Source organism: Enterobacter sp. R-1.6.2, from assembly GCF_035064085.1.
Taxonomy (GTDB): Bacteria; Pseudomonadota; Gammaproteobacteria; order Enterobacterales; family Enterobacteriaceae; genus Enterobacter; species Enterobacter asburiae_B.
Genome location: NZ_JASEYI010000014.1, coordinates 1 through 115,343, shown reverse-complemented (window position 1 = coordinate 115,343; position 115,343 = coordinate 1). Strand labels below are relative to the sequence as shown.

Annotated in this window: 96 protein-coding genes, 1 pseudogene and 1 riboswitch (1 of these 98 running past the window's edge); of the genes and pseudogenes, 61 read left to right on the top strand and 36 right to left on the bottom strand. The window is 56.7% G+C overall.

Annotation, left to right across the window (positions count from 1 at the left end; genetic code table 11):
* On the bottom strand, nt 1–552 hold the beginning of the coding sequence (gene setB / locus QMN93_RS16160; protein WP_193139717.1) for a sugar efflux transporter SetB. Its footprint begins 630 nt before the window's first position; the window shows 552 of its 1,182 coding nt (coding positions 1–552); its start codon is at nt 550–552; its stop codon lies off the left edge, out of view.
* A 361-nt stretch (nt 553–913) separates the two neighbouring features.
* Between setB and fruB the strand changes: the two genes are divergently transcribed.
* Genes fruB through fruA form a run of 3 tightly spaced genes read left to right on the top strand, consistent with a single transcriptional unit; the run spans nt 914 to nt 4,684 of the window.
* Complete coding sequence (gene fruB / locus QMN93_RS16155; protein WP_069303088.1) at nt 914–2,044, top strand: fused PTS fructose transporter subunit IIA/HPr protein; 1,131 nt, start codon at nt 914–916, stop codon at nt 2,042–2,044.
* The gene (gene fruK / locus QMN93_RS16150) at nt 2,044–2,982 is read left to right on the top strand and encodes a 1-phosphofructokinase (protein ID WP_014170919.1); all 939 of its coding nucleotides are present in this window, start codon (nt 2,044–2,046) and stop codon (nt 2,980–2,982) included. Before fruB ends, fruK begins: the two co-directional genes overlap by 1 nt.
* A gap of 16 nt (nt 2,983–2,998) precedes the next feature.
* Nucleotides 2,999–4,684, top strand: a complete 1,686-nt coding sequence (gene fruA / locus QMN93_RS16145; protein WP_193139715.1) for a PTS fructose transporter subunit IIBC — start codon at nt 2,999–3,001, stop codon at nt 4,682–4,684.
* A gap of 75 nt (nt 4,685–4,759) precedes the next feature.
* Here the strand turns inward: fruA and nfo are convergent, their stop codons facing one another.
* Both nfo and QMN93_RS16135 read right to left on the bottom strand, forming a co-directional pair.
* Nucleotides 4,760–5,617, bottom strand: a complete 858-nt coding sequence (nfo, locus tag QMN93_RS16140; RefSeq protein WP_193139713.1) for a deoxyribonuclease IV — start codon at nt 5,615–5,617, stop codon at nt 4,760–4,762.
* A gap of 64 nt (nt 5,618–5,681) precedes the next feature.
* Nucleotides 5,682–6,728, bottom strand: a complete 1,047-nt coding sequence (locus QMN93_RS16135) for a YeiH family protein (protein WP_193139712.1) — start codon at nt 6,726–6,728, stop codon at nt 5,682–5,684.
* A gap of 97 nt (nt 6,729–6,825) precedes the next feature.
* On the opposite strand from QMN93_RS16135, the gene yieE reads away from it, so the two are divergent.
* From yieE to cirA, 3 genes are all read left to right on the top strand, one after another.
* Entirely contained in the window at nt 6,826–7,692 is an 867-nt protein-coding gene (gene yieE, locus QMN93_RS16130; protein ID WP_023312476.1) for a DNA-binding transcriptional regulator YeiE, read from the top strand.
* 180 nt (nt 7,693–7,872) lie between these two features.
* Nucleotides 7,873–9,342 carry an amino acid permease gene (locus QMN93_RS16125; RefSeq protein ID WP_023336352.1) on the top strand — a complete coding sequence of 490 codons (1,470 nt, stop codon included), beginning with the start codon at nt 7,873–7,875 and terminating at the stop codon, nt 9,340–9,342.
* Between the two features lie 224 nt (nt 9,343–9,566).
* Complete coding sequence (cirA, locus tag QMN93_RS16120) at nt 9,567–11,537, top strand: catecholate siderophore receptor CirA (RefSeq protein ID WP_167819159.1); 1,971 nt, start codon at nt 9,567–9,569, stop codon at nt 11,535–11,537.
* Nucleotides 11,538–11,648: 111 nt separating this feature from the next.
* Here cirA and fghA read toward each other — a convergent pair whose 3' ends face one another.
* Nucleotides 11,649–12,476 carry an S-formylglutathione hydrolase gene (fghA, locus tag QMN93_RS16115; protein WP_193139710.1) on the bottom strand — a complete coding sequence of 276 codons (828 nt, stop codon included), beginning with the start codon at nt 12,474–12,476 and terminating at the stop codon, nt 11,649–11,651.
* 138 nt (nt 12,477–12,614) lie between these two features.
* Between fghA and QMN93_RS16110 the strand changes: the two genes are divergently transcribed.
* The 7 genes from QMN93_RS16110 (at nt 12,615) to mglC (ending at nt 20,809) form a co-directional block, all read left to right on the top strand.
* On the top strand, nt 12,615–13,763 hold the full coding sequence (locus QMN93_RS16110) for a YbfB/YjiJ family MFS transporter (RefSeq protein ID WP_039263162.1): 1,149 nt from the start codon (nt 12,615–12,617) through the stop codon (nt 13,761–13,763).
* Nucleotides 13,764–13,865: 102 nt separating this feature from the next.
* Nucleotides 13,866–14,534 carry a GTP cyclohydrolase I FolE gene (gene folE / locus QMN93_RS16105; protein WP_023312471.1) on the top strand — a complete coding sequence of 223 codons (669 nt, stop codon included), beginning with the start codon at nt 13,866–13,868 and terminating at the stop codon, nt 14,532–14,534.
* A 19-nt stretch (nt 14,535–14,553) separates the two neighbouring features.
* Complete coding sequence (gene yeiB / locus QMN93_RS16100; protein ID WP_193139708.1) at nt 14,554–15,711, top strand: DUF418 domain-containing protein YeiB; 1,158 nt, start codon at nt 14,554–14,556, stop codon at nt 15,709–15,711.
* 155 nt (nt 15,712–15,866) lie between these two features.
* The gene (gene galS, locus QMN93_RS16095; protein ID WP_029740403.1) at nt 15,867–16,889 is read left to right on the top strand and encodes an HTH-type transcriptional regulator GalS; all 1,023 of its coding nucleotides are present in this window, start codon (nt 15,867–15,869) and stop codon (nt 16,887–16,889) included.
* Nucleotides 16,890–17,184: 295 nt separating this feature from the next.
* On the top strand, nt 17,185–18,183 hold the full coding sequence (mglB, locus tag QMN93_RS16090; RefSeq protein ID WP_023312468.1) for a galactose/glucose ABC transporter substrate-binding protein MglB: 999 nt from the start codon (nt 17,185–17,187) through the stop codon (nt 18,181–18,183).
* Between the two features lie 79 nt (nt 18,184–18,262).
* Complete coding sequence (gene mglA / locus QMN93_RS16085; protein WP_023312467.1) at nt 18,263–19,783, top strand: galactose/methyl galactoside ABC transporter ATP-binding protein MglA; 1,521 nt, start codon at nt 18,263–18,265, stop codon at nt 19,781–19,783.
* 15 nt (nt 19,784–19,798) lie between these two features.
* Nucleotides 19,799–20,809, top strand: coding sequence for a galactose/methyl galactoside ABC transporter permease MglC (gene mglC, locus QMN93_RS16080; protein ID WP_193139706.1), 1,011 nt, complete (start codon nt 19,799–19,801; stop codon nt 20,807–20,809).
* A 49-nt stretch (nt 20,810–20,858) separates the two neighbouring features.
* On the opposite strand, the gene QMN93_RS16075 is transcribed toward mglC, so the two are convergent.
* From QMN93_RS16075 to QMN93_RS16050, 6 genes are all read right to left on the bottom strand, one after another.
* Nucleotides 20,859–22,247 carry a glutamine synthetase family protein gene (locus QMN93_RS16075; protein WP_193139998.1) on the bottom strand — a complete coding sequence of 463 codons (1,389 nt, stop codon included), beginning with the start codon at nt 22,245–22,247 and terminating at the stop codon, nt 20,859–20,861.
* 124 nt (nt 22,248–22,371) lie between these two features.
* Complete coding sequence (gene sanA / locus QMN93_RS16070; RefSeq protein WP_008500918.1) at nt 22,372–23,088, bottom strand: outer membrane permeability protein SanA; 717 nt, start codon at nt 23,086–23,088, stop codon at nt 22,372–22,374.
* A gap of 126 nt (nt 23,089–23,214) precedes the next feature.
* Complete coding sequence (gene cdd / locus QMN93_RS16065) at nt 23,215–24,099, bottom strand: cytidine deaminase (RefSeq protein WP_193139704.1); 885 nt, start codon at nt 24,097–24,099, stop codon at nt 23,215–23,217.
* A 129-nt stretch (nt 24,100–24,228) separates the two neighbouring features.
* Nucleotides 24,229–24,924, bottom strand: a complete 696-nt coding sequence (locus QMN93_RS16060; RefSeq protein WP_029740398.1) for a CidB/LrgB family autolysis modulator — start codon at nt 24,922–24,924, stop codon at nt 24,229–24,231.
* Entirely contained in the window at nt 24,921–25,316 is a 396-nt protein-coding gene (locus QMN93_RS16055) for a CidA/LrgA family protein (protein ID WP_193139702.1), read from the bottom strand. Before QMN93_RS16055 ends, QMN93_RS16060 begins: the two co-directional genes overlap by 4 nt.
* A gap of 191 nt (nt 25,317–25,507) precedes the next feature.
* A complete protein-coding gene (locus QMN93_RS16050) occupies nt 25,508–26,224 on the bottom strand; it encodes a type 1 glutamine amidotransferase (RefSeq protein WP_193139700.1) in 717 nt (238 codons plus the stop codon).
* Nucleotides 26,225–26,283: 59 nt separating this feature from the next.
* Here QMN93_RS16050 and QMN93_RS16045 point away from each other — a divergent pair, with 59 nt between their 5' ends.
* The 8 genes and pseudogenes from QMN93_RS16045 to QMN93_RS16010 all read left to right on the top strand — a co-directional run bounded on the left by QMN93_RS16045 (nt 26,284) and on the right by QMN93_RS16010 (nt 36,664).
* A complete protein-coding gene (locus QMN93_RS16045; protein ID WP_193139698.1) occupies nt 26,284–27,081 on the top strand; it encodes a helix-turn-helix domain-containing protein in 798 nt (265 codons plus the stop codon).
* A gap of 41 nt (nt 27,082–27,122) precedes the next feature.
* Nucleotides 27,123–28,055 (top strand): tRNA dihydrouridine(16) synthase DusC, encoded by a 933-nt coding sequence (dusC, locus tag QMN93_RS16040; protein ID WP_045888710.1) that lies wholly within the window; start codon nt 27,123–27,125, stop codon nt 28,053–28,055.
* A gap of 302 nt (nt 28,056–28,357) precedes the next feature.
* The gene (locus QMN93_RS16035; RefSeq protein ID WP_193139696.1) at nt 28,358–29,704 is read left to right on the top strand and encodes a carbohydrate porin; all 1,347 of its coding nucleotides are present in this window, start codon (nt 28,358–28,360) and stop codon (nt 29,702–29,704) included.
* 166 nt (nt 29,705–29,870) lie between these two features.
* On the top strand, nt 29,871–30,704 hold the full coding sequence (licT, locus tag QMN93_RS16030; RefSeq protein ID WP_023616723.1) for a BglG family transcription antiterminator LicT: 834 nt from the start codon (nt 29,871–29,873) through the stop codon (nt 30,702–30,704).
* Between the two features lie 24 nt (nt 30,705–30,728).
* Nucleotides 30,729–32,695, top strand: a pseudogene (gene bglF, locus QMN93_RS16025) (PTS beta-glucoside transporter subunit IIABC).
* A 12-nt stretch (nt 32,696–32,707) separates the two neighbouring features.
* Nucleotides 32,708–34,102, top strand: a complete 1,395-nt coding sequence (locus QMN93_RS16020) for a glycoside hydrolase family 1 protein (protein WP_193139692.1) — start codon at nt 32,708–32,710, stop codon at nt 34,100–34,102.
* A gap of 328 nt (nt 34,103–34,430) precedes the next feature.
* Nucleotides 34,431–35,849 carry a multidrug resistance outer membrane protein MdtQ gene (mdtQ, locus tag QMN93_RS16015; RefSeq protein ID WP_193139690.1) on the top strand — a complete coding sequence of 473 codons (1,419 nt, stop codon included), beginning with the start codon at nt 34,431–34,433 and terminating at the stop codon, nt 35,847–35,849.
* Between the two features lie 50 nt (nt 35,850–35,899).
* Complete coding sequence (locus QMN93_RS16010) at nt 35,900–36,664, top strand: SDR family oxidoreductase (protein ID WP_072196557.1); 765 nt, start codon at nt 35,900–35,902, stop codon at nt 36,662–36,664.
* Nucleotides 36,665–36,758: 94 nt separating this feature from the next.
* Here the strand turns inward: QMN93_RS16010 and QMN93_RS16005 are convergent, their stop codons facing one another.
* Nucleotides 36,759–37,331 carry a DedA family protein gene (locus QMN93_RS16005; RefSeq protein WP_032658928.1) on the bottom strand — a complete coding sequence of 191 codons (573 nt, stop codon included), beginning with the start codon at nt 37,329–37,331 and terminating at the stop codon, nt 36,759–36,761.
* A gap of 157 nt (nt 37,332–37,488) precedes the next feature.
* Here QMN93_RS16005 and QMN93_RS16000 point away from each other — a divergent pair, with 157 nt between their 5' ends.
* Together QMN93_RS16000 and pbpG are read left to right on the top strand one after the other, a co-directional pair.
* A complete protein-coding gene (locus QMN93_RS16000) occupies nt 37,489–38,076 on the top strand; it encodes a Yip1 family protein (RefSeq protein WP_033146018.1) in 588 nt (195 codons plus the stop codon).
* A 167-nt stretch (nt 38,077–38,243) separates the two neighbouring features.
* Nucleotides 38,244–39,167: a D-alanyl-D-alanine endopeptidase gene (pbpG, locus tag QMN93_RS15995; protein ID WP_126796639.1), complete on the top strand. Its 924-nt coding sequence runs from the start codon at nt 38,244–38,246 to the stop codon at nt 39,165–39,167.
* Between the two features lie 94 nt (nt 39,168–39,261).
* On the opposite strand, the gene QMN93_RS15990 is transcribed toward pbpG, so the two are convergent.
* Nucleotides 39,262–39,816, bottom strand: coding sequence for a GNAT family N-acetyltransferase (locus tag QMN93_RS15990; RefSeq protein WP_033146016.1), 555 nt, complete (start codon nt 39,814–39,816; stop codon nt 39,262–39,264).
* Nucleotides 39,817–39,928: 112 nt separating this feature from the next.
* Complete coding sequence (gene dld / locus QMN93_RS15985) at nt 39,929–41,677, bottom strand: D-lactate dehydrogenase (RefSeq protein WP_064672831.1); 1,749 nt, start codon at nt 41,675–41,677, stop codon at nt 39,929–39,931.
* Nucleotides 41,678–41,866: 189 nt separating this feature from the next.
* Here dld and bglX point away from each other — a divergent pair, with 189 nt between their 5' ends.
* The 5 genes from bglX to QMN93_RS15960 all read left to right on the top strand — a co-directional run bounded on the left by bglX (nt 41,867) and on the right by QMN93_RS15960 (nt 48,061).
* Complete coding sequence (gene bglX, locus QMN93_RS15980) at nt 41,867–44,164, top strand: beta-glucosidase BglX (protein ID WP_047060524.1); 2,298 nt, start codon at nt 41,867–41,869, stop codon at nt 44,162–44,164.
* A 145-nt stretch (nt 44,165–44,309) separates the two neighbouring features.
* Complete coding sequence (locus tag QMN93_RS15975) at nt 44,310–45,227, top strand: ABC transporter substrate-binding protein (protein ID WP_182383811.1); 918 nt, start codon at nt 44,310–44,312, stop codon at nt 45,225–45,227.
* Between the two features lie 12 nt (nt 45,228–45,239).
* Nucleotides 45,240–46,397 carry an ABC transporter permease gene (locus tag QMN93_RS15970; protein ID WP_193139688.1) on the top strand — a complete coding sequence of 386 codons (1,158 nt, stop codon included), beginning with the start codon at nt 45,240–45,242 and terminating at the stop codon, nt 46,395–46,397.
* Nucleotides 46,390–47,340 (top strand): ABC transporter ATP-binding protein, encoded by a 951-nt coding sequence (locus QMN93_RS15965; protein WP_094934109.1) that lies wholly within the window; start codon nt 46,390–46,392, stop codon nt 47,338–47,340. Before QMN93_RS15970 ends, QMN93_RS15965 begins: the two co-directional genes overlap by 8 nt.
* Nucleotides 47,324–48,061 (top strand): ABC transporter permease, encoded by a 738-nt coding sequence (locus tag QMN93_RS15960; protein WP_033146011.1) that lies wholly within the window; start codon nt 47,324–47,326, stop codon nt 48,059–48,061. Before QMN93_RS15965 ends, QMN93_RS15960 begins: the two co-directional genes overlap by 17 nt.
* On the opposite strand, the gene QMN93_RS15955 is transcribed toward QMN93_RS15960, so the two are convergent.
* Nucleotides 48,036–48,149, bottom strand: a complete 114-nt coding sequence (locus QMN93_RS15955; protein WP_008500895.1) for a protein YohO — start codon at nt 48,147–48,149, stop codon at nt 48,036–48,038. The two genes, QMN93_RS15960 and QMN93_RS15955, sit on opposite strands and share 26 nt — an antisense overlap.
* 69 nt (nt 48,150–48,218) lie before the next feature.
* Nucleotides 48,219–48,959, bottom strand: coding sequence for an HTH-type transcriptional regulator MlrA (mlrA, locus tag QMN93_RS15950; protein ID WP_087823017.1), 741 nt, complete (start codon nt 48,957–48,959; stop codon nt 48,219–48,221).
* A gap of 217 nt (nt 48,960–49,176) precedes the next feature.
* On the opposite strand from mlrA, the gene QMN93_RS15945 reads away from it, so the two are divergent.
* From QMN93_RS15945 to QMN93_RS15935, 3 genes are read left to right on the top strand one after another with little or no spacing between them, the layout of a single operon-like run.
* A complete protein-coding gene (locus QMN93_RS15945) occupies nt 49,177–50,862 on the top strand; it encodes a sensor histidine kinase (protein WP_023312444.1) in 1,686 nt (561 codons plus the stop codon).
* Nucleotides 50,856–51,575 (top strand): two-component system response regulator BtsR, encoded by a 720-nt coding sequence (gene btsR / locus QMN93_RS15940; RefSeq protein WP_023312443.1) that lies wholly within the window; start codon nt 50,856–50,858, stop codon nt 51,573–51,575. Before QMN93_RS15945 ends, btsR begins: the two co-directional genes overlap by 7 nt.
* Nucleotides 51,576–51,621: 46 nt before the next feature.
* On the top strand, nt 51,622–52,092 hold the full coding sequence (locus QMN93_RS15935; protein ID WP_064672825.1) for a DUF1456 family protein: 471 nt from the start codon (nt 51,622–51,624) through the stop codon (nt 52,090–52,092).
* A gap of 106 nt (nt 52,093–52,198) precedes the next feature.
* Here the strand turns inward: QMN93_RS15935 and metG are convergent, their stop codons facing one another.
* The gene (gene metG / locus QMN93_RS15930; protein ID WP_064672824.1) at nt 52,199–54,232 is read right to left on the bottom strand and encodes a methionine--tRNA ligase; all 2,034 of its coding nucleotides are present in this window, start codon (nt 54,230–54,232) and stop codon (nt 52,199–52,201) included.
* Nucleotides 54,233–54,398: 166 nt separating this feature from the next.
* On the opposite strand from metG, the gene apbC reads away from it, so the two are divergent.
* Nucleotides 54,399–55,508 (top strand): iron-sulfur cluster carrier protein ApbC, encoded by a 1,110-nt coding sequence (apbC, locus tag QMN93_RS15925; RefSeq protein WP_033146008.1) that lies wholly within the window; start codon nt 54,399–54,401, stop codon nt 55,506–55,508.
* Nucleotides 55,509–55,603: 95 nt separating this feature from the next.
* Here the strand turns inward: apbC and QMN93_RS15920 are convergent, their stop codons facing one another.
* Both QMN93_RS15920 and QMN93_RS15915 read right to left on the bottom strand, forming a co-directional pair.
* On the bottom strand, nt 55,604–56,059 hold the full coding sequence (locus QMN93_RS15920) for a GNAT family N-acetyltransferase (RefSeq protein ID WP_226852654.1): 456 nt from the start codon (nt 56,057–56,059) through the stop codon (nt 55,604–55,606).
* The gene (locus QMN93_RS15915) at nt 56,034–56,366 is read right to left on the bottom strand and encodes an RcnB family protein (protein WP_023336316.1); all 333 of its coding nucleotides are present in this window, start codon (nt 56,364–56,366) and stop codon (nt 56,034–56,036) included. The genes QMN93_RS15920 and QMN93_RS15915 overlap by 26 nt, the downstream gene beginning before the upstream one ends.
* A 476-nt stretch (nt 56,367–56,842) precedes the next feature.
* On the opposite strand from QMN93_RS15915, the gene QMN93_RS15910 reads away from it, so the two are divergent.
* The 4 genes from QMN93_RS15910 (at nt 56,843) to QMN93_RS15895 (ending at nt 61,203) form a co-directional block, all read left to right on the top strand.
* A complete protein-coding gene (locus QMN93_RS15910; RefSeq protein ID WP_143346744.1) occupies nt 56,843–57,982 on the top strand; it encodes a polysaccharide export protein in 1,140 nt (379 codons plus the stop codon).
* Nucleotides 57,982–58,416, top strand: coding sequence for a protein-tyrosine-phosphatase (locus tag QMN93_RS15905; RefSeq protein WP_033146006.1), 435 nt, complete (start codon nt 57,982–57,984; stop codon nt 58,414–58,416). Before QMN93_RS15910 ends, QMN93_RS15905 begins: the two co-directional genes overlap by 1 nt.
* Nucleotides 58,417–58,430: 14 nt before the next feature.
* On the top strand, nt 58,431–60,617 hold the full coding sequence (locus QMN93_RS15900) for a polysaccharide biosynthesis tyrosine autokinase (RefSeq protein ID WP_193139684.1): 2,187 nt from the start codon (nt 58,431–58,433) through the stop codon (nt 60,615–60,617).
* 70 nt (nt 60,618–60,687) lie between these two features.
* Nucleotides 60,688–61,203, top strand: a complete 516-nt coding sequence (locus QMN93_RS15895) for a protein disulfide oxidoreductase (RefSeq protein ID WP_193139682.1) — start codon at nt 60,688–60,690, stop codon at nt 61,201–61,203.
* A gap of 37 nt (nt 61,204–61,240) precedes the next feature.
* Here QMN93_RS15895 and QMN93_RS15890 read toward each other — a convergent pair whose 3' ends face one another.
* The 4 genes from QMN93_RS15890 to QMN93_RS15875 all read right to left on the bottom strand — a co-directional run bounded on the left by QMN93_RS15890 (nt 61,241) and on the right by QMN93_RS15875 (nt 65,936).
* Nucleotides 61,241–62,707, bottom strand: a complete 1,467-nt coding sequence (locus tag QMN93_RS15890) for an aspartate aminotransferase family protein (RefSeq protein WP_193139680.1) — start codon at nt 62,705–62,707, stop codon at nt 61,241–61,243.
* 18 nt (nt 62,708–62,725) lie between these two features.
* Nucleotides 62,726–64,102, bottom strand: coding sequence for a diaminobutyrate--2-oxoglutarate transaminase (locus QMN93_RS15885; RefSeq protein ID WP_014884533.1), 1,377 nt, complete (start codon nt 64,100–64,102; stop codon nt 62,726–62,728).
* Between the two features lie 313 nt (nt 64,103–64,415).
* Nucleotides 64,416–64,850, bottom strand: a complete 435-nt coding sequence (locus QMN93_RS15880) for a hypothetical protein (RefSeq protein WP_193139678.1) — start codon at nt 64,848–64,850, stop codon at nt 64,416–64,418.
* Nucleotides 64,851–65,060: 210 nt separating this feature from the next.
* On the bottom strand, nt 65,061–65,936 hold the full coding sequence (locus tag QMN93_RS15875) for a YadA C-terminal domain-containing protein (protein ID WP_226852653.1): 876 nt from the start codon (nt 65,934–65,936) through the stop codon (nt 65,061–65,063).
* A gap of 632 nt (nt 65,937–66,568) precedes the next feature.
* Nucleotides 66,569–66,665: riboswitch (TPP riboswitch) on the top strand.
* A 35-nt stretch (nt 66,666–66,700) separates the two neighbouring features.
* On the opposite strand from QMN93_RS15875, the gene thiM reads away from it, so the two are divergent.
* Genes thiM through QMN93_RS15860 form a run of 3 tightly spaced genes read left to right on the top strand, consistent with a single transcriptional unit; the run spans nt 66,701 to nt 69,057 of the window.
* Nucleotides 66,701–67,471, top strand: a complete 771-nt coding sequence (thiM, locus tag QMN93_RS15870) for a hydroxyethylthiazole kinase (protein ID WP_112778150.1) — start codon at nt 66,701–66,703, stop codon at nt 67,469–67,471.
* Nucleotides 67,468–68,268, top strand: a complete 801-nt coding sequence (thiD, locus tag QMN93_RS15865; protein WP_064672819.1) for a bifunctional hydroxymethylpyrimidine kinase/phosphomethylpyrimidine kinase — start codon at nt 67,468–67,470, stop codon at nt 68,266–68,268. Before thiM ends, thiD begins: the two co-directional genes overlap by 4 nt.
* Before the next feature lie 42 nt (nt 68,269–68,310).
* Complete coding sequence (locus QMN93_RS15860; protein WP_039263124.1) at nt 68,311–69,057, top strand: GntR family transcriptional regulator; 747 nt, start codon at nt 68,311–68,313, stop codon at nt 69,055–69,057.
* Here the strand turns inward: QMN93_RS15860 and QMN93_RS15855 are convergent.
* From QMN93_RS15855 to QMN93_RS15845, 3 genes are read right to left on the bottom strand one after another with little or no spacing between them, the layout of a single operon-like run.
* Nucleotides 69,031–69,984, bottom strand: coding sequence for a PfkB family carbohydrate kinase (locus QMN93_RS15855; protein WP_193139676.1), 954 nt, complete (start codon nt 69,982–69,984; stop codon nt 69,031–69,033). The genes QMN93_RS15860 and QMN93_RS15855 overlap by 27 nt on opposite strands.
* Nucleotides 69,981–70,985, bottom strand: a complete 1,005-nt coding sequence (locus QMN93_RS15850) for an ADP-ribosylglycohydrolase family protein (protein ID WP_193139674.1) — start codon at nt 70,983–70,985, stop codon at nt 69,981–69,983. Before QMN93_RS15850 ends, QMN93_RS15855 begins: the two co-directional genes overlap by 4 nt.
* Nucleotides 70,982–72,259 carry a nucleoside permease gene (locus tag QMN93_RS15845; RefSeq protein WP_193139672.1) on the bottom strand — a complete coding sequence of 426 codons (1,278 nt, stop codon included), beginning with the start codon at nt 72,257–72,259 and terminating at the stop codon, nt 70,982–70,984. The genes QMN93_RS15850 and QMN93_RS15845 overlap by 4 nt, the downstream gene beginning before the upstream one ends.
* Nucleotides 72,260–72,509: 250 nt before the next feature.
* Between QMN93_RS15845 and fbaB the strand changes: the two genes are divergently transcribed.
* Entirely contained in the window at nt 72,510–73,562 is a 1,053-nt protein-coding gene (gene fbaB, locus QMN93_RS15840) for a class I fructose-bisphosphate aldolase (protein WP_023312424.1), read from the top strand.
* 68 nt (nt 73,563–73,630) lie between these two features.
* Here fbaB and yegS read toward each other — a convergent pair whose 3' ends face one another.
* A complete protein-coding gene (yegS, locus tag QMN93_RS15835; RefSeq protein WP_193139670.1) occupies nt 73,631–74,530 on the bottom strand; it encodes a lipid kinase YegS in 900 nt (299 codons plus the stop codon).
* 141 nt (nt 74,531–74,671) lie between these two features.
* Here yegS and QMN93_RS15830 point away from each other — a divergent pair, with 141 nt between their 5' ends.
* A complete protein-coding gene (locus tag QMN93_RS15830) occupies nt 74,672–75,172 on the top strand; it encodes a DUF523 domain-containing protein (RefSeq protein WP_193139669.1) in 501 nt (166 codons plus the stop codon).
* Nucleotides 75,173–75,333: 161 nt separating this feature from the next.
* Here QMN93_RS15830 and yegQ read toward each other — a convergent pair whose 3' ends face one another.
* On the bottom strand, nt 75,334–76,695 hold the full coding sequence (yegQ, locus tag QMN93_RS15825) for a tRNA 5-hydroxyuridine modification protein YegQ (protein WP_023312421.1): 1,362 nt from the start codon (nt 76,693–76,695) through the stop codon (nt 75,334–75,336).
* 419 nt (nt 76,696–77,114) lie between these two features.
* On the opposite strand from yegQ, the gene QMN93_RS15820 reads away from it, so the two are divergent.
* Nucleotides 77,115–78,116 (top strand): hypothetical protein, encoded by a 1,002-nt coding sequence (locus QMN93_RS15820; protein WP_193139667.1) that lies wholly within the window; start codon nt 77,115–77,117, stop codon nt 78,114–78,116.
* 55 nt (nt 78,117–78,171) lie between these two features.
* Here QMN93_RS15820 and baeR read toward each other — a convergent pair whose 3' ends face one another.
* From baeR to yegD, 7 genes are all read right to left on the bottom strand, one after another.
* Entirely contained in the window at nt 78,172–78,894 is a 723-nt protein-coding gene (gene baeR, locus QMN93_RS15815) for a two-component system response regulator BaeR (RefSeq protein WP_193139665.1), read from the bottom strand.
* Nucleotides 78,891–80,294: a two-component system sensor histidine kinase BaeS gene (gene baeS, locus QMN93_RS15810; RefSeq protein ID WP_023312417.1), complete on the bottom strand. Its 1,404-nt coding sequence runs from the start codon at nt 80,292–80,294 to the stop codon at nt 78,891–78,893. The genes baeR and baeS overlap by 4 nt, the downstream gene beginning before the upstream one ends.
* On the bottom strand, nt 80,291–81,706 hold the full coding sequence (locus QMN93_RS15805; protein WP_193139663.1) for an MFS transporter: 1,416 nt from the start codon (nt 81,704–81,706) through the stop codon (nt 80,291–80,293). The genes baeS and QMN93_RS15805 overlap by 4 nt, the downstream gene beginning before the upstream one ends.
* Nucleotides 81,707–84,784, bottom strand: coding sequence for a multidrug efflux RND transporter permease subunit MdtC (mdtC, locus tag QMN93_RS15800; protein WP_047647327.1), 3,078 nt, complete (start codon nt 84,782–84,784; stop codon nt 81,707–81,709). It abuts the gene before it with no gap.
* Entirely contained in the window at nt 84,785–87,907 is a 3,123-nt protein-coding gene (locus QMN93_RS15795; protein WP_069303067.1) for an MdtB/MuxB family multidrug efflux RND transporter permease subunit, read from the bottom strand. It lies immediately after the preceding gene.
* Nucleotides 87,907–89,109, bottom strand: a complete 1,203-nt coding sequence (locus QMN93_RS15790) for an MdtA/MuxA family multidrug efflux RND transporter periplasmic adaptor subunit (RefSeq protein ID WP_193139661.1) — start codon at nt 89,107–89,109, stop codon at nt 87,907–87,909. Before QMN93_RS15790 ends, QMN93_RS15795 begins: the two co-directional genes overlap by 1 nt.
* A gap of 212 nt (nt 89,110–89,321) precedes the next feature.
* Nucleotides 89,322–90,674: a molecular chaperone gene (gene yegD / locus QMN93_RS15785; protein ID WP_193139659.1), complete on the bottom strand. Its 1,353-nt coding sequence runs from the start codon at nt 90,672–90,674 to the stop codon at nt 89,322–89,324.
* Between the two features lie 130 nt (nt 90,675–90,804).
* On the opposite strand from yegD, the gene alkA reads away from it, so the two are divergent.
* Nucleotides 90,805–91,677, top strand: coding sequence for a DNA-3-methyladenine glycosylase 2 (gene alkA / locus QMN93_RS15780; protein WP_193139657.1), 873 nt, complete (start codon nt 90,805–90,807; stop codon nt 91,675–91,677).
* Here the strand turns inward: alkA and QMN93_RS15775 are convergent.
* On the bottom strand, nt 91,642–94,971 hold the full coding sequence (locus QMN93_RS15775; RefSeq protein WP_264884715.1) for a diguanylate cyclase: 3,330 nt from the start codon (nt 94,969–94,971) through the stop codon (nt 91,642–91,644). The two genes, alkA and QMN93_RS15775, sit on opposite strands and share 36 nt — an antisense overlap.
* 344 nt (nt 94,972–95,315) lie before the next feature.
* Between QMN93_RS15775 and udk the strand changes: the two genes are divergently transcribed.
* The 3 genes from udk (at nt 95,316) to asmA (ending at nt 98,503) form a co-directional block, all read left to right on the top strand.
* The gene (gene udk / locus QMN93_RS15770; protein ID WP_033145985.1) at nt 95,316–95,957 is read left to right on the top strand and encodes a uridine kinase; all 642 of its coding nucleotides are present in this window, start codon (nt 95,316–95,318) and stop codon (nt 95,955–95,957) included.
* A gap of 91 nt (nt 95,958–96,048) precedes the next feature.
* Nucleotides 96,049–96,630 (top strand): dCTP deaminase, encoded by a 582-nt coding sequence (gene dcd, locus QMN93_RS15765; protein WP_023312408.1) that lies wholly within the window; start codon nt 96,049–96,051, stop codon nt 96,628–96,630.
* Nucleotides 96,631–96,652: 22 nt separating this feature from the next.
* A complete protein-coding gene (asmA, locus tag QMN93_RS15760; protein ID WP_193139653.1) occupies nt 96,653–98,503 on the top strand; it encodes an outer membrane assembly protein AsmA in 1,851 nt (616 codons plus the stop codon).
* A gap of 109 nt (nt 98,504–98,612) precedes the next feature.
* Here the strand turns inward: asmA and QMN93_RS15755 are convergent, their stop codons facing one another.
* Complete coding sequence (locus tag QMN93_RS15755; RefSeq protein WP_323619281.1) at nt 98,613–100,196, bottom strand: TerC family protein; 1,584 nt, start codon at nt 100,194–100,196, stop codon at nt 98,613–98,615.
* 692 nt (nt 100,197–100,888) lie between these two features.
* Between QMN93_RS15755 and QMN93_RS15750 the strand changes: the two genes are divergently transcribed.
* The 15 genes from QMN93_RS15750 to QMN93_RS15680 form a co-directional block, all read left to right on the top strand.
* On the top strand, nt 100,889–102,028 hold the full coding sequence (locus QMN93_RS15750) for a polysaccharide export protein (RefSeq protein ID WP_014170829.1): 1,140 nt from the start codon (nt 100,889–100,891) through the stop codon (nt 102,026–102,028).
* 6 nt (nt 102,029–102,034) lie between these two features.
* A complete protein-coding gene (wzb, locus tag QMN93_RS15745; protein WP_069303061.1) occupies nt 102,035–102,478 on the top strand; it encodes a low molecular weight protein-tyrosine-phosphatase Wzb in 444 nt (147 codons plus the stop codon).
* A 2-nt stretch (nt 102,479–102,480) separates the two neighbouring features.
* Complete coding sequence (gene wzc, locus QMN93_RS15740) at nt 102,481–104,643, top strand: tyrosine-protein kinase Wzc (protein WP_193139648.1); 2,163 nt, start codon at nt 102,481–102,483, stop codon at nt 104,641–104,643.
* Nucleotides 104,644–104,794: 151 nt separating this feature from the next.
* The gene (gene wcaA, locus QMN93_RS15735; RefSeq protein ID WP_023312403.1) at nt 104,795–105,637 is read left to right on the top strand and encodes a colanic acid biosynthesis glycosyltransferase WcaA; all 843 of its coding nucleotides are present in this window, start codon (nt 104,795–104,797) and stop codon (nt 105,635–105,637) included.
* On the top strand, nt 105,637–106,128 hold the full coding sequence (gene wcaB / locus QMN93_RS15730) for a colanic acid biosynthesis acetyltransferase WcaB (RefSeq protein ID WP_032642828.1): 492 nt from the start codon (nt 105,637–105,639) through the stop codon (nt 106,126–106,128). The genes wcaA and wcaB overlap by 1 nt, the downstream gene beginning before the upstream one ends.
* A complete protein-coding gene (gene wcaC / locus QMN93_RS15725; RefSeq protein ID WP_193139646.1) occupies nt 106,125–107,342 on the top strand; it encodes a colanic acid biosynthesis glycosyltransferase WcaC in 1,218 nt (405 codons plus the stop codon). The genes wcaB and wcaC overlap by 4 nt, the downstream gene beginning before the upstream one ends.
* Nucleotides 107,317–108,537, top strand: coding sequence for a colanic acid polymerase WcaD (gene wcaD, locus QMN93_RS15720; RefSeq protein ID WP_029742034.1), 1,221 nt, complete (start codon nt 107,317–107,319; stop codon nt 108,535–108,537). Before wcaC ends, wcaD begins: the two co-directional genes overlap by 26 nt.
* 16 nt (nt 108,538–108,553) lie before the next feature.
* The gene (wcaE, locus tag QMN93_RS15715) at nt 108,554–109,300 is read left to right on the top strand and encodes a colanic acid biosynthesis glycosyltransferase WcaE (RefSeq protein WP_029742033.1); all 747 of its coding nucleotides are present in this window, start codon (nt 108,554–108,556) and stop codon (nt 109,298–109,300) included.
* 15 nt (nt 109,301–109,315) lie between these two features.
* Nucleotides 109,316–109,885 carry a colanic acid biosynthesis acetyltransferase WcaF gene (gene wcaF / locus QMN93_RS15710; RefSeq protein ID WP_193139644.1) on the top strand — a complete coding sequence of 190 codons (570 nt, stop codon included), beginning with the start codon at nt 109,316–109,318 and terminating at the stop codon, nt 109,883–109,885.
* Between the two features lie 23 nt (nt 109,886–109,908).
* Nucleotides 109,909–111,030, top strand: coding sequence for a GDP-mannose 4,6-dehydratase (gmd, locus tag QMN93_RS15705; protein ID WP_014884502.1), 1,122 nt, complete (start codon nt 109,909–109,911; stop codon nt 111,028–111,030).
* Between the two features lie 2 nt (nt 111,031–111,032).
* The gene (locus QMN93_RS15700; RefSeq protein WP_013097874.1) at nt 111,033–111,998 is read left to right on the top strand and encodes a GDP-L-fucose synthase; all 966 of its coding nucleotides are present in this window, start codon (nt 111,033–111,035) and stop codon (nt 111,996–111,998) included.
* 2 nt (nt 111,999–112,000) lie between these two features.
* Entirely contained in the window at nt 112,001–112,480 is a 480-nt protein-coding gene (locus QMN93_RS15695; RefSeq protein ID WP_029742031.1) for a GDP-mannose mannosyl hydrolase, read from the top strand.
* On the top strand, nt 112,477–113,700 hold the full coding sequence (gene wcaI / locus QMN93_RS15690) for a colanic acid biosynthesis fucosyltransferase WcaI (protein WP_264884714.1): 1,224 nt from the start codon (nt 112,477–112,479) through the stop codon (nt 113,698–113,700). Before QMN93_RS15695 ends, wcaI begins: the two co-directional genes overlap by 4 nt.
* A gap of 3 nt (nt 113,701–113,703) precedes the next feature.
* Nucleotides 113,704–115,140, top strand: a complete 1,437-nt coding sequence (gene cpsB, locus QMN93_RS15685) for a mannose-1-phosphate guanyltransferase (RefSeq protein ID WP_193139640.1) — start codon at nt 113,704–113,706, stop codon at nt 115,138–115,140.
* A 111-nt stretch (nt 115,141–115,251) separates the two neighbouring features.
* Nucleotides 115,252–115,343: hypothetical protein (locus tag QMN93_RS15680; protein WP_258926131.1), on the top strand; the 92-nt coding region annotated here is incomplete at its 3' end.

Sequence of the window (115,343 nt, the reverse complement as noted above, 5' to 3'; positions counted from 1 at the left end):
CACAAACGCGACGGCCGCGCTCAGGTACATCACCGTAAAGCCAAAACCCATCGCCAGCGCGTAGGCCAGCGGCGGGCCAATCACCCATGCCAGCGACACCTGAGCACGCAGGAAAGAGCTGAACATCACCGCTTCACGTCCGGTATGGTCGGCGTGTTCGCGGGCAAGGGCGAACATCTGAGGGTTCGCCGTTGAGCCAAAGCTGCTCAGGAATACCCCGACGAAGAGCAGAATGAAATAGTTGCGGTTCCAGGCAAACAGAACGCAGGCCATGACCCCGAGCAGACAGCAGAAAACGATCAGGCTTTTGCGATCGCCTTTTCTGTCGGATCGTCCCGCCAGAAACTGGCTGACCAGGATGCCGATGATGGCGCTTCCGGTAAAAAAGAAGCCGACCATTGCCGGACGGACGTGAACCTCATTTGTCAGAAATAGGCTCAATGTTGGCGTCTGTAACGCACCGGCAATGCCCGTGAAGAAGGCAACAACCAGGAATGCCGCTGAGGTCAAATCAAAGGGCTTCGGCGAGACGGCCGCAGGGGTGTTATGCATGTTTTATAATTAGCGAGTAGCAGAGAGGGGCGGAGTTTACGCCGTCAGCTAAAAAATAAACAGTGGGTGCGGTCAATGATGCCACGAAAAATCAAAATGGCATTTCAACTTCCGTCCCACCCGGCTGACCTTAGCTGAAACTTTCTTGCTGAACTTCAGCAAAATTCAGCTGAACGAAGAAGAAATGTGCTGTATCTCTAAATTCTGATATCGCAAATACGAGTTTACTTGCAAGACATTGCAGAAAGCGCAAGACTTTTTGAAACGTTTCAGCGCTATCTTGTTTTAACAAACGGAGCAGGCTAGCGCATTTTTTCTCATTAAAGCTGAAACGATTCAAGTTCAGCAGGAGTGGAGAACCATGTTCCAGTTATCTGTTCAGGATATCCACCCGGGCGCTCAGGCCGGGGATAAAGAAGAGGCTATTCGCCAGGTTGCCGCTGCGCTTGTGCAGGCGGGTAACGTCGCGGACGGCTATGTAAACGGCATGCTGGCCCGCGAGCAGCAGACCTCAACCTTCCTCGGCAATGGCATTGCCATTCCGCACGGCACAACCGACACCCGCGATCAGGTGCTGAAAACCGGCGTTCAGGTTTATCAGTTCCCGCAGGGCGTGCTCTGGGGCGACGGTCAGGTGGCGTATGTGGCTATCGGTATCGCGGCCAGCAGCGACGAACACTTAGGTCTGCTGCGTCAGCTGACGCATGTCCTGAGCGATGACGATGTGGCTGAACAGCTGAAGTCCGCGACCACAGCTGAAGAGCTGCGCGCCTTGCTGATGGGCGAAAAACAGAGCGAAGCGCTGAAGCTGGATAACGAAACGCTGACGCTGGACGTGGTTGCCTCCGATCTGGTAACGCTGCAGGCGCTGAACGCGGGTCGTCTGAAAGAAGCCGGCGCGGCGGATGCCACGTTTGTGACGCGCGTGATTAACGATAAGCCGTTGAATCTGGGTCAGGGTATCTGGCTGAATGACAGTGCTGAAGGCAACCTGCGCAGCGCTATCGCCGTGAGCCGCGCGGCTAATGCGTTTGACGTAGAAGGCGAGCGCGCGGCCATGCTGGTGACCGTGGCAATGAACGATGAGCAGCCGGTTTCCGTGCTCAAGCGTCTTGGCGATCTGCTGCTGAACAACCAAGCTGAAAAACTGCTGAACGCTGATGCCTCTACCGTGCTGGCACTGCTGACCAGCGATGATGTGCAGACCGAAGACGTGCAGACCGCGGAGTTCGTGGTACGCAACGAGCACGGCCTGCATGCCCGTCCGGGCACCATGCTGGTGAATACCATTAAACAATTCGAGAGTGAGATCACCGTGGCGAATCTGGATGGCACGGGCAAACCGGCCAACGGCCGTAGTCTGATGAAAGTTGTCGCGCTGGGCGTGAAGAAAGGCCACCGTCTGCGTTTCACCGCGCAGGGTGCTGATGCTGAACAGGCGCTGAAAGCGATTGGCGACGCCATCGCGGCAGGTCTGGGGGAGGGCGCATAATGAGCAGACGTGTTGCGACTATTACGCTGAACCCGGCTTATGACCTGGTAGGATTTTGCCCGGAAATTGAGCGCGGCGAAGTCAACCTCGTGCGTACCACTGGCCTGCATGCTGCGGGCAAAGGGATTAACGTCGCGAAAGTGCTCAAGGATCTCGGTATCGATGTCACCGTGGGTGGATTCCTCGGTAAAGATAACCAGGATGGTTTCCAGCAGCTGTTCAGCGAGCTGGGCATTGCCAACCGTTTTCAGGTTGTTCAGGGCCGTACCCGCATCAACGTCAAGCTGACGGAGAAAGACGGTGAAGTGACCGATCTGAACTTCTCTGGCTTCGAAGTGACGCCGTCTGACTGGGAGCGTTTTGTTAACGACTCTCTGACCTGGCTCGGTCAGTTTGACATGGTCTGCGTCAGCGGCAGCCTGCCGTCCGGCGTCAGTCCGGAAGCGTTTACCGACTGGATGACGCGCCTGCGCAGCCAGTGCCCGTGCATCATTTTTGACAGCAGCCGCGACGCGCTGGTTGCGGGTCTGAAAGCCTCTCCGTGGCTGGTGAAGCCGAATCGCCGCGAGCTGGAGATCTGGGCGGGTCGTAAGCTGCCGGAATTAAAAGATGTGATTGACGCTGCCCATGCGCTGCGCGAGCAGGGTATCGCTCACGTGGTTATCTCGCTTGGTGCAGAAGGAGCGTTGTGGGTTAACGCTTCTGGCGAATGGATCGCCAAACCGCCGTCGGTTGACGTTGTCAGCACCGTTGGCGCAGGGGATTCCATGGTTGGCGGCCTGATTTATGGTCTGCTGATGCGTGAATCCAGTGAACATACTTTACGTCTTGCCACTGCCGTTGCTGCCCTGGCCGTAAGCCAGAGCAATGTCGGTATTACCGATCGTACCCAGTTAGCCGCGATGATGGCGCGCGTTGACTTAAAACCTTTTAACTAACAGCAGGAGAGGAATAATGAAAACGCTGCTGATCATTGACTCCGGTCTCGGACAGGCTCGCGCCTATATGGCGAAGACCTTGCTGGGAGCGGCGGCGAACAAAGCACATCTCGAGATCATTGATAACCCGGGCAATGCCGAACTGGCCATTGTCCTGGGCGACAACATCCCGGCTGACAGTGCGCTGAACGGCAAAAAAGTGTGGCTGGGCGATATTAATCGCGCGGTGGCACATCCGGAACTGTTCCTGAGCGAAGCGAAAGGGCACGCGTCTGTCTACAGCGCGCCTGTCGCGACGGCACCGGCTGCGGCCACGGGGCCGAAACGCGTTGTTGCGGTGACGGCCTGCCCGACGGGCGTAGCTCACACCTTCATGGCGGCTGAGGCCATTGAAACCGAAGCGAAAAAACGCGGCTGGTGGGTTAAAGTTGAAACGCGCGGCTCCGTCGGTGCCGGCAACGCTATCACCCCTGAAGAAGTGGCTGAGGCCGATCTGGTGATTGTGGCGGCGGATATCGAAGTGGACCTGGCGAAATTTGCCGGTAAGCCAATGTACCGCACGTCTACCGGCCTGGCGCTGAAAAAGACCGCGCAGGAGTTTGATAAAGCGCTGGTGGAAGCGAAGCCGTATCAGGCAACCGGCGCGCGTCAAACCGCGACGGAAGGTAAGAAAGAGTCTGCAGGCGCCTATCGCCATCTGTTGACCGGTGTGTCTTACATGCTGCCGATGGTAGTTGCAGGTGGTCTGTGTATCGCCCTCTCGTTCGCATTTGGTATTACCGCGTTTAAAGAGCAAGGCACGCTGGCCGCTGCGTTAATGCAGATTGGCGGCGGTTCCGCGTTCGCACTGATGGTTCCCGTTCTGGCAGGCTTTATTGCCTTCTCCATCGCTGACCGTCCAGGCCTGACGCCGGGGCTTATCGGCGGTATGCTGGCCGTGAGCACCGGTTCCGGCTTTATCGGCGGTATCATCGCGGGCTTCCTGGCCGGTTACGTCGCGAAGCTCATCAGCTCGAAGCTCAAGCTGCCGCAGAGTATGGAAGCGCTGAAGCCGATTCTGATCATCCCGCTGATTTCCAGCCTGGTGGTCGGTCTGGCGATGATTTACCTGATTGGTAAGCCGGTTGCGGGTATCCTGGCGGGTCTGACCCACTGGCTGCAAACCATGGGCACCGCGAATGCGGTTCTGCTGGGCGCAATTCTCGGCGGCATGATGTGTACCGACATGGGTGGTCCGGTGAACAAAGCGGCGTACGCCTTTGGTGTTGGCCTGCTGAGTGCCCAGACCTACGCACCGATGGCAGCGATCATGGCGGCAGGTATGGTGCCTCCTCTGGCGCTCGGCCTGGCGACGATTATTGCCCGTCGTAAGTTCGATAAAGCGCAGCAGGAAGGCGGCAAAGCGGCGCTGGTTCTGGGTCTGTGCTTCATCACCGAAGGGGCGATTCCGTTCGCGGCACGTGACCCAATGCGTGTACTGCCGTGCTGTATCGCGGGTGGTGCAGTGACGGGGGCGATCTCCATGGCGATTGGCGCGAAGCTGATGGCACCACACGGCGGTCTGTTTGTCCTGCTGATCCCAGGCGCCATCACCCCGGTCCTGGGCTACCTGCTGGCCATTGTTGCCGGTACGCTGGTGGCGGGTCTGTCATACGCGGTGCTGAAACGTCCTGAAGCGGAAGTTGTGGCGAAAGCAGCGTAAACAAGGTGTCGGGTGGCGGCTTCGCCTTACCCGACCTACAAAAAAAGCCGGGTTGCATTATGCACCCGGCTTTTTTTATGCCGCCTGTTCAGCGGTTTGCTGTGCCTTCAGCCAGGCAATCTCTTCTGCCCAGATGTCCGGATTAATGGTTTCCAGCACCATCGGAATACCGTCGAAGCGGGCGTCCTGCATAATGAAGCGGAACGCATCGTGGCCAATGTTGCCTTCACCCAGGCTGTGGTGGCGGTCAACGCGGCTGCCAAAGGCGCTTTTCGCATCGTTTAAGTGCATTCCGCGCAGGTACTTAAAGCTAACAATGCGCTCGAACTCATCGAACGTGTTTTTCGTTGCCTCGGTTGTACGCAGGTCATAGCCGGCGGCAAACGCGTGGCAGGTATCAATGCACACGCCAACGCGGGATTTATCCTCCACGCCGTCGATGATCGCCGCCAGATGTTCAAACCTAAAGCCGAGATTGCTGCCCTGACCGGCGGTATTCTCTATTACCGCGGTGACGCCTTTGGTCTTGTCCAGCGTGATGTTAATGGATTCGGCAATGCGCGCCAGGCAGGCATCTTCATCGATTTGCATCAGATGGCTTCCCGGATGGAAGTTCAGCAGCGTCAGCCCCAGCTGTTCGCAGCGCTGAACTTCATCAAGGAACGCCTCGCGGGATTTTTCCAGCGCCTCTTCAACCGGGTGACCGAGGTTGATCAGGTAGCTGTCGTGGGGAAGGATCTGGCCTGGCCCGTAGTGGTACTTCTCACAGGCGGCTTTGAAATCATCAATCACGTCAGCGGTGAGCGGCGCGGCGCGCCACTGGCGCTGGTTTTTGGTGAACAGGGCGAAAGCGGTCGCCTCGATTTCGGCGGCGCGAATGGCGGCATTCGCAAGGCCACCTGCAGCGCTGACGTGCGCTCCAACATATTTCATAAAAAAACTCCTGCTAACCCGAAACGCTTATGATAGCGGGTTAGCAGGAGAAGGACGAGATGGTTTATGCCATCAGGCTATGGACCGCGAGGTTAATCGCACCGCCCCCGACAATCAGCCAGATGAAGAGCACCAGCGCCATCAGCAGCGGTTTGGCACCGGCTTTTTTCAGCGCGCTGACGTGTGTGGTCACCCCCAGCGCCGCCATGGCCATCGCCAGCAGCACGGTATCCAGCGTCACCAGCATATCCACCGCCGCTTTCGGCAGCAGGTGGAAGGAGTTAAAGATAGCGACCACGATGAACAGGATCGCAAACCACGGAATGGTGATTTTGCTTTTCTCGCTGCCGCCTGCCGGAGCCAGCTGCTTAACCCGAGCCGCGAGGAAAATCAGGAACGGCGCCAGCATCATTACGCGCAGCATTTTGGCAATTACCGCCGCGTTTTCGGCTTCCGGGTTAATGGCATGTCCTGCCGCAACTACCTGCGCCACTTCGTGCATGGTCGAACCGATATAGATGCCGTAGGTTTCCGGGCTAAACCAGTGGGCAACCAGCGGATACATCGCCGGGTAGAGGAAGATCGCCAGCGTACCGAAGATCACCACCGTCGCCACCGCCACGGTTACCTTGCTGGCTTCGGCTTTAACGACGGGCTCTGTTGCCAGCACCGCCGCGGCCCCGCAGATACTGCTCCCGGCACCGATCAGCCAGCTGGTTTGCTTATCCAGGCCAAAGACTTTCTGGCCGATAAAGCAGGCCAGTAAAAAGGTGCTGGTCAGGGTCAGGACGTCGATAGCGATTCCGCTCACGCCCACGTCCGCAATCTGCGAAAAGGTTAGACGGAAGCCGTAAAGGATGATCCCGAGACGCAGCAGGTGCTGTTTGGCAAAGATCACGCCGCCGTCGCAGGATTTCCAGATATGTGGGTAAACCGTATTTCCCACGACCATGCCCAGCAAAATGGCCAGCGTCAACGCGCTGAAACCTGCGCCCGCGATAGCCGGGATGCTGCCGCCCCATAGCGCTACGGCGGTCACTGCTGCGCTAAGCGCGAGGCCCGGCACGAAGTGCCACACTGTACGATGATGTTGTAAGGTGATTTCTGACATAACCTTCTCCTTTGTCTGGCTAAAGGTTACGGTGCTCTGGCTTAAAAATAAAATTGATTATATACTTATAATCAATCTATATAAGTGGTAAGCAACCATGCACATTACATTGCGTCAGCTGGAAGTGTTTGCCGAGGTGCTGAAAAGCGGCTCGACGACCCAGGCGTCACAAATGCTGGCGCTCTCGCAGTCTGCGGTCAGCGCGGCGTTGACCGATCTTGAAGGGCAGCTGGGCGTGCAGCTGTTCGACAGGGTAGGGAAGAGACTAGTGGTCAACGAGCACGGTCGTCTTCTTTATCCACGCGCTCTGGCGCTGCTGGAGCAGGCTATCGAAATCGAACAGCTGTTCCGCGAAGACAACGGTGCGATCCGCGTCTACGCCAGCAGCACCATTGGGAACTACATTCTGCCGGAAGTGATTGCCCGCTACCGCCGGGATTTCCCGACCCTGCCGCTGGAGATGAGCGTGGGTAACAGCCAGGACGTTATCAACGCGGTGATTGATTTCCGCGTGGATATCGGCCTCATCGAAGGACCCTGCCATAACGTCGATATCATTGCCGAGCCCTGGCTGGAAGATGAACTGGTGGTGTTTGCGTCCCCGGCCTCGTCGTTATTGCAGGGCGAGGTGACGCTGGAGCGCCTGGCACAGGCGCAGTGGATCCTGCGCGAGCAGGGCTCCGGCACGCGTGAAATTGTCGATTATCTGCTGCTTTCCCATCTGCCGCATTTCCAGTTAGGGATGGAGCTTGGGAACTCTGAGGCTATCAAGCACGCGGTGCGTCATGGCCTGGGGATCAGCTGTCTTTCCCGGCGCGTCATTGCCGAACAGCTTGAGACGGGGTCGCTGGTTGAAATCCCGGTTCCGTTGCCGAAACTGGTGCGCACGCTATGGTGCATCCATCATCGTCAGAAACACCTTTCCAGCTCTCTGCAGCGTTTTCTGCGCTACTGCGCCATTTAACGTTCCCCGGTGGCGCTTCGCTTACCGGGGCTACGCGCGCCTGTCACCCTACATTTTTATGCTTTACTTATAATCCTGGCCGAGTCATGAAGCTCTCTTATAACTGAGTATTTCTGCCGGAAGGAACGCGGATCGTCTGCTACAATCGCGCCTCATTTATTGAATGGACAGCATTTTCATATGGTTTCAGAAATTAAAACCACAGAAGCGCCCACGCTACGTCGTGAACTCAAGGCGCGTCACCTGACGATGATCGCCATTGGCGGCTCAATCGGTACAGGTCTTTTCGTTGCCTCTGGCGCAACGATTTCGGCAGCCGGCCCGGGTGGGGCACTCTTCTCTTATATCCTGATTGGCCTGATGGTGTACTTCCTGATGACCAGTCTCGGCGAACTGGCCGCGTACATGCCGGTATCCGGTTCGTTCTCGACCTACGGTCAAAAATACGTTGAAGAAGGCTTCGGCTTCGCGCTGGGCTGGAACTACTGGTACAACTGGGCGGTCACTATCGCCGTTGACCTTGTCGCCGCACAGCTGGTGATGAACTGGTGGTTCCCGGATACGCCGGGCTGGATCTGGAGCGCCCTGTTCCTCGCCGTCATCTTCCTGCTGAACTACATCTCCGTGCGCGGTTTCGGCGAAGCGGAATACTGGTTCTCTTTGATCAAAGTGGCAACCGTCATCATCTTTATCGTCGTCGGTGTGGCGATGATCGTTGGTATTTTCAAAGGCGCAGAACCTGCGGGCTGGAGTAACTGGGCGATAGGCGATGCGCCGTTTGCCGGTGGCCTTTCGGCGATGATTGGCGTGGCGATGATTGTCGGCTTCTCGTTCCAGGGTACCGAGCTGATTGGTATCGCCGCCGGTGAGTCAGAGAACCCGGAGAAAAATATTCCGCGTGCGGTCCGTCAGGTCTTCTGGCGTATCCTGCTGTTCTATGTGTTCGCGATCCTGATTATCAGCCTGATCATCCCGTACACCGATCCAAGCCTGCTGCGTAATGACGTAAAAGACATTAGCGTCAGCCCGTTCACGCTGGTCTTCCAGCACGCCGGTCTGCTTTCGGCCGCGGCGGTGATGAACGCCGTTATCCTGACCGCAGTGCTTTCAGCCGGTAACTCCGGGATGTACGCGTCCACCCGTATGCTCTACACGCTGGCATGCGACGGTAAGGCGCCGCGTATCTTTGCGAAACTGTCCCGTGGCGGCGTACCGCGTAACGCGCTGTACGCCACAACGGTGATTGCCGGTCTGTGCTTCCTGACCTCCATGTTTGGCAACCAGACGGTGTACCTGTGGCTGCTTAACACGTCCGGGATGACGGGCTTTATTGCCTGGCTGGGGATTGCTATTAGCCACTACCGTTTCCGCCGTGGTTTCGTCAAGCAGGGTCACGATATTAACTCGCTGCCGTATCGCTCCGGCTTCTTCCCGCTGGGTCCTATTTTCGCCTTCATTCTGTGCCTGATCATTACGCTGGGACAGAACTATGAAGCGTTCCTGGCGGACACCATTGACTGGGGCGCCGTGACGGCGACCTACATTGGTATTCCGCTGTTCCTCGTCATCTGGTTTGGCTACAAGCTGACGAAAGGAACAAAATTCGTTCGCTACAGTGAAATGGAATTCCCGGAACGATTTAAACAATAACCGCACTTCCTCTTTTTTAACCCGCTCAATCGAGCGGGTTTTTTTATTCCCGCATTCTGATACAAAGATATATTTCTTAACAACTTAATTGATAATAATTATCGTTTGCTTTATCGTTATCAAAAATAAGCGTGTCACCGACCCACCTCAGATGTGGGCGGCAAGGAAGACGCTGTGAGCAATGATGATTTGATTTAGTTGTATTTACCTCATGGAGATATGGAATGTTTAGGTTGAATCCCTTCGTCAGGGGAGGACTTTGTGCGTCCGCAATGTCCCTGGCCCTGCCTGTTATCGCAGCGGAATCCGGCGACACAATGGTTGTAACGGCCTCCGCGACCGAGCAAAACCTGAAAGACGCCCCGGCAAGCATCAGCGTGATTACCCAGGAAGATTTGCAGCGCAAACCCGTTCAGAATCTGAAAGATGTGTTACGGGAGGTGCCGGGCGTTCAGCTCACGAGCGAAGGGGACAACCGTAAAGGGGTAAGTATTCGTGGACTGGACAGCAGCTATACGCTGATCCTGATCGACGGCAAGCGCGTCAACTCGCGTAACGCGGTATTCCGCCATAATGATTTCGACCTCAACTGGGTGCCGGTTGACGCCATCGAACGAATCGAAGTGGTACGCGGACCGATGTCTTCTCTTTACGGTTCCGATGCGCTGGGCGGCGTGGTGAACATTATCACCAAAAAAATCGGCCAGAAATGGACGGGCACCCTGAGCGCCGATTCCACGATTCAGGAGCACCGGGACCGTGGAGACACCTACAACGGGCAGTTCTATACCAGCGGTCCGCTGGTGGACGGCCTGCTGGGGCTGAAAGCCTACGGTAGCCTCGCGAAGCGTGAGAAAGACGGTCAGCAGAAGTCCTCTACCACGGCGAGCGGTGAAACGCCGCGCATTGAGGGCTTCACCAGCCGCGATGCGAATGTGGAGTTCGCCTGGACACCGTCTGAAAACCACGACTTTACGGCGGGCTACGGCTTCGACCGTCAGGATCGCGACTCGGATTCCCTCGACAAAAACCGCCTTGAACGTCAGAACTACTCTCTCAGCCACAACGGCCGTTGGGGCGTAGGCAACAGCGAGCTGAAGGTTTACGGCGAAAAGGTGGATAACAAAAACCCGGGCAACAGCAATCCGATCACCTCCGAGAGCAACGCGGTGGACGGGAAATACGTGCTGCCTCTGGGCGAAATCAACCAGCTGCTGACCTTCGGCGGGGAATGGCGTCACGATAAGCTGAAAGATCCGGTCAACCTGACGGGCGGTTCCAGCAGTAGTACGTCGACAAGCCAGTATGCCCTGTTCCTTGAAGATGAGTGGCGTCTGTTTGAACCTCTGGCACTGACCACCGGCATCCGTATGGATGACCATGATACCTACGGCGATCACTGGAGCCCGCGTGCCTATCTGGTCTATAACGCGACCGATACCGTAACGGTGAAAGGGGGCTGGGCCACCGCGTTTAAAGCGCCGTCGCTGCTGCAGCTGAGCCCGGACTGGGTCACCGGCTCGTGCCGCGGTGCCTGTGAGATTGTCGGTAACCCGGATCTGAAACCGGAAACCAGCGAAAGCTTCGAATTCGGTCTGTACTACAGCGGGGAAGAGGGCTGGTTAGAGGGCGTGCAGGCCAGCGTCACCACCTTCCAGAATAACGTGGATGACCGCATCAGCATCAGCCGTACGGCCAATGCAAAACAGGCCCTGGGCTACCCTAACTACGTTGGCCTGAATGCGGACGGTGAACCGATTTTCCGCTACTACAACGTTAACAAGGCGCGCATCCGCGGGGTGGAGACCGAGCTGAAAATCCCGCTGGCGGACGACTGGAAACTGACCCTGAACTACACCTACAACGACGGCCGTGACATCAGCAACGGCGGCAACAAGCCGTTGTCCGATCTGCCGTTCCACACCGCCAACGGTACCGTTGACTGGAAGGCGACGCAGGACTGGTCGTTCTACGTTCAGGGCAACTACACCGGTGAGAAACGCGCGCTGACCAGCAGTGCACCAACGCCGGGTGGCTATGTCATCTGGAATACCGGCGCCGCGTGGCAGGCGACGAAAAGCGTGAAGCTACGCGCGGGCGTGCAGAACCTGCTGGATAAAGATCTGAGCCGTGACGATTACAGCTATACGGAAGATGGCCGTCGCTACTTTGTTGGCGTGGATTACAAGTTCTGATGCGGCCAGGGTAAAAGCAAAACGGCAACGTAAGTTGCCGTTTTTAGTATTTGTTCCCTCTCCCTGTGGGAGAGGGCCAGGGTGAGGGCATCAGAGCGCACACACTCGCACTTACCCAAACAAATGCTCCGCATGGAAGCGGAGATGATCCTCAATAAATGACGCGATGAAGTAATAGCTGTGGTCATACCCCGGCTGAATGCGCAGCGTCAGCGGCCAGTCCTTCTGGCGTGCCGCTTCTGCGAGCACCGCAGGCTGTAGCTGCCCGGCGAGGAACTGATCCGCATCGCCCTGATCGACAAGCATCGGGATCGCATTTGCCGAGCTGCTGGCCAGCATCAGCGCACAGCTGTCCCATTCCTGCCATTTTGCTTCATCTTCACCCAGATAGTTCGTGAAGGCTTTCTGCCCCCACGGCACCTGCGTTGGGTTCACAATTGGCGCAAATGCCGACACGCTGACGTATTTTCCCGAATTTTTTAACGCCATGATCAGCGCCCCGTGACCGCCCATAGAGTGTCCGCTGATGGCGCAGCGGTCGCTTACCGCAAACCCGGACTGAATCAGCGCGGGCAGCTCGTCGCGAATGTAGTCATACATGCGGTAGTGGCCTGCCCACGGCTGCTCGGTCGCATTGAGATAAAACCCGGCGCCTTTACCCAGGTCGTATCCTGCATCGTCGGCCACATCATCGCCACGCGGGCTGGTATCAGGCATCACCAGCGCAATACCCAGCTCGGCGGCAAGTTGCTGCGCGCCCGCTTTGGTGGTGAAGTTTTCGTCGTTGCAGGTCAGGCCCGAAAGCCAGAACAGAACCGGCGGGTTTTCCGTCGGCGGCAGGAAAATGCTGAACGTCATCGCACAGTTCAGGACGGTGGAGTCATGCCGCCAGCGCTGCTGTCGACCTTCAAAACAACGGTGCTCTTCGAGCAGTTCCATGCAGGGCTCCTTAATGAGAATGCGTATTCATAAAAACCATAATACAGCCTTTTCATTGACCTGTGAGTAACTTTCACTTTCGCCAGACGGCGAGATGCTGCATCATAAATTTACTTTTCTTTAACAATTGGAGCGGTCATGGCGCTGCGTATTGCGCTCAGTGGATTTGTCGTTCTGGTGGTGGCGATGGGAATAGGGCGCTTTGCCTTTACGCCTCAGGTGCCGCTCATGATTGCTGCCGGGCAGCTTACGCTGACCAGCGCGGGTCTGGTGGCGGCGATGAATTATCTGGGCTATCTGGTGGGCGCATGGGATGCCATGCGCGCGCACCGCTTTGTGGAAACGCGCCTCTGGCTTGGCATCACCGGCGCGGTTGCGCTGACGCTGCTCTCCGCGGCGGCGGATAACGCCGTCGTGCACGGCCTGCTGCGCTTCGTGATTGGCTGCATGAGCGGCTGGTCGATGGTACTCATTGCCGCCTGGACCAACGAACGGCTGGGGCAGCTGGGTAAACCGGGCCTGAGCGCCGCCGTGTTTGCCGGGCCGGGGGCGGGCATTGCCCTGAGCGGGCTGCTCGCCGTCTATATCCAGGCGAAATCCCTTTCGGCCGGGGCGGCATGGCAAATCTACGGCGTGCTGGCGCTGGTGCTGATTGCGCTGGTGGCGCGCTACCTTCCGCGATCCGGCCAGCTCCATCGCCCCGGCACCGCGCCGGAGCCGCTGGTGCTGACGGCGGATTTAAAGCGCCTGGTCTGGAGCTACAGCCTGGCCGGGTTTGGCTATATCCTCCCGGCGACCTTTCTGTCGCAAATGGCTGCGGTGCGTTTTCCCGGCAGCCTGTTCGCCCAGTTTGTCTGGCCGATTTTTGGTATCGCCGCCGTGGTGGGCATTGCGCTCAGTATTCTTTTACGCCACACCTCAACGGCGAACCGCAGGCTGGCTATCGTGCTGTGGTTACAGGGGGCTGGCGTGCTGGCGGCCTGGCTGCTGCCGGGGATTGGCGGTTTGCTGACGGGCGGGCTGCTGGTGGGCGGCGGTTTTTTGTGTGCCGTGCAGCTCTCTCTTTTATACGGTCGCGAACTGGCGCCAAACCATACGCGCTATATGGCAGGCCTGCTCACCACCGGGTATGCGATTGGTCAATTGATTGGCCCGATGACCTCGGCGTTATCAACCTGGCTTACCCACCGGCTGGAGCCCGCGCTGGGGCTGGCGGGCGTTGCGCTGTTCGTCGGCGGAGCGCTGGTCTGGAATCGTCACGCTGAAAGGCAACAGCAATTGCAATAATTATCGTCGTGAATACTGGATTATGTGCGCCGCCTCACGCACAATGAGCGCATACTTTTGCCACAACGAGGGCAAAAGACGCCACACCTGCAGGAGAACAAAATGTCATCACTCAGTAAAGAAGCTGCCCTGGTCCACGAAGCCCTGGTTGCGCGCGGTCTTGAAACGCCACTGCGTCCGCCCGTACAGGATTTGGACAATGAAACCCGCAAGCGTCTGATTGCCGGTCATATGACCGAGATCATGGAGCTGCTGAATCTCGATCTGAGTGACGACAGTCTGATGGAGACGCCGCACCGCATCGCGAAAATGTACGTCGACGAAATTTTCTCCGGGCTGGATTACGCCAACTTCCCGAAAATCACCGTCATTGAAAACAAGATGAAAGTGGACGAGATGGTGACGGTACGCGATATCACGCTGACCAGCACCTGCGAACACCACTTCGTGACCATCGACGGTAAAGCGACCGTGGCGTATATCCCAAAAGATACGGTGATTGGCCTGTCGAAAATCAACCGCATCGTGCAGTTCTTTGCTCAGCGTCCGCAGGTGCAGGAGCGTCTGACGCAGCAGATCCTGACCGCGCTGCAAACGCTGCTGGGCACCAATAACGTGGCCGTCTCTATCGACGCGGTTCACTACTGCGTGAAGGCGCGCGGCGTGCGTGATGCGACCAGTGCAACGACCACCACGTCGCTGGGCGGCCTGTTTAAATCGAGCCAGAATACCCGCCAGGAGTTCCTGCGCGCCGTACGTCACCACAACTAAGTCTTACAGGGCAGGAACCATGGAGCGAAACGTCACGCTCGATTTTGTTCGCGGCGTCGCCATTCTCGGTATCCTGCTGCTTAATATCAGCGCCTTCGGCCTGCCGAAGGCGGCTTATCTCAATCCTGCCTGGTATGGCGATATCACGCGCAGTGATGCCTGGACCTGGGCTGTCCTCGATCTCTTCGCGCAGGTTAAATTCCTCACGCTGTTTGCCCTGCTGTTTGGTGCAGGTCTGCAACTCCTCCTCAAACGCGGTACGCGCTGGATCCAGTCGCGCCTGACGCTGCTGGTTCTCCTCGGCTTTATCCACGGGCTGTTCTTTTGGGACGGCGATATTCTTCTCGCGTATGGACTAGTCGGGCTGATCTGCTGGCGTCTGATTCGCGATGCGCACAGCGTAAAAAGCCTGTTTAACACCGGCGTGATGCTCTATGTCATGGGGCTTGGGGTCCTGCTGCTGCTGGGGATGATCTCCGGCGAGGCGACGAACCGTTCCTGGATACCGGATGCTGCTAACCTGCAGTACGAACAGTACTGGAAGCTGAAGGGCGGTACGGAAGCGATAAGCAACCGCGCGGATATGCTGGGGGATAACCTCCTTGCGCTGGGCGCGCAATACGGCTGGCAGCTGGCGGGCATGATGCTGATGGGCGCGTCACTGATGCGCACCGGCTGGCTGAAAGGAGAGTTCAGCCTGCGTCACTATCGGCGAACGGGTGTCGGGCTGGTGCTGATCGGCGTGCTGATTAACCTCCCGGCGGTCATTACGCAGTGGCACATCCACTGGGATTACCGCTGGTGCGCGTTCCTGCTCCAGGTGCCGCGCGAACTGAGCGCGCCGTTCCAGACCATCGGCTACGCGGCGCTGATCTATGGCTTCTGGCCAACGCTTTCCCGCCTGTGGATCGTCAGCGCTATCGCCTGCGTGGGCCGCATGGCGTTGAGCAATTACCTCCTGCAAACGCTGATATGCACCACGCTTTTCTATCGCTTTGGCCTGTTTATGAAATTCGACCGCCTCACGCTGCTGGCGTTTGTTATTCCGGTCTGGGTGATTAACCTGGCGTTTTCTGTTCTCTGGCTACGCTATTTCCGCCAGGGACCGCTGGAGTGGGTGTGGCGTCAGTTAACCGCACATGCTTCAGGGGTATCATTGAGGAACACATCCAGATAACGATCTGGATCACAATCATTAACAAAACGGATGTAAGCGTTTTCATGAGTGTGAGCTTCTTCACGTAGTCCCCTTTCTCTCGCTGCCAAAATAGCCACCTTGCTAAACACAGGGGGTGTCTGTGAGTTGCTGCAATCCTTTGAAGGATGGTGAATATGATCACCATTCGTGACGTCGCCCGTCAGGCGGGCGTTTCTGTGGCTACCGTCTCACGCGTGCTGAACAATAGCGCGCTGGTCAGCCCTGAAACCCGTGAAACCGTAATGAAAGCCGTGACCCAGCTCGGGTACCGGCCAAATGCCAATGCCCAGGCGCTTGCGACGCAGGTCAGCGACACCATCGGCGTGGTGGTGATGGATGTATCGGATGCCTTTTTCGGCGCGCTGGTCAAAGCGGTCGACGTGGTCGCCCAGCAGCATCAGAAATATGTCCTGATCGGCAATAGCTATCATGAGGCGGAAAAGGAGCGCCATGCCATCGAAGTGCTGATCCGCCAGCGCTGTAACGCCTTGATTGTCCATTCAAAAGCCTTGAGCGATGAAGAGCTAACCGGCTTTATGGATCAGATCCCGGGCATGGTGTTGATCAACCGCATCGTCCCCGGCTATGCCCATCGCTGCGTCGGGCTGGATAACGTCAGCGGCGCCATGATGGCGACGAAAATGCTCATCAACAACGGGCATCAGCGGATCGGCTATCTGGCCTCCAGCCATCATATTGAAGATGACGACCTGCGGCGCGAGGGGTGGCAAAACGCCCTGAAAGAGCACGGCATTACGCCGTCAGAAAGCTGGACAGGCACCGGTACGCCTGACATGCAGGGCGGTGAGGCGGCGATGGTGGAGCTGCTGGGCCGCAACCTGCAGCTTACTGCGGTGTTTGCCTATAACGACAGCATGGCGGCAGGCGCCCTGACGGCGCTGAAAGATAACGGCATTGCGGTGCCACAGCATTTGTCACTCATTGGTTTTGATGATATTCCGATTGCCCGTTACACCGACCCGCAGCTGACAACGGTGCGTTACCCCATTGCCTCTATGGCGAAACTGGCGACTGAGCTGGCGTTACAGGGGGCTGCAGGGCTGCTGGATCCGGGCGCAACGCACTGTTTCATGCCGACTTTAGTGCGTCGGCACTCCGTCGCGGCCCGGCAAATTGTGGTTCCGATCACTAACTGATTACTTGAGGTGATGTAACCGTTTTCAATCTGTGAGTAAATTCACAGTATCTTAACAAGGCGCTGACTATGATGTCAGCGTTTTAGGGGCTGAAACGCTATGTAACGGTGATTATTCACTTTCACTATAGCCAATGTGCCGCAAACAACGAATAAAACGCATTTCTGGAGCGTTACCGAACACGGAAGATAGAAATTTTATAAGTGAACTTCGGCTGTCAGTAACGTTTTATTAACACCTGCCCGCCGATCGTTATTCACAAGAACTACCCTGCATAAAAAAAACCGGAGATACCATGAATAAGAAGGTGTTGACCCTGTCTGCCGTAATGGCAAGCATGCTTTTTGGTGCAGCAGCGCACGCTGCGGATACCCGTATTGGTGTGACCATCTATAAATACGACGACAACTTCATGTCTGTTGTACGTAAAGCGATTGAGAAAGATGCGAAAGCAGCGCCAGACGTTCAGCTGCTGATGAACGACTCCCAGAACGACCAGTCCAAACAGAACGACCAGATCGACGTTCTGCTGGCGAAAGGCGTGAAAGCCCTGGCCATCAACCTGGTTGACCCGGCTGCAGCAGGCACGGTTATTGAAAAAGCGCGCGGCCAGAACGTGCCAATCGTCTTCTTCAACAAAGAACCTTCCCGTAAAGCGCTGGATAGCTACGACAAAGCGTATTACGTCGGTACCGACTCCAAAGAGTCCGGTATTATTCAGGGCGATCTGATCGCGAAACACTGGGCGGCGAACCCGAACTGGGACCTGAACAAAGACGGTCAGATTCAGTTCGTGCTGCTGAAAGGCGAACCCGGCCACCCGGATGCTGAAGCCCGTACCACCTACGTTATCAAAGAGCTGAACGACAAGGGTCTGAAAACCCAGCAGCTGGCGTTAGATACCGCGATGTGGGATACCGCTCAGGCGAAAGATAAGATGGACGCGTGGCTGTCCGGCCCTAACGCGAACAAAATCGAAGTGGTTATCGCCAACAACGATGCGATGGCAATGGGTGCGGTAGAAGCGCTGAAAGCGCACAACAAATCCTCCATTCCTGTGTTCGGCGTGGATGCGCTGCCAGAAGCGCTGGCGCTGGTTAAATCCGGTGCGATGGCCGGTACCGTTCTGAACGATGCCAACAACCAGGCGAAAGCCACCTTCGATCTGGCGAAAAACCTGGCCGATGGCAAAGGCGCGGCTGATGGCACCAGCTGGAAAATTGAAAACAAAATCGTTCGCGTACCTTACGTGGGCGTAGACCAGTCCAACCTGGCTGAGTTTATCGGTAAATAAGTTAGCGGTACTGTCTCCACTGGGCGCAATTCGTTGCGCCCTTTTATAACGCGATATGCGAGGCCAACAAGGTATAATTATGGTCAGCACAAATACTCAGTCATCCGGTGAATACCTGTTGGAAATGAGCGGTATCAACAAGTCATTTCCCGGCGTTAAGGCACTCGATAATGTTAATTTAAAAGTTCGTCCTCACTCTATTCATGCCCTGATGGGGGAGAACGGTGCGGGTAAATCAACATTATTAAAATGTCTTTTTGGGATCTATCAAAAAGATTCTGGCAGCATTCTTTTTCAGGGGAAAGAGATCGATTTCCATTCAGCGAAAGAAGCACTGGAAAACGGTATCTCGATGGTTCACCAGGAATTAAACCTGGTGCTGCAGCGTTCAGTCATGGATAACATGTGGTTGGGGCGTTATCCAACCAAGGGTGTCTTTGTCGATCAGGACAAAATGTATCGCGACACCAAAGCGATTTTTGATGAGCTGGATATTGATATCGACCCGCGCGCCCGCGTGGGAACATTATCCGTCTCCCAGATGCAGATGATCGAAATCGCCAAAGCGTTCTCCTATGATGCGAAAATCGTCATCATGGACGAACCGACATCGTCATTAACGGAAAAAGAGGTTAATCACCTTTTTACCATTATTCGTAAGCTAAAAGATCGCGGCTGCGGCATTGTGTATATCTCCCACAAAATGGAAGAGATCTTCCAGCTGTGCGATGAGATTACCATTCTGCGCGACGGTCAGTGGATTGCCACGCAGCCGCTGGAAGGGCTGGACATGGACAAGATCATCGCCATGATGGTCGGCCGTTCCCTGAACCAGCGCTTCCCGGACAAAGAAAACAAGCCGGGCGAAGTGATCCTGGAAGTACGTAATCTGACCTCGTTACGCCAGCCGTCTATTCGCGATGTCTCCTTCGACCTGCACAAGGGCGAAATCCTGGGGATTGCCGGTCTGGTCGGGGCAAAACGTACCGATATCGTGGAAACCCTGTTCGGTATCCGTGAGAAAGCCGAAGGCACTATTACGCTGCACGGTAAGAAAATTAACAACCACAACGCCAACGAAGCCATTAATAATGGTTTTGCGCTGGTGACGGAAGAGCGTCGTTCGACCGGTATTTATGCCTATCTGGATATTAACTTTAACTCGTTAATTTCTAACATTCGCAATTACAAAAACAAAGTCGGGCTGCTGGATAACTCCCGCATGAAGAGCGATACCCAATGGGTTATTGACTCCATGCGCGTGAAAACGCCAGGACACCGCACCCAAATTGGTTCTCTGTCAGGCGGTAACCAGCAGAAAGTCATTATCGGACGTTGGTTATTAACCCAGCCAGAAATTCTGATGCTGGATGAACCGACCCGCGGTATTGACGTCGGCGCGAAGTTTGAAATTTATCAGCTGATTGCCGAGCTGGCGAAAAAGAATAAAGGGATCATTATTATTTCTTCCGAAATGCCGGAATTGTTAGGGATCACGGATCGTATTCTGGTTATGAGCAATGGTCTCGTTGCCGGTATTGTTGACACCAAAACGACAACGCAAAACGAAATTTTGCGTCTTGCGTCTTTGCACCTTTAAGATCAGGGGCTCCTCATGAGTGCGTTAAATAAAAAAAGTTTTCTCACTTACCTGAAAGAAGGCGGTATTTACGTTGTTCTTTTAGTACTGCTGGCTATCATCATTTTCCAGGACCCTACGTTCTTAAGCCTGCTGAACCTGAGTAACATTCTGACCCAGTCCTCCGTGCGTATTATCATTGCGCTGGGCGTGGCGGGTCTGATCGTGACCCAGGGGACGGACCTTTCTGCCGGTCGTCAGGTGGGGCTGGCGGCGGTTATCGCGGCAACCCTGCTGCAGTCAATGGAAAACGCCAACAAGGTCTTCCCGGAAATGGCCACCATGCCGATTTTCGTGGTGATCCTGATTGTCTGCGCCATCGGTGCGGTGATTGGTCTGATCAACGGTATCATTATCGCCTACCTGAACGTGACGCCGTTTATCACCACGCTGGGTACGATGATCATCGTTTACGGTATCAACTCCCTGTACTACGACTTCGTGGGTGCGTCGCCGATTTCGGGTTTTGACAGCGGCTTCTCTACCTTTACGCAAGGGTTCATCGCGCTGGGCAGCTTCCGCCTGTCGTATATCACCTTCTATGCGCTGATTGCGGTGGCCTTCGTCTGGATCCTGTGGAACAAAACGCGCTTTGGTAAAAACATCTTCGCTATCGGCGGTAACCCGGAAGCGGCGAAAGTCTCCGGCGTGAAAGTTGCCCTGAACCTGCTCATCATTTATGCCCTGTCCGGCGTGTTCTACGCCTTCGGCGGGATGCTGGAAGCGGGCCGTATCGGCTCTGCAACCAACAACCTTGGCTTTATGTACGAGCTGGATGCAATCGCAGCCTGCGTGGTGGGCGGCGTCTCCTTCAGCGGCGGCGTGGGTACGGTACTGGGCGTGGTGACCGGTGTGATTATCTTCACCGTCATCAACTACGGCTTGACCTATATCGGCGTGAACCCGTACTGGCAGTACATCATCAAAGGCGCCATCATTATCTTCGCGGTTGCGCTGGATTCACTGAAGTACGCGCGTAAGAAGTAATTGCTCCTCGCGTTATCCGGCCCGCTCATCGAGCGGGCTTTTTTATGCCTTATGCCAGCTGTGACTCCTCTCGGGTCACGATGCGCTCAAACCAGTCGAGTTCAGAGAGCTTGCAGGCGACCCACTGTTCGGAAAAAGCGTCGCCCAGGCTGTCGGTGAGGTACTGACAGCGGGCAAAGGTCTCAATCGCCTCCTGCTGAAACAGCGGCAGCGCGGGTTCATCATGCTGCGGTTCGGGCAAATCCTCGTCGTCGATGTTTTCCAGCCCGTACAGCATGCCGGTCAGGATAGTTGCTGCCACCAGATAGGGATTGGCATCGGCCCCGGCCAGCCGGTACTCGATACGACGGTTGTGGTCATCCGAGCAGGGAATACGCAGGGCGGCGGAGCGGGTGTTATAGCCCCAGGAGTTAAATACGGGCTCCGTCAGGTTTTTACGCAGGCGACGAAACGCGTTAACGCCCGGCGCAAGAATGGCGACGGAGGCGGGCATCAGCGCCAGCTGCCCCGCGATGCACAAACGCATCATGCTGTTAAGCGCGTTCACCGGGGAAGCAAAGACGTTTTCGCCGTGACGATTGTTCAGGCTGAAATGGAAGTGCAAACCGCTGCCGGACAGCTGGCTGAAAGGCTTCGCCATAAAGTTGGCCTGCAGGCCGTGCTTTTCGGCAACGTAACGGGTCAGGCGACGAAGCGCCAGCACGTTATCGCAGACCTCAACGACGCGATGGCCGTGCTTCAGGTTTAATTCGTACTGACCGGACTCGGCTTCCGCCACGATCCCGGACAGCGGGATGCGCTGCAGGTGCGCCAGCTGTTCCAGCTCGTCAAACAGTGCCGCATGGGCCGTCGTAGTATCCATATGAAAACAGCCCTGATTTTGCGGATCCCGATTGTCATGTCCCGTCAGATAGAACTCGATTTCCGGGGCAATCACCGGGAAGAGGCCGTGCTGGTGGAAGCGGGCCAGCACGTTCTGCAGTATCACGCGCGGCTCAAGCGGGCAGGGGGTGTCGTCGCTGTCTTTCATCGTCAGCAGGATCTGCGCGTTGTGCTGCGGATCTTGCGGGCAGGGGCGCAGGGAGCCGGCGACAGGAACGCAGAGTCGGTCCGGCTCATCATGCAGCGGGGCGGCGATTTTTCCTTTCTGATCCATCGAGTAGACCGAAAGGGGAAAATAACAGCCTTTTTCCAGGCTCAGCATGCTCTCCACCGACAGACGCTTGCCGCGCATCGTGCCGTTGATATCGTTCAGGTAAACGTCAATGTGTTTCGTCTGGGGGTAGCGTTCCAGATAATCTGCCACTTCCACTGAAATGTTGTGCTGCAGGGCGTCAATTTTTTCATCAAGCCAGAGACCGGAATTGAGTGCGCCAGGAAGTGATAAACCGGGAAAGTTAAAATACGGGCGGAGACTTTTGAGGAAAAACGCATTCATTATTGAGTTCATAGTCATTCTTCAATGAAGCCGTAGCGGCAGTGAACTCAGCTTAAAAGAGCCGACGTAAAGGGGGGATAAAAAGCGTCAGGCCCGGCGTAAAGAAAGTATAAAGGCGGTCCTGTTATTTTTCCTTTTTCTGCATATCCAGCAGCTGCTCGGGCGTGACGGCCGGGTAACCCTGCGCGTCTTCCGGCACTTCGTGCATCGCCGGAATCGGAACCAGCGGGCCTAAAAAGCGCGGTTCGCGTTTGAAGATATACAGATCGGCCAGGGCGCCAAAACGCGCGCCGAACTCGCGCACGCGCACGCTCAGCATATCTTTTGGCGACGGCACCGCGTAACACTGCGCCTGAATGCCCATATGCAGCGCGATAAACAGCGCGCGCTCGCAGTGGAAGCGCTGGGTGATGATGATGAAGTCGTTGGTGTCGAAGACTTTACGCGTGCGCACGATGGAGTCCAGGGTGCGGAATCCGGCGTAGTCGAGCACGATATCGGCAGGGTCCACGCCCGCGGCAATCAGGTCCTTACGCATCGTCACCGGTTCATTGTAGCTTTGCAGCGCGTTATCGCCGCTCAGCAGCAGGTAGTTCACCTTGCCGCTGTTGTAGGCGTTCAGCGCGCCCTGAATGCGGTAACGGTAATACTGGTTGATCACGCCGGTGCGGTAATACTTGGCGGTGCCGAGCACCACGCCAACCTGACGATAGGGCAGGTCCTGCAGGTCATCAAAGATGTAGGGGGCGGTTTTCCAGCTCATCCAGCGGTCGAGACCCAGCACGATCAACAGCAGTATGCCGACCAGGACAGACAGGCTGTAAAAAACGCGCTTTAACATGGAGATGGCTCGTTCGTGGATGAAATTTAACTCAGGCTACTTTACCCGCCTGGTTAGCGCAAGAAACAGCGACTCAACTGAGGGGTTTTTCAGCAAACTGGCGGGCATTTCTGCCCGCCGGAAGGATTACGCAAGCAGTACGCGGTCAATCGTCGTGCAGCCCAGCGCTTTAAGCGTCGCGGCGGTGGCATCCCACTGGATCAGTGGCGCATCGGCAATTTCTGCCAGAATAGCGCGCTGAATGTCCGGATAGTCATAGCCGTTCAGGCTCAGCAGGTTAAGCGCGCCCTGCAGCGGTGGCAGGGTTGGGTTAAACGCGGCGTTTTCCGCGTAGCTGCCGCTAAATATCCGGCCATCGCGGCACTGCAGCGCCACGCCGCTCGGGGACTTGCTGTACGGCGTGTGGCTTTTGTTGGCCGCGCGAATGGCCGCCTGGCTCAGGTCATCGCCGGACAGGGCGTAACCGTGGTCCTGCTCGTCCATCAGCAGCGTTTTGATCTCCAGATCTTTCGGGCCAAAGGCGTCCGGCAGATAATCTTCCAGCGTGTGCGGCGCGCGGCCTGGCAGGTTGATGCGCAGCTGCAGCCCGCTGTTCAGCTCGTTCATAAACTGACGGCAGTGGCCACAGGGGGTGTAGTTAACGGTAATGGCGCTCAGGGCTTTTTCACCGCGCAGCCAGGCGTGGCTGATGGCGCTCTGCTCGGCGTGAACCGTTTGCTGCATGGTCGCGCCCAGGAACTCCATATTGCCACCGAAGTACCAGGTTCCGCTGACGCCGCGCGCAATGGCCCCGACGTTAAAGTGGGAGAGATCGGCCCGCGCGCAGGCGGCAGCCAGAGGAAGCAGTGCGAAAGCCAGCGCGTCTTCGTCCAGTCCCGTTGCCTGTTTCAGCATCGTGACCTGCTCCGCGGTCAGCAGGGCGGGGAAGTGTGCATCTGCCAGAACGGGAGCCAGGGCTGACTGCAAATTCTCTGCAAGCTGGGCGAAAGCAGCTTGAAAACGTGGGTGCATGGCGTTTGCCTCATAAAGGTTAATGGATCGGTAGTTTACGGAGCCGCCAGGGCTTTATATGTGATCCACTTCTCATTATGTATGCAACTTATGAAATCAAAATGAAATTTGCGCGACGCATCGCAAATTTTAGCCCATCACCGCCAGAATCAGCGGGAAAATGAACGGGGCCAGCAGGGAGGTGATAATCCCGCAGATCACCAGCGCCAGCGAGCTAAACGCCCCTTCCTGATAATCCAGCTCCGCGCAGCGGGCGGTGCCCAGGGCGTGGGAGGCGGTCCCCATCGACAGTCCCCGTGCAGCTTTAGTGTGAATACGCATTCCGTTCAGCAGGGTGTGACCAAACACCGCCCCGAGAATACCGACGAAAATGACGCACATCGCGCTGATGGCCGGGATCCCGCCGAGGCTGCCACCGACCGCCATCGCGATAGGCGTGGTCACCGATTTAGGCAGGATCGATGCCGCAATCTGCGGAGAGGCCCCCATCAACAGCGCTACCGACGTGCCGGTGATCATCGCCACCAGGCTGCCCACAAAACAGATGGTAATGATGGATTTCCAGCGGGCGCGGATCTGGTGGAGCTGCTCATATAAAGGAAAGGCAAGCGCCACAACGGCAGGCTGCAGCAGGTCGTTTAAAATTTTGCTGCCGGCAAAGTAGCGTTCGTAGGGAATGCCGGTGAGCAGCAGGAACGGAATAATCACCACCATCGCCACCAGCAGCGGGTTCAGCAATGGCATTTTGAAGCGTGCGGCAAGCTTGCGCGCGGCGAAGAACACCGCCAGGGTTAACGGCAGCGACCACCAGATATTGGCCATCATTTTTTTGTTTTCTCCCCGACCACGTTACGTTCGCCATGCATCAGATGCGAACTCCAGCTCACCACAAGGAAAACCACCAGCGTACTGACCGCGCAGGAGACCACAATCGGGCCGAACTGGGCCTTGAGCAAATCAAAATACTGCATGACCCCGACGCCGATGGGCACGAAAAGCAGCGCCATATAGCGAATGAGGACGAAGCAGCCCGGATTGACCCATTTTGCAGGCAGGATTTGCAGCGCCAGCAAAACGAAGAGGATCAGCATACCGATAATGCTGCCGGGAATAACAATCGGCAGCAGCGACGCGATGAAAATCCCGGCGTACAGGCAGGCGTAAATCAGGACGAATGCGCGCAGATATTGCCAGATAATGTTCAATGATTTGCTCATGGTGATAGTCCTTGCTGAAACGCATTCATCATACAATTAAACCCAAAAATGTGCCACGGATCACATCATGAAATTTGAGCATACCAGACATTCCAGAATGGAACGTCTGGTATCACCGCACAGGGGCAGGCTACAGTTTAGAGGAAAGGGCGTGCGGTGGCGAAGTGACGAGCCAGAGAAATGCCTCTGAGTCAGGCCTCGCGTTGGGCGACGAGTTTATCCAGAAATGAAAACAGCACCTGATTCATTTCGCGATAATCATGCGAGCGTAATTTTTCCGCCGTTTCGACAAAACGAAATTCAGCCGCGCGGCGGAGATCGTTCTGCGAATGTTCAATCAGCAGCTCAACCACCTCCGGCGTCAGTTCCATATGACACTGAAAACCGTAAATCCGTTCGCCATATTGCACGATCTGACGGGGGCAGCCCTCGCTGTAAGCCAGCACTTTAGCCTGCGGCGTCAACCCTGGCATGTCGTTATGCCAGTGACAGACGTTCAGCTCGTGGCCAAAATCCTCAAACAGCGGGTTCGCCTTGCCTGCCTCTGTGAGCCTGACGGGAAATTTGCCGATCTCTTTTTCCGGGCTATGGCAAAACGCTGCGCCCAGCGCTTCACCGATAAGCTGCGAGCCCAGACAAACGCCAATCACCGTTTTACCTGCCTCTATTGCGCGGCCGATGAGCCGCATTTCCGCCTGCGCGTCAAACCAGGGGCACTCCTCAAGCGTGGTGGCAGGCGACTGCGGGCCTCCCATGATGATAAGCAAGTCTGTGCTCTGCAGATCCTCGGGTAACGGATCGCCCTGATAAACTCTGGAGTAGCTCATACTACAGCCGCGATTTTTCCCCCAGATTTCATATGCGCCTGGCGCTTCGAAATGTTCATGAATGATAAAATGAATGTGCATTGCGTCTCTCTCCGGTTACGTGTACAAGCAGCATCATAAGAGGAAGGGAGGAATGTGAAATGCCAACCGTTATCGATAAAACGCCAATTCACGACGATGCCATCGGATGGTCCCGAGGGGCAATTAGCTATACGCGCGGCGAAGTGGATCCCCCTCACCGGCATCCACAGGGGCAACTTTTGTTTGCCATCAAAGGGGTGATGCTGGTCGAAACCGGCAATAAGCGTTGGGTTATACCGCCACAGCGCGCGCTCTGGATCCCTCCCTTTCAGGAACACACCTACAGCGTGTTATCCGCAACGGAGCTCCGCGCGGTCTGGTTTAGCCCCGCGCTGATATCGCAATGCCGATCTTTTAAACGGAAAGAAGAGGTTCACGTGATTATGGCGACGGCGTTGTTCAAAGAGCTGATTGCCGGGCTGTTCAGTGCGCAATACCGGCCAGCTAGCCAGCGAAGCATGGCCGTTTTGCTGCTCGAAATCCTCAGCGAGGCGCAGCAGATTTCGGCCGAATTACCGATGCCCGTGGATGAGCGGTTACATCGCGTTGCCTGTGACATCATTGCCAGCAATCTCTGGGATGTTTCGATGGACAGGCTGGCGGAACAGGCCGCGATGTCTGAACGCACATTCTCACGCGCCTTTATCAAAGATACCGGCTTTAGCTTCCGGGCCTGGCGACAGCGCGCAAGGATTTGTGCCTCGCTGGATCTGCTCGCCAACGGATACCCGGTTAAGCAGGTGGCCTGGATGCTGGGGTTTTCTGGCCCGGCGGCATTTGCGGCGGCGTTTCGCGCCATTGTGGGGGCAACGCCGGCTGACTTTCTCCCTGAACAGAAGCGCTTCCCAGCGATATAGAGAGCGGCTACTATAGCGCGTCTTTTTTCACAGGTACTGCTATGCGTGTTTTACTGGCCCCAATGGAAGGCGTGCTCGACTCCCTCGTGCGCGAGCTTCTGACCGAGGTGAACGATTACGATCTCTGCGTGACGGAATTTCTGCGCGTGGTCGATATGCTGTTGCCGGTAAAATCCTTCTTCCGCCTGTGCCCCGAGCTGCACAACCAGAGCCGGACCTCTTCCGGCACGCTGGTGCGTATTCAGCTGCTCGGCCAGTATCCCGAATGGCTGGCGGAAAACGCCGCCCGCGCGGTTGAGCTGGGCTCTTACGGGGTGGATCTCAACTGCGGCTGCCCGTCGAAGCTGGTCAACGGCAGCGGCGGCGGGGCGACGTTGCTGAAAGATCCTGAGCTGATTTACCGCGGCGCGAAAGCCATGCGTGAGGCCGTGCCTTCGCATTTGCCGGTGACGGTGAAGGTGCGCCTGGGCTGGGACAGCGACGCGCGGCAGTTTGAAATCGCCGATGCGGTGCAGCAGGCCGGGGCTACCGAGCTGGTGGTGCATGGCCGCACCAAAGAAGATGGCTACAAGGCCGAGCGCATTAACTGGCAGGCGATCGGTGAGATCCGCAAGCGCCTCACCATTCCGGTCATCGCCAACGGTGAAATCTGGGACTACGAGAGCGCGCAGGCCTGTCTGAAGGCCACCGGCTGCGATGCGGTGATGATCGGTCGCGGCGCCCTGAATGTGCCGAACCTCAGCCGGGTGGTGAAATATAACGAGCCGCGAATGCCGTGGGCAGACGTCGTCACGCTGCTGCAAAAATACAGCCGACTGGAAAAGCAGGGCGACACCGGTTTGTATCACGTCGCGCGAATTAAACAGTGGCTGAGTTATTTACGCAAAGAGTACGATGAAGCGCTGGGATTATTTCAGGAGATTCGGACATTACAGACTTCGTCTGATATTGCCCGGGTAATTCAGTCAAAATAATAAGCGTTAAATTGCTCACACTTTTTTAAACCAGAAAACCGTTCTGGTTTTCAACGTGGCGCGACGGTGTTAAGGTGCCACTGTTTTCAACGCAGGATTGTTACTGGTTAACAGGCAAAACCTAAGCGTTTCACAGCATTTTCGCTGTGGAGCGCTTAGGTTTTTTTTTGCCTCTCGTTTACGCAGGAGAGAAATTTGGCTTAGCGCTTTTTACTGATTTTAAAAAAATGAAATATCGACAGGAAATAGAAAAATTTCCTGCGACCGGTTACGCACAAAATACTCAATCACAGGTTGTTATCATGGCATATAAAAATAAACTCTATGCGCTCGCCTTATTGACGATATCCCCGCTGTCGGTGGCGCAGGACTGGAACGGAACGGTATTAGGCTTTGAAGCTCCTCCGGAGCCTGTTCTGGGCGAAATGCTCGGCATACGTAAAATCCTCAACCATAACGGTTTTACCTATAACCTCGGATATCTGAATGAAATTGGCTGGAACGGAGGCGGTGGCTATAACCACGACTCCCACGTGGCCTATATCGACCAGTTTGCGCTGACCTTCAGCCAGGATCTTGAGCGCTGGACCGGTATCCCGGATGCGCGTATCGAAGGGAACATCGTCAACCGTAACCACAATGACGACCTCACCACCAAACGCGTGCAGGACCCTCGCGTCAACTTTAACGACCTGACCCAGGAGAGCTGGGGCGGGCAGTCGATTACCCGTCTGGGCTGGCTGACCTTTGCCCGCAGCTTTGACGACCGGCGTCTGACCTGGCGCATCGGGATGATGAACAAGGTGCAGACCTTCGATCAAATCATCCCCTGTGATTTCCAGCTCCTGTCGCAGTGCGGCGGGAAGTCAGCCAACTCGCTGACGTGGAACAACTGGAACGTTCACTCCTGGGGCACCACGCTTGCGTATAAATTAACGCCGACGCTGACCCTGAAGGGCGGCGTGATGGAGCAAAATCCCGAGGCCTCCAGCCGCAGCCACGCGTGGAGCTGGTCGACGAAGGGCAGCAAAGGGGTCTTACTGCCGGTTGAAATCGAAGCGCGTCCGCTGATTAACGGCCTGCCGGGGGCGTACAACCTGGGCGTGGTGTTTACCAACGCGCCGCAAACCGATCTTTATCGCGGCAAATCCGGCGGTGCGGGCGCGACGGACCCGAACGGCTTTGATACCCACAGCCGGACCTGGTTCATGTACGCCGGGCTGAACCAGCAGCTTACGCAGCATCAGGATGACCCGAATCGCGGGTTGAGCACCTCTTTCAGCATGAGCCTTGCGGATCAGAGTACCAACTACATGCATCAGGTTTACGCCGCCTCGCTGCGCTACCGCGGGCTTTTTGACGCGCGGCCGGAAGACTGGATTGGCTTCGGGCTAACCTGGATTGATATGAGCAGCCAGTACGCCCGCAACCAGCGCTATATGAACAGCCTGAGCGGCGTGTCGGACTATAACGATCCGGCGTATCACCCGGAGCCAGGCCACTCTCTGAACGGTGAGTTTTATTATCGCTTCCGTCCGGTGTCGTGGCTGGAGCTGCAGCCGGGCATTCAGTACTGGCACCATCCCGGCGGGGTCAGCCGCACCCAGGATGCCTGGGTTACCGAGCTGAAAACGGTGGTGAGCTTCTGATATCACCGTAGCAAGTTCGATCCGCGTCACGTTTCTGACGCGTGATGCATTGAGGCTATGAATGAAACTGATAGAGTGCCAGAACTGGATTGTTACTGCTTAGGCAGGCAAAACCTGATTTTCTGGCATCTGCCGGAGGTCAGGTTTTTTTGTTTCTGGGGTTCAGATGAAAATCGCCAAGATACTCAATAATAACGTGGTGGTTGTTCAGGATGAGCGCGGGCGCGAACAGGTGGTGATGGGCCGTGGGCTGGCCTTTCAGAAGCGCGTCGGTGAAGCGCTGGATACCGCGTTGGTTGAAAAGGTGTTTGCGTTACAAAGCGATGAGCTGGTGCGTCGACTCGGGGAGTTGCTGAGTCAAATTCCGCTGGAGGTAATGACCACCTGCGACCGCATCATCGGGCTGGCGGCGCAGCGGCTGGGCAAGCTGCAGGAGAGTTTGTATATCACCCTCACCGACCACTGCTACTTTGCGATTGAGCGGCAGAAGAACGGGCTGGCCATCAAAAACGTGCTGCTGTGGGATATTAAACGGCTGTATCCGAAGGAGTTCGAATTAGGGCAGGAGGCGCGGGCCATTATTGCCAGACGCCTGAACGTCGAGCTGGAAGAGGATGAGGCCGGGTTTATCGCGCTGCATCTGGTCACCGCGCAGCTGAACAGCGAAATGCCGGAAGTGATGCACGTGACGCGGGTGATGCAGGAGATCCTGCAGCTGGTGAAGTATCAGCTGCAGCTTGAGTACGATGAAGAGTCGCTCAGCTATCAGCGTTTCGTCACTCACCTGAAGTTTTTTGCCCAGCGGATGCTGACCCGCACCGTGGTGGAAGATGACGATGTCTCGCTGCATACGGCAGTAAAAGACAACTACGCGAAAGCGTGGAAATGCGCCGAGAAAATCGCCCAGCACCTGAACAAAAGCTATCAGCGCGAGCTGACGACCGAAGAAATTATGTTCCTCGCCATTCATATCGAGCGGGTGAGAAAAGAGGGGCGTTAAGCCTCAAAACAGGATTGTTACTGCATCACGCAGGCAAAACCTGAGCGCGGCCTTCGTCAGAAGGACGTTCTCGGGTTTTTTTATTTTTTGTACTCAGTCAACAGGTGCCTACAGGCATCGGATGTAAGGAAATCGAGATGGAATACCAGGCTTTAGCGAAGGATATTCTCGGCCACGTTGGCGGAAAAGAGAACATCGTCAGTCTTGTGCACTGCGCGACCCGGCTTCGCTTCAAACTAAAAGAGAATCAACGGGCGGATGCGGAAGGGCTGAAGAAAAACCCGGGCGTGATCATGGTGGTCGAAAGCGGCGGCCAGTTTCAGGTAGTGATTGGCAACCACGTCCACGACGTCTGGCAGGCGGTGCGCAATGAGGCAGGCCTTACCGATGACGCGCCCGCCGTGGAAGAGAGGGGGGAAAAGGGCAACCTGCTGGGCCGCCTGATTGACATCGTCTCCGGGATTTTCACTCCGTTTATCGGCATTCTGGCCGCGTCCGGTATTCTGAAAGGGCTGCTGGCGCTGGCGGTGGTGTGCGGCTGGCTCAGCACTGAGAGCGGCACCTATAAAATCTGGTTCGCCGCCAGCGACGCGCTGTTCTTCTTCTTCCCGCTGGTGCTGGGCTACACCGCCGGAAAAAAATTCGGCGGCAACCCGTTTATTACCATGGTCATCGGCGGGGCGCTCACCCATCCGATGATGATTGCAGCGTTTAACGCCAGCCAGCAGCCGGGCGCGGTATCGGACGCTTTTTTGGGCATTCCTGTCACCTGGTTTAACTACAGCTCGTCGGTGATCCCGATTATTCTCGCCGCGTGGGTCAGCTGCTGGCTGGAAAAGCAGAGCACCAGGCTGCTGCCATCCTCGATGAAAAACTTCTTCGCGCCGCTGATCTGTCTGGGCGTGACCGTGCCGCTGACTTTCCTCGTTATCGGGCCGCTGGCGACCTGGCTGAGCCAGATGCTGGCGAACGGCTATCAGAGCATTTACGTTCTGGCACCGTGGCTGGCGGGCGCGGCGATGGGCGCGCTGTGGCAGGTCTGCGTTATTTTTGGCCTGCACTGGGGGCTGGTGCCGCTGATGATTAACAACCTGGCGGTGCTGGGGCATGACTCCATGCTGCCAATGCTATTGCCCGCGGTGTTTGGCCAGGTGGGGGCGGCGCTGGGGATCTTCCTGCGTACCCGCGATGCCCGTCAGAAGATGCTGGCGGGTTCATCGGTAACGGCCGGGATATTTGGTATCACCGAACCCGCTGTGTATGGCGTAAACCTGCCGCTGCGCCGCCCGTTTATCTTTGGCTGCGTGGCGGGAGCTATCGGCGGCGCGATTGTCGGTTTCAGCGATACCCACGTTTACTCCTTCGGCTTCGCCAATATCTTTACCATCGCCCAGATGATTCCGCCGGGTGGGGTAAACGCCACGCTGTGGGGCGGCGTGATCGGCACCGCGGTAGCGCTGGTGCTGAGCTGTGGCCTGACGCTGGTGGCAGGTATGCCGGGACGCGCAGAGGCGGAAGCTGCGGTTACGGCAGGGGAAAACGATGTCTTATCCCCGATGACCGGGACCGTTCTGGCGCTCGACCAGGTGCCGGATACCACGTTTGCCAGCGGCCTGCTGGGCAGCGGCGCCGCCATTATTCCCTCGGATAACAAAGTGGTGGCCCCGTTTGCCGGCGTGGTGGCCTCGCTGTTTCAGACCAAACACGCCATCGGCCTGCTCAGCAACAGCGGAATTGAAGTGTTGATTCACGTGGGGATCGATACCGTGAAGCTCGACGGCAGGCCGTTTACCGCCCACGTGAAGGTGGGCGACAGGGTGCAGCCCGGCGATCTGCTGCTGGAGTTTGACCGACAGGCGATTATCGATGCCGGATACGACCTGGCGACCCCGATCATTATCAGTAACAGCGATGAGTATCGTGACGTGGTGACCGTGGCGGCAACGTCCGTCAGCGCCGGTGCGCCGTTACTCAGCGTAAGCCATCAATAACAGGAGAACGTGATGAAAACTTTCCCGGACGATTTTTTATGGGGCGGCGCGGTTGCCGCGAATCAGGTAGAAGGCGCATATCTGGAGGAGGGGAAAGGGCTATCCACCTCGGACGTTCAGCCGCAGGGGGTCTTCGGCCCGGTGGTTGAGCGAGTGGCGGGCGACAGCGGCATCAAGGACGTCGCCATCGACTTCTATCACCGCTACCCGGAAGACATCAAACTGTTCGCTGAGATGGGCTTTAGCTGCCTGCGCGTCTCAATTGCCTGGACCCGCATTTTTCCGAACGGCGACGAGCTGCAGCCTAACGAAGCGGGGCTGGCGTTTTACGACCGGCTGTTTGACGAGCTGGCCGCGCACAGCATTACCCCGCTGGTAACGCTCTCGCATTACGAAATGCCGTGGGGGCTGGTGAAGCAGTACGGCGGGTGGGGCAGCCGCCAGACCATTGGGTTCTTCGAGCGCTACGCCCGCACCGTGTTTGCGCGCTACAAGGAGAAGGTGAAGCTCTGGCTGACCTTCAACGAGATCAATATGTCTCTGCACGCGCCGATGACCGGCGTGGGCCTGCCTGAAACCAGCAGCAAAGGTGAGGTGTACCAGGCGATCCACCACCAGCTGGTGGCCAGCGCGCTGGCCGTGAAGGCCTGCCACGAGATTATCCCGGATGCCAGAATCGGCAACATGCTGCTGGGTGGCCTGATGTACCCGCTGACCTGCAAGCCGGAAGATGTTCTGGAGACGCTGCAGGAAAACCGCGCGTGGCAATTCTTTGGCGACGTGCAGTGCCGTGGCGCCTATCCGGGGTATATGCAGCGCTTCTTCCGCGACAATGGTATTCAGCTTGAGGTAACGGATGACGACCGCGAGGCGCTGAAATCGACCGTCGATTTTATCTCGTTCAGCTATTACATGACGGGCTGCGTTACCGCGGATGAGGCCCTCAACCAGCAGGCGCGCGGCAATATCCTGAGCATGGTGCCAAACCCGCATCTGGCAAGTTCCGAATGGGGCTGGCAGATTGACCCCATCGGCCTGCGTACCCTGTTAAACGTGCTCTGGGATCGCTATCAGAAGCCGTTGTTTATCGTGGAAAATGGCCTCGGGGCGAAAGATAAACCGGATGCGAACGGCGTGGTGCAGGATGACTATCGCATCAGCTACCTTAACGACCACCTGGTGCAGGTGCGTGAAGCCATTGACGACGGCGTTGAGGTGATGGGGTATACCAGCTGGGGGCCAATCGACCTGGTGAGCGCGTCTAAAGCTGAACTCTCCAAGCGCTACGGCTTTATTTACGTCGATCGCGATGACAGCGGTAACGGCACGCTGGCGCGCAGCCGTAAGAAAAGTTTCTACTGGTATAAAGAGGTGATTGCCACGAAAGGGGCTTCGCTGAAAGTCTGATATTAATGACGTTGCCCGGCTCTGAGCCGGGCAAATAGATCAGAAAATCAACTTGAATACGCCGGTAACCACTAAGAGCCCTATCAGAAATATAATTAAAATAACCCACAGTAATATTTTCATTCCTTTCTCCCGCTCATGTATGTCCTGAATAAGTGTAGCAGCGTATTTATATTTGGCGTGAATGCATTGAATTTAATCATTCTCTTTGGGAATAAATTTCCGGGTATTAAAATGTATGACAATTTGCGGATTGCCACGCGTTACTAAAAAAATGAACGATATCGAGCGTAACGTGCGCCTTTATTTTTTTTGAGTGTATGGCGTCATGAAACGTTCTCTTATTTTATCTCTGAGCGCACCCTTCGCTTTTATTCTGGCAGCCTGTGCGCCTGAACATGCCACGGTGTCTCCCATTAAAACGCAAACCGCTGCGGCGTCGGTGAATACGGTTCTGAATCATCAGGACTGGCCGAAGAATGAGTGGTGGAAAGCGTATAACGATCCCCAGCTTAACGGGCTGATTGCGAAAGCGTTGAGCGATGCGCCGGATATGCAGATTGCCCGTCAGCGCATTACGCTTGCCGAAGCCCAGGCCAAAGCCGCAATGGCCGCTGACGGTCCGCAGATTGATTTTTCCGCCGATGCGGAACGCCAGAAAATGTCCGCCGAAGGGCTGATGGGGCCCTTTGCCCTTACCGACCCGGCTGCAGGCACCACCGGGCCGTGGTACACCAACGGCACCTTTGGGCTGACCGCAGGCTGGGATCTCGACCTGTGGGGGAAAAATCGCGCCCGGGTCGAGGCCCGGATTGGCAAAGTGAATGCGCAAAAAGCGGAGCTGGAGCAAACCCGCCAGCTGCTGGCCAGCAGCGTGGCGCGGCTCTACTGGGAGTGGCAAACTCAGGCCGCCGCGGGGGAGATTCTCGCGCAGATCAAACATGAGCAGGACAACATAATCGGCGCCGATCGCGAACTGTATCAGCATGGGATCACCTCGTCCGTGGAAGGGGTGGAAACCGATATCAACGCCAACAAGACCGAAGAACAGCTGGCAGAAGTCAACGGGAAGATGAAAGCCGTTGAGGCGCGTCTGGTCGCGCTGACGAATTCTTCCTCCGTAACGCTTACGCGGCATGCGCTGCCGACGGTCGACGCCGCGCTACCGCCGACGCTCGGTTATGAACTGCTGGCACGCCGTCCCGATCTTCAGGAGGCGCACTGGTATATCGAAGCCTCCATGAGCGAGGTGGAGGCCGCCAGAGCGGCTTTCTATCCTGACGTGAACCTGATGGCGTTCCTACAGCAGGATGCCCTCCATCTGAGCGATCTGTTTCGCGCTTCAGCGCAGCAGATGGGCGTGACCGCCGGGCTGACGCTGCCGATTTTTGACAGCGGCAGGCTGAACGCCAGCCTGGATATCGCCCAGGCGCAGAACAATCTCTCGGTCGCGAACTACAACAAAGCGGTGGTTGAAGCGGTCAATCAGGTGGCACGCGCAGCCAGCGAAGTCGAAACGCTGACGGCAAAGAACCGCCATCAGCAGCAGGTCGAAAAAGATGCGGCGCGGGTTGTGGCGCTGGCGCAGGCGCGCTTCAGCGCGGGGATCGTTGCGGGCTCGCGGGTCAGTGAAGCCAGGATCCCGGCACTCAGGGAAGACCTCGCCGGATTGTTGCTGAAAGGCCAGTATGTCGACGCCACGCTGCAGCTGACGTCGGCGCTGGGCGGTGGCTATCATCATGGCTAAAAAAGGTCATTATCTATACTTACCTCTTTGCAGTTTTTCAGGAGGTGAGTATGACCAGAGTAGCGATAGTGACCGCATCGGATTCCGGGATTGGTAAAACAACGGCGCTGATGCTCGCAGAGCGCGGGTTTGATATTGGCGTCACCTGGCACTCGGATGAAAAAGGGGCGCTGGAAACCTGCCGCGAAGTTGAAGCGCAGGGGCAGCGCGCAGAGGCTATCCATCTTGATTTAAGCGCGCTGCCGGAAGGCGCAAAGGCTATTGAAACGCTGATTGCGCGTTTTGGTCGGCTGGACGTGCTGGTTAACAATGCCGGAGCGATGACCAAAGCGCCGTTCCTTGAGATGCCGTTTGACGACTGGCGGAACATTTTCACCGTCGACGTGGACGGCGCGTTTCTCTGTTCGCAGATAGCCGCCCGGCAGATGGTGAAGCAGGGGGAAGGGGGGCGGATTGTGAATATCACCTCGGTACACGAGCACACGCCGTTGCCGGAGGCCAGCGCCTACACGGCGGCAAAACACGCGCTCGGCGGGTTAACCAAATCCATGGCGATGGAACTGGTTAAGCACAACATTCTGGTGAACGCCGTCGCGCCGGGCGCCATTGCCACACCGATGAACGACATGGACGACAGCGAAGTGAAGGAAGGCTCAATGCCGGAAATCCCGCTGGCGCGGCCGGGCCGCACCAAAGAGATAGCCAGCCTGGTGGCATGGCTGTGCGACAGCGACGCCAGCTACACGACGGGGCAATCGTTTATTGTCGACGGGGGCTTTATGCTGGCGAACCCGCAGTTTAAGCCGGAGGGGTAGTTTTCCCTCACCCTAACCCTCTCCCAAAGGGAGAGGGAACTAAAAACACCCTCTCCCTTTGGGAGAGGGCCGGGGTGAGGGGAGGAGACCGCACTCACTCCTCATCCCGCGTCTTTTCCCGATGCTTCAGCCACAGCCTGACCCCAATCACCGCCACCACCACCAGAATCAACCACGCCCAGTGCTTCAGGTGCTGGTCGAGATTATGCAGCCACGGGCCAATCACTTCGCCCCCGACGTAGCCGAGCGTCGTAAAGATCAGCGCCCAGGCTATCGCACCAAGAACATTGAGCGGCAGGAAAATTTTTGGCGGCAGATGGCTGGCGCCAATCAGTATCGGCCCGATAATGCGAAAGCCATACATAAAGCGCGTGCCGATGACGAACAGATAGGGATGACGTTGAATGAGCCGTTGAGCGCGGCGGATTTTCTTCTGATGCTTTGCGAAACGCTTAAGCAGCGTGGGCCCGAAGCGCAGCCCGAGAAAGTAGAGCAGCTGATCGCCAATCATTCCGCCGAGCGCGACCGCAGCGACGACCAGCGGGAATTTCAGTAAGCCCTGATGCGCGGCGACGCCGCCTAACAGCGTGATGGTTTCACCTTCTGCCACGCTACCGACGACCAGCGCGGCATATCCATATTGTTCAATGAGTGCGTTAATATCCATTACGTAAATGTTATCTCCCTCAGCGTACCTCGTTTAATCATATACCCCATGAATCAACAGCGGGGAAATCAACGGAAATTTCCCACTGTACAGAAAATAATCTAAAGCCTGCATTATACTTAAGGTATCGCTGACGGGCCGACAACAAGGGGGCGCTATGAACCATGTCTGGGGACTTTTCTCCCATCCCGATCGTGAAATGCATGTCATTAAAAGTGAGAACGAAACGGTCTCGCATCATTACACGCACCACGTGCTGCTGATGGCTGCGGTGCCGGTAATATGCGCTTTTATCGGAACAACACAAATCGGCTGGAACTTCGGTGACGGCACCGTGGTTCAGCTTTCCTGGTTTACCGGGCTCTATCTGGCCATTGTTTTTTATGGCCTGATGCTGGCGGGTGTGGCGATAATGGGGCGCGTCATTCACTGGATGGCGCGTAACTACCCGCAACGTCCATCGCTGGCGCACTGTATGGTCTTTGCCGGATATGTCGCGACCCCGCTGTTCTTAAGCGGTATTGTTGCGCTCTATCCACTGGTCTGGCTGTGCGCGCTGATCGGTACCATTGCCCTCTTTTACACCGGGTATCTGCTGTATCTGGGGGTTCCAACCTTCCTGAATATCAATAAAGAAGAAGGCCTGAGTTTTTCCAGTTCAACACTCGCTATCGGGGTGCTGGTACTGGAGGCGCTACTGGCGCTGACGGTTATTCTTTGGGGTTACGGATACCGTCTCTTCTGACTTCACTGCATTGCTGGCGTAAATGCCAGCAATGCAGCATCTGTTCACGATTATCCGCTGGCGACAACGCCCGGTGACCGCTATGATGCCGAAGCCAGCCTGTGTTTATCCGTTGATACAGGCGGTGTACGTCATGACGTGCGTGAATAATTATCAGAAGTCTCACCATGCTGAAATTCCGAGTCTCTTTACTTAGCCTGGCGCTGCTGCTGGGCGCGTCCGCTGCCGTGCCGGCCGTCGCTAAAACGCCCGCGGTGACCGCCGCTGCTGCTCAGCCGCAAATTGCGTCCGGCAGCGCGATGATTGTCGATCTCAACACCAATAAGGTGATCTACGCCAGCCATCCGGACCTGGTGCGCCCGATCGCCTCGATTACCAAATTAATGACCGCGATGGTGGTGCTTGATGCACATCTGCCGCTGGACGAAAAATTGAAAGTGGACATCAGCCACACGCCGGAGATGAAGGGGATCTACTCCCGCGTGCGGCTGAACAGTGAAATCAGCCGTAAAAATATGCTGCTGCTGGCGCTGATGTCGTCTGAAAACCGTGCGGCGGCGAGCCTGGCGCACCACTATCCGGGCGGCTATGACGCCTTTATCCGCGCGATGAACGCGAAAGCCAAAGCGCTGGGGATGACCAATACGCATTATGTTGAACCGACGGGTCTGTCGATCAACAACGTCTCCACGGCCCGCGATCTGACGAAACTGCTGATTGCCAGCAAACAGTATCCGCTGATTGGTCAGCTCAGCACCACCCGTGAAGAGATGGCGACCTTTGCGAACCCGTCCTATACGCTGCCGTTCCGCAACACTAACCATCTGGTATACCGCGATAACTGGAATATTCAGTTAACCAAAACCGGCTTTACCAACGCGGCAGGGCACTGTCTGGTGATGCGCACCGTGTTTAACGGTAAGCCGGTGGCGCTTGTGGTGATGGATGCTTTCGGCAAATATACCCACTTCGCGGACGCGAGCCGCCTGCGTACCTGGATTGAAACCGGGAAAGTGCAGCCCGTTCCGGCCGCAGCATTGACGTATAAAAAGCAGAAAGCGGAACAGATGGCGACGGCGCAGAACGACTGAGTCGTTTGTGCGCGCTGATGCCCTCACCCCGACCCTCTCCCTGTGGGAGAGGGGAAAAACACTAAAAACGGTAACCCAGGTTACCGTTTTGCGTTTATTCCGGCAGCGTCCAGTCCCCATCGTTGAGCGAGCGCTGCATAATCACCGTATCCCGCCAGTCGCCTTTCTTATACCCCACGCTGCGCAGCTGACCGACAATCTCGAAGCCGTGCTTTTTATGCAGCCGCAGCGAGCCGGCATTATTGTTGCCATCGCCCACAACGGCAATCATCTGCCGCCACGGGCCTTGCTCGCAGCGGGCGATCAGCGCATCCATTAATGCCGAACCAAAACCGCGCCCGGTAATGCTGGCATCCACGTAAATCGACTCTTCCAGGGTATAGCGGTAGGCGTGTCGCGGGCGGTAAGGCGTGGCGTAGCAGTAGCCCACCACGATGCCGCGATACAGCGCGATAAGCCACGGCAAACCGCTCTCAGCCACGCTTTTCATACGCTGACGCATTTCGTCGATGGTAGGGGGGACTTCTTCAAATGACGCGCGCCCGTGCAGCACATGCCATGCATAGATGGCGGCGATGGCATGCACATCATCGGGAAGGGCATCGCGCACTTCCAGTTCGGTCTCGGATAAAACATCAACAGCCGACATGATGTGCCTGCTCCTCGTTATAGAAAGCCGGAGAAACGTTCCTCCGGCGTCAGACGGTTACTCTATTACGATTAAGGCGCGCTAAACAATCTCTCAAATTTGGCTATAGGAATTAATCAGACGCTTGCGTTACGCGCTGCTCCGCGTCCGCGCTCTCTTTCCAGTATTTCTTCCGCGTTGTTTTACCAATGCCGGGATTCATGCTGTTTGTAGGGTCATTCTCGCGATAAAACTGCTTAAGTGCGTCAGGGGCTTTATAAAGATGCCCGACGTTATGTTCCGCAGGATATTGTGCGCCGCGTTCACGCAGCAGGGCGAGCATCTGCTCCTTCAGTTCGTGCGCATCGACCCCTTTTTTGACGATGTAATCCTGATGGAAGACATAACACATAAAGTGGCCGTAATAGAGCTTATGCACCAGCTTGCTGTCGATTTCCGGCGGGAGGTGCTCAAACCACTCGGTATCGTTACGTCGCAGGGCGATATCCAGCGCCAGAATATCTTCCACCTCTTCTGAATGCACCGCCTGATAACGGATGGCGGCGCCTGCGGCGGCAAAACGGTGCAGGAACGCTTTGCTGCCCTCTTCAGGCGTACAGGCAAAGAAATCCCCTTCGGCGTTTTTGAAGAATTCGGTCAGCCAGGACTGCGCTTCGGCAATTCCGTCCCCGGCCATTTTCAGCAGCAGGTGGTGCTCGTACTTATCGCGCCAGGTTTTCATTCGCTCCGGCAGATGCGCCGGGAAAACGTTGCCCAGCTTCTGCATAAAGCGGTCGGTGAAGTGGGGTTTGAACAGCGACACCTTCTCCAGCATCGCGTCGGTGCGGCCCTTCATGGTGAAGAAGAACGGCATTTTGTCGGTGCCGAGCTTGTCGATCATCAGGAACGTATCTTTGCCGTAACGCTCGGCGATGTCGTAAATGTCCCGGTGCATGTACTCGCCCGCCACAGGCAGATGGGTAAATTCGCCCAGAATATGACGACGAATTTCGGTCAGAACCTCAGGCTGATTGGTACCAATGTAAAACACCTGCTGCTTTTTCTCCGCCGGGAAGGTATCCAGACGCACGGCAAACACGGCCAGCTTCCCGGCGCAGCCGGAGGATTCAAACAGGCGGTCCGGGTCGGCGTTGTAGCGCGCCGGCGTATCGGCGTCGATATCCCGCACGCGGGTCACGTAGTCGTGATCGTGCGCATGACGACCGTCGTGCTGAACGTCTTCGTCCTTCACGCGATCGTCGTCGAGCTTGCTGAGGATCTGTTCCGGCGTCGCGCCGAGATCGATTCCCAGATGGTTCACCAGCGTCAGCTTGCCGTTTTCGTCAATACGGGCAAACAGCGACATCTCGGTGTAGGCCGGGCCGCGCTGCACCAGCGAGCCGCCGGAGTTGTTGCAGATCCCACCGACCACCGAGGCGCCAATGCAGGAGGAGCCAATCACCGAGTGCGGCTCACGGCCCAGCGGCTTAAGCGCTTTTTCCAGGGAGTAGAGCGTCGTGCCGGGGAACGCGAGCACCTGCTCGCCTTTATCCAGCAGGTGCAGCTTGTCGAGGCGCAGGGTGCTGATAATCACGATGTCGCGATCGTAATCGTTGCCGTTCGGCGTGGAGCCTTCGGTCAGACCGGTATTGGCGGCCTGCATTAAAATAATCTTGTCGGCGGCGACGCAGGCGCTCAGGACGCGCCACAGCTCCAGCAGCGTGCCGGGGAAGACCACCGCCAGCGCCTCGCCCTGACCGGAGCGGAAACCTTTGCGGTAGCGGGCGGTTTTGGCCGGGTCGGTAAGCAGGTGAGAGGAGCCAACCAGGCGCGACAGTTCGTTAATAAAAGTCGTGTTATCGTTTGTTCGAACAGAAGTCATCTTCCACTCCTTGTGGTGGGGCAAATTTCTCGCTGTAAAGCATAGCGCGATTAACTGTTAAGCGGTCGAGTATTCACGAGAAAAATCAGAGAATAACCCTGCAACGTTTCGAGGGTTTGTGGCACACTGCGCTTTTCGCACGGTATGGCCGAGATCGTCCGGCGGTTATTGATGAGAGAGTAAAACGACATGAAATGGCTATGTTCTGTAGGTGTCGCCGTCAGCCTGGCGCTGCAACCTGCGCTGGCAGAGGATTTGTTTGGTAATCACCCGCTCACGCCTGAAGCACGGGACGCGTTTGTCACGGAATTGCTCAAGAAAATGACGGTTGATGAGAAAATCGGCCAGCTGCGTCTTATCAGCGTCGGTCCGGATAACCCGAAAGAGGCCATCCGCGAGATGATCAAAGACGGGCAGGTTGGAGCCATCTTTAATACCGTCACCCGCCAGGATATCCGCAAGATGCAGGATCAGGTGATGGATCTCAGCCGCCTGAAAATTCCGCTGTTCTTTGCCTATGACGTGGTGCACGGTCAGCGTACCGTTTTCCCGATTAGCCTCGGTTTAGCCTCCTCCTTTAACCTCGACGCGGTGAAAACCGTCGGGCGCGTGTCGGCTTATGAAGCGGCGGACGACGGCCTGAACATGACCTGGGCGCCAATGGTGGACGTCTCGCGCGATCCGCGCTGGGGCCGCGGTTCGGAAGGCTTTGGTGAAGACACCTATTTAACCTCCACGATGGGTAAAACCATGGTGGAAGCGATGCAGGGCAAAAGCCCGGCGGATCGCTACTCGGTGATGACCAGCGTCAAACACTTCGCGGCCTATGGCGCAGTGGAGGGCGGGAAAGAGTACAACACCGTCGACATGAGCCCGCAGCGCCTGTTCAACGACTACATGCCGCCGTACAAGGCAGGGCTGGATGCGGGCAGCGGCGCGGTGATGGTGGCGCTGAACTCGCTGAACGGCACGCCTGCGACGTCCGATTCCTGGCTGCTGAAAGACGTCCTGCGCGACCAGTGGGGCTTTAAGGGCATCACCGTTTCTGACCACGGCGCGATTAAAGAGCTGATTAAACACGGTACCGCCTCCGATCCGGAAGACGCGGTGCGCGTGGCGCTCAAGTCGGGCATCAACATGAGCATGAGCGACGAGTACTACAGCAAATACCTGCCGGGGCTGGTGAAGAGCGGCAAGGTCACGATGGCGGAGCTGGACGATGCCGCGCGCCACGTGCTGAACGTGAAATACGACATGGGGCTGTTTAACGATCCGTACAGCCATCTGGGGCCGAAGGATTCTGACCCGGCAGATACCAACGCTGAAAGCCGTCTGCACCGCAAAGAAGCGCGTGACGTGGCGCGCGAAAGCCTGGTGCTGCTGAAAAACCGCCTCGACACGCTGCCGCTGAAAAAATCCGGCACCATTGCCGTGGTGGGCCCGCTGGCCGACAGCAAGCGCGACGTGATGGGCAGCTGGTCTGCGGCAGGCGTGGCCGATCAGTCCGTGACCGTGCTGACCGGGATTAAGAGTGCCGTGGGTGATAACGCGAAAGTGGTGTACGCCAAAGGGGCGAACGTCACCAACGACAAAGACATCGTCACCTTCCTCAACCAGTACGAGGAAGCGGTGAAGGTCGATCCGCGCACGCCGAAGGAGATGATCGACGAGGCGGTGAATACTGCGAAACAGTCTGACGTGGTTGTCGCGGTCGTGGGCGAAGCGCAGGGTATGGCGCACGAGGCCTCCAGCCGTACCGACATCACCATTCCGCAGAGCCAGCGCGATCTGATCGCCGCCCTGAAAGCCACCGGCAAGCCGCTGGTGCTGGTACTGATGAACGGTCGTCCGCTGGCGCTGGTGAAAGAGGACCAGCAGGCTGACGCCATTCTGGAAACCTGGTTCGCCGGTACCGAAGGCGGTAACGCCATCGCCGACGTGCTGTTTGGTGATTACAACCCGTCGGGCAAGCTGCCGATGTCCTTCCCGCGCTCCGTTGGGCAGATCCCGGTCTACTACAGCCACCTGAACACCGGTCGCCCGTATAACGCCGACAAGCCGAACAAGTACACGTCCCGTTACTTCGACGAAGCTAACGGCCCGCTGTATCCGTTTGGTTACGGTCTGAGCTACACCAGCTTCAAGGTTTCTGACGTGAAAATGTCGGCGCCGACCCTGAAGCGTGACGGCAAAGTTACCGCCAGCGTCGAGGTGACCAACACCGGCAAGCGCGAAGGGGCAACGGTGATTCAGATGTACGTTCAGGATGTCACCGCCTCGATGAGCCGTCCGGTGAAACAGCTGCGCGGCTTCGAGAAGGTCAACCTGAAGCCGGGCGAAACCCAAACCATCAGCTTCCCGATTGACGTGGATGCGCTGAAGTTCTGGAACCAGCAGATGAAATACGATGCGGAACCGGGCAAGTTTAACGTCTTTATCGGGGTGGATTCTGCCCGCGTGAATAAAGGCGAGTTCGAGCTGCTGTAACCTTCCTTCCTTTGCATCCCCCGACTTCCGGGGGATGCGTCTTACGTTATGCTAAAAAGGCATTTTGCCGGGTAAATCCGCTGTTTTAAGCTACGCTTTTCTCTCAAGCCTCTGAAAAAGGCGATAAAAAAATGAGGATAGCGGAATGACGATTGCAAAGGGGATGTTGGGATCTGCGGTGCTGCTGGCGGCGTTAAGCCTGCCGTTACAGGCGGCGGAGCCGGTAAAAGTGGGCTCAAAGATCGATACCGAAGGCGCGCTACTCGGCAATATTATTTTGCAGGTGCTGGAAAGCCACGGCGTGAAAACCGTCAATAAAGTTCAGCTGGGCACCACGCCCGTCGTGCGCGGGGCGATCACCTCCGGCGAGCTGGATATCTATCCGGAATACACCGGCAACGGGGCATTCTTCTTCAAAGATGAAAACGATCCGGCATGGAAAAACGCCAAAGCCGGGTATGAGAAAGTCAAAAAACTGGACGCGGAACAGAACAAGCTGGTCTGGCTGACGCCGGCCCCGGCCAACAACACCTGGACTATCGCCGTGCGCAAGGACGTGGCGGAGAAAGGTAAGCTGACGTCTCTGGCGGATCTCAGCCGCTATCTGAAAGAGAAGGGCGACTTTAAGCTGGCAGCGTCCGCGGAGTTTATCGAGCGTCCTGACGCGCTCCCTGCTTTCGAAAAAGCCTACAACTTCAAGCTCGACCAGGCGCAGCTGCTCTCGCTGGCGGGCGGGGATACGGCGGTAACCATTAAGGCGGCGGCGCAGCAAACTTCCGGCGTTAACGCGGCAATGGCCTACGGCACCGACGGCCCGGTGGCGGCGCTCGGCCTGCAAACCCTGACCGATCCTAAAGGCGTACAGCCGATTTACGCCCCGACCCCGGTCGTGCGCGAGGCGGTGCTGAAAGCCTATCCGGATATTGCAGAATGGCTCAAGCCGGTCTTCGAAAAACTGGATGAAAAAACGCTGCAACAGCTGAACGCCAGCATTGCCGTCGAGGGGCTGGATGCCAAAAAAGTGGCCGCCGACTTCCTGAAACAACAAGGGCTTGTGAAGTAACGGGAAAGGGCTGTGCCAATAAAATGTCATAACCGCGTACTGCTGCTGTTGGCCTGCGTGGCCATCGCGGCAGTCGCGCTGCCGTTTGTGAATGTCGCCCCTAACCGCCTGATGTCAGGGGAGGGGCGCTCTCTCTGGGACGTCTGGTCCTTTACGCCGTGGTGGCTGACGGCGGCGCTGGCCGCGTGGGTTGCTCTTTCATTCTGGCAAGGGCGCACGGCGCAGTGGCTGACGCTGCTCCTCGCTGAAGGGCTGTTTATCATCCTGTTCTGGGGGGCCGGGCAGGCGGCGACGCATATGGCGTCAGCGGAAAGTCCGCTGGCGAGAACCACGGTGGGCAGCGGCCTCTGGCTGTGGCTGGCGCTGTGTCTGCTGGTTTGCAGCGACGCCATTCGTCGACTCATCTCCAGCGCCGTCTGGCGCTGGGTGCTCAACGCGCAGATATGGTGCATTCCCTTGTTCCTGCTGTTCAGCGGTGAGCTGAACAATCTCTCGCTGCTGAAAGAGTACGCCAACCGTCAGGAGGTGTTTGATGATGCCCTGGCGCAACACCTGACGATCCTTTTTGGCACGCTGATCCCGGCTCTGCTGGTCGGGATACCGCTCGGCATGTGGTGCTATCGTCATCCTTCACGCCAGGGTGGGGTCTTTGCCGTGCTCAACGTGATCCAGACCATCCCTTCCGTCGCGCTGTTTGGCCTGCTGATTGCCCCGCTGGCGGGGCTGGTGAAGTCATTTCCGGTGCTGGGAACGCTCGGCATAGCCGGAACGGGGTTAACGCCCGCGCTTATCGCGCTGGTGCTGTATGCGCTGCTGCCGCTGGTGCGCGGCGTGGTCGCGGGTCTGGGCCAGGTCGCGCAGGATGTGCTTGAAAGCGCCCATGCGATGGGGATGAGCGCGCGGCAGTGTTTCTGGAAAATTCAGCTCCCGCTGGCGCTGCCCCTGCTGCTGCGCAGCCTGCGGGTGGTGGCGGTACAAACTGTCGGCATGGCGGTGATTGCGGCACTGATTGGGGCGGGCGGCTTTGGCGCGCTGGTGTTCCAGGGGCTGCTCAGCAGTGCCCTCGATCTGGTGTTACTGGGCGTGGTGCCTACGATTGCGCTGGCGGTTGTCGTCGACGCGCTGTTTGCCTTATGGCTCGCGCTGCTCAGGAGAAGAGCTAATGATTGAATTTCATGATGTCAGTAAAACCTTTGCCGGTCGCCCGGCGGCGAGCCACCTGAACCTGAACTTTGCCGAGGGGGCGTTTTCCGTGCTGATTGGCACCTCGGGCTCGGGAAAATCCACCACCCTGAAGATGATCAACCGGCTGGTTGAGCATGACAGCGGGTTGATCCGCTTTGCCGGAGAAGAGATCCGCAGCCTGCCGGTGCTGGAGCTGCGCCGTCGGATGGGCTATGCCATTCAGTCTATCGGCCTGTTTCCCCACTGGACGGTGGCGCAGAACATCGCCACCGTGCTGCAGCTGGAGAAATGGTCGCGGGCAAAAATCGCTGACCGGGTGGATGAGCTGATGTCGCTGCTGGGGTTAGAGCCCGCGCTGCGCGATCGCTATCCGCACCAGCTTTCCGGAGGCCAGCAACAGCGCGTGGGCGTGGCGCGCGCGCTGGCGGCCAACCCCCAGGTGCTGCTGATGGATGAACCCTTCGGCGCGCTGGATCCGGTTACGCGCGGGGCACTGCAGGCGGAGATGACCCGCATTCACCGCATTCTCGGACGGACGATCGTTCTCGTGACGCACGATATTGATGAAGCTCTGCGCCTGGCCGACCATCTGGTGCTGATGGATCATGGCGAAGTGGTGCAGCAGGGCTCGCCGCTTGAGCTATTAACATGGCCGAAGAACGACTTTGTGCGCGAGTTTTTTGGCCGCAGCGAGCTGGGCGTGAGGCTGCTCTCCCTGCGGACGGTCAGCGACTATATGCGTCGGGAGGAGCTCCCGGTGAGCGGCGAACCGCTGCAGGCGCAGATGAGCCTGCGGGATGCTCTCTCCGCGTTTGTCGCGCGGCAGTGCGAGGTATTGCCCGTCTCGGACTCGCGCGGGGCGCCGTGCGGAACCTTACATTTTCGCGATCTGCTGGCCGGGGAGGTGACGCGTGAAGGCACTGCGTGATCCGCTCCTCTGGCTGGTAGCGCTCTTTGTCGCCTTACTGTTTCTGATGCCTCACAGCGCGGCGCTGTTTAACGCTCTTTTCCCGGGGCTGCCGCGGCCGGTTTATCAGCAGGAAAGCTTTATTAATCTCGCCCTGGCGCATCTCTGGCTGGTGGCGCTCTCAAGCGCCATCGCGGTTGTGTTGGGGGTTGGGGCAGGCATCGCGGTCACGCGGCCTGCGGGCAAAGAATTTCGTCCGCTGGTGGAGACGATAGCGGCGATTGGCCAGACGTTTCCCCCGGTGGCGGTGCTGGCGATAGCGGTGCCGGTGATGGGCTTTGGTCAGCAACCCGCCATTATTGCGCTGATTTTATACGGCGTATTGCCGGTGCTGCAGGGCACGCTGGCGGGCCTCGCGGCGGTACCGGCGTCGGTGCTGAGCGTGGCAGAAGGGATGGGGATGAGTCGCGGCCAGCGGCTGCGCAAGGTTGAACTGCCGCTTGCGGCGCCGGTTATCATTGCCGGGATCCGCACGTCGGTGATTATTAACATCGGGACGGCGACCATTGCGTCTACGGTCGGTGCCAATACGCTGGGAACGCCGATTATTATCGGCCTGAGCGGGTTTAATACGGCTTACATTGTGCAGGGGGCGGTGCTGGTCGCGCTGGCGGCAATCGTCGTCGATCGCCTTTTTGAGCGGCTGGCGCTGTACCTCAGCCGACACCGCCGCGAACAATAAACGAGTATCCTGCCAGCATCACACCGCCGATACCGCTCACGGCCATCAGGACAAAAAGGGTAATAATGGCCAGTTTGGTTGCCTTCATCATGTGCTCCTGTTGTTAACGGAACAATTATACGGTGAAGCGCAGCTGTTAATGAACCATTAAATGCCGTTATGGCTCATCCGGGCCAAGGGAATAAACCGGGTAACCATTCTCTCGCCATTCCGTCAGCAGCTGTTGCTGCGTGGCGGACGGCACTTCTCCACACCAGACCAGCAGGGTCTGACCGTCGAAAAACTCGGGTTTAAGCTGCGCCAGCGAGTGCGCCAGGACATCCACGCGCCAGCCCTTCTGGGTCGCAATCCACGCTTCCAGCCACAGGCGGGTGGTATCGTGCACGTTCCAGCCGACCACCAGCGCATCTTTTCCGGCTTTGTTCTTCGCTGAGGCAAGGCAGACGGCAATATAGTTGATCAGCACCCCGTCGAGCATGCTGAGCAGCGCCTGCAGGGTGGACTGCTGGCATTGCAGACGTCGACGGAGCGGAATGAAAAGATGAGAGATCAGCGTCTGTGCCGGATAGTCGCGGCCCTGCTCTTTTATCCATGTGCGCAGGCGCTGAAGATTCCCCGCCTGCAGAAGCCGCAGCAGGGTTTCCTGTTGTTCGCGCCAGAGGTGTTGCGTGTCCGGGTCGTCATGGCTCAGCAGGGACTTCACTTTGCCGACCTGTACTCCGTTGTCGATCCAGCTTTTAATTTCGCGGATGCGGTCGATATCGGCCTCATTGAAAAGGCGATGCCCACCGTCGGTCCTCTGCGGTTTAAGCAATCCATACCGTCGCTGCCACGCCCGTAGGGTAACGGGATTGATATCACAAAGGAGTGCCACTTCACCTATCGTGTAAAGCGCCATATTCGCCCCCTGGCTTACGCGTTCCCAGCTTAACTGTAGACCCACTTTGGCGAACCAGGAAGGATTGATTGATTTTTGAACAAACAATGCGAAGCATGCGCGATATTCAGAAAAAGGTGTGATAACGGACACGATTTTGCGCTTTTTTGGGATGCTTCAAAGAAAGTAAACCCGCATCAGTGTATGTTACGCGTTTTTAGCGTGTGCGGTTTTGAGTATGTACGAGTTTAATCTGGTGCTGCTGTTGCTTCAGCAGATGTGCGTGTTTCTTGTCATTGCCTGGCTGATGAGCAAAACGCGCCTGTTTATCCCGCTGATGCAGGTTACCGTACGCCTGCCGCATAAGCTGCTCTGCTACGTTACCTTCTCTATTTTCTGCATCATGGGAACCTATTTTGGTCTCCATATCGAAGACTCTATTGCCAACACGCGCGCTATCGGCGCGGTGATGGGCGGGCTGCTTGGCGGTCCCGTCGTCGGTGGGCTTGTCGGCTTAACCGGGGGGCTGCATCGCTATTCCATGGGCGGGATGACCGCGCTCAGCTGTATGATCTCCACGATCGTGGAAGGGCTGCTCGGCGGCCTGGTGCACAGCTACATGATCAAACGCGGCCGCCCGGATAAAGTCTTTAGCCCGCTTACCGCCGGTGCCATTACCTTTGTGGCCGAAGTGGCGCAGATGGCGATCATTCTGCTCATTGCTCGTCCGTTTGAGGATGCGCTGCACCTGGTCAGCAGCATTGCCGCCCCGATGATGGTTACCAACACCGTAGGCGCGGCGCTGTTTATGCGCATTCTGCTCGACAAGCGCGCCATGTTTGAGAAGTACACCTCGGCGTTTTCCGCCACGGCGCTGAAGGTCGCCGCCTCGACCGAAGGGATCCTGCGCCAGGGGTTTAACGAAGAGAACAGCATGAAGGTCGCGCAGGTGCTCTACAAGGAGCTGGATATCGGCGCGGTGGCCATAACCGACCGCGAGCGGCTGCTGGCCTTTACCGGCACCGGGGACGATCACCATCTGCCGGGTAAACCGATCTCCTCAGCCTATACGCTGCGCGCCATCGAAACCGGTGAGGTGGTGTATGCCGACGGTAACGAAGTGCCTTACCGCTGTTCGCTGCATCCGCAGTGCAAGCTGGGCTCCACGCTGGTGATTCCGCTGCGCGGGGAAAATCAGCGGGTGATGGGGACTATCAAGCTGTATGAGGCCAAAAACCGTCTGTTCAGCTCCATCAACCGCACGCTGGGAGAGGGGATAGCCCAGCTGCTGTCCGCGCAAATCCTGGCCGGGCAGTATGAACGGCAGAAAGCCCTGCTGACGCAGTCCGAAATTAAGCTGCTGCATGCCCAGGTCAACCCGCATTTTCTGTTTAATGCCCTCAACACGCTCAAAGCGGTGATCCGCCGCGACAGCGATCAGGCCGCGCAGCTGGTGCAGTTTCTGTCGACCTTTTTCCGTAAGAACCTGAAACGGCCGTCTGAGATCGTGACCCTCGCCGATGAGATTGAGCACGTGAATGCCTATCTACAGATCGAGCAGGCGCGTTTCCAGTCGCGCCTGCAGGTGTCGCTCTCCGTTCCGGACGAGCTGGCGTATCAGCATCTCCCGGCCTTTACCCTGCAGCCTATTGTCGAAAACGCCATTAAACACGGCACGTCACAGCTTCTGGGAACGGGGGAGATAACCATTGCCGCCAGCCGTTTCAACCACCATCTGGTGCTGGATATTGAAGATAATGCCGGGCTTTATCAGCCTTCCGCCTCGGGCGGTTTAGGGATGAGCCTGGTGGATAAACGCCTGCGCGCTCATTTTGGCGACGACTGCGGCATTACCGTCGCCTGTGAGCCAGACCGATTTACCCGTATTACCGTACGACTGCCGCTGGAGGAAAACGCATGTTAAGAGTGCTGATTGTGGATGACGAGCCGCTGGCACGAGAAAACCTGCGCGTTCTGCTGCAGGAGCAGCCTGATATTGAGATTGTGGGGGAGTGCGCGAACGCCATTGAGGCCATCGGCGCGGTGCACAAGCTGCGCCCGGACGTGCTGTTCCTCGACATTCAAATGCCCCGCATCAGCGGGCTGGAGATGGTCGGCATGCTCGACCCGGCGCATCGCCCCTATATCGTGTTTCTGACGGCGTTCGACGAATATGCCGTTAAGGCTTTTGAGGAGCACGCGTTTGACTATTTACTCAAGCCGATTGAAGAGAAGCGTCTGGAAAAAACGCTCACCCGTTTACGCCAGGAGCGAACCGTACAGGACGTCACGCTGCTGCCGGAAAACCAGCAGCCGCTGAAGTTTATCCCCTGCACCGGGCACAGCCGGATTTATCTTCTGCAGATGGATGATGTGGCGTTTGTCAGCAGCCGCCTGAGCGGGGTATTTGTCACCAGCGCGGAAGGGAACGAAGGGTTTACCGAGCTGACCCTGCGCACGCTGGAGAGCCGCACGCCGCTGATCCGCTGCCACCGCCAGTATCTGGTGAACATGGCGCACCTGAAGGAGATCCGCCTGGAAGATAACGGCCAGGCCGAGCTGGTGCTGCGTGCCGGGCAAACGGTACCCGTCAGCCGTCGCTATCTCAAGAGTTTGAAAGAGGCGATTGGCCTGTAAAACTGGTACACTGCGCGCCATTGCATCATCGACATTCGAAGGCTCTATGCTAAGTAACGATATTCTTCGTAGCCTGCGCTACACCCTGAAAGCAACCAATAACGACATGGTGCGCATTCTTGCGCTGTCGGACATGGAATCCACGTCTGCCGGTTTCGATACCTGGATGACCAAAGAAGATGAAGAGGGCTTCGTTCGCTGCCCGGACATCATTCTGTCGGGTTTCCTGAACGGTCTGATTTACGATAAGCGTGGCAAAGATCCGGCCGCGCCGGAGCTGGCGCTGGAGCGTCGCGTGAACAACAACACGGTGCTGAAAAAGCTGCGCATCGCGTTCTCGCTGAAAACGGACGATATTGTGGCGATCATGACGGAGCAAAAATACCGCGTATCCGTACCGGAAGTGACCGCCATGATGCGCGCGCCGGATCATAAAAACTACCGCGAGTGCGGCGATCAGTTTCTGCGTAACTTCCTGCGCGGGCTGACCCACCGGGTGCATCACCCGAAGGTGTAAAGGCGGTAGGGGGCGGCCTGATGCCCTCACCCCGACCCTCTCCCACGGGGAGAGGGAGAAAACAAAACGCCATAAAAAAAGCCGGAGATTATCTCCGGCTTTTTTGTTATTTCACCTGCTGGCCAGGCTTCGCGCCTTCGTCAGGGCTTAACAGGAAGATATCTTTCCCGCCGGGGCCTGCGGCCATCACCATCCCTTCAGAGATGCCGAAGCGCATTTTGCGCGGCGCCAGGTTCGCCACCATCACGGTCTGACGACCGATCAGCACCTGCGGATCCGGGTAGGCTGAACGGATGCCGGAGAAGACGTTACGCTTCTCGCCGCCCAGATCCAGCGTCAGGCGCAGCAGCTTGTCAGAACCTTCCACGAATTCCGCGTTTTCGATCAGCGCCACGCGCAGGTCGACTTTGGCGAAATCGTCAAAGGTAATGGTCTCCTGAATCGGATCGTCTGCCAGCGGGCCGGTCACCGGTGCCGCAGCCGCTTTAACCTCTTCTTTAGACGCTTCCACCAGGGCTTCAACCTGCTTCATCTCGATGCGGTTGTACAGCGCCTTGAAGGTGTTCACCTTGTGGCCGAGCAGCGGCTGCGCCATGGCATCCCAGGTCAGTTCGGTGTTCAGGAACGCTTCAGCGCGGGATGCCAGCTGCGGCAGAACCGGCTTCAGGTACGTCATCAGCACGCGGAACAGGTTGATGCCCATGGAGCAGATGGCCTGCAGATCGGCATCGCGACCTTCCTGTTTGGCGACAACCCACGGTGCCTGTTCGTCCACATAGCGGTTTGCCAGGTCGGCCAGCGCCATGATTTCGCGCACGGCTTTACCGAACTCACGGGTTTCCCAGGCTTCGCCAATGGTGGCTGCCGCGTCGGTAAAGGTTTTGTACAGGGCAGGGTCAGCCAGTTCAGCCGCCATCACGCCGTCAAAACGCTTGGCGATAAAGCCCGCGTTACGGGAGGCCAGGTTTACCACCTTGTTGACGATGTCCGCGTTCACGCGCTGCACGAAATCTTCCAGGTTCAGGTCGATATCGTCGATGCGGGAAGAGAGCTTCGCGGTGTAGTAGTAGCGCAGGCTGTCCGCGTCGAAGTGGTTCAGCCAGGTGCTGGCCTTAATGAACGTCCCGCGAGACTTGGACATCTTCGCGCCGTTCACCGTCACGTAGCCGTGAACGAAAAGGTTGGTTGGCTTGCGGAAGTTGCTGCCTTCCAGCATCGCCGGCCAGAACAGGCTGTGGAAATAAACGATGTCTTTACCGATAAAGTGATACAGCTCGGCAGTAGAATCTTTCTTCCAGTATTCGTCGAAGCTGACGGTGTCGCCACGCTTGTCGCACAGGTTCTTGAAGGAGCCCATGTAGCCGATTGGCGCGTCCAGCCAGACGTAGAAATATTTGCCCGGCGCGTTCGGGATTTCAAAGCCGAAGTACGGCGCATCGCGGGAGATATCCCACTGCTGCAGGCCGGATTCGAACCACTCCTGCATTTTGTTCGCCACCTGTTCCTGCAGCGCGCCGCTGCGGGTCCACGCCTGCAGCATTTCGCTGAAGGACGGCAGGTCGAAGAAGAAGTGCTCGGAGTCACGCATGACGGGCGTGGCGCCGGATACCACGGATTTCGGCTCGATAAGCTCGGTCGGGCTGTAGGTCGCGCCGCACACTTCGCAGTTATCGCCGTACTGGTCCGGGGATTTACATTTCGGGCAGGTGCCTTTGACGAAACGGTCCGGCAGGAACATGCCTTTTTCCGGATCGTACAGCTGAGAGATGGTGCGGTTTTTGATAAAACCGTTCTCTTTCAGACGGGTGTAGATCAGCTCCGACAGTTCGCGGTTTTCGTCGCTGTGCGTGGAGTGATAGTTGTCATAGCTGATGTCAAAGCCAGCAAAATCAGTCTGATGCTCCTGACTCATTTCGGCAATCATCTGCTCCGGGGAGATCCCCAGCTGCTGCGCTTTCAGCATGATCGGCGTGCCGTGAGCATCGTCCGCACAGATGAAGTTAACCTCGTGGCCGCGCATTCGCTGGTAACGGACCCAGACATCAGCCTGGATATGCTCCAGCATGTGGCCGAGGTGGATTGAGCCGTTGGCGTACGGGAGTGCGCACGTTACCAGAATTTTCTTCGCGACTTGAGTCATAGTAGGCATTACTTCTTTTAACTGTGAAAAGGGTTTTTGATGTTACCCGAAAGGTAATAACTACGCCAAGTGATAAGGGCATTAATCCATAAATGAATAATTGTTACCTCTGGGGTAAACTTGGTAATTACACGTCTTTTTTCAGAACAACTACAAAGGAGTCGGGATGAGTTCTCAATCCCAGGCCAAATCACCGGAAGCCTTACGAGCAATGGTCGCCGGGACGCTGGCTAACTTTCAGCATCCAACCCTGAAGCACAATCTCACTACGCTGAAAGCGTTACACCACGTTGCCTGGCTGGACGATACCCTGCACATTGAGCTGCAGATGCCGTTCGTCTGGACCAGCGCTTTTGACGCGCTGAAAGAGCAGACCAGCTCTGAGCTGCTGCGTATTACCGGTGCGAAGGCGATCGACTGGAAGCTGAGCCACAGCATCGCCACGCTGAAGCGCGTGAAAAACCAGCCTGGCGTGAACGGCGTGAAAAATATCATTGCCGTCAGCTCGGGCAAGGGCGGGGTAGGGAAATCTTCTACCGCCGTTAACCTGGCGCTCGCGCTGGCAGCGGAAGGGGCAAAGGTCGGTATTCTGGATGCGGATATCTACGGTCCGTCTATTCCTAACATGCTGGGCGCGGAAAACCAGCGCCCCACCTCGCCGGACGGGACCCACATGGCGCCAATTATGGCGCACGGTCTGGCGACCAACTCCATCGGTTACCTGGTGACTGACGATAACGCCATGGTCTGGCGCGGCCCGATGGCCAGCAAAGCGCTGCTGCAGATGCTGCAGGAGACGATGTGGCCGGATCTGGATTATCTGGTGCTGGACATGCCGCCGGGCACCGGTGACATTCAGCTGACGCTGGCGCAGAACATTCCGGTCACGGGGGCGGTCGTCGTGACTACGCCGCAGGATATCGCGCTGATTGACGCCAAAAAAGGCATCGTGATGTTCGAGAAGGTGGAAGTGCCGGTGCTCGGTATCGTCGAGAACATGAGCGTGCACATCTGCAGCAACTGCGGTCACCACGAACCTATCTTCGGTACGGGTGGTGCAGAAAAACTGGCCGCGAAGTATCACACCCAGCTGCTGGGGCAGATGCCGCTGCACATTACCCTGCGTGAAGATCTGGACAGCGGAAAGCCCACGGTTGTCAGCCGTCCGGACAGCGAATTTGCGGAAATGTATCGCCAGCTGGCGGGACGCGTTGCGGCGCAGCTCTACTGGCAGGGCGAAATCATCCCGGGGGAAATCGCGTTCCGCGCGGTGTAATTCCTCAGCTCCTAATTGCCGGGTGGCGCTTCGCTTACCCGGCCTACAAATGGCACCATCACGTAGGTCGGGTAAGGCGAAGCCGCCACCCGACTTTAACTCAACCGATAGTGCATCAAATAATACTCTCCGTCCGGAGAATTACCCGTCGCCTCTATGTGCCAGCCGTGTCGCTGGTAAAACGCAATAGCCTGCGCATTCTTCACCAGACACTTAAGCGAACCCGTACTGGTAAAAGTCTTCTGTACGTGTTCAAGCAACTCATGCCCGACGCCCAGGCTCTGATACTGCGGATCGACAAACAGGTTGTGCAGGAAATTATCGTTCGTCCAGACGGAGGCAAAACCCAGGCGATGACCGTTCTGAACAGCAACCCAAATCACTTCGTCGCGGGTTGCCGCGTCAAAGTCTTCAAGCTGCCAGTCCGCGCTGTCCAGCCATGGCCAGGCTTCACGCCGGGCGTGGAGGTAGAGCGTGCGCAGGAAAGGGCGGTCGCTTTCCTGCCAGGGGCGAATCAGAATTGCGTTAGCGGTGATAGAAAATATCTCCATTGTAGGCTTTGTAGATCTTGCCATCAGCATCGCCGATCAGTACGTAGTTCTCACCCATGTAGGTCCAGTGGGTTCCGGCATCCGGAGCCGGCAGGTTACGCAGCTGATACTGTTTGATGGTGTACTCCGGCGTTTGGTACTGCGCCGGCGCCGTGTCGCCAATCTTGAATTTCGTAAAGTCAGCGATGAACTCTTGTTCTTCATAGGCCTTGATGCCCGATGGCGCAGCGGCCGTTTGCGGGGCAGCGAATGCGGATCCCGCCAGAGACAGTAATACACCCAGAAGCAGCAATTTACGCTTAGCCATTTTTTCTCCAGTGATATCGTTACAGATACTTTTCGTCTGCAGGTCGAGCAAAGCGGAGCAGACAGTCCATTTTAAGTATCAACGCAGGGTATGTTTGAGAAAAAATGTAACAAAAGTGGACGGTTTTGTGTAGTCAAACTGGATGATGTTTATCATTGTGGTGAATATTGCCTGTGCTTTATATTTTTAATATTTATTATTTCGATACTCGAACCTGAAAATAACTTTTTACGTCAAAATTGGACTGTAATACGAATGCTTTCCCACTGAAGGACATTTAATATTGCCTTCGGGCGAAGCGCGCTTACTACCTTTTTTACAAGATCAATCGTTTTTTTAGAGGCCAGTTGGCTTGCGCTTTATCATGCCGAAATTACATGCCGAAGTTGAATAAATAATTAAATTTCATGAGCTTATGTTGAGTTCATTTGCAAGCTTTACGATAAGCGCAACGTTAAAAAGAAAAAGTTATATAAATGAAAAGTACAACTGCATTTTCGCTGTTATTTCTCACCATTAGTCAGTTAACGGGATGTGTATTTTCCCCCGGACAGAACTTGAGCGTGTACGGGAAAAAAGTCAATACGGCGGAAGATGTTAATTATCAGCTTGATAAGCACGTGGAAATTTTTCCACTGACGCCGGGGTTGATTGAAAAGCTGCGTCCAACCGTATCGAAATCTCAGGCAAATCCTAATCTGGATGAGCAGATCAAAAACTGGGAATACCGTATTGGCACAGGCGACATCCTGACGGTCACCGTCTGGGATCACCCTGAATTAACAACGCCCGCGGGACAATATCGTAGTGCGAGCGATGCCGGCAACTGGGTCAACGCCGATGGTACGCTCTTTTATCCCTACGTCGGTAAGCTGCGGGTGGCGGGAAAAACGGTTTCACAGGTACGTGAAGAGATTACATCTCGACTGGATAAAGTCATTGAGAGCCCGCAGGTGGACGTCAGCGTTGCCGCCTTCCGTTCCCAAAAAGCCTATGTCACCGGAGAGGTCGAAAAATCAGGCCAGCAACCCATAACCAATATTCCGCTGACGGTGATGGATGCGGTTAACGCCGCTGGCGGTCTTTCTGCGGATGCCGACTGGCGTAACGTCGTGCTGACGCATGATGGCAAGGACTCCCGCCTTTCGCTCTATGCACTGATGCAGCATGGCGATTTGATGCAAAATAAGCTGCTTTATTCAGGCGATATCCTGTTTATTCCCCGAAACGACGCGCTGAAAGTGTTCGTGATGGGCGAGGTGGTTAAACAGAGCACGCTTAAGATGGATCGTAGCGGCATGACGCTGGCCGAAGCCCTGGGCAATGCCGGTGGGCTTAACCAAAATATGGCTGATGCAACCGGCATTTTTGTTATCAGGCAGGTAACGGAAAAAGGCGACACGGGCAAAATTGCCAACATCTATCAACTCAATGCGGAAGATGCCTCAGCCATGGTGCTGGGTACGGAATTCCAGCTGGAACCGTATGACATTGTCTACGTCACCACGGCACCGTTATCACGCTGGAATCGCGTGATCTCCCAGCTGGTGCCTACCATCAGCGGCGTCCATGACCTGACCGAAACCGTTCGTTACATCAGATCGTGGCCGCAGTAATGTTCCAGTCAATCTTAGTGGTCTGCACCGGCAATATTTGCCGTTCACCAATTGGTGAGCGGCTGTTGCGACAGCAATTACCCGGCAAGCAGGTGAACTCGGCAGGTATTTTGGGGCTTGAGGGGCATCCGGCGGATGCGGCTGCGCAGGCTGTGGCCCGGCGTCATGGTGTTTCGCTGGAGGGGCATATTGCCCGCAAGGTGACGCGTAACCTGTTGCAACAAGCCGATTTGATCCTGGTGATGGGGCCGGAACACCTCCGTTTCATTGCCACAATGGCCCCGGAGAACCGGGGAAAATCGCTGCTCTTTGGACAATGGCTGGACATCAGGGACATTCCCGACCCTTACAACAAAAGTCGTGAAGCCTATGAATATGTTTTCGAGCAATTGGGAAAAGCCAGTCAGGAATGGGCTCGTCGTTTGAGTCAATAAGGAATGAAGCCGTTATGTCGTCTTCTAAATCAGAAAAATATAAGGCTGCGACACCGCAGAATAATGAGATCGATCTTCTTCAGTTGCTTGCTGAGATGTTTGATCACCGGGTGACGATCGCGTGTGTCACGCTCCTGCTCACGGTATGTGCGGGGATATATGCGTTCAGCGCCACGCCAGTTTATCAGGCTGATGCCCTGATACAGGTTGAAGCGAAGCAGAATAACTCACTGCTCAAGAACCTGACTCCGTTCGGGCCCGATCTCTCACCTGACGTCGCGCCAGAACTTTTACTCCTTAAATCACGGATGATCCTGGGAGAAACCATCGATCAATTAGGGTTGACGTACTACGTCAAGCGGCGCGTGTTTCCCGTCATCGGGCCTTTGTTAGAATACGTGCAGGGACGTAAATCCGCTGAAATAACGATCGGCGCGCTGACTATTCCCCTTCTGGAAGGTAAGCCACAAACGCTTTTACTTACCGTACGGGAGAAAGGGCGATATCGTCTTGAGGGAAAAACGCTTGAAGCAGACGGCATCGTGGGGAAAACGCTGCTTAAAAATGGATTATCGCTTCTGGTGACATCCCTCAGCGCGGAACCAGGCACCCAATTTACCCTCGAAACCGTCTCAAGGCTTGACGCCATCAACGCCATTCAGAACAGGCTTACGGTTGTTGAGTCGGCGAAACAGAGCGGTATGATCTCATTAACGTTAATGGGTGAAGACCCCGCCAGGATCGCCACGGTACTTAATACCATTGCTGAAAATTTTCTCAGTCAGAATATTGCGCGCCAGGAAGCGAAAGATTCCCGCAGCCTCACGTTCTTACAGGATCAATTACCTAAGATCAGCCGGGAACTGGATGAAGCCGAAGCGCGACTGAATGCCTACAGAGAGCAACGCGATTCTGTCGACTTATCTCTGGAGGCGAAGTCAGTCCTCGATCAGGTAGTTAACGTGGAAAACCAGCTTAACGAGCTGACGTTCCGCGAAGCAGAGGTTTCCCAGCTTTTCAAAAAGGACCATCCCACCTACCGTGCCTTGCGGGAGAAGAAACAAACGCTTGAGCGGGAGCGTGCGCGCCTGAACAATCGCGTTTCATCCATGCCTTCCACGCAGCAGGAAATCTTACGCCTGAGTCGTGACGTTGAATCCGGGCGTACCATATATCTGCAGCTGCTGACGCGTCAGCAAGAGCTGAGTATATCGCGCTCCAGCGCTATCGGGAACGTGCGGATCATTGACCCCGCCATGACGCAGCCAGAGCCGATCAAACCGCGCAAAGCACTCATTATCGTACTGGGCATGCTGATCGGGTTGATGCTTTCTGCCGGAACGGTTTTAGTGCGCTCAGCCTTTAATCGGGGCATTACCTCGTCTGAACAACTGGAAGTGCAGGGGATACCGCTTCTGGCGACGCTTCCGCGCTCGGTATGGCTCTGGAAAAAAACGCACCTGCGCAGGAAAACCCTGTTTGCTTCCCGATGGAAGCACAGGACGTCGAATGTTCCTTTTTTGCCCGTTGACCGCCCGGCAGATATGTTTGTCGAGGCAGTGCGCGGGCTGCGCACCAGTCTGCATTTTACCATGATGGATGCCACAAACCGGATCGTCGTGGTGTCTGGCCCCACGCAGGACTGCGGAAAGACGCTGGTCAGTACTTCACTGGCGTCGATTGCCGCTCAGGCCGGACAGCGAGTGCTGTTTATTGACGCTGATATGCGCAAGGGATATGTCCACAATGTTTTCCAACTGCGCAATCATCGGGGATTATCCTGCGTGCTCGGAGGAGCCGTTGAGTGGCAGGAGGCGGTTCAACGCGTTGAAAAAGGCGGTTTTGATGTATTGACCTGCGGACCCCAACCTTCACATCCCGTTGAGCTGCTCATGAGTGAACGCTTCCAGGCCGTAATGTCGCAGATAGACAAACTGTATGACATCGTGATTGTCGACACCCCACCCGTGCTTGCCGTAACGGATGCCTTGCTGATAGCCAGAGCAGCGGCGACCACGCTTCTGGTCGCCCGCTTTGGTAAAACCAGCGTCAAGGAGATCGAGAACTGCCTGAAGCGTCTGCAGCAGATGGGTGTGCAGGTGAATGGCGCGATCCTCAATGATATCGTGAAATCGGCTGCGCTCTATTACAACTCGGGATATAGCCATTACGACTACGGTTATACCCAAGAGTATACCTGACGCGACATTTCTTTACAGCGTGATGGCGTATTGCCCGTTAAGATGACCTTCGTTGAAACATGAGGTCACAATGGATAACCGCAAAATCAGTCGACTGCGCCGCTGGGCGCGGGAAGGGATCATACTCGTTCTGCTGATGCTGGCCGTAGTGTGGGGAGTTGATCGGTATCGAAAACCGACACTCCCCGCCAGTTTTAGTGCAACACCGATGCAGAGCATCGACGGCAATATTCACGATATCGCGGCGCTGAGCCAGGAACGCCCGCTGCTGATTTACGTCTGGGCCACCTGGTGCAGCATTTGCCGTTACACGACGCCTTCGGTCAATAAACTGGCGAAAGAGGGGGGCAACGTCGTAAGCATTGCCATGCGTTCCGGCGATAACGCAAAGCTTGCGCGCTGGGTTGAAAAGAAACAGCTGAAAATGCCGGTGATCAACGATGAAAACGGTGCGTTGTCGCAGCAGTGGCAGGTGAGCGTCACGCCGACGCTGGTCATTGTGTCGAAGGGTAATGTGGTCAGCACCACGACGGGCTGGACGAGTTACTGGGGATTAAAATTAAGGATGTGGTGGGCAGGCGTATAAAAATAACCCCTCTCCCGGCGGAAGAGGGGTGTTGTAATTACTTAGCCAGAACTTCCTGCGCGGTGCGCTCAACCAGAGACAGCAGGATTTTAATATCTTCCAGCGTCACGGTTGGGTTCAGCAGCGTCAGCTTCAGGCAGGTGACGCCGTTGTGCTCGGTCACACCAACGTTCGCACGGCCGGATTCCAGCAGCGCATCACCAATTTTCTGGTTCAGCAGAGCGATGCCCGCGTCATCCATCTGCACCTTTCCGCGGAAGCGGAACAGAACGCTTGCCAGCTGTGGCTGCATAACCAGTTCCAGAGCAGGCTGCTCTTTCACGTAGGCTGCAACCTGCTGCGCCAGGGTCACGCCGTGGTCGATGATCGCCGCGTAATGCTCCTGACCCAGCGCTTCCAGGCTCATCCACAGCTTCAGCGCGTCAAAACGACGGGTGGTCTGCAGAGATTTGGACACCAGGTTTGGCACACCCGCTTCTTCGTCGAACTCGGAGTTCAGGTAGGCCGCCTGATAGCGCATCAGCTCATAGTGACGCGCTTCTTTCAGCAGGAACGCGCCGCAGCTGATGGTCTGGAAGAACTGCTTGTGGAAGTCCAGGGTGACGGAATCCACCAGCTCGATGCCGTCCAGGTAGTGACGATACTGCTCAGACATCAGCAGCGCGCCGCCCCAGGCCGCATCAACGTGTACCCAGATGTTCTGCTTCGCGGCCAGCTCTGCAATCGCACGCAGCGGGTCGATAGCACCGGCATCGGTGGTACCTGCCGTTGCGACGATCGCCAGAATCTGCTCGCCGTTCGCGTTGCACTGTTCGATTTTCGCCGCCAGATCGGTCAGATCCATCCGGGAGAATTCGTCCGTTTTCACCTGCACGACGGACTGGTAGCCCAGACCCATCAGCGCCATGTTTTTCTGCACGGAGAAGTGTGCGTTTTCAGAGCACAGCACGCGAATTTTACGCAGATCGCCGACCAGGCCGTCCTGCTGAACGGAGTGACCCTGACGCGCGAAGAACGCATCGCGAGCCAGCATCAGGCCCATCAGGTTGCTCTGGGTGCCGCCGCTGGTGAAGACACCTGCGTCGCCGACCTGATAACCCACGCGGGTACGCAGCCACTCGATCAGTTTGATCTCGATAATGGTTGCGGACGGGCTTTGATCCCAGGAGTCCATACTCTGGTTAGTAGCGTTGATCAGCACTTCCGCCGCCTGGCTTACCACCAGGCTTGGGCAGTGCAGGTGCGCCACACACTGCGGGTGATGAACGGACAAGCTGTCTTTCAGGAAGAACTCCACGGCGCGTTCAATCGCCGCTTCGTTGCCCAGCCCTTTCGGGTTGAAATCCAGCTTAATACGGTCGCGCAGCTCTGCGACCGTTTTGCCCTGGTACATCTCAGGCTGTTTCAGCCACTGCATCACAGCCTGAGTGCTTTGTTCGATCGCCTGCTGGTAAGCTTCAATGCTCTGCGCAGAGGAGAACAAAATTGGGTTTGAATCAGACATCGTAATCAATAACTCCGGTTACGCCGGGCGAACGCCCGCAGCAAGCAGTGCCTGCTCAAATTTATCCAGGAAGATTTTCAGCTCTTCGTCGCTGATCAGCAGAGACGGCAGCAGACGCAGAACGATACCGTTACGGCCGCCGCGCTCCAGAATCAGACCGGCTTCGAAGCACTTCTTCTGAATCAGTGCAGACAGCTCGCCGTCGCCCGGGAAGCAGCCCATGTGGTCAGCGGCTTCGTGTGGCTTAACGATCTCAATACCGATCATCATGCCCAGACCGCGCACGTGGCCGATAACAGGATAGCGTTTCGCCATCTCTTTCAGCTGGCCTTTCAGCCATTCGCCCTGAGCGGCAACTTTGCCCGCGATGTTCTGATCTTTCAGGATTTTCAGCGTGGTCAGGCCGGTCGCCATCGCCAGCTGGTTGCCGCGGAAGGTACCGGTGTGGTGACCTGGCGCCCATGCGTCGAACTGCTTTTTAATACCGAGAACGGCCAGCGGCAGACCGCCACCTACGGCTTTAGACATCACGATGATGTCTGGCTCAATGCCTGCGTGTTCGAAGGCGAAGAATTTACCGGTACGGGCAAAGCCAGCCTGAACTTCGTCGAGGATAAGCAGAATGCCGTGTTCCTGAGTCACTTTACGGATGCGCTGCAGCCACTCTGCCGGAGCCGGGTTCACGCCGCCTTCGCCCTGAACGGCTTCCAGAATCACCGCAGCAGGTTTACGCACGCCGCTTTCAACGTCGTTGATCAGGTTATCGAAGTAGTACGTCAGCGCTTTCACGCCCGCTTCACCACCGATACCCAGCGGGCAACGGTACTCGTGCGGGTAAGGCATGAACTGCACTTCTGGCATCATACCGTCAACCGCTTCTTTCGGAGACAGGTTGCCGGTCACGGACAGCGCGCCGTGGGTCATACCGTGGTAACCACCAGAGAAGCTGATGATACCGCTACGACCGGTCACTTTTTTCGCCAGCTTCAGCGCCGCTTCAACGGCGTCAGCACCGGATGGCCCGGTGAACTGCAGGCAGTACTCTTTGCCCTGACCAGGCAGCAGAGAGAGCAGGTATTCAGAAAACGCGTCTTTAAGAGGCGTAGTCAGATCCAGGGTATGTAACGGCAAGCCGCTGGTAATGACATTTTGGATGCTTTTCAGCACATCAGGATGGTTATGGCCAAGCGCAAGGGTCCCCGCGCCTGCTAAACAGTCAAGGTATTCTTTATTATCTGCATCGGTGATCCACACGCCTTCTGCTTTAGTGATGGCTAAAGGCAGTTTGCGCGGATAACTCCTGACGTTAGATTCAAACTCGGCCTGACGGGCCAGATAGGTTTCGTTGCTTTTGTGGGCATCTACGGTGTCAATACGGACTTTATCCGTCATCATATCACTCCTACAACCGCCGCTTCGTTATGAGCCACGATTGAATAAAAAGTTAAAAAACAGATGGGGGCCTGAAAAAAACGCCGCCAATATAGAGCCTTTTGCCACGGGGCTCAATGGTTAATTTGTTTACTGTTTTGTGACATGGCGCTCAGGGGAGAGGATATCCCCTTTTTAAGAAAGAAAATTGCACTTTATGGTAAAGAAAAACAGACTGTTACGTGTGTTCTGCCCTGACTGTAAATTCATAAAAAAGAGTGTGACAAATCGTGCCATTCGCTGACCAAAAAGGAGGCAGACAGCCTCCTTGTTCGCTTTATTTCTGCGACACCTGCAAAATGCCGTGGTTACGCCCCGTCGTCTTATTCCAGGACGCCGCCGTAATGCCGTTCTCATTAAGGCTTAGCGATATAACAAAACCATTACCGTGAATCTCATAGAAATGAGCATTCAGACGTTTCACGATGGCCTTTTTGCCGTTAATGGTGGCGTTAAAAAAGCCGTTTGAAATCGTGGCGTTAACCGCATCCGATGTGAAAGTGGCTTCACGCAAAGGGTCGTGGACCGCAGCAGTTGTGTGCTGTGCCGTATTTTGGGCTTTTGTTTTGTGAATATCACAAGAGCCGTCATTCGCGTTCATCTCAGTGCATCCTGAACGTTCTAATTGAGCACGATAGTGCGCGTTAATCGCATGAGCCGGTGTTATCGCTACCGTCAACATCAGTGCAATCCATATTAATTGAGTTTTCATGGCTAAACTTTTGTTCACCTTATAAAACGCACAGATAATAGGAGACGTACATCATGCCGATCCAAATACCGACGCCAATGAGCATCAGATACAGGGTCGCTGAAATAATGATATGTCTGAGCATGTTTTTTCTGTCATCGCTATTCTTGCCGGAGGCAAGCAGGTTATTAACTTAATGGCGTAAGTTAATAATGCTTAAGTTGTATTTCGTTAAAAGCCCATTCCGACGCCAACTGACGCTCCCATATTATTGGCGGTATCATCAGAGAAGCTCACTTTCGCGATCACATGTGAACTAAAGTTAACGGATGCCCCAACGGCAAGGGCGCTTTCACTATTGTATGTGGCTCCGCCAGCAGAGAACATAACATGCTGATTCGTTTGTACCTGCGGTAATCCAGCCATCGCCATGGCACCTGAAATACCGGCATTAGCTTGCTTCTTATTATTATCTACTTCATCGTGCAGTGATTTAAATTGCTGGTTGGTATTGTTATTCATTGCCTGTAACGTCTGTTTCGTTGCCAGCAGATCCTGTGCGGTGGCGGTAACTGCCTGGGTATTATTAGCCACTTTAGTTTGTGTTGCTGCGTCTACCTGCATGTGCGTCACGGTGGTCGTCACGCCATCTTTGCCATCTACGCCGTTAGTGGGTTTAGGAGCACTTTCCAGGCTATCAAGACGGTTATCTTGCACTTTGTTAACGTTTTCCATATCGATAATTTCTGTGCCGTTCGTCATAACGCCCTGTAAAGCCGCATCGCTTTTTTGATTGGCGGTATCTGCAAGCGCACCAGCAAGCAAGGCTTTTTGGTAAGCGTCATTTGTGGCTTGCTCAATAACCAAAACACCTAATTTAGTGGATTGAAGGTCGCTATCCACCTGCGTTAAGCGATTTTCAGTTGAGAGATCGCGAGCAATGCTATCGACCCTGTTTTGCGTAATTTGGTCTTGATGGTCATTCACAATATCTGTGATTGATGCGTCATCCCAAACGGCAGCAGCAGCGTTGGTAATATTCACGGCGCTACCGGCGACCACCCCAAATACAAAAACAGGAATAACAGATTTATTGAAAATTTTCATTCGAAGGACTCACATCATTAACGTATTAAAAAACAAAATTAAGCAGAACAGTTTTGGCTTTAGTGGCATGTGGATATCTGTATTTCCGTATGTCAAAACAGAATATTCAATGCCCGGACCTTTTTTAGTGGCGTGAATAAACTATCGATTAAACCCAAATTGATGATTTTGATCTAAATCATAAATGATATGAATAAATGAAAGGGCAGGGTGCGGTATCGAGGAGGTTTATTTAATGTATACATTAACTTATGGATTATGCGATAAATCCAGGGAAGCGTTAACCTATTGATCAAAGTACAAATGTTTAATAGAGTTAAATAAATTAATACTGTCTTATTCTTTCATGCGAAAGAAGTTTATCTATCTTATAAAAGCGGAATGAGCACGTAATAAAAAATAAAAATAATAGTCTCAGCAAAAGTACGTAATAAAGTTTTTCAATAACGCATTAACAATTACTGAACCAGAATTAACTAAAGCGTAATAAATGTTGGCAAATGACGGGAAAGAGCGCCTGGAGATTTCCGCTGTGACAAACGGTGTGATAAATCGAAACTCCTTGCGCCTGGCCTGGGGGCGCGGTTACACTACATAACGTTAATGATTTTTATAACTCACTGTTTTAAAAGTATTTTGACTCGGGGTGCCCTTCTTTGTGAAGGCTGAGAAATACCCGTATTACCTGATCTGGATAATGCCAGCGTAGGGAAGTCAGATGCCTTCCAGGTCATCGCTTCTTCACGCAAGGCAGGAGCGAAACCATGCAGCCTGACCTGCTTGATTTACACGTTTTACACCACTTCCGAACCCGTTCTCCGCTGACCCACTGTATGACCAACGATGTCGTACAGACCTTTACGGCCAACGTTTTGCTGGCGCTTGGCGCCTCACCCGCGATGGTGATTGAGGCCGAAGAGGCTGAACAGTTTGCCGGCATCGCCGATGCGCTGCTGATTAACGTTGGCACGCTGACCTCGCCGCGCGCCCAGTCGATGCGTCGGGCAATAGAAAGTGCGGTGGCGGCAGGCAAGCCCTGGACGCTGGACCCGGTTGCTGCGGGCGCCCTGACGTTCCGCACCCGTTTTTGCCATCAAATCCTTGCTCTGAAACCAGCCGCCATTCGCGGCAATGCCTCCGAGATTCTCGCCCTTGCCGGAATGAGCGCGGGCGGGCGCGGCGTCGATACAACCGATACCGCAGCCAGCGCGGTGCCTGCTGCGCAGGCGCTGGCTCGCCAGACCAATGCCGTTGTGGTCGTCACCGGCGAGGTGGATTACATCACCGACGGACAACGCACACGCACGGTAACGGGCGGCGATCCGTTGATGACGCGCGTAGTGGGAACCGGATGCGCGCTTTCTGCCGTTGTGGCGGCGAGCTGCTCGCTACCGGGCGACCGGATGGATAATGTCGCTGCCGCCTGCGGATGGATGAAGCGGGCCGGAACGGTGGCCGTTGCGCAGTCACGTGGGCCTGGCAGTTTTGCCAGCGCGTTTCTGGATGCGCTCTATACGCTGGAGGAGCAGGCATGAAGCGGATTAACGCCCTGACCATTGCCGGCACCGATCCCAGCGGCGGCGCGGGTATCCAGGCCGATCTCAAAACCTTCTCGGCCCTTGGCGCGTACGGCTGCTCGGTCATTACCGCGCTGGTGGCGCAAAACACGCGCGGCGTGCAGTCGGTCTACCGTATCGAGCCGGATTTTGTTGCCGCGCAGCTGGATTCAGTGTTCAGCGATGTGCGCATCGATACCACCAAGATCGGCATGCTGGCGGAGACGGATATTGTGGAGGCGGTGGCCGAGCGGCTTAAACGCTATCAGGTGCAAAACGTGGTGCTGGATACCGTCATGCTAGCAAAAAGCGGCGACCCGCTGCTCTCCACCTCCGCCGTGGAGACGCTGCGTACAAAGCTACTGCCGCAGGTGGCGCTTATCACGCCCAATCTGCCGGAAGCCGCCGCGCTGTTAGGCACATCGCATGCGCAAACTGAACGCGAGATGAAAGCGCAGGGAAACGCGCTGCTGGCGATGGGCTGCGGGGCGGTGCTGATGAAGGGCGGTCATCTGGATGATGCTGAAAGCCCGGACTGGCTCTTTACCCGCGACGGCGAAGTACGTTTTACCGCTCCGCGCGTGCAGACCAAAAACACCCACGGCACGGGCTGCACGCTCTCCGCCGCGCTGGCGGCGCTGCGCCCGCGGCATGAAGGCTGGGCCGATACGGTGCGCGAAGCGAAAAACTGGCTCTCGGCGGCGCTGGCAAAAGCCGATACTCTGGAAGTGGGTCACGGTATTGGGCCGGTTCATCATTTTCATGCATGGTGGTAACCCAGTATACTGGCAGGAAACACCACGCCTGAGAAAACAGAGATGGAACAAGCGCATACCCGGTTAATCGCTCAACTGAATGAACGGATCGCCGCGCCTGACAACACGCCGCTGTACCTGAAATTTGCCGAAACGGTAAAAAACGCGGTGCGCAGCGGGGTGCTGGAGCACGGGAATATTTTGCCCGGCGAGCGCGATCTGAGCCAGTTAACCGGGGTGTCGCGCATCACCGTGCGAAAGGCGATGCAGGCGCTCGAGGAAGAGGGCGTGGTCACCCGCTCCCGTGGCTATGGCACCCAAATCAACAATATCTTTGAATATTCGCTGAAAGAGGCGCGCGGTTTTTCCCAGCAGGTAGTGCTGCGCGGCCAAAAGCCTAATACGCTGTGGGTCAACAAGCGGGTGGTGAAATGCCCGGAAGAGGTCGCAAATCACCTGTCTATACCTCCGGAAAGCGAGGTCTTTTTGCTCAAGCGCATTCGCTATGTGGATGACGATGCTGTGTCGATTGAAGAGTCCTGGGTGCCGGTCGGGCTCATTCCCGATCCGGATGCGATTGGCATTTCGCTGTATGACTACTTCCGCAGTCAGAATATTTTCCCGCAGCGCACCCGTTCACGGGTTAGCGCCCGCATGCCGGACAGCGAGTTTCAGGCGCACATTAAAATGGACGAAAAAATACCGGTGCTGGTGATCAAGCAGGTCGCGCTTGACCAACAGCACCGGCCGATTGAGTACAGCATCAGCTACTGCCGCAGCGATCTATACGTCTTTGTGTGCGAGGAATAATTCGTCGCGAGTCGGGGCGCAGTCCCCGCCGCGGTGGCTGACCACCCAGGACGCCACGGCATTCCCCAGCAGAACGGCGTCTGCCAGTGACCATCCCGCCGCCAGCCCGGCAAGCGTGCCGCCCGCGTGGCTGTCGCCAGCGCCAATGGTGTCCACAACCGTCGCCGGGAACGCCGGAACAACGCCCGCATCGTCGCCGTCATACCACGCGGCACCGTCTTTATCATGACGCACAATCAGCGCGGCGCCGAAGCGCTGCTGCCACTCCGCACCCAGGTTTTCAGCCGCTACGCCCAGTCGTTCGGCTGCGATCTCTGCTTCCTGACGATTAAGCGACACGATCGGCCTGCAGGCCATAATCCGCGCCATCAGCGCGTCGGGAATATCCGCGATGCGGGGGCCGAAATCGATAAATGCCGTCACGTCCTGTAATCCCTCCAGCCAGCGCGTCAGCAGCTCGCCGCACGGTGAGGCCAGCTGATAGCCGGATAAATAGACCAGGCTGTTCGACGGGATGTTAAGCACATCAAGCCAGCGCTGCTGCCACTGGTTCTCCACGCCGCTAAAGGACATAAAGGTGCGCTCGCCGTCTGGCTCCACCAGCGCCAGGCACCAGCCGTTGTCGCCGGTTTCGGCCTCGATGGCGCTGTGCAGATCCTGCTTCGCCATGGCGTTGCGAATAATATCCGCCCAGACGCCGTGACCGACGGGCAGGGCGTTTTGCGACGCAATGCCGAGCCGTTTCAGAGCGATGGCAATGTTTAGCGCGCAGCCGCCAATATTCACGCCCTGCTGTTTGAGTTCGATATCGCACCCGCGCCAGGGCAGGGCGTAGGCGTCGGCGATGACGTCAATCACCGCCGCGCCCAGCACCGTCACCGGGCGCGCGGCGTGCAGGGTGTCGAGACGTTGGGCAAACGAATTCATACGCCCTCCCTTTGCTCCCGGTAGTGCAGCAGTTTCGCGCAATAGTGGTCGAAATCGAGCCGGTTTACGGCGTCGAGCTCGGCCTTCAGCGCCGGGTCAATGGCCTGGACGCCGTGGAGCGCGCCGCAGATGGCCGTCGCCATCGCGCCAATGGTGTCGGTATCGCCGCCCAGGTTGGCGCATAAAATGGCGCAGCGGTTTGGGTCGGTTCCCGCCAGTTCGACCATCGCAATGGCCGCCGGAACGGACTCAATGGTGCTGGTTCCGGCCCCCACGAGCTGGTAAACCTGCTCGCTGGCGGACTCAACCCCGTTGGCTTCCCGCACGGTCTTAAGCGCCAGCTCAATACGTGCCGCCAGCGATGCGCTGAAGGTGGTGGTTTTCGCCTCCTGCGCATAGCGGGCGATACCCGGCAGCGCATCGACGATGTTCTGCCAGCTTTCGCCGTCGATAGCGCGGGAAACCGCCCAGGCAATCACCACCGCGCCGGCAATGGCGAGGTCCGATTTATGGGTCGGGCTGGAGGCCAGCGCCACCTGCTCAACAAAGTGTTCCAGACGCGTGGCCGGGAGCAGGCAGCCCAGCGGGGAGGCGCGCATCGCTGCCCCGTTAGTCACGCCGTTGTTGTCCAGTTCGCTAACCGGCTTGCCGTCGCGAATCGCGTTAAGCGCGATTTTGGAGGTCGGGCCGAGCACGTTCTTATTAAACGCGTCAAAATCGAGCGCCCAGCGCAGAATATGCTTGCCGATAACGTCCGCGTTAATCTCCCCGTCGCACTCGATGAGCGCGTCCGCCAGGCACAGCGCCATTGAGGTATCGTCGGTGAACTCTGCCTGTTTGAAATAGCAGGCCGCATTATTCTCTGCCGGGCCGGGTAAAAAGCGGTCGATCCAGCCGAAATGCGCCTTGACGCGCTTTCTCGGCCACAGCTCCGACGGCATACCCATCGCATCCCCTAACGCCTGCCCGTAAAGGGCACCGAGAATACGTTCTTGTTTCATTTAACTTCCCCTTGTGTCAGCGCGGCATCGCCATCAACCACCGCAATGGCGGCGATCTCTTTATCCGATTCGCGGAAAAACAGCATAAACAGCACGGCAATCACGGCAATCATGATTGCACCAAACGTCCACATTCCGGCCCAGTTGAAGGTCAGCCCATTCACCGGCTCTTTGTATGCGAACATTTTTTCCATCATCACGCCGCCCAGGCGGTAACCCAGCAGGCTACCAAAGCCCTGACAGCACAGCGTAATCAGGCCCTGCGCGGCGGTGCGCATGTGCACCGGCGCTTTTTTGTCCACGTAGATGTACGCGGTGACGTAATAGAAGTCGTAGCTCACGCCGTGCAGCAGAATGCCGAGGAACAGCAGGGCGTAGGTGAAGTACTGTTCCGCTCCGCCGTAAACAAAGAACCCGTAGCGGATGGCGGCGGTGATCAGCCCCAGCAGCAAGACCTTCTTAATACCAAAGCGTTTGGTAAAGAACGGCAGGGCGAGCATAAAGAAGATTTCGGAGAACTGGCCGAGCGTCATCCAGCCGGTGGCGTTTTTCATCCCCACTTCGGTGAGATAGCCGTTGGCGAAGATGTAATAGAAGGCCAGCGGCATGGCGAACAGGAACGAGCAGAAGAAGAACACCAGGAAGTTTCTGTCGCGCAGCAGGATCAGCGCGTCCAGCCCGAGCATCACTTTGAAATCCATCTTGCCGGTACTTTTCGGCGGCGTATTCGGCAGGAACAGGGCAAACACGCCGAGCAGGGCGGAGCTGGCTGCCGTCATCAGCAGCGGGATGTTGGTGTCGGAAATATCGCTGTAGCCCAGCATCTGCGGCAGGAACCCGCACGCCAGCCCGGAGGCGATCCAGCAGATGGTACCCATCACACGGATGCGCGGGAAATCGGCCTCGACGTCGTCCACGTTGGCAAAGGCGATACTGTTGGTCAGCGCGATAGTTGGCATATAGGTCAGGGAGTAAACCAGCAGCAGCGGGAAGAAGGTGCTGAACTGGGTTTGCTGTGCGGCGAAGTACATCAGAATGGCTCCGGCGAACATCAGCACTGACAGCACTTTCTGCGCGGCGAAGAAGCGGTCCGTCAGCGAGCCGACCAGAATCGGCGAGAGGATCGCGGCAATGGCGGTACAGGCGTAAGACCAGCCGATTTCCCCGGCGGTAAAACCGCTTTTGCTCAGCCACAGCCACAGCGGCACAAACCACGCGCCCCAGATAAACCATTCAACAAACATCATGAATGACAGTTGGACTTTCGTTTTCATTTTTTAATCCTGCATGTCAGAGAGGGTACGCCTTTAACATACCACTCAATAATACCTTTTAAATACCTTTGTGGTGATTGTTTGATCAATGTAACAGTTTTGTTGTACACGAATCGAGCCAGCAGATTGTGCTGAAAAAAAAAGCAAAGAGTGGAAAATCTGTTAAGTCGGTACCAGGCTTAGTCTGCCCATAAAAGATGGGACTGGATAAACACACACCGACACGACGTCGGACTTACGGGAGTATCACATGACTGATATTGCGCAGTTGCTTGGCAAAGACGCCGACAGCCTTTTACAGCATCGTTGTATGACCATTCCAGCCGACCAGCTGTATCTGCCTGGTCACGACTACGTTGACCGCGTGATGATCGATAACAACCGTCCGCCTGCGGTCCTGCGAAATATGCAGACGCTCTACAACACCGGGCGGCTCGGCGGCACCGGGTATCTCTCTATTCTGCCGGTGGACCAGGGCGTAGAGCACTCCGCGGGCGCCTCTTTTGCGGCGAACCCGCTCTACTTCGATCCGAAGAACATTGTTGAGCTGGCGATTGAAGCGGGCTGTAACTGCGTGGCCTCTACCTACGGCGTGCTGGCCTCGGTTTCGCGTCGCTATGCCCACCGCATTCCGTTCCTTGTGAAGCTGAACCACAACGAAACCCTTAGCTATCCAACCGAATATGACCAAACCCTCTACGCCAGCGTCGAGCAGGCGTTCAACATGGGCGCGGTGGCGGTAGGGGCGACGATTTACTTCGGCTCTGAACAGTCCCGCCGTCAGATTGAAGAGATCTCCGCGGCGTTTGAGCGCGCGCACGAGCTGGGCATGGTCACCGTGCTGTGGGCATATCTGCGCAACAACGCGTTCAAGAAAGACGGCGTGGATTACCACGTGTCGGCCGACCTGACCGGGCAGGCGAACCACCTGGCGGCGACCATCGGCGCGGATATCGTGAAGCAGAAAATGGCCGAGAATAACGGCGGCTACAAAGCGGTGAACTTTGGCTACACCGACGATCGCGTTTACAGCAAGCTGACCAGCGATAACCCGATCGACCTGGTGCGCTACCAGCTGGCGAACTGCTACATGGGCCGCGCGGGGCTGATCAACTCCGGCGGCGCGGCGGGCGGTGATACCGACCTGTCAGACGCGGTGCGTACGGCGGTTATTAACAAACGCGCGGGCGGTATGGGGCTGATCCTTGGCCGCAAGGCGTTTAAGAAATCGATGGCCGACGGCGTGAAGCTGATCAATGCGGTTCAGGACGTCTATCTTGACAGCAAAGTCACGATTGCCTGACGGCTCCATCTCCCTCTCCCCGGTGGGAGAGGGTTGGGTGAGGGCATCATTGCTCACCGTGTGATACATCAGCGCAAAAGCACGCAGTCCGGCGGCAGCCTGCACTGCAGCGCGCCGGGCAATACCTCAATGCGGAACTGCGTTCCGCTCAGCGGCTCTCCGTCGAGGTTAAAGGTCATCCCGTGCGGCGCATTCACTTCAAACCACGCCGATTTCCCGGCGATGATATTTGGACTCTCTTCCGGCTGCGTCAGCGTGGTAAACAGCGCGGGCAGCAGGCCGTCGCCCGTGAAAATACGCAGCTGGAGCTGACTGTCATTAATCAGCGCCTCCGGGCAGAGCTGCTGTCCGCCGCCCGCCTGACGCCCGTTGCCAATCCCAATCACCAGCGCATCACCCTGCCACTGAAAATCCTCGCCGCGAATTTCGCAGCGGTCAGGCTTGAGGGTGTCCATACGCATCAGGCCGTGGATCAGGTATGACACGCCGCCCAGCGCCGCCTTCAGCTTTTCCGGCGTTTCGCTGGTGATGCGCGTGCCAAACCCGCCCGTCGCCATATTGATAAAGCAGGTTTTATCATTCACCTGCGCAATATCCACAGCGGTGGCCTTGCCGAGGATCGCCAGCTGGAGCGCTTTCTCCAGCTCTTCCGGGATCCCGGCGCTGGTGGCAAAATCATTGGCGGTGCCGAGCGGTAAAATACCCATCACCGGCCGGTTTGCCGGGGGCAGGTCGATAAGCGCTGACGCAATCTCATTGATGGTGCCATCGCCGCCGCCGGAAATGATGGTGCTGACGCCAAGCCCGAGGGCTTCATTGATATAGCGTGCCGCGTCGCCTTTTTCCCACGTCACCCTGACGTGAATGCGCGCGCCGTCATCGCGCAAACCCTGAATTGCCTGACGCAACAGATCGTTGCCCGCGCTTTTGCCATTGAGAATCAATAAACTGTCTGGATAGGTTGCCATCCGCGCTGCTCCCTTTTTTAGCGTTAGTAAGAGTGTATAGCAGAGAGGAAAAAAGCGGGTAAGAACAGGATGAAAGGAACAAAATATGCCCGAAAGCGCGTTACACTCCAGCGATGATAGTAACGTAATCACAGGAAAGTGATGATGAATAAAATTTTGGTAAGCGCGTGCCTGATGGGCTTTAAGGTTCGTTATAACGGAAGTGAAAAAGCGCGAATGAACGGGCTGCTCGCTCGCTGGCAGCAGGAAAAGCGTCTGGTGATCCACTGCCCTGAACTTGCGGCCGGGATGCCTGTCCCTCGTCCTCCGGCAGAGATTATGTCCGCTGATGGCAAAGACGTAATGCACGGGCAAGCCAGAATTAGTGAAAATACAGGGCAGGATGTGACTGAGCAGTATCAGCTTGCAGCCTGGCTCGCGCTACGCGCTGCTCAGGAGTCGGGGTGTAGCGCAGCGCTATTAACCGATGGCAGCCCCACGTGCGGCAGTCAGTTTATTTATGACGGATCTTTTCGCGGGATCCATAAAGCGGGGAGGGGTGTGGCTGCATCGTTGCTCGCAGAGCATGGGATAACCGTGTTCTCTGAGGGGCAAATCGACGAGCTTATTGCCTGGATTGAGGAGAGAGAAGGCAAAAAATAAGCCCGCGTAAGGGAGATTACGCAGGCTAAGGAGGTGGTTCCTGGTACAGCTAGCATTTATGGGTTATGTTTTTCAGCGGGGGGATAATACCCGTATTGAACGAAGCGGTATGTGATCCGATTCTAAGAATTATCCCAGCGCGAAAAAATTTCCCTGATTAACTATTTGCCGTGTGGGTTTCGGGTGCTTTCACCGTTGAAGTTACGCATCAATAGCGCAAACTTCAGCTCCACCTCTTCCGGAACCGGCAGCCAGACGGTATGCCCGTCGCCCGGCGCCACGTCAATCGCCTCGCCTTTGCCGTTTTCCAGATGCTCCAGCGTAAAGTTCATGTTGCCCTGCGGGGTCATCAGCTCCAGGCTGTCGCCTTTGGTGAACTTGTTTTTCACCGCGACGGCCGCCAGCGCGCCTTTGCGCTCGCCGGTAAAGTCACCGACAAACTGCTGGCGCTCGGAAACGGAGTAGCCGTGCTCGTAGTTCTGGTAGTCATCGTGAGTATGACGACGCAGGAAGCCCTCGGTATAGCCGCGGTGCGCCAGGCCTTCCAGGGTTTCCAGCAGGCTGGTATCGAACGGTTTACCGGCCGCCGCATCGTCGATGGCTTTGCGGTACACCTGCGCGGTACGCGCGCAGTAGTAATAGGATTTGGTGCGGCCTTCGATCTTCAGAGAGTGCACGCCCATCTGCGTCAGACGCTCGACGTGGGCGATGGCGCGCAGATCTTTCGAGTTCATGATGTAGGTGCCGTGCTCGTCTTCAAAGGCGGTCATGTACTCGCCCGGACGTTTGGCTTCTTCAATCATAAACACGCTGTCGGTTGGCGCGCCGATGCCCAGCGTCGGCTCAACGTTAGTCACCGGGATAGGCTCGTGCTTATGCACGATATTACCGACGTCATCCTCTTTGCCTTCCTGGACGTTATATTCCCAGCGGCAGGCGTTGGTGCAGGTGCCCTGGTTCGGGTCGCGCTTGTTGATATAGCCGGAGAGCAGGCAGCGGCCGGAGTAGGCCATGCACAGCGCGCCGTGAACGAAGATTTCGATTTCCATATCCGGCACCTGGGTGCGGATCTCTTCGATCTCTTCCAGAGACAGTTCGCGGGACAGGATGACGCGGGTCAGCCCCATCTGCTTCCAGAACTTCACCGTTGCCCAGTTGACGGCGTTAGCCTGGACGGAGAGGTGAATATCCATCTCCGGGAAGTTCTCCCGAACCAGCATGATTAAACCCGGGTCCGACATGATCAGCGCGTCCGGCCCCATATCCACCACCGGCTTCAGGTCGCGGATGAACGTCTTCAGCTTGGCGTTGTGCGGCGCGATGTTCACGACCACGTAGAATTTTTTGCCCAGGGCATGCGCTTCGTTGATGCCGAGCTGCAGGTTCTCGTGGTTGAATTCGTTGTTGCGCACGCGCAGCGAGTAGCGCGGCTGGCCCGCATAAACGGCGTCGGCACCATAGGCGAAAGCGTAACGCATATTTTGCAGCGTTCCCGCCGGGGAAAGGAGTTCCGGTTTAAACATGTTTGTTCTCGTTCTGATGACAGGTCAGATCCGCGTGCACCAGGTGCAGCGGTAAGGGGAGATCCCCCACTTTAAGGGCGGGCATTGTAGCGCCGCGGGGCAGGGAGGTAAAGCGTCGAGTCGTATCACCGCCCATCCGGCGTGTACGCATATTTTTAGGTATTGTCTTTACCATCTGGCTTGAAAGACCGAGGCAATGCCGTTTCCCGCTTTCAGTACAAGCGTGGACTGAACGTCATTGCTTTTGCTTAATTCGAATCAACCAGATACAGGAAAACTAACTGATATTGAGATCGTGTATAACTTTTGAGCGTCATCAAGTCGTCTGTTCAGGAACCTATCTGAATACGTAGCTTGATTAATGAAGAGAAAAAGACGGAATCTGTTTATGAACCGTTACCATTTGTCAGGGGAAGAGTATGGCGAGGCTGGATTTCTGTGAACTTGCTTCTGCAAGCGCAGATACTGCAGATAGCGACCAATTTGAGAAGTTCGCAAAAATATTCATGGAAAAAATTTTGGGAGGGATTGTAACTAAAGGCCCAAGCCGGGGAGCGGATGGTGGCATAGATATACGGGTTGAGTTTGATATTGCCGGATGTCGAATTGCCAAACTTGTTAGCTGCAAACACTACGCTCCTTCTAAAAAGTCCGTTGGTCGCAGTGATGAAGAGGACATTCAGGACAGACTTGCTGAATTTGAATGTGATGAGTTTGTTGGATTTTATTCCACCATTGCATCGTCCGGGCTTGAGCAAAAACTGGAGCGACTGAAAGCTAAAAAAGGGATTTTGTACCAGATTTATAATTCAGAGGATATTGAAACCTTATTACTGGAAAATCATGCGGGCTTTCAGTTAGCAAAGCGTTTTTTTCCTCGTTCAGTACAAAATATATTACCACAATTTATTGCTCTACTGCCCACCTTCACATCCTGTGACGCAGTGCGTCATTCTTCAGGTTGGATAGTCCCGGATGTTTATAGTGACTACGAGCCACGGGTCTACGCCTGTAATGCTAATTTAGCTGCACAGTATGCAAATGAGAAGGCGATGAATGATATCCATGAACCTATGTTCTTGCAGGCATGGAAAGATGCCGTCCATATGTTTTCAGATTATTTCATTATCCCTGCTACCGGTATTAACAGTGTAAGCAATATTAATGAATTACCACCGGACTGGGAAACTTCAGACGATATAATAAATTTATCCGCCGGGAAACGATGGGCACTTTTGGCTATCTGGAGTTTTTTTGATGATAAAAAGGTTAATGCTATTTTGAAGAAAATGCATAAACATCCTTCTCAGCAAGATTTGAACGTTATTAGCTTCGCTTTCCTGGCGATGATAACTGGCACCGAGCGTCGCGATGTATTAGCGCGACTTTTTGCTTATGCTACACCTTTTCGTTCCTGGTAAGGCCACAGTTTTAATGTCTGGAGTCTCTGCCCCGCAGTGCTGCGGGGCAATATTCTCACATTATCCTGCACGCATCCGCTTCCCAGCGATACCCCACGCCGTACACCGCGCGGATAAACGACTGCTCGGCGTCCAGCGCCTCCAGCTTGCGGCGCAGGTTTTTGATGTGGCTGTCGATGGTGCGGTCGGTCACGACGCGGTAATCGTCATACAGGTGGTTCAGCAGCTGCTCGCGGGAGAACACTTTTCCCGGCTCGTGGGAGAGGGTTTTCAGCAGGCGGAACTCCGCAGGCGTCAGGTCCAGCAGCTTGCTGCGCCAGCTCGCCTGGAAGCGGCTTTCGTCGACAATCAGCGGGCTTTCGGCATCGAGCACCTGAAGCTCGCGCTGCGGCCTGCAGCGGCGCAGAATGGTTTTCACGCGGGCGACCACTTCACGCGGGCTGTAGGGTTTGCAGATGTAATCGTCCGCACCAATTTCGAGCCCCAGCAGGCGGTCAATCTCTTCAATTTTGGCGGTGACCATGACGATCGGCACGTCGGAGAAGCGACGAATTTCCCGGCACAGGGTCAGACCGTCAACGCCCGGCAGCATCAAATCCAGCAGGATCAGATCCGGCGGGATCTGGCGCACGTATGCCAGCACTTTATCGCCGTGGCTGATCAGCGATGGAGCGTAGCTGGCCGCGCGTAAATAGTCGATCAGCAGCTGCCCAAGCTTCGGCTCGTCTTCCACAATCAAAATGCGCGGCGTGTTTTCGTCAATCGGTAACTCGGTCATACTTCTCTCGATAAATCCCGTTCCAGAGGTAACTCTACTGTAATGCTAACCCCGCCAAAAGGCGAATGGGCGGCGCGGATCGTGCCATTATGCGCCTCGACGATGTTAACGCAAATCGCCAGCCCCAGTCCGGAACCGCCGCTGGCGCGGTTACGGGAGCCTTCGGTACGGTAGAAACGTTCAAACAGTTTTTCCAGCTGCGCGTCCTGCACGCCGGGGGCGGAGTCCGCGAAGGTGAGGGCAAAGCGCCCGTTTTCCTGCCTGCCGGAGATATGCAGCCCGCCGCCGCTGTCGGTGTAGCGCAGGCTGTTTTCCAGCAGGTTATTGAACAGCTGCATCAGCCGGTCTTTGTCGCCAAACACCACCGCGCTGTCCGGCAGGGAGAGATCGATTTTCAGGTTGCGGCTGGCAAACCGCTCGCGGAAGGCGCCGCTGATCACTTCCAGAATGTTAATCACGTCCACTGGCGCCTTCTGGTAGGCCAGCGCGCCTTCATCGGACATGGAGAGCTGGTGGAGATCGTCCACCAGCTTGGTGAGCGTGCCCACCTCCGCCTGCAGAGAGGCCACCGATTCAGGCGTAAACTGGCGCACGCCGTCCTGGATGGCCTCCAGCTCGCCGCGCAGCACCGCCAGCGGCGTGCGCAGCTCGTGGGAAATATCGGCCATAAAGTCGCGGCGCATCTGCTGGTTCTTCTCCAGCGTGCTGGCAAGCTGGTTAAAATCCTGAGCCAGCTTGCCCAGTTCGTCCTGGCTGCGGGTATCGACGCGGGTGGTAAAATCCCCGGCGGCCAGCTTGTGCGTGCCTTCCACCAGTCTTTTCACCGGGGCGAGCAGACCGCGCGCCAGCGGGAAGGTGGCGAGCGCGGCGAGCAGGGTGGAGAGGGCGACAATCAGCCAGCTTGTCCGGCGCTGCTGACGGTCAAAGTTGATGTCGGTGTTGCGCGTCAGGCGCTCCACCGGAGAGGCGATAACCCAGCCGACAGTGGCATTGTTGACTTTAATCGCACGACGGGTGCCGTCCGGCGGGATCGGCGCACGCGGACCCACTAGCGTGCGCATGTCCTGGTCAATCACCCAGAACTGGGTGCGCCAGCCGTGCGGCGGCATGCCCGGCCCCGGGCGATCGTCACCGGTATCGTGCTCCAGCGAGCGCAGGATCTGGAAAATAAAGCGGTCGTTATTGCGCAGAAAACGCCAGTTGCCGTGCTGGGCGTACTGTTCACTCAGCGCATCGCTTAAGCCCTGTAAACGCTGTTCATTGCCATGCTTGATGTAATCAATAAAACCGCGCTCAAAGCTGATCCGCACCGCCCAGTGCATGGTGATCAGCAGGACGATACAGGTGGCAAATATCGCCACGAAGAGCTTGCCGGTAATGCCCGGACGCCAGAATTTCATGAGCCACTCCTTTTGCCGCGCCTAATCACGACGTTCTTGCTGGTATCATCCGGCACTCTGGCGAAGATGAAAGCGGGCAGGGCGATGATGACCGCCATGCTTAAATAGGTATACAAAAAGACCTGATGCGCCACCGGCGTGTCGACGCTGAGATGGTGCTGGCCGTACATGCCGAGCAGTAAACCGGCGATGGTCACCCCGACGCTCATCGAGAGCTGCATGATCATCGACAGCAGGCTATTGCCGCTGCTCGCCAGATCGTCCGTCAGATCCTTCAGCGTCAGGGTATTCATCGACGAGAAGCGCATGGAGTTGACGATCCCCTGGCAGAACAGCACCAGCGGCAGAACGTAGTACCAGCCCATCAGCGCCACGGCCATAAACAGCAGGCTCACCAGCGCCAGCCCCAGCGTGGCGGTCACCAGCACGTGACGGTAGCCAAAGCGGTTCACCACCTGCACCACGATGCGCTTCATTCCCATGCTGCCGAGCACCATCGGGATCATCATCAGGCCCGCGTGGAACGGCGAAAATCCCATTCCGATTTGCAGGAAAACGGGCGTCATAAACGGCAGCATGCCGCTGCCGACGCGCCCGGCGAAGCTGCCGAACAGGCCAAGGCGGTAGGTAGGATTTTTAAATAAGTTCAGGCTGAAGAGCGCCTTATCGTTACCTCTGGCATGCCACAGGTACCACAGTATGGCGGTAACGCCGAGCGCGATCAGGAGCCCGAGCGTCAGGGGCGAAATCCCCAGCCCCTTTTGCCCGTCGAGCGCCAGGGTCAGCGTGGCCATGCCCGCCGCCAGCAGGATAAAGCCAAAGAAATCAAAACGCCGGGTCTGCATTTTATAGTTCGGCATCAGCGTCAGGGTGGCGATGGCGCCGATGATGCCAACAGGAAGATTGATTAAGAAAATCCAGTGCCAGGAGGCGTACTCCACCAGAATGCCGCCGAGCGCCGGGCCCAGCAGCGGCCCCACCTGGCCGGGCAGGGTCACAAAGGTCATCGCCGCCATGTACTGCTCGCGCGGCACGATCTTCATCACCGTTAGCCGCCCGACGGGCACCATCATCGCCCCGCCGACGCCCTGCAGCACGCGTGCCATCACCAGCTGGTCGAGGGTGTTGGCCTGGGCGCAAAACAGCGAGCCGGTGGTAAACAGCACGATGGCGGTAAAGAAGATATTGCGCACGCCCACTTTGTCCGCCAGCCAGCCGCTGGCTGGCAGCATGACGGCTACCGTCAGCACGTAGGAGACAATCACCATATGCATATGCAGCGGGCTCTCCCCCAGGCTTTTCGCCATGGAGGGGAGGGCGGTGTTGACGATGGTCGTATCCAGCGACTGCATAAAGAAGCCGAAAGCGACTATCCAAAGCTGCCAGCGAACGTTAGCGGGAAGATCGGTCATTTACTCGGTCACCGTGGTTCTGTTTTTACGCGAAAAGCGCAGCCGCAGGCGGTCGAAGAACAGATAGACCACCGGCGTGGTGTACAGCGTTAGCAGCTGGCTCATGACCAGGCCGCCGACGATGGTGATCCCCAGCGGCTGGCGCAGCTCTGAGCCGTCGCCGCCCGAGATAACCAGCGGCAGTGCGCCAAACAGCGCCGCCAGGGTGGTCATCATGATCGGACGAAAACGCAGCAGGCAGGCCTGGAAGATGGCCTCTTCCGGCGACAGATTGCCGTTGCGCTGGGCGTCCAGGGCGAAATCCACCATCATGATCGCGTTTTTCTTCACGATGCCGATCAACAGCATGATCCCAATGAGCGCGATCAGGCTGAACGGCGCGCCGAACAGCTCCAGCGCCAGCAGCGCCCCCACGCCCGCCGACGGCAGCGTCGAGAGAATGGTCAGCGGGTGAACGTAGCTCTCGTACAGCACGCCCAGCACAATATAAACCGTGGCGATGGCGGCCAGAATCAAAATCACCTGCGAGTTCATCGTCTCCTGGAACACCTGCGCGGTGCCGGCAAAGCTGCCGCGCACGGTGGACGGCACGCCAAGCTGCGTCATCGCGCGGTTGATTGCGTCGCTGGCTTCAGAAAGCGACGAACCGGCGGGCAGGTTAAAGGAGATGGTCGACGCCGCCGACAGCCCCTGATGGTTCACCGACAGCGGCGCGTTGGCAGGCTGCCAGCTGGCAAAGTAGGAGAGCGGAATCGCCTTGCCGTCGTTGTTAATCACAAACATTTTGTCCAGAGCGCTGATGTCCTGGGTGTAGCGCGGATCAACTTCCATCACCACCTTGTACTGGTTCATCGGCTGGTAGATGGTGGAGATCTCGCGCTGGCCGAAGGCGTTGTTCAGCAGGCTGTTGGCGGCTTCAACGTTAATGCCCAGCCGCGACATGGTTTCGCGGTCGTAGGTCAGGGCCATCTCGGCGCCGTTGTCCTGCTGATCGGAGTTGACGTCCGCCAGCTCCGGCAGGGCGGCCAGCGCCTTGCGGATCTTCGGCTCCCACTCGCGCAGGGCGGCTAAATCGTCCGAGAGCAACGTGTACTGATAGCTGGCGTTCGCCTGACGGCCGCCGACGCGGATGTCCTGAACGGCCATCAAAAACAGGTTTGCCCCCGGCTCTTTGGCGAGCTTCACCCGCAGGCGGTCAATCACCTGCTGGGCGGTTTCGTTGCGCTCGCCGCGCGGTTTCAGGGTAATAAACATCATCCCGCTGTTAACGCGTGACCCGCCGGTAAAGCCGGTGACGTTATCCACGGCTTTGTCTTCACGAATGATCTTCATAAAGTCCTGCAGCTTGCCGCGCATCGCCTGGAACGAAATGCTCTGGTCCGCCTGAATCCCCCCCATCAGCACGCCGGTGTCCTGCTCGGGGAAGAAGGTTTTCGGTATGGTGATGTACATCCAGACGTTGAGCACGATGGTGCCGATCAGCACCAGGCCGACCAGCCGGGTATGGTTCAGCACCCACTTCAGCGATTTGCCGTAGCCTTCCTGCATCGCCATCAGGAGGCGACCAAAGCCTTTGCGGCGCGGCTGCGAATGGGGCTTGCTGCGCTTGAGCATCCAGCCGCACATCATTGGCGTCAGCGTAAGGGAGATAACCAGCGAAATCCCGATGGCGACGGAGAGGGTGACGGCGAACTCGCGCAGCAGCCGGCCCGGCAGCCCGCCCATCAGCAGCAGCGGCAGGAATACCGCCACCAGCGACAGGCTCATGGAGAGCACCGTAAAGCCCACCTCGCGCGTGCCCTGCAGCGCGGCCTGCAGCGGCTTCACGCCCGCTTCCAGGTGGCGGGAAATGTTTTCCAGCACCACGATGGCGTCATCCACCACGAAGCCCGTCGCTATCGTCAGGGCCATCAGCGACAGGTTGTTGAGGCTAAACCCGCACAGGTACATGGCGGCAAAGGTACCGATCAGCGAGACCGGCACGGCCACCGCCGGGATAAGCGTCGCGCGACCGGATCGCAGGAACAGGAAGACCACCAGGATCACCAGCGCGACGGAGATAATCAGCGTTTGCTCCACCTCTTCAAGCGAGGCGCGAATGGTCGGGGAGCGATCCTGGGCAATTTGCAGATCGATTGCTGCCGGGATGGTCTCCTGCAGGTCCGGAAGACGGGCGCGAATGCTGTTCACCGTCTCAATAATGTTCGCTTCCGGCAGCTTGCGGATCATCAGCAGAATGGCCGGTTTCGCGTTGGTCATCCCGGCGTTACGCACGTCCTGCACCGAGTCGGTGACGCTGGCGACGTCGCTCAAGCGCACCGCCGCGCCGTTGTTGTAGTGAATAATGAGCGGCTGATATTCCGCGGCGGTTTTCAGCTCGTCGTTGGTGTGGATTTGCCAGCGGTGGCTACCGTCCTCAATCGCCCCCTGCGGTTTGCGGACGTTGGCCGTGCTGATGGCGGAGCGCACGTCATCCAGCGACACGCCCTGGTTGAACAGCGCCTGCGGGTTTAGGCCGACGCGCACGGCGGGCAGGGAGCTCCCGCCGACGCTCACGTCACCGACGCCGTTAATTTGTGAGATTGTCTGCGCCAGCTGGGTAGACGCAAAGTCGTAAAGCTGCCCCTGCGAATACGTATCCGAGGTCAGCGTCAGGATCATGATCGGCGCATCGGACGGGTTGGCCTTGCGGTAGGTTGGGCGGCTCGGCATCCCGCTCGGCAGCAGGCTTTGTGCGGCGTTGATGGCCGCCTGCACGTCGCGCGCCGCACCGTTAATATCCCGGTCGAAGCTGAACTCCAGAATGATGCGCGTGCTGCCCAGCGAGCTGCTGGAGGTCATCTCGTTGACCCCCGCAATCCGCCCGAGCGAGCGCTCCAGCGGCGTGGCAACCGACGAGGCCATGGTCTCCGGTGACGCGCCCGGCAGCGAGGCGCTGACCATGATCACCGGGAAATCCACCTGCGGCAGAGGCGCTACCGGCAGCAGCCGGAAGCCCAGCACGCCGCAGAGGGTAATGGCGAGCGAGATTAAAATCGTCGCCACCGGGCGATAAATGAAGAGGGCGAAAAACTTCACTTATGCCTCCTCTTCACGTTTCGGGAAGCGGCTTTTGGTCCACAGCGCCAGGCGGTCAAACAGCAGGTAGATAACCGGCGTAGTGAAGAGCGTGAGCACCTGGCTTACCAGCAGACCGCCGACCATGCCGATACCCAGCGGACGGCGCAGCTCCGCGCCAACGCCGGTGCTGAGCATCAGCGGCAGCGCGCCCAGCAGGGCGGCCAGCGTCGTCATCAGGATTGGACGAAAACGCAGCAGACAGGCCTGGAAGATGGCGTCGCGCGGCGACATGCCCTGCTCGCGCTCGGCGGCCAGGGCAAAGTCGATCATCATGATGGCGTTCTTCTTCACGATCCCGATAAGCAAGATAATGCCGATGATGGCAATGACGTCCAGCTCGCTGCCCGCCAGCATCAGTGCCAGCAGCGCCCCCACGCCCGCCGTCGGCAGGGTAGAGAGGATGGTGATCGGGTGGATAAAGCTTTCGTACAGCACGCCGAGCACGATGTACATCGCCACGACCGCCGCGACGATAAGCCAGATGGTGTTACCCAGCGCGGCCTGAAACGCCAGCGTGCTGCCCTGGAACTGGGTCTGAATATCGGACGGGAAGCTGAGCTCTTTTTCAGCAGCCTGAATGGCCTCTACCGCTTCGCCGAGAGAATAATTGTCCGGCACGTTGAAGGAGATGGTGGTGGACGGGAACTGATCCAGATGGTTAATCGACAGCGGGGTATAGCGTTCTTCCACCGTGGCGATAGCGCTCAGCGGCACAATGCCGCCGTCTTTGCTGGTCAGGCGCACCGAGTCCAGCCCCGCCAGGCCGGGCGTGTTCTCCGTGTTGTGCTCCAGCACCACGCGATACTGGTTCGCCTGGGTGTAGATGGTGGAGATCAGGCGCTGACCGAAGGCGTTGTACAGGGCGTTGTCCACATCCGACATGGTAATGCCCAGGCGGCTGGCGGTATCGCGGTTGACGTTCACGTATGCCGCCAGCCCTTTGTCCTGCCAGTCGCTGCTGACGTCGGCGAGCTGCGGCAGGGTGTTAAGCTTATTCACCAGCTGCGGCACCCAGGTGCTGAGCGCGTCCAGCGAGGTGGCCTGCAGCGTGAACTGGTACTGCGTGCGGCTGACCTGGGTATCAATGGTCAAATCCTGAATCGGCTGCAGGTAAAGCTCAACGCCCGGCACCCGCGCGACGGCGTTTTGCAGACGCTCAATGACGGCGTTGACGCGATCGTCGCGTTCATCCAGCGGCTTGAGGTTGATCTGCAGACGCGCGCTGTTGAGCGACGGGTTGGTGCCGTCGACGCCCACGTAGGAGGTCAGACTCTCGACCGCCGGATCCTTCATGATGATTTCGGACACCTGCTGCTGGCGCTGGGCCATACTGGCGAAGGAGACCGACTGCGGGGCCTGAAGCGTGCCCTGAATAATGCCGTTGTCCTGAATCGGGAAGAAGCCTTTCGGAATGAAAATCCACAGCATCACGCTGAGCGCCAGGGTTCCCAGCGCCACGCCGAGCGTGGCCCACGGATGGTTCAGGACTTTCGCCAGCACGCGTCCGTAGGCGGCAATAATCCGCTCGAACATGCGCTCGGAGGCGCGCGAGAAGCGGTTTTGCTTGCGAAGGGACTCGTGGCTCAGCATGCGGGCGCACATCATTGGCGTCAGGGTCAGCGACACCACGGCGGAGATCAAAATGGCGACCGCCAGCGTCACGGCAAACTCGCGGAACAGACGCCCGACGATATCGCCCATAAACAGCAGCGGGATCAGCACCGCAATCAGCGAGAAGGTCAGCGAGATAATGGTAAAGCCGATTTCGCCCGCGCCCTTCAGCGCGGCCGACAGCGGCTTTTCGCCTTTCTCGATATAGCGCGAAATGTTCTCGATAACGACGATGGCGTCATCCACCACGAACCCGGTGGCGATGGTGAGCGCCATCAGCGTCAGGTTGTTAATCGAAAAATCGAGGAACACCATCACCGCAAAGGTTCCGACCAGCGAGAGCGGCACGGCGACGGCGGGAATAATGGTTGCCGGGACGTTACGCAGGAACAGATAGATGATCATGACCACCAGCGCAATCGCCAGCATCAGCTCAAACTGGGTGTCGGTGACCGACGCGCGAATGTTCGTGGTACGGTCGGAAAGCACCTTCACGCTGACCGATTTCGGCAGGCTTTCGATCAGCTGCGGCAGCATGGTGCGGATGCTGTCGGCGGTTTCGATGATGTTAGCGCCCGGCTGGCGCTGCACGTTCATCACGATCGCCTGCTGCCTGTTGGCCCAGGCGCCGAGCCAGCTGTTTTCCGCGCCTTGCTCCACGGTCGCCACGTCGCCCAGACGCACCGGGGCGCCGTTCTGGTAAGCAATAATCAGCTGACGGTATTCATCGGCGGACTGCATCTGATCGTTGGCAGAGAGCGTCACGGCGCGGGTGGGACCGTCCAGCGAGCCTTTTGCCGAGTTAACGTTGGCGCTGCTGATGGCGGTGCGGATGGTTTCGCTGGTCAGCCCCAGCGCGGCAATCGCCTGCGCGTTAAGCTTCACGCGTACGGCGGGGCGCTGGCCGCCCGCCAGCGTGACGAGGCCGACGCCGGAGACCTGAGAAATTTTCTGCGCCACGCGCGTTTCGACCATGTCTTCGACCTGGGTCATCGGCATGGCGGAGGAGGTGACGGCCAGCGTCATGATCGGCGGATCCGCCGGGTTCACCTTGCTGTAGACCGGCGGGTTAGGCAGGTCGGACGGCAGCAGGTTGGTGGCGGCGTTGATGGCGGCCTGTACTTCCTGCTCGGCGACGTCCAGCGACAGCGTCAGCTGGAACTGCAGCGTCACGACGGATGCCCCGCCGGAACTCTGGGAGGACATCTGTTTTAGCCCGGACATCTGCCCAAACTGGCGCTCCAGCGGCGCGGTAATGGCGGACGTCACCACGTCCGGGCTGGCGCCGGGATAGAGTGTGACAACCTGAATCGTTGGGTAATCCACCTCCGGTAGCGCCGACACGGGCAGGAAGCGATAGCCGATAATCCCGGCGAGCAGGATCGCCACCATCAGCAGCGTGGTGGCGACAGGACGGAGGATAAACAGGCGTGACGGCCCGCCTGTAGAGCCTGGGGGCATAACCTGCATCAGGATTTCGCTCCCTGTTTCGCAGGTTCAACCACTTCCACTTTAGCCCCTTCGGTCAGACGGTCAATGCCGTCGGTGACCACGCGGTCGCCTGCGGAAAGGCCGGCGGCGATGACCACCGTCTGGCTGTCCTGGATACCGGTTTTCACCAGGTGCTTGCTGACCTTATTGTCGCTGTTAAGTACCCAGACGAAGTTACCTTCGTTACCCATCTGCAGGGCAGCCGTTGGGATCACCACCGCGTTCTCTTCGGTGGCGACCAGCATGCGCGCGTTGACGAACTGGTTCGGGAAGAGGGCATCGTCCTGATTGTTAAAGCGCGCCTTCAGCTTGATGGTGCCGGTGGTGGTGTCGATCTGGTTATCCAGACTGAGCAGGGAACCTTCGCTCAGCTTCTGCCTGTTGCTGCGGTGCCAGGCTTCCACCACCAGACCTTTACCGGCTTTTTGCGCCTGCACCACGGTCGCGATTTCGCTTTCCGGCAGGGTAAAGACTAAATCAATCGGGTGAGTCTGGGTGATCACCACGATGCCCGTGGTGTCGCCGCTGGAGATCTGGTTGCCGATATCGACCTGCTTCAGGCCCACGCGTCCGTCAATCGGCGCGGTGATGCGGCTCCAGTCCAGCTGCAGCTGTGCGCTGGCGACGGCGGCCTCGTCGGCTTTGATGGTACCCTGCGTTTCGCTGACCAGCGACTGCTGGGTGTCCAGCTCCTGACGAGACACGAGGTTGGTTTTCACCAGCTGCTGGTAGCGGGCCAAATCGCGACGGGCGTTGGCGAGCGTGGCTTTGTCCTTCGCGAGCTGCCCCTGCGCCTGGGCGAGGGCGACCTTAAACTGGCTCGGGTCGATTTCCGCCAGCAGATCGCCCGCTTTAACCTGCTGACCTTCCTGGAAGTGAATGGCCATCAGCTGACCGTCGACGCGGCTGCGCACCGTCACGGTGTTGGCGGCGGTAATGGTTCCGAGACCGGTAAGGTAGCGAGGAACGGCTTTATTCACTGCCGTCGCCGCCTGTACCGGCGCCAGCGCGCCGCCGCGCATGCCGTGACGCCCTCCGCCTGCCGGGCGCTGTGCCTGACTATTGGCACCGGCGGGGGCTGCGGAGTTCGCGGATTGACTGTGCCAGTACCAGGCGGCGGCAAGGACCACCACAATGATGCCAGCGGCGATTGCCCAGCGGGATTTGTTACTGCCTTTCATCGTTATACGTTCTCATCCTGAAGACTTCGGGGAATGATACTAGTTTAGTCAGCTAACACAGCGGAAAAATGGAGGAAATATGGAAGACTGTCAGGAATGGTCTGAATGGAGGTAAACGCAAAACGGCAACATCCGTTGCCGTTTTTTGTGTTTTCTCCCTCTCCCTGTGGGAGAGGGCCGGGGTGAGGGCACCAGAACGCACCGCAACAATGCTAGCTAAACATCACCTGCGCCCAGCGCGCCAGCCCGGCGGTGACGGAGCCAAAGTCATCCCCACCGGCAATCGGAATGCCCGGCAGCTGTTCCGCCAGCGCTTTCTTGATCAGCGGCGAACGGGCGCTCCCTCCGGTCAGGTAAATCACGTCCGGCTTCTCTTTGCCGTTCTCCAGCGCCAGCTGCACCTGCTCCAGAATACGCTGCAGCGGCTGCGCGAGAGCCGCCTCCAGCCCGTCCTGCGAAATCGCGGTGGCCAGTTCGTCGCTGATAAACGGCAAGGAGACCGCATGCTCAGCGCGATCGGAAAGGGCAATTTTGCTCTCTTCGGCAGTCCGCACCACGCGATAGCTCAGGCGCTGACGCCACACTTTGTACAGCAGGGCGACTTTTTCGGCATCCTGCGCGTCGCGCACCAGATCGTTCAGGAAGCGGCCGTTCGCGGTGCTGTAAAAATCACTCTGCGCAGGTACGTCGTTAATGGCAATCGCGTTCCACCACGGCAGGATCGGCAGGGCGATGCCTTTTTCCGTCTGACCGCCCATGCCGAGCAGCGGCATCAGGCTCTTGAATGCCAGCGCGATATCGAGATCGTTACCGCCTACGCGGCAGCCGCTGTGCCCGAGCAGGCTATTTTCGCGATCGCGACGGTTATGCCACTGCGGTCCCATCAGCAGCAGCGAGCAGTCCGTTGTGCCGCCGCCGATATCCACGACTAATACGCGCTTCTCTTCCGTCAGCGTGGCTTCAAAATCCAGCCCCGCGGCAACCGGCTCATACTGGAACACCACGTCGCGGAAGCCTGCGCGGTGCGCCGCGCGTTCAAGGATCCCCTGCGCCTGCTGGTTGGCCTCATCGCCGCCCAGCCCCTGGAAGTTGATCGGGCGGCCAATGACCGCCTGGGTAATCGCATCGGAGACCTGCGTCTGTGCCTGATTGCGAATATGCAGCATCATCGCGCACACCAGGTCTTCGAACATCGCCACCTGCTGCGGCTTCAGCCCGCTGGCGCCGAGGAAGGATTTTGGCGACTTAACGAAGTAAACTTCTTCAGGATCTTCAATGTAGTGCCCGAGCGAAGAGAGGCCGAACTGCACGCTGGAGGGCGTAACGTCGATGTCTTCCTCGCGGTTAAAGCTGACCGCCCGGCGCAGCAGCTCCTGGGTCTCCGCCGCCGTGGCCGGAACCTGATGGTGGCGGAACAGCCATTCGCTTACCGCTTCACGCGTCGGCGCGCAGAGCATTGAGGGCAGCAGCGTGCTCTCTTTTTCCATTTTCAGGAGCTGTGGCTGCCCGTTTTGCATAATCGCAACCGAGCAGTTTGCCGTACCGTAGTCGAATCCAATAAACACGATAAATCCCCATGCCAGTGAGAAGGGGCGAGACTTTAACGAAATGTCTTCATGGCGACAACAGGAATATGAAAGCAAGGCGAAACAGGACCTTTCCGTTTATGCTGTGGAGAACCCAAAAGGAGAGACGATGTACACCCTGAACTGGCAACCCCCTTACGACTGGCAGTGGATGTTTGGCTTTCTCGGCGCGCGTGCGGTGACGGGCATTGAAACCGTCACCCACGACTACTACGAGCGCAGTTTTGCCTGCGAAGGGCATCAGGGGATATTTCGCGTAACGCCGGATATCGCCACCCATACGCTGACCGTGACGCTCAGTCCGGGGTTAATCCCGGTTGCGCAGACGTGCCTTGAACGCATCGAACGCCTGTTCGATCTCGCGTGCAACCCGCAGCACATCGCGGATACGCTGGGGGATCTCGGTGCTGCCCGGCCGGGCTTGCGTTTGCCGGGGGCGATGGACGCGTACGAGCAGGGCGTCCGGGCGATCCTCGGGCAGCTGGTGAGCGTGGCGATGGCGGCGAAACTGACGTCGCGCGTGGTGGCGCTGTGCGGTGAGCCGATCGCGGATTGTCCGGGGTATCTCTGTTTCCCCACGCCGGACGCCCTGGCGGCTGCGGACCCGCTGGCGCTGAAAGCGTTGGGCATGCCCGTAAAACGCGCGGAGTCGTTAATTCATCTGGCGCAGTCGGTCATCGACGGGACGTTTCCGCTTTTCCCGCCCGCGAATATTGAGGCCGGGATGAAGGCGCTACAGCAGCGGCCGGGGATAGGGCGCTGGACGGCAAACTACCTGGCCCTGCGCGGCTGGCAGGCGAAAGATGTCTTTCTGCCGGATGATTATCTGATTAAGCAACGCTTTGCCGGGATGACGCCCGCGCAGATTCGGCGTTATGCCGAGCGCTGGCAGCCGTGGCGCTCTTACGCGCTGCTGCACATCTGGTATACCGACGGCTGGACGCCGTCAGTTGATGGCGAAATAGCTGGTGTTGAGCAGTAGATCCAGCGGCTGCGGCTCGGCGATGGTGTCGCCAAAGATAAAATCAATTCCGATGCCGGAGAGCGTATCCATCATGATGGGCTGATTGCACGGGCCCGCGATGGTTTTCATCCCCAGACGCTGGGCGTGGCCCTGAACGATGGTCACCATCATCTCATCCATTAGGTTGCCATACACGTTGCTTACCACCTCTGCGTCCAGCATCAGATAGTCGGCCATATTGGCGGTCAGGTGGGTGAAGACGTTCATGTCGCGGCCCACCTGGCTGAAGATCACGCGGCAGCCCGCCTGGCGAAGCTTTTGCAGACTCCGCTGCAGGTTTTTATCCGGGCTGCACACCACGTCGGCAGAGATAACCAGATGCAGCAGACGGCCCGGCATAGGGCTTTTATCCAGCAGGTCGAGAAGCTCATCGACCAGCGTTACGCTGGCTAAACCGGCCTCAGAAAGCGGCAGCGCCACCCCCATACCTTTACTGGCGACCTGTGCGGCAGAGGCGCGGAAAAACTCATTAAAAATACGTCTGTCGAGGGCGTGCAAAAGCTCAGGCTCGGCCAGACCCGAGCGGAAGGCATGCTCTTCCTGGACTTCGCCCTGGCTGGTCCACAGGCGTAACGACAGCAGCCAGAAATTACTGCTTTCCGGGATGCGCGGGGAGGCGACGCTACGGGCAATCATCATCAGGTGATTGTCTTTAATCATGTGCCACTGTTCATCAAGCGACATCATGCTGCGCGTGTTGTGATCCCGCTCCTGCTGGGGTTCGTAAACCGTCACCATGCCGCGCCCGCTGTTTTTCGAGGCATAACAGGCTATATCGGCCTGCGACATCACCTCCGACGCCTGATGGTTATTTTCATCAATCAGCGTGATGCCTGCGCTGGCGCCGATCCGGTGCAGGCGGCCTTCCCACATAAAGTGATAGTCATTGATCGTGTGGATCAGGCGCCCGGCGATATAGCGCGCGCTTTCAATATTGCAGTCCGGCAGCAGTAACCCGAACTCATCTCCGCCCAGTCGCGCCAGCACGTCGCTGGAGCGGAGCATGGTCAACATCAGGGAGGAGAGCTCCCGCAGCAGGGCATCCCCCGCCGCATGGCCTGCCGTATCGTTGACGGCTTTGAAGCGATCGAGATCGATAAAGACCAGAGCATGACGCTGGCGCGTTTCGCGAACGGTCTGCAGGAGCCGTTTAAGATGATTTTCGAAGCTGACCCGGTTTGCCAGATGGGTCAGGGCATCGTGGGAGGCGCTGTAGCTCAGCTGACGCAGCATTTTGCGCGACTCGGTCACGTCCTGAATCACGATAACCGAGCCAATATTCTGCCCGTCCAGCGTGCTGAGCGGCGTAATGCTGTAGTGAATATCAAAATTCCCGCCGGTCCGGCAGTTCAGCACCACGTCCTGATCGATATCGGAACGGGACATATCGCCGCTGTGAATATTCTCCATCAGCGGCCCTTTTTCACCAAAGGTGATGTGCAACACCTTGAGGATCGGCTGGCCGATAGCCTCGGTCTGCAGCCAGCCGCTCATTTTCTCGGCTACCGGGTTCATGAAGGTGACGTTCATGTTGATATCGGTGCACAGCACCGCTTCACCGATAGAATCGAGGGTGATGTGCAGACGCTCTTTTTCCTGGAAGAGGGCCTCGTTGAGCTGCTTCACCTCGGTCATGTCCATGTTGATCCCGAGCAGCCGTTCGACTTCACCCTGCTTATTGAGCACCCGGTTCGCCAGGGAGCGAATGTGGCGCACGCCTTCCTTCACGCGGATGCGGAATTCCAGCTTAAACGGCAGACGGGAAATCAGCGAGTCCCGCAGCACCTGCTCAGCGTGGGCACGATCTTCCGGCAGCATCGTGTCATGCCAGAGCTGCCAGGTAGGCTTGATGTGCGGCGGGATTTCATACAGCTCAAACATCCGCTTGTCCCAGCTGATAATGTCTGGCTCCAGATCCCACTCCCAGATGCCGATGCCGCCCGCTTCGTTAGCCAGCGTAATGCGCTCCATCAGGCGTTTGTTGACCCACTCGGTCTGCTTTAGATCGTTAATGTCTTCAATCTGGGCGATAAAATAGAGCGGCGAGCCGTCGGCATGGCGCACGACGGAGACGGCAAGGAGCGCCCAGACCACTTCCCCGTCGCGAGTGTAATAGCGCTTCTCAAGGGTATAGGTATTGATGTCGCCGTTGACCAGCTGTTCGAGCTGTTCCAGGTCGGTGTGCAGATCTTCCGGCCAGGTGAGCTGCTGGAAGGTCAGAGACTGGAGCTCCGTCTGGCTGTAACCGAGGAAATTGCACAGCGCCTTGTTAGCCTGCAGCCATTTGCCCTCAATGCTGACCAGCGCCATACCGATGGCGGAATACTCCATCGCATTGCGGAAACGCTCCTCGCTTTCGGTGATGTGTTTGCGCTCAGCGCGGAAGGCGTACATCACCATGGTCATCACGTTGGCAGGCAGGAGCAGCATCAGGAACGGCAGCCAGGGGGCGTTCAGCATCGCCCCGACGTGCTGGGTTGTCAGCGCCACAGGATTTCGGGCAATCATCAGCGACACAACCATCACGGTAACCAGAAACACCAGGAACGCTTCCATTCGCGGCAAGCGCACGGCGCTCCACATAAGCAAAACGATAACGCAGGTGAAAGGCCACGGCAGCCAGGTGATGGCTGCCCAGCTGAGGGCCAGCGTTACGGCCAGCGTGGTCAGGGTTTCCAGCAGCAGTCTCGGGTCACGGTGGCGCAGCAGATAATGCGGTTTAAACAACAGCCCCAACGGTACCACCGCCAGCGCGCCGATGGCTTCGGACAGCACCCAGACGAAGAAATTACGCAGGGGTTCAGGGCCGGGAGCCAGCAGGGATACCAGCAAGCCGCCCACCAGCGGCGGGATCACCGCGCTGCCGATGGCCACGCGGATCCAGTCATTCAGATTCTGCAGCGGGTTGTACCACGGGAGCAATTTGCGCAGCAATAGCGCACCGGTAAAGGCTTCAACCACGTTAATCGAGGTGTAGGTGAGGCTTATCGATCCCCACGAAAACAGCATCCAGGTGGCCAGAATATTGCCGAACGAACAGGCCAGGGCAATTCCCGGCCACATTTTTCCTGCATGGCGATAAAACGCCACCATCATAATGGCGGTGGGGAACCAGAGCGGGGCCAGCAGGGTGCCGAACCGGGTAAGCTCCAGGGAAAATAAGGTAAAGATAAAGGTGACCAGGCCCAGACAGACAAGTCGTATTAAAGGATGTGGGGTGGTAACCAAAACCCGCTGGTATTGTTTATTCATTACCGCTTTATCCAGAGACGCCATGCCGTCAGGGAAGATGTCCGAACGCGTGAATTTGATAATTTGGTTTATGCTAGTACAAACAATTTACAATTCATATGGTGACCGCTCAGAATTTGACACCACAGACTTATTAAATAGAGGCTCCGTGAAAAAAAAACGGTTAAACGCTGAAAAAACGTTCATTTAAATTTCACTCAGGGAATAAGACGTCACTTTTCGGCCAGTCTCGCAGAACCTGTGCTTTCGACTGGTATCACGCCCGCGAAATCCCTATAATTGCCGCGTTTGACGCTCCGGCGTCGTCCTTCCTTAACATCCAGGTTAATCAGGTCGCTAAATTTATGACTGATAAGTCTCATCAATGCGTCATTATAGGCATCGCCGGCGCATCGGCTTCAGGTAAAAGTCTAATTGCCAGTACGCTTTATCGCGAACTGCGTGAACAAGTAGGTGATGAGCATATCGGCGTCATTCCCGAAGACAGCTATTACAAAGATCAATCCCATCTGTCGATGGAAGAACGCGTCAAAACCAACTATGACCACCCAAATGCAATGGATCACAGCTTGCTGTTCCAGCATTTAGAAGCGCTTAAGAGCGGCCAGGCCATTGAACTGCCCGTTTACAGTTACGTAGAACACACCCGCACCCGGGAAACCATCCGCATCGAGCCGAAAAAGGTCATTATCCTTGAAGGGATCCTGCTGCTGACCGACGCCCGCCTGCGTGAATCCATGAACTTCTCGATTTTCGTCGATACCCCGCTGGATATCTGCCTGATGCGCCGCATCAAGCGTGACGTGAATGAACGCGGCCGTTCGATGGACTCCGTCATGGCGCAATATCAGAAAACGGTCCGCCCGATGTTCCTGCAGTTTATTGAGCCATCCAAACAATACGCCGATATCATCGTGCCGCGCGGGGGTAAAAACCGCATTGCTATTGATATCTTAAAAGCGAAAATCAGCCAGTTTTTTGAATAACCCGCGTGAATTGTGTACCGTTCAGAGATAACCTGGTTTTACCCTGAGCGCTTACCGCCTCAGGGTACGATGCATGAAAGGAGAAAGTGGCATGCGTCTTTGCGATCGCGATATTGAAGCCTGGCTGGATGAAGGCCGTTTGTCTATTACCCCGCGCCCACCCGTTGAGCGTATCAATGGCGTGACCGTTGATGTCCGCCTGGGGAATAAATTCCGCACCTTTAGTGGCCACACTGCGCCGTTCATTGACCTCAGCGGGCCGAAGGACGAAGTCAGCGCCGCGCTCGATCGCGTGATGAGTGACGAAATCGTAATTGATGAAGGCGAAGCTTTTTATCTGCATCCGGGTGAACTGGCCCTGGCGGTGACGTTTGAATCCGTCACCCTGCCTCCGGACCTGGTCGGCTGGCTTGATGGTCGTTCTTCGCTGGCGCGACTGGGGCTGATGGTTCACGTGACCGCGCACCGTATCGATCCAGGCTGGTCGGGGCGTATCGTGCTGGAATTCTTCAATGCCGGTAAATTGCCGCTGGCGCTGCGTCCGGGCATGATGATCGGCGCGTTGAGCTTTGAACCGCTGTCAGGCCCGGCAGATCGTCCTTATAACCGTCGGCAGGACGCAAAATATCGCGACCAGCAGGGCGCGGTTGCCAGCCGTATTGATAAAGACTGATCGTTAGTCCATTGAGGATGCCATGAGAAGAGTTCTGACGACGCTGATGATTTTGCTGGTGGTGCTGGTGGCTGGTCTTTCGGCGTTGGTTCTGCTGGTTAACCCCAACGATTTCCGCGCTTACATGGTGCGGCAGGTCGAGGCGCGCAGTGGTTATCAACTGAAGCTTGACGGGCCGCTGCGCTGGCACGTCTGGCCGCAGCTCAGCATTCTCTCTGGCCGCATGTCGCTCACGGCACCGGGGGCGTCCCAGCCGCTGGTGTCCGCAGACAACATGCGTCTCGATGTGGCGCTGATCCCGCTCATTTCCCATCAGCTGCAGGTTAAGCAGGTGATGCTGAAAGGCGCGGTGATTCAGCTCACCCCGCAAACCGAAGCCGTGCGTGATGCCAGTGCGCCGGTTGCGCCGCGCGAAAATACTCTGCCCGATGAACCGTCCGATACCGGCTGGTCCTTTGATATCGGCAAGCTGAAAGTTGCCGACAGCGTGTTGGTTTTCCAGCATGAGCACCAGGAGCAGGTGACCATTCGCAACATCAACCTGCAGATGGAACAGGATGCTCATCATCTTGCGTCGCTGGAATTTAGCGGGCGCGTGAACCGCGATCAGCGCGATTTGACCCTGTCGCTGAATGCTAATGTGAACGCCTCGGACTACCCGCATCAGCTCACGGCCGACATCCAGCAGCTGAACTGGCAGCTGACGGGTGCCGATCTCCCCTCCCAGGGAATAACCGGGCAGGGAACGCTGCAGGCCGTGTGGCGCGAAGAGCAAAAGCAGCTCGAGCTGGATAATCTCAACCTGCAGGCAAATGACAGTAGCCTGAAGGGGCAGGCGAGCGTCACGCTCGAAGAGAAGCCGAAGTGGGTGCTGAATCTGCAGTTTGACAAGCTCAATCTGGAAAACCTGCTGCCGCCTCTGCCGGCCAGCGCCACGGACAACGATGCCACCCAGACGGGGCAAAGCCAGGCACCGGCATCACGTCCGGTTATCTCGTCTAATCTCGATCAGCCTGACTATAACGCGCTGCGCGGGTTCACGGCGGATATTCTGCTGAAAGCCAATAGCCTGCGCTGGCGCGGCATTGATTTTACCGACGTGAGCAGCCAGATGTTTAACCATAACGGTTTGCTGGTGATCTCCGAACTGAGCGGGAAGATGGGCGCAGGAAACCTCTCGCTGCCCGGCACGCTGGACGTCCGTAAAGACGTTGCCAGCGCCGAATTCCAGCCGCGTCTCGATAACGTTGAGATAGGCACCATCCTGAACGCGTTTAACTATCCGATATCCCTGACGGGGCAGTTGACGCTCGCGGGTGACTTCTCAGGCACGAAAATTGATGCCGATGCTTTCCGCCGCGAGTGGCAGGGGCAGGCGCATCTTGATCTGAAGAATTCCCGTATGGAAGGGCTTAACTTCCAGCAGCTGGTGCAACAGGCGGTTGAGCGCAGCAGCGATGTAAAAGCCCAGGATAACTACGACAGCGCCACGCGCCTCGACAGCTTCACCGCGGACCTGACGCTGGACAACGGCCAACTCACTCTCGACGGAATGCAGGGCGCCTCTTCACTGTTATCAATGACCGGTGAAGGTAAGCTGGATCTGGTGAAAGAGACGGCGGACACGCGCTTTAACGTGCGGGTACTTTCCGGCTGGCAGGGTGAAAGCAAGCTCATCGACTTCCTGAAAGAGACGCCGGTCCCGCTGACCGTATACGGCAAATGGCAGGCCCTGAATTACAGCCTGCAGGTGGATCAGATCCTGCGCAAGCATCTGCAGGATGAAGCGAAACGTCGGCTTAGCGGCTGGGCGGATCGTAATAAAGATTCACAGGACGGTAAGGATGTGAAGAAGTTGCTGGATAAGCTTTGATGTCCGTTGCGCCGGGTGGCGTTGCGGCCTGATGCCCTCACCCCGGCCCTCTCCCACGGGAGAGGGCGCAAACACTAAAAACGGCAACCGGGTTGCCGTTTTGTTTTACCTAAACCTCAAAATCCAGCTCTTCCTCATCCCGCAGCGGAATGAGCTGAACCTTCTGCACGCGATGGTTTTCAATCTGCAGCGTTTTGAGCAGATAGTCGCCCACCTGAACCTCTTCTCCCGGCTGCGGGATACGCTGCAAATACTCCATCAGCAGGCCAGCAATGGTGTGATATTCCCGTTTTTCATCCAGCGGCAGCGGCACGTATTGCACCAGGTCTTCCAGCGGCATGTGGCCGTTAGCCGTCCACGACCCGTCTGCGTTTTTCTGAATGTCATGGCGGGCGTCAATCTCATCCACCTCGTTAGGCAGATTACCGGCAATGGTTTCCATGACGTCGCTGAGCGTGACCAGCCCTTCCACCGAACCAAACTCATCCACCACAAAGGCAAAGTGCGTGCGCGCGTTACGGAATTGCTCAAGGGCGGAAAGCAGCGGTAGCCCCTCAGGGAAGACCAGCGGCTGGCGCACCAGAACGCGCAGGTTGAGCGCCTCGCCGTGAAGCTGCTGCTGGAGCAGGTCAATAACGTGCACCACGCCCAGCAATTCCTCTTCCTCTTCACCGCCGGTCACCACCACGCGAGTGTGCTGGTTTTTATCCAGCAGGGCGCGAATGTGCTCTTCCGGTGCCGTCAGGTCGATATGCTCAATGTCGTGCCGCGAGGTCATGATGCTGCTGACCGTCCGCTGATTCAGATTAAGCACCCGCTCGATCATACGTCGTTCCTGCGGGTCGAAGATCGGCCCGTCGCTGCGATCGGCCAGCATGGCGGAGGATTCGGCATCCAGCTCCGCATCCTCTTTCTTACCGCTTAGCAGGCGCATAACCGTGTCGGCCGTGCGCTGACGCAGGGTCTGATTCACGGACAGGAAGCGGCGGCGGTTAAATATCGCCAGCTGGTTGAGCGCTTCAATCATGACGGAGAAGCCGATGGCGGCGTACAGGTAGCCTTTCGGAATATGGAAGCCAAAACCATCGGCCACCAGGCTAAAGCCAATCATCAGCAGGAAGCTCAGGCAGAGGATCACGATAGTCGGGTGACTGTTCACAAAGCGGGTCAGCGCCTTGCTGGCCATCACCATCAGCGTGATGGCAATGATCACCGCGGCCATCATCACCGTAAGGTGGTCGACCATCCCGACGGCGGTGATCACCGAGTCGAGGGAGAAGACCGCATCCAGCACCACGATTTGCGCCACCACCGGCCAGAATTTCGCTCCGCGGCGCTGGGTTGGGTTCTCACTGTCTTTACCCTCCAGCCGCTCGTTGAGCTCCACCGTGGCTTTGAACAGCAGGAACAACCCGCCGAAGAGCATGATCAGATCGCGGGCGCTAAAACTCAGGCCGTGAACGGAGAACAGAGGCTGAGTGAGCGTCACCAGCCAGGAGATAGAGGCCAGCAGCAGTAACCGCATCACCATCGCCAGCAGCAGACCCGTCACGCGCGCGCGGTCGCGCTGGGAAGGGGGCAGTTTTTCAGCGAGGATGGCGATAAAGACCAGATTATCAATCCCGAGCACCAGCTCGATGACGACCAGCGTAACCAGCCCGGCCCAGATTGAGGGATCGGCAATCCATTCCATAGTAATAGCAATACCTTCTGTTATATGACGAATGTCACACTTCGATCATGGATAAAGCTGGGGGAAATTGCAATGCCGGGCTGAGATTTCTCTTAATACGACGGGTAAAAAAGAGAGCATTCTCAATAGGGTGTAAATAAGCGAAATACGTATATTTAATTACAAGGAATGCATTTTAGGATATATCGCAGGTGATGATTTTTACTCTCATTTTGTCAATATAAAGAAATTCCTAAAAGGTCAAAAATTTGCTCTTAATATTAATCTTAAAAACCGATATTAGGACAGTTGTCTCCTTGCCTGCTATTAGGTTAGCTGCAACAATTCTCCCAGCATCAAATGTTAAATCTCGGTGTTGCTATTAATGTTCGGTCTTCAGGGATGGTTATTCATTATCCGTCGGGTTTCTCAAGCGACTGATATATTTCCAGAAGACCTTGCTCAAGAGGGTGTCTATCCATAACACATTGTTTAGTCAGTGGATTGGTAACTGAAAGCCAAGGGCGGTAGCGTGCCTGAAAGCGTGTGAATCAGCCTCGATTATTCTGTCAATAGCCAATGGATGAATAAGCTTTTTTTAGGACTGATGCCAGTTATATTTCTATTTGATTAACTGCATGCTGAAACCCAATACGACTCGAGCTTATTTAAATTGCACAGGATAATTACTCTGCCAAAGTGATAAATAATCAATGATGAAATCCAAAATGAAATTGATGCCATTATTGGTGTCTGTGACCTTGATGAGTGGTTGCACGGTCTTTCCCGGCAGCAATATGTCAACAATGGGTAAGGATGTGATCAAGCAACAGGATGCCGATTTTGATCTCGACAAAATGGTGAATGTTTATCCACTTACGCCTCGTCTGGTCGAACAATTACGTCCACGTCCGAATGTTGCCCAGCCGAATATGTCGCTGGACCAGGAAATTGCGTCCTACCAGTACCGCGTGGGGCCGGGTGACGTGATCAACGTGACCGTCTGGGACCACCCTGAACTGACCACGCCAGCGGGCCAGTACCGTAGCTCAAGCGACACCGGTAACTGGGTGCAGTCAGATGGCACCATGTTCTATCCCTACATTGGTAAAGTCCATGTTGCAGGGAAAACGCTTGCCGAGATCCGTAGTGATATTACCGGCCGCTTAGCGCAGTACATCGCCGATCCGCAGGTGGACGTTAATATCGCCGCATTCCGCTCGCAAAAAGCCTATATCTCCGGCCAGGTGAACAAATCCGGCCAGCAGGCCATCACCAACGTTCCTCTGACCGTACTGGATGCCATCAACGCCGCAGGCGGGTTAACCGACGGCGCCGACTGGCGCAACGTGGTGCTCACCCACAACGGGAAGGAGCAGCGTATTTCGCTGCAGGCGCTGATGCAAAACGGCGATCTGACCCAGAACCGCCTGCTCTATCCGGGCGACATTCTCTACGTGCCGCGCAATGACGATCTGAAAGTCTTCGTGATGGGTGAAGTGAAGAAACAGAGCACCCTCAAAATGGACTTCAGCGGTATGACGCTGACCGAAGCGCTGGGCAATGCTGAGGGTATCGATCTGACGACCTCTAACGCGACCGGTATCTTCGTTATCCGTCCGCTGAAAGGTGAGGGCAGTGCGAAAGGCAAGATTGCCAACATCTACCAGCTGGATATGTCCGATGCGACCTCTCTGGTGATGGCAACGGAGTTCCGTCTCCAGCCATACGATGTGGTGTATGTCACCACCGCGCCGGTTGCCCGCTGGAACCGTCTGATCAACCAGTTGCTGCCAACCATCAGTGGCGTTCGCTACATGACGGATACGGCGCGCGACATTCATACCTGGTAATCCGCGATGTTTAACAAAATTCTGGTGGTATGCGTGGGGAACATTTGCCGTTCCCCTACGGCTGAACGGTTGTTGAAACACTACCAGCCCGAACTGACCGTTGATTCGGCAGGGCTGGGTGCACTGGTCGGTAAAGGTGCCGATGAGCGCGCAACGAGCGTGGCGCGGGATCATCACCTCTCTCTCGACGGCCACGTGGCCCGCCAGGTCACTGGCCGCATGTGCCGGGAGTATGACCTGATCCTGACGATGGAAAAACGCCATATTCATGCGCTGTGCGATATCGCTCCGGAGATGCGCGGCAAGGTGATGCTGTTTGGTCACTGGGACAATGAACGTGAAATCCCCGATCCGTATCGCAAACGCCATGAGGCCTTTGAGGCGGTTTACACCTTACTTGACCAGTCTGCCCAACAGTGGGCGCAGGCACTGAAAGTTCAGCAGGGATAACAATGACAGAAAAAACAAGACCTTCTGCCGCCCCGACTTCGGGCAGTGATGAAATTGATATTGGGCGCCTGGTCGGCACTGTTGTAGAGGCAAAGTGGTGGGTGCTGGGCATTACCGCCGTGTTCGCCGCGGCGGCCGTCGTCTATACGCTGTTCGCCACCCCTATCTACAGCGCCGATGCGCTGGTGCAGATCGAGCAGAATACCGGCAACTCGCTGGTGCAGGACATTGGTTCCGCGCTGGCGAACAAGCCGCCGGCATCCGACGCCGAAATTCAGCTCATCCAGTCACGCCTGGTGCTGGGTAAAACGGTTCACGACCTCGGGCTCGATATCTCCGTCACCAAAAATACCTTCCCAATCTTTGGTGCCGGCTGGGATCGGCTGATGGGGCGCAACAACGACACGGTGAAAGTCACTGACTTCGTGCTGCCGAAAGGGGCGGCCGATCAGACGTTTACCCTGACGGTGCTTGGCCCGAAACAGTATCAGCTAACCAGTGACGCAGGCTTTAGCGCCCGCGGTGAAGTGGGGCAGATGCTGACCAAAGACGGCGTCAGCATGATGGTTAGCGCCATCAACGCTCAGGAGGGCGGCGAATTCACCGTCACCAAATTCTCCACCCTGGGGATGATCAACAATCTGCAAAACAACCTGACCGTCACCGAAAACGGTAAGGACACCGGCGTGCTGAGCATGACCTTTACCGGTGAAGATAAGGATCAAATCCGCGACATCCTGAACAGCATTACCCGCAACTATCTTGAGCAGAACGTTGAGCGTAAGTCGGCGGAAGCGGCGAAAAGCCTGGCCTTCCTCGCGAAACAGCTCCCGGAAGTGCGCGCCCATCTGGATGATGCCGAGAACAAGCTGAACGCTTATCGTCAGGATAAAGACTCCGTTGACCTGCCGCTGGAGGCGAAATCGGTCCTCGATTCGATGGTCAACATTGATGCGCAGCTCAACGAGCTGACCTTCAAAGAGGCGGAGATTTCCAAGCTTTATACCAAACGTCACCCGGCCTACCGCACGCTGCTGGAGAAACGCCGTACCCTGGAAGAGGAGAAGGCGAAGCTCAATGACCGCGTGACCGCGATGCCGAAAACGCAGCAGGAGATCGTGCGTCTGACCCGCGACGTGGAGTCTGGACAGCAGGTTTACATGCAGCTGCTGAACAAGCAGCAGGAGCTGAAAATCACCGAAGCCAGTACCGTCGGTGACGTACGCATCGTCGACCCGGCCATTACCCAGCCTGGCGTGCTGAAGCCGAAGAAAGCGCTGATTATTCTCGGCAGCATTATTCTCGGCCTGATGCTCTCCATCGTGGGCGTGCTGCTGCGTTCCCTGTTCAACCGCGGTATCGAAAGCCCGCAGGTGCTGGAAGAGAGCGGTATCAACGTCTATGCCAGCATTCCGCTGTCCGAGTGGCAAAAATCCCGCGACAGCGTCAAAACCATCAAGGGCGTCAAGCGTTACAAACAGAGCCAGCTTCTGGCGGTGGGTAACCCGACCGACCTCGCCATCGAAGCGATCCGTAGCCTGCGTACCAGTCTGCACTTCGCCATGATGCAGGCCAAAAACAACGTCCTGATGTTAACCGGCGTGAGCCCGTCAATCGGTAAAACCTTCGTCTGCGCCAACCTGGCGGCGGTGGTCAGCCAGACCAACAAGCGCGTGCTGCTGATCGACTGCGATATGCGTAAGGGCTACACCCACGAGCTGCTGGGCACCAACAACGTGCACGGTCTGTCGGAAATCCTGCTCGGCAAAGGTGAAATCAGCCAGAGCGCGAAACCCACAACGGTGCCGAAATTTGACCTGATCCCACGCGGTCAGGTGCCGCCGAACCCGTCCGAGCTGCTGATGAGCGAACGCTTCACCGAGCTGGTGGAGTGGGCGAGCAAAAATTACGACCTGGTGCTGATCGATACGCCGCCAATTCTGGCCGTGACCGATGCAGCCGTTGTTGGCCGCCACGCTGGCACCACGCTGATGGTGGCGCGTTACGCGGTCAACACCCTGAAAGAGGTGGAAACCAGCCTGAGCCGCTTCGAGCAGAACGGGATTGAGGTGAAAGGGGTGATCCTGAACTCCATCTTCCGCCGCGCGACCGGGTACCAGGATTACGGCTATTACGAGTACGAATATAAATCTGACAGCAAATAACAAAACACACCCCACCCCCCTCACCCTAACCCTCTCCCCAAAGGGGAGAGGGGACTGTTCGGTGCGGGATTTAGGGGACGAACGTAATGATAACCACTGGCTGCCTTTCACCCTCTCCCCTTTGGGGAGAGGGCCGGGGTGAGGGGAAAAGATGACCACACAACGCCCTTTAGTTTCAATCTATATGCCGACATGGAATCGTCAGCAGCTGGCGATCCGCGCAATCAAATCCGTCCTGCGACAGGATTACGATAACTGGGAGCTGATCATCGTTGATGACTGCTCTTCCTCGTATGAACAGCTGCAAAAGTTTGTGACTGACCTCAACGACCCGCGGGTGGTCTATACGCATAACGCCATTAACTCCGGCGCGTGCGCGGTGCGTAATCAGGCGATTATGCAGGCCAAAGGGCAGTATCTGACCGGGATCGACGACGATGACGAATGGACGCCGAACCGCCTGTCTATCTTCCTGTCGCATAAAGAGCAGCTGGTCACGCACGCTTTCCTGTATGCCAACGACTATGTCTGCCAGGGCGAGGTTTACTCGCAGCCCGCGAGCCTGCCGCTGTACCCGAAATCACCGTACTCTCGCCGCCTGTTTTACAAGCGCAACATTATTGGTAACCAGGTCTTCACCTGGGCGTGGCGTTTCAAAGAGTGCCTGTTCGATACCGAACTCAAGGCCGCGCAGGATTACGATATCTTCCTGCGCATGGTGGTGGAATACGGCGAGCCGTGGAAAGTGGAAGAGGCCACGCAGATCCTGCATATCAACCACGGGGAGATGCAAATCACCTCCTCGCCGAAGAAGTTCTCGGGCTACTTCCATTTTTACCGCAAGCACAAGGACAAGTTTGACCGTGCCAGCCGTAAATATCAGCTCTTCACCCTCTATCAGATCCGCAATAAGCGCATGAACTGGCGCACGCTGCTGACGCTGCTGTCCGTGCGTAACGGCAAACGCCTGGCTGATGGACTTCGGGGGAAATAATGTTTCTGGAAGATTGCCGCGCTAACAGCTGGAGCCTGCGTCCGTGCTGCATGGTTCTGGCGTACCGCATCGCGCATTTTTGCTCGGTGTGGCGTAAGAAAAATGTGCTGAACAATATCTGGGCGGCGCCCGTGCTGGTGCTGTACCGCATCATTACCGAATGCTTTTTTGGCTATGAAATTCAGGCCGCTGCGACCATTGGCCGCCGCTTTACCATCCATCACGGCTATGCGGTGGTGATCAACAAGTTTGTGGTCGCCGGGGATGATTTCACCATTCGTCATGCGGTCACCATTGGCAACCGCGGGCCTGACAGCCTGGCCTGCCCGGTCATCGGCAATAACGTCGAGCTGGGCGCGAACGTGGTGATCGTCGGTGACATTACGATTGGTAATAACGTCACGATTGGTGCTGGCAGCGTGGTGCTGGACAGCATTCCGGATAACGCGCTGGTGGTGGGAGAAAAAGCCCGCGTGAAGGTGATTAAATGAACATTCTGCAATTTAACGTACGCCTCGCAGAAGGCGGAGCGGCAGGCGTGGCGCTGGATCTGCACCAGCGCGCGCTGCAAAAAGGACTTCAGTCTCGTTTTATTTACGGCTACGGCAAAGGCGGCAAGAAAAGCGTCAGCCACGATAACTTCCCGCAGGTGCACAAGCACACGCCGCGTCTGACCTCGATGGCCAACATTGCGCTGTTCCGCCTGTTTAACCGCGATCTGTTTGGCAACCTGAACAGTCTTTACCGCACGGTTACCCGCACCACGGGCCCGGTTGTGCTGCATTTTCACGTTCTGCACAGCTACTGGCTGAATCTGGAAGAGGTGGTGGCGTTTTGCCAGAAGGTGCAGGCCCACAAGCCCGACACCCGCTTTGTCTGGACGCTGCACGATCACTGGAGCGTGACCGGACGCTGCGCGTTTACCGACGGCTGCGAAGGCTGGAAAGATAACTGCCAGAAGTGCCCGACGTTAAGCAACTACCCGCCGGTGAAGGTGGATCGCGCGCATCAGCTGGTGGCCGGAAAGCGTCAGCTGTTCCGCGACATGCTCTCGCTCGGCTGTACGTTTATCTCTCCGAGCCAGCACGTGGCGGATGCCTTCAACAGCCTGTACGGGGCAGGGCGCTGTCAGATTATCAACAACGGCATCGACGTGGCGACGGAAGCCATTCTTGCCGAGCTGACCCCGGTGGCCGAAACCGCAGGTAAACCGAAAATCGCTATCGTTGCGCATGATCTGCGTTACGACGGTAAAACCAACCAGCAGCTGGTACGCGACATGATGGCGCTGGGTGACAAGATAGAACTTCACACCTTCGGCAAGTTTTCACCGTTCGAAGGGGCCAACGTGGTGAACCACGGGTTTGAGACCGACAAGCGCAAGCTGATGAGCGCGCTGAATGAAATGGACGCGCTGGTGTTCAGCTCCCGCGTGGATAACTACCCGCTGATCCTCTGCGAGGCGCTCTCTATCGGCGTGCCGGTGATCGCCACCCACAGCGATGCGGCGCGCGAAGTGCTGGAAAAGTCCGGCGGGAAAACCTTCACGGAGCAGGAGGTCCTGCCGCTGGTACAGCTGCCGAAGGCGCAGATTGCTGAGATCGTTTTTGGCACGGACCTGGAATCGTTCCGCAACCGCAGCCGCAAGGCCTACAGTGGACAACAGATGCTGGAGGAATATGTCTCGTTCTATCAGAATCTGTAGTTATCTGCTGCTGCCGCTGATCTACCTGCTGGTTAACGTCAAAATTGCCCAGCTCGGCGAAAGCTTCCCGATAACCATCGTAACCTTCCTGCCCGTTCTGCTTCTGCTGTATGTCGATAAAATCAACCTCAAGAAGCTGATGATTGCCTTAGGGCTGGGCACGGGCCTGACGCTGTTTAACTACATCTTTGGCCAGTCGCTGGATGCGAGTAAATACGTCACCTCGACCATGCTGTTTGTTTATATTGTTATTATTATCGGAATGGTCTGGAGTATTCGGTTTAAAACTATTTCCCCGCACAATTATCGGAAAATCCTTAGGTTCTTTTATATTGCCGTTGCGTTAATTGTTATGCTTGCCGCGCTGGAGATGGCGCAAATTATTCTCACCGGCGGCAGCAGCCTGATGGAGATAATTTCGAAATATCTCATTTACAGTAACAGCTATGTATTGAACTTCATCAAGTTTGGCGGGAAGCGTACTACGGCCCTCTATTTTGAACCGGCGTTTTTCGCTCTGGCGTTAATCTCAATTTGGCTCAGCATCAAACAGTTTGGTATCAAAACGCCTAAGACCGATGCTATGATTCTTGCAGGAATTGTTCTGTCTGGATCGTTCTCAGGGGTAATGACATTTATCCTGTTTTACCTGCTGGAGTGGGCGTTCCAGTACCTGAACAAAGATGCGATTAAGAAAAAGCTGCCGCTGGCGATTATCTCCCTGACGGTATTTATGGTAGGCGTGATATTTGCCTTCCCGTACATCTCAGAACGTTTGGGTGATTTGGGAACGGAAGGGTCTTCGTCCTATTATCGCATCATTGGGCCACTGGTTATGGTGGGTTATTCCTTAACCCATATTGATGGGGTAGTAAGATTCGGCTCACTTTACGAATATGTTGCATCATTCGGAATCTTTAACGGTGCGGATGTCGGTAAAACCATAGACAATGGTCTGTATCTGTTAATTATTTATTTTTCGTGGTTCGCCGTACTGTTGACCCTGTGGTATCTGTTTAAAGTTTTCAAAATGATGATTAACGCGTTTGGTGATAACCAGAACTTTCGCGTTCAGCTTTATCTGTTTACTCCGGTGTCGCTGTTTTTTACCGGGTCAATATTTAGCCCGGAATATGCTTTCTTGATTGTCTGTCCGTTTATTCTGCGCAAGGCGCTTAATATTACGAACGTATGACGAAATGAGGTGATTTATGTTTCTTAGCGTCATTACTGTCGCTTTTCGTAATTACGAAGGGGTGGTAAAAACCTGGCGCTCGCTGCGCAACCTGGCGCGCGATCCAAGCCTCACCTTTGAGTGGATTGTGGTCGACGGCGGCTCGAACGATGGCACGGCGGAGTTTCTGGAAAAACTCAACGGTGAGTTCAACTTACGCTACATCAGCGAGAAAGATAAAGGCATCTACGATGCGATGAATAAAGGCATCAGCATGGCGCAAGGCCGTTATGCCATCTTCCTGAACTCGGGCGATATTTTCCATGATGACGTGGCGCTGTTTGCCCGTCAGCTGGCTCGCCAGAAAGAGGACGCCATGTATATTGGCGATGCGCTGCTCGATTTTGGCGACGGACATAAAGTGTGCCGCAGCGCGAAGCCAGGCTGGTATATCTACCACAGCCTGCCGGCCAGCCATCAGGCCATTTTCTTCCCGGTAAAAGGTCTGAAAAAACAGCCTTACGATTTGCAGTATAAAGTGTCTTCCGATTATGCGCTGGCAGCCAGCCTGTATAAATCAGGTTACCCGTTCCGTCGAATTAAAGGGCTGGTGTCTGAATTCTCCATGGGCGGCGTGTCAACGTCTAATAATCTGGAATTGTGCCAGGATGCCAAAAACGTACAGCGTAAAATATTACGCGTGCCGGGATTCTGGGCGGAATTGTCTTATTTATTACGCCTGCGTACCACAGGCAAAACGAAAACCTTATATAACAAAGCCTGAATATAAGGAAACGCAATGCAGGATTTAAAAGGTTTCTCCGTGCCGAAAGGTTTTCGGGGCGGGAACGGTATTAAGGTACAGCTGTGGTGGGCCGTTCAGGCAACGTTATTTGCCTGGTCGCCGCAAATAATGTACCGCTGGAGAGCTTTTTTATTGCGCCTGTTTGGCGCAAAAATCGGAAAAAACGTAGTCATCCGACCTTCTGTGAAAATTACCTATCCGTGGAAATTAACGCTGGGAGATTACGCATGGGTTGGGGATGACGCGGTGTTATATACCCTTGGCGAAATAACGATTGGCGCAAATTCGGTGGTTTCACAGAAGTGTTATTTGTGCACCGGCAGCCACGATTTTATGAGTCAGCATTTTGATATTACCGCTTCGCCTATTGCGATAGGTGAAAAATGTTGGCTGGCAACGGATGTTTTTGTTGCACCGGGTGTTTCTGTTGGCGATGGCACGGTAGTCGGTGCCCGCAGCAGCGTTTTTAAATCGCTACCGGCAAATAAAGTTTGCCGTGGCAACCCCGCAGTGGTGATACGCGAACGCGTTGAAACGAAGAGCCTACTTAACGGCTCTGATTAAATTCATAAGTAGAGGAATAAAACATGTCTAAAGTCGCTCTCATCACCGGCGTTACCGGGCAGGATGGTTCTTACCTGGCAGAGTTCCTGCTGGAAAAAGGGTATGAAGTACACGGTATTAAACGTCGTGCGTCTTCTTTCAACACCGAACGTGTGGATCATATTTATCAGGATCCTCACGCGGCGAACCCGAAATTCCATCTGCACTACGGCGACCTGACCGATACCTCCAACCTGACCCGTATCCTGCAGGAAGTTCAGCCGGATGAAGTCTACAACCTGGGCGCGATGAGCCACGTAGCGGTCTCCTTCGAATCCCCGGAATACACTGCCGACGTTGATGCCATGGGTACGCTGCGTCTGCTGGAAGCAATCCGCTTCCTCGGCCTCGAGAAGAAAACTCGCTTCTACCAGGCATCTACCTCTGAGCTTTACGGTCTGGTACAGGAAATCCCACAGAAAGAGACCACGCCGTTCTACCCGCGCTCTCCGTATGCGGTAGCAAAACTGTACGCCTACTGGATCACCGTGAACTACCGTGAATCCTACGGCATGTACGCCTGTAACGGCATCCTGTTCAACCACGAATCTCCGCGTCGCGGCGAAACCTTCGTGACCCGTAAAATCACCCGCGCTATCGCCAACATCGCGCAGGGTCTGGAGTCTTGCCTGCACCTCGGCAACATGGATTCCCTGCGTGACTGGGGCCATGCCAAAGACTACGTGAAAATGCAGTGGATGATGCTGCAGCAGGAACAGCCAGAAGACTTCGTGATTGCAACCGGCGTGCAGTACTCCGTACGTCAGTTCGTTGAAATGGCCGCGGCACAGCTGGGCATCAAGCTGCGCTTTGAAGGTACCGGCGTGGAAGAGAAGGGTATCGTAGTTTCCGTGACCGGCCACGACGCTCCGGGCGTGAAGCCAGGCGACGTGATTGTCCAGGTTGACCCGCGCTACTTCCGTCCTGCTGAAGTGGAAACCCTGCTGGGCGACCCAACCAAAGCGCACGAGAAGCTGGGCTGGAAACCAGAAATCACTCTGCAGGAGATGGTTTCCGAGATGGTAGCCAAAGATCTTGAAGCAGCGAAAAAACACTCCCTGCTCAAGTCTCATGGCTACGAGGTTGCCATCGCGCTGGAGTCCTGAGAATGACAAAACAACGTATTTTTGTCGCCGGTCATCGCGGAATGGTGGGTTCCGCGATTGTTCGCCAGCTGGAGCAGCGCGGTGACGTGGAAGTGGTTGTCCGCACACGTGACGAGCTGAACCTGCTCGACAGCCGTGCGGTACAGGACTTCTTTGCTAACGAACGCATTGACCAGGTGTATCTGGCGGCGGCGAAGGTGGGCGGCATTGTCGCTAACAACACCTACCCGGCGGATTTCATCTACGAAAACATGATGATCGAGAGCAACATCATTCACGCGGCGCATCTGCACAACGTGAATAAGCTGCTGTTCCTCGGATCGTCCTGTATTTACCCGAAAATGGCGAAACAGCCGATCGCCGAGAGCGAACTGCTGCAGGGCACGCTTGAAGCGACCAACGAGCCGTACGCGATTGCCAAGATTGCCGGGATCAAGCTGTGCGAGTCCTACAACCGTCAGTACAACCGCGACTATCGCTCGGTGATGCCGACCAACCTGTACGGACCGCACGACAACTTCCACCCGAGCAACTCGCACGTGATCCCGGCGCTGCTGCGCCGCTTCCACGAGGCGACCGCCGAGAACGCGCCGGACGTGGTGGTGTGGGGCAGCGGTACGCCGATGCGTGAATTCCTGCACGTGGACGACATGGCTGCCGCCAGCATTCACGTGATGGAGCTGGATCGCGAGGTGTGGCAGGAGAACACCGAGCCGATGCTGTCGCACATCAACGTCGGTACCGGCGTGGACTGCACCATTCGCGAGCTGGCGCAAACCATCGCGCAGGTAGTGGGCTACAAAGGCCGCGTGGTGTTTGACGCGACGAAACCGGACGGCACGCCGCGCAAGCTGCTGGACGTGACCCGTCTGCATCAGCTGGGCTGGTATCACGAGGTGTCACTGGAGCAGGGGCTGGCCAGTACCTACCAGTGGTTCCTGGAAAACCAGCACCGCTTCCGGGGGTAACGATGTTTTTAAGTCAGGAAGATTTTGCCACGGTAGTGCGTTCGACTCCGCTCATCTCAATTGATTTGATCGTGGAGAACGAACGCGGCGAGTTCTTGCTGGGGAAACGAACCAACCGTCCTGCACAGGGCTTCTGGTTCGTGCCCGGCGGGCGCGTGCAGAAGGATGAGACGCTCAGCGATGCGTTTGAGCGTCTCACTCTGGCGGAACTGGGCCTGCAGCTGCCGATGGCAGCGGGCCAGTTTTACGGGGTCTGGCAGCACTTCTATGACGATAACTTTTCAGGCACCGGGTTCACCACGCACTACATCGTGCTGGGGTTCCGCCTGAAGGTGAGTGAGGCAGACCTGCGTCTGCCTGATTCTCAGCATGACGACTACCGCTGGCAGACGCCAGAGGCGCTGCTTGCCAGCGACAATGTGCATGACAACAGTCGTGCCTATTTCCTGGCTGAACGTCAGGCCGAGGTGCCGGGCATATGAAGATCCTCGTATACGGAATCAACTACTCGCCGGAATTAACCGGCATCGGGAAATACACCGGCGAGATGGTCGAGTGGATGGCGAGCCAGGGACATGACGTGCGGGTCATTACCGCGCCGCCGTACTACCCGGAGTGGAAAGTCGGGGAGTGCTACTCAAGCTGGCGCTACCGTCGCGAAGAGGGTGCAGCGACCGTCTGGCGCTGCCCGCTGTATGTGCCTAAGCAGCCCTCAACGCTGAAGCGGTTACTTCATCTGGGCAGCTTTGCCCTGAGCAGTTTCTTCCCGCTGATGGCGCAGCGTCGCTGGAAGCCGGATCGCATCATCGGCGTGGTGCCAACGCTGTTTTGCACGCCGGGCATGCGCCTGCTGGGCAAACTCTCCGGCGCGCGCACCCTGCTGCACATTCAGGATTATGAAGTTGACGCCATGCTGGGCCTGGGGATGGCAGGCAAAAGCAAGGGCGGCAAGGTGGCGAAGCTCGCCAGCGCGTTTGAGCGCAGCGGCCTGCACAACGTGGATTACGTCTCGACTATCTCGCGCTCGATGATGAACAAGGCGCAGGAGAAGGGCGTTCCGGCAGAGAAGGTAATCTTCTTCCCGAACTGGTCCGAAGTGGCGCGTTTTCGCGATGTAACTGAGCAAGACGCTCAGGCTCTGCGCGCGCAGCTCGGTTTGCCTGAAGATCAAAAAATCATTCTTTACTCAGGCAACATCGGCGAAAAGCAGGGGCTGGAAAGCGTGATTGAAGCGGCCCAGCTGCTGAGTGAACATCCGTGGACGTTTGTGATTGTCGGGCAGGGCGGTGGAAAGGCGCGGCTGGAAAAAATGGCCGGGGAACGCGGCCTGACCAACGTGAAATTTTTCCCGCTTCAGTCTTACGAGGCATTGCCTGCGCTGCTGAAGATGGGCGACTGCCATCTGGTGGTCCAAAAACGCGGCGCCGCGGACGCGGTGCTGCCGTCCAAGCTGACCAACATTCTGGCAGTGGGCGGTAACGCGGTGATCACGGCAGAAGCCGAAACAGAATTAGGCCAGCTGTGCGACAGCTATCCGGGAATTGCCGTGTGCGTGGAGCCGGAATCGGTCCCGGCGCTGGTAACCGGAATTGAGAAGGCACTTGCCATGCCAAAAGTGAACACGGTGGCACGTGAATATGCCGAACGCACGCTCGAGAAAGAGAACGTGCTGAGCCAATTTATTGCAGATATACGGGGATAAATCATGAGTCAAACCACTTTGTATCCGGTTGTGATGGCTGGTGGCTCTGGTAGCCGGTTGTGGCCGCTGTCCCGCGTGCTCTATCCAAAACAGTTCCTCTGCCTGAAAGGGGATCTCACCATGCTGCAGACGACGGTAAACCGTCTGCACGGCGTGGAGTGTGAAAGCCCGGTGGTGATTTGTAACGAACAGCACCGCTTTATTGTTGCCGAGCAGCTGCGCCAGCTGAATAAGCTCACCGAAAACATCATCCTGGAGCCTGCCGGACGCAATACCGCGCCCGCGATCGCCCTGGCGGCGCTGGCGGCAAAACGCAGCAGCCCGGACTGTGACCCGCTGATGCTGGTCCTGGCGGCAGACCACGTTATCCAGCAGGAAGACGCGTTCCGCGACGCGGTGCGTGCGGCGATCCCTTACGCCGAGAGCGGCAAGCTGGTGACCTTCGGCATCGTGCCGGATCTGCCGGAAACCGGCTATGGCTATATTCGTCGCGGCAGCGTGACGCCGGGTGAAGGCGACAGCGTGGCGTTTGACGTGGCGCAGTTTGTTGAAAAACCGAATCTGGAAACCGCGCAGGCGTATGTCGCCAGCGGAGAGTATTACTGGAACAGCGGGATGTTCCTGTTCCGCGCCGGACGCTATCTGGAAGAGCTGCGCAAATACCGCCCGGATATTCTGGATGCCTGCGAGAAAGCGATGGCGGTGGTGGACCCGGATCTCGACTTCATCCGCGTGGATGAAGAGGCGTTCCTCGCCTGCCCGGAAGAGTCCATTGACTATGCGGTGATGGAACGCACGGCGGATGCCGTCGTGGTACCGATGGATGCGGGCTGGAGCGATGTCGGCTCCTGGTCCTCCCTGTGGGAGATCAGCGCCCATACCCCGGAGGGTAACGTCCACCACGGCGATGTTATTAGCCACAAAACGGAAAACAGCTACGTCTACGCCGAGTCCGGCCTGGTGACCACGGTCGGGGTGAAGGATCTGGTGGTTGTCCAGACCAAGGACGCCGTGCTGATTGCCGACCGTAACGCCGTGCAGGACGTTAAAAAAGTGGTGGAGCAGATCAAGGCCGATGGCCGTCACGAGCACCATATTCACCGCGAAGTCTACCGTCCGTGGGGGAAATATGACTCCATTGACTCCGGTGACCGCTACCAGGTGAAACGCATCACCGTGAAGCCGGGCGAGGGGCTGTCGGTGCAGATGCACCATCACCGCGCCGAGCACTGGGTGGTGGTTGCGGGTACCGCTAAAGTCACCATCGACGGTGAAGTCAAACTGCTCGGTGAAAACGAGTCCATTTATATTCCGCTGGGGGCGACGCACGGCCTGGAGAACCCGGGGAAAATTCCTCTCGACTTAATTGAGGTGCGCTCCGGGTCGTATCTGGAAGAGGACGATATCGTGCGCTTCCAGGACCGCTACGGGCGGGTGTAGCACTCTGCATTATGCCCGGTGGCGCTGCGCTTACCGGGCCTGCGAATGACAAAAAAATCAATTTGGCCATTACGTGGTCAGGGCCGACTGTTGCCTGAAAAAGGGGTCATCATGGAAAAATTAACCTGTTTTAAAGCCTACGATATTCGCGGCAAGCTGGGCGAAGAGCTGAATGAAGACATCGCGTGGCGCATTGGCCGCGC

Bases quoted from the DNA above. Each gene is read 5' to 3' on its own strand.
- fruB (WP_069303088.1), top strand. From the start codon at position 914: ATGTTCCAGTTATCTGTTCAGGATATCCACCCGGGCGCTCAGGCCGGG.
- fruK (WP_014170919.1), top strand. From the start codon at position 2,044: ATGAGCAGACGTGTTGCGACTATTACGCTGAACCCGGCTTATGACCTG.
- fruA (WP_193139715.1), top strand. From the start codon at position 2,999: ATGAAAACGCTGCTGATCATTGACTCCGGTCTCGGACAGGCTCGCGCC.
- nfo (WP_193139713.1), bottom strand. From the start codon at position 5,617: ATGAAATATGTTGGAGCGCACGTCAGCGCTGCAGGTGGCCTTGCGAAT.
- QMN93_RS16135 (WP_193139712.1), bottom strand. From the start codon at position 6,728: ATGTCAGAAATCACCTTACAACATCATCGTACAGTGTGGCACTTCGTG.
- yieE (WP_023312476.1), top strand. From the start codon at position 6,826: ATGCACATTACATTGCGTCAGCTGGAAGTGTTTGCCGAGGTGCTGAAA.
- QMN93_RS16125 (WP_023336352.1), top strand. From the start codon at position 7,873: ATGGTTTCAGAAATTAAAACCACAGAAGCGCCCACGCTACGTCGTGAA.
- cirA (WP_167819159.1), top strand. From the start codon at position 9,567: ATGTTTAGGTTGAATCCCTTCGTCAGGGGAGGACTTTGTGCGTCCGCA.
- fghA (WP_193139710.1), bottom strand. From the start codon at position 12,476: ATGGAACTGCTCGAAGAGCACCGTTGTTTTGAAGGTCGACAGCAGCGC.
- QMN93_RS16110 (WP_039263162.1), top strand. From the start codon at position 12,615: ATGGCGCTGCGTATTGCGCTCAGTGGATTTGTCGTTCTGGTGGTGGCG.
- folE (WP_023312471.1), top strand. From the start codon at position 13,866: ATGTCATCACTCAGTAAAGAAGCTGCCCTGGTCCACGAAGCCCTGGTT.
- yeiB (WP_193139708.1), top strand. From the start codon at position 14,554: ATGGAGCGAAACGTCACGCTCGATTTTGTTCGCGGCGTCGCCATTCTC.
- galS (WP_029740403.1), top strand. From the start codon at position 15,867: ATGATCACCATTCGTGACGTCGCCCGTCAGGCGGGCGTTTCTGTGGCT.
- mglB (WP_023312468.1), top strand. From the start codon at position 17,185: ATGAATAAGAAGGTGTTGACCCTGTCTGCCGTAATGGCAAGCATGCTT.
- mglA (WP_023312467.1), top strand. From the start codon at position 18,263: ATGGTCAGCACAAATACTCAGTCATCCGGTGAATACCTGTTGGAAATG.
- mglC (WP_193139706.1), top strand. From the start codon at position 19,799: ATGAGTGCGTTAAATAAAAAAAGTTTTCTCACTTACCTGAAAGAAGGC.
- QMN93_RS16075 (WP_193139998.1), bottom strand. From the start codon at position 22,247: ATGAATGCGTTTTTCCTCAAAAGTCTCCGCCCGTATTTTAACTTTCCC.
- sanA (WP_008500918.1), bottom strand. From the start codon at position 23,088: ATGTTAAAGCGCGTTTTTTACAGCCTGTCTGTCCTGGTCGGCATACTG.
- cdd (WP_193139704.1), bottom strand. From the start codon at position 24,099: ATGCACCCACGTTTTCAAGCTGCTTTCGCCCAGCTTGCAGAGAATTTG.
- QMN93_RS16060 (WP_029740398.1), bottom strand. From the start codon at position 24,924: ATGATGGCCAATATCTGGTGGTCGCTGCCGTTAACCCTGGCGGTGTTC.
- QMN93_RS16055 (WP_193139702.1), bottom strand. From the start codon at position 25,316: ATGAGCAAATCATTGAACATTATCTGGCAATATCTGCGCGCATTCGTC.
- QMN93_RS16050 (WP_193139700.1), bottom strand. From the start codon at position 26,224: ATGCACATTCATTTTATCATTCATGAACATTTCGAAGCGCCAGGCGCA.
- QMN93_RS16045 (WP_193139698.1), top strand. From the start codon at position 26,284: ATGCCAACCGTTATCGATAAAACGCCAATTCACGACGATGCCATCGGA.
- dusC (WP_045888710.1), top strand. From the start codon at position 27,123: ATGCGTGTTTTACTGGCCCCAATGGAAGGCGTGCTCGACTCCCTCGTG.
- QMN93_RS16035 (WP_193139696.1), top strand. From the start codon at position 28,358: ATGGCATATAAAAATAAACTCTATGCGCTCGCCTTATTGACGATATCC.
- licT (WP_023616723.1), top strand. From the start codon at position 29,871: ATGAAAATCGCCAAGATACTCAATAATAACGTGGTGGTTGTTCAGGAT.
- QMN93_RS16020 (WP_193139692.1), top strand. From the start codon at position 32,708: ATGAAAACTTTCCCGGACGATTTTTTATGGGGCGGCGCGGTTGCCGCG.
- mdtQ (WP_193139690.1), top strand. From the start codon at position 34,431: ATGAAACGTTCTCTTATTTTATCTCTGAGCGCACCCTTCGCTTTTATT.
- QMN93_RS16010 (WP_072196557.1), top strand. From the start codon at position 35,900: ATGACCAGAGTAGCGATAGTGACCGCATCGGATTCCGGGATTGGTAAA.
- QMN93_RS16005 (WP_032658928.1), bottom strand. From the start codon at position 37,331: ATGGATATTAACGCACTCATTGAACAATATGGATATGCCGCGCTGGTC.
- QMN93_RS16000 (WP_033146018.1), top strand. From the start codon at position 37,489: ATGAACCATGTCTGGGGACTTTTCTCCCATCCCGATCGTGAAATGCAT.
- pbpG (WP_126796639.1), top strand. From the start codon at position 38,244: ATGCTGAAATTCCGAGTCTCTTTACTTAGCCTGGCGCTGCTGCTGGGC.
- QMN93_RS15990 (WP_033146016.1), bottom strand. From the start codon at position 39,816: ATGTCGGCTGTTGATGTTTTATCCGAGACCGAACTGGAAGTGCGCGAT.
- dld (WP_064672831.1), bottom strand. From the start codon at position 41,677: ATGACTTCTGTTCGAACAAACGATAACACGACTTTTATTAACGAACTG.
- bglX (WP_047060524.1), top strand. From the start codon at position 41,867: ATGAAATGGCTATGTTCTGTAGGTGTCGCCGTCAGCCTGGCGCTGCAA.
- QMN93_RS15975 (WP_182383811.1), top strand. From the start codon at position 44,310: ATGACGATTGCAAAGGGGATGTTGGGATCTGCGGTGCTGCTGGCGGCG.
- QMN93_RS15965 (WP_094934109.1), top strand. From the start codon at position 46,390: ATGATTGAATTTCATGATGTCAGTAAAACCTTTGCCGGTCGCCCGGCG.
- QMN93_RS15955 (WP_008500895.1), bottom strand. From the start codon at position 48,149: ATGAAGGCAACCAAACTGGCCATTATTACCCTTTTTGTCCTGATGGCC.
- mlrA (WP_087823017.1), bottom strand. From the start codon at position 48,959: ATGGCGCTTTACACGATAGGTGAAGTGGCACTCCTTTGTGATATCAAT.
- QMN93_RS15945 (WP_023312444.1), top strand. From the start codon at position 49,177: ATGTACGAGTTTAATCTGGTGCTGCTGTTGCTTCAGCAGATGTGCGTG.
- btsR (WP_023312443.1), top strand. From the start codon at position 50,856: ATGTTAAGAGTGCTGATTGTGGATGACGAGCCGCTGGCACGAGAAAAC.
- QMN93_RS15935 (WP_064672825.1), top strand. From the start codon at position 51,622: ATGCTAAGTAACGATATTCTTCGTAGCCTGCGCTACACCCTGAAAGCA.
- metG (WP_064672824.1), bottom strand. From the start codon at position 54,232: ATGACTCAAGTCGCGAAGAAAATTCTGGTAACGTGCGCACTCCCGTAC.
- apbC (WP_033146008.1), top strand. From the start codon at position 54,399: ATGAGTTCTCAATCCCAGGCCAAATCACCGGAAGCCTTACGAGCAATG.
- QMN93_RS15920 (WP_226852654.1), bottom strand. From the start codon at position 56,059: ATGGAGATATTTTCTATCACCGCTAACGCAATTCTGATTCGCCCCTGG.
- QMN93_RS15915 (WP_023336316.1), bottom strand. From the start codon at position 56,366: ATGGCTAAGCGTAAATTGCTGCTTCTGGGTGTATTACTGTCTCTGGCG.
- QMN93_RS15910 (WP_143346744.1), top strand. From the start codon at position 56,843: ATGAAAAGTACAACTGCATTTTCGCTGTTATTTCTCACCATTAGTCAG.
- QMN93_RS15905 (WP_033146006.1), top strand. From the start codon at position 57,982: ATGTTCCAGTCAATCTTAGTGGTCTGCACCGGCAATATTTGCCGTTCA.
- QMN93_RS15900 (WP_193139684.1), top strand. From the start codon at position 58,431: ATGTCGTCTTCTAAATCAGAAAAATATAAGGCTGCGACACCGCAGAAT.
- QMN93_RS15895 (WP_193139682.1), top strand. From the start codon at position 60,688: ATGGATAACCGCAAAATCAGTCGACTGCGCCGCTGGGCGCGGGAAGGG.
- QMN93_RS15890 (WP_193139680.1), bottom strand. From the start codon at position 62,707: ATGTCTGATTCAAACCCAATTTTGTTCTCCTCTGCGCAGAGCATTGAA.
- QMN93_RS15885 (WP_014884533.1), bottom strand. From the start codon at position 64,102: ATGATGACGGATAAAGTCCGTATTGACACCGTAGATGCCCACAAAAGC.
- QMN93_RS15880 (WP_193139678.1), bottom strand. From the start codon at position 64,850: ATGAAAACTCAATTAATATGGATTGCACTGATGTTGACGGTAGCGATA.
- QMN93_RS15875 (WP_226852653.1), bottom strand. From the start codon at position 65,936: ATGAAAATTTTCAATAAATCTGTTATTCCTGTTTTTGTATTTGGGGTG.
- thiM (WP_112778150.1), top strand. From the start codon at position 66,701: ATGCAGCCTGACCTGCTTGATTTACACGTTTTACACCACTTCCGAACC.
- thiD (WP_064672819.1), top strand. From the start codon at position 67,468: ATGAAGCGGATTAACGCCCTGACCATTGCCGGCACCGATCCCAGCGGC.
- QMN93_RS15860 (WP_039263124.1), top strand. From the start codon at position 68,311: ATGGAACAAGCGCATACCCGGTTAATCGCTCAACTGAATGAACGGATC.
- QMN93_RS15855 (WP_193139676.1), bottom strand. From the start codon at position 69,984: ATGAATTCGTTTGCCCAACGTCTCGACACCCTGCACGCCGCGCGCCCG.
- QMN93_RS15850 (WP_193139674.1), bottom strand. From the start codon at position 70,985: ATGAAACAAGAACGTATTCTCGGTGCCCTTTACGGGCAGGCGTTAGGG.
- QMN93_RS15845 (WP_193139672.1), bottom strand. From the start codon at position 72,259: ATGAAAACGAAAGTCCAACTGTCATTCATGATGTTTGTTGAATGGTTT.
- fbaB (WP_023312424.1), top strand. From the start codon at position 72,510: ATGACTGATATTGCGCAGTTGCTTGGCAAAGACGCCGACAGCCTTTTA.
- yegS (WP_193139670.1), bottom strand. From the start codon at position 74,530: ATGGCAACCTATCCAGACAGTTTATTGATTCTCAATGGCAAAAGCGCG.
- QMN93_RS15830 (WP_193139669.1), top strand. From the start codon at position 74,672: ATGATGAATAAAATTTTGGTAAGCGCGTGCCTGATGGGCTTTAAGGTT.
- yegQ (WP_023312421.1), bottom strand. From the start codon at position 76,695: ATGTTTAAACCGGAACTCCTTTCCCCGGCGGGAACGCTGCAAAATATG.
- QMN93_RS15820 (WP_193139667.1), top strand. From the start codon at position 77,115: ATGGCGAGGCTGGATTTCTGTGAACTTGCTTCTGCAAGCGCAGATACT.
- baeR (WP_193139665.1), bottom strand. From the start codon at position 78,894: ATGACCGAGTTACCGATTGACGAAAACACGCCGCGCATTTTGATTGTG.
- baeS (WP_023312417.1), bottom strand. From the start codon at position 80,294: ATGAAATTCTGGCGTCCGGGCATTACCGGCAAGCTCTTCGTGGCGATA.
- QMN93_RS15805 (WP_193139663.1), bottom strand. From the start codon at position 81,706: ATGACCGATCTTCCCGCTAACGTTCGCTGGCAGCTTTGGATAGTCGCT.
- QMN93_RS15795 (WP_069303067.1), bottom strand. From the start codon at position 87,907: ATGCAGGTTATGCCCCCAGGCTCTACAGGCGGGCCGTCACGCCTGTTT.
- QMN93_RS15790 (WP_193139661.1), bottom strand. From the start codon at position 89,109: ATGAAAGGCAGTAACAAATCCCGCTGGGCAATCGCCGCTGGCATCATT.
- alkA (WP_193139657.1), top strand. From the start codon at position 90,805: ATGTACACCCTGAACTGGCAACCCCCTTACGACTGGCAGTGGATGTTT.
- QMN93_RS15775 (WP_264884715.1), bottom strand. From the start codon at position 94,971: ATGAATAAACAATACCAGCGGGTTTTGGTTACCACCCCACATCCTTTA.
- udk (WP_033145985.1), top strand. From the start codon at position 95,316: ATGACTGATAAGTCTCATCAATGCGTCATTATAGGCATCGCCGGCGCA.
- dcd (WP_023312408.1), top strand. From the start codon at position 96,049: ATGCGTCTTTGCGATCGCGATATTGAAGCCTGGCTGGATGAAGGCCGT.
- asmA (WP_193139653.1), top strand. From the start codon at position 96,653: ATGAGAAGAGTTCTGACGACGCTGATGATTTTGCTGGTGGTGCTGGTG.
- QMN93_RS15755 (WP_323619281.1), bottom strand. From the start codon at position 100,196: ATGGAATGGATTGCCGATCCCTCAATCTGGGCCGGGCTGGTTACGCTG.
- QMN93_RS15750 (WP_014170829.1), top strand. From the start codon at position 100,889: ATGATGAAATCCAAAATGAAATTGATGCCATTATTGGTGTCTGTGACC.
- wzb (WP_069303061.1), top strand. From the start codon at position 102,035: ATGTTTAACAAAATTCTGGTGGTATGCGTGGGGAACATTTGCCGTTCC.
- wzc (WP_193139648.1), top strand. From the start codon at position 102,481: ATGACAGAAAAAACAAGACCTTCTGCCGCCCCGACTTCGGGCAGTGAT.
- wcaA (WP_023312403.1), top strand. From the start codon at position 104,795: ATGACCACACAACGCCCTTTAGTTTCAATCTATATGCCGACATGGAAT.
- wcaB (WP_032642828.1), top strand. From the start codon at position 105,637: ATGTTTCTGGAAGATTGCCGCGCTAACAGCTGGAGCCTGCGTCCGTGC.
- wcaC (WP_193139646.1), top strand. From the start codon at position 106,125: ATGAACATTCTGCAATTTAACGTACGCCTCGCAGAAGGCGGAGCGGCA.
- wcaD (WP_029742034.1), top strand. From the start codon at position 107,317: ATGTCTCGTTCTATCAGAATCTGTAGTTATCTGCTGCTGCCGCTGATC.
- wcaE (WP_029742033.1), top strand. From the start codon at position 108,554: ATGTTTCTTAGCGTCATTACTGTCGCTTTTCGTAATTACGAAGGGGTG.
- wcaF (WP_193139644.1), top strand. From the start codon at position 109,316: ATGCAGGATTTAAAAGGTTTCTCCGTGCCGAAAGGTTTTCGGGGCGGG.
- gmd (WP_014884502.1), top strand. From the start codon at position 109,909: ATGTCTAAAGTCGCTCTCATCACCGGCGTTACCGGGCAGGATGGTTCT.
- QMN93_RS15700 (WP_013097874.1), top strand. From the start codon at position 111,033: ATGACAAAACAACGTATTTTTGTCGCCGGTCATCGCGGAATGGTGGGT.
- QMN93_RS15695 (WP_029742031.1), top strand. From the start codon at position 112,001: ATGTTTTTAAGTCAGGAAGATTTTGCCACGGTAGTGCGTTCGACTCCG.
- wcaI (WP_264884714.1), top strand. From the start codon at position 112,477: ATGAAGATCCTCGTATACGGAATCAACTACTCGCCGGAATTAACCGGC.
- cpsB (WP_193139640.1), top strand. From the start codon at position 113,704: ATGAGTCAAACCACTTTGTATCCGGTTGTGATGGCTGGTGGCTCTGGT.